General features: G+C 60.8%; 101 protein-coding genes, 1 tRNA gene and 1 riboswitch (2 of these 103 running past the window's edge). Of the genes, 53 read left to right on the plus strand and 49 right to left on the minus strand.

The annotated features are described in order from the left end of the window. Positions 1-1,149: the 3' portion of an acetyl-CoA acetyltransferase gene (locus CLV41_RS05130; RefSeq protein WP_103221128.1), read on the plus strand. It extends 18 nt beyond the left edge of the window; only the last 1,149 of its 1,167 coding nucleotides appear in the window; the start codon falls outside the window, past its left edge; its stop codon occupies positions 1,147-1,149. Positions 1,150-1,476: 327 nt separating this feature from the next. Then, positions 1,477-1,695, plus strand: a complete 219-nt coding sequence (locus tag CLV41_RS05135; RefSeq protein ID WP_146048506.1) for a hypothetical protein — start codon at positions 1,477-1,479, stop codon at positions 1,693-1,695. A gap of 111 nt (positions 1,696-1,806) precedes the next feature. Here the strand turns inward: CLV41_RS05135 and CLV41_RS05140 are convergent, their stop codons facing one another. Together CLV41_RS05140 and CLV41_RS05145 are read right to left on the minus strand one after the other, a co-directional pair. Next, complete coding sequence (locus CLV41_RS05140) at positions 1,807-2,913, minus strand: hypothetical protein (RefSeq protein WP_146048507.1); 1,107 nt, start codon at positions 2,911-2,913, stop codon at positions 1,807-1,809. A 139-nt stretch (positions 2,914-3,052) separates the two neighbouring features. Continuing rightward, on the minus strand, positions 3,053-3,553 hold the full coding sequence (locus CLV41_RS05145) for an invasion associated locus B family protein (protein WP_103221131.1): 501 nt from the start codon (positions 3,551-3,553) through the stop codon (positions 3,053-3,055). 274 nt (positions 3,554-3,827) lie between these two features. Between CLV41_RS05145 and cysG the strand changes: the two genes are divergently transcribed. From cysG to CLV41_RS05170, 5 genes are all read left to right on the plus strand, one after another. Next, positions 3,828-5,291 (plus strand): siroheme synthase CysG, encoded by a 1,464-nt coding sequence (cysG, locus tag CLV41_RS05150; RefSeq protein WP_103221555.1) that lies wholly within the window; start codon positions 3,828-3,830, stop codon positions 5,289-5,291. Positions 5,292-5,310: 19 nt separating this feature from the next. Continuing rightward, on the plus strand, positions 5,311-5,610 hold the full coding sequence (locus tag CLV41_RS05155; protein ID WP_103221132.1) for a DUF2849 domain-containing protein: 300 nt from the start codon (positions 5,311-5,313) through the stop codon (positions 5,608-5,610). A gap of 75 nt (positions 5,611-5,685) precedes the next feature. Further along, on the plus strand, positions 5,686-7,344 hold the full coding sequence (locus CLV41_RS05160) for a nitrite/sulfite reductase (RefSeq protein ID WP_103221133.1): 1,659 nt from the start codon (positions 5,686-5,688) through the stop codon (positions 7,342-7,344). Then, positions 7,331-8,092: a phosphoadenylyl-sulfate reductase gene (locus CLV41_RS05165; RefSeq protein WP_103221134.1), complete on the plus strand. Its 762-nt coding sequence runs from the start codon at positions 7,331-7,333 to the stop codon at positions 8,090-8,092. Before CLV41_RS05160 ends, CLV41_RS05165 begins: the two co-directional genes overlap by 14 nt. 91 nt (positions 8,093-8,183) lie before the next feature. Beyond that, positions 8,184-8,717, plus strand: a complete 534-nt coding sequence (locus CLV41_RS05170) for a DUF934 domain-containing protein (protein WP_103221135.1) — start codon at positions 8,184-8,186, stop codon at positions 8,715-8,717. 293 nt (positions 8,718-9,010) lie between these two features. Here CLV41_RS05170 and CLV41_RS05175 read toward each other — a convergent pair whose 3' ends face one another. Next, positions 9,011-9,871: a delta-class carbonic anhydrase gene (locus CLV41_RS05175; RefSeq protein WP_103221136.1), complete on the minus strand. Its 861-nt coding sequence runs from the start codon at positions 9,869-9,871 to the stop codon at positions 9,011-9,013. A gap of 501 nt (positions 9,872-10,372) precedes the next feature. Between CLV41_RS05175 and CLV41_RS05180 the strand changes: the two genes are divergently transcribed. Then, the gene (locus tag CLV41_RS05180; RefSeq protein ID WP_208987277.1) at positions 10,373-11,023 is read left to right on the plus strand and encodes a hypothetical protein; all 651 of its coding nucleotides are present in this window, start codon (positions 10,373-10,375) and stop codon (positions 11,021-11,023) included. A gap of 201 nt (positions 11,024-11,224) precedes the next feature. On the opposite strand, the gene CLV41_RS05185 is transcribed toward CLV41_RS05180, so the two are convergent. Continuing rightward, on the minus strand, positions 11,225-12,250 hold the full coding sequence (locus CLV41_RS05185) for a helix-turn-helix domain-containing protein (RefSeq protein ID WP_235867056.1): 1,026 nt from the start codon (positions 12,248-12,250) through the stop codon (positions 11,225-11,227). A 340-nt stretch (positions 12,251-12,590) separates the two neighbouring features. Continuing rightward, positions 12,591-13,496, minus strand: coding sequence for a LysR substrate-binding domain-containing protein (locus CLV41_RS05190; protein WP_103221138.1), 906 nt, complete (start codon positions 13,494-13,496; stop codon positions 12,591-12,593). Between the two features lie 69 nt (positions 13,497-13,565). On the opposite strand from CLV41_RS05190, the gene CLV41_RS05195 reads away from it, so the two are divergent. Beyond that, a complete protein-coding gene (locus CLV41_RS05195; protein ID WP_103221139.1) occupies positions 13,566-14,513 on the plus strand; it encodes a DMT family transporter in 948 nt (315 codons plus the stop codon). Positions 14,514-14,815: 302 nt separating this feature from the next. Next, a complete protein-coding gene (locus CLV41_RS05200; protein WP_103221140.1) occupies positions 14,816-15,436 on the plus strand; it encodes a LysE family translocator in 621 nt (206 codons plus the stop codon). 597 nt (positions 15,437-16,033) lie between these two features. Here the strand turns inward: CLV41_RS05200 and CLV41_RS05205 are convergent. The 5 genes from CLV41_RS05205 to CLV41_RS05225 all read right to left on the minus strand — a co-directional run bounded on the left by CLV41_RS05205 (position 16,034) and on the right by CLV41_RS05225 (position 22,180). Further along, positions 16,034-16,753, minus strand: coding sequence for a methyltransferase family protein (locus tag CLV41_RS05205; RefSeq protein WP_103221141.1), 720 nt, complete (start codon positions 16,751-16,753; stop codon positions 16,034-16,036). Positions 16,754-17,313: 560 nt separating this feature from the next. After that, on the minus strand, positions 17,314-18,297 hold the full coding sequence (gene mbfA / locus CLV41_RS05210) for an iron exporter MbfA (protein WP_103221142.1): 984 nt from the start codon (positions 18,295-18,297) through the stop codon (positions 17,314-17,316). A gap of 205 nt (positions 18,298-18,502) precedes the next feature. After that, a complete protein-coding gene (locus tag CLV41_RS05215) occupies positions 18,503-19,897 on the minus strand; it encodes an aspartate aminotransferase family protein (protein ID WP_103221143.1) in 1,395 nt (464 codons plus the stop codon). Between the two features lie 30 nt (positions 19,898-19,927). Continuing rightward, positions 19,928-21,334, minus strand: coding sequence for a glutamine synthetase family protein (locus CLV41_RS05220; RefSeq protein WP_103221144.1), 1,407 nt, complete (start codon positions 21,332-21,334; stop codon positions 19,928-19,930). A gap of 141 nt (positions 21,335-21,475) precedes the next feature. Further along, positions 21,476-22,180, minus strand: coding sequence for a GntR family transcriptional regulator (locus CLV41_RS05225; protein WP_208987278.1), 705 nt, complete (start codon positions 22,178-22,180; stop codon positions 21,476-21,478). 164 nt (positions 22,181-22,344) lie between these two features. On the opposite strand from CLV41_RS05225, the gene CLV41_RS05230 reads away from it, so the two are divergent. The 5 genes from CLV41_RS05230 (at position 22,345) to CLV41_RS05250 (ending at position 27,969) form a co-directional block, all read left to right on the plus strand. Beyond that, on the plus strand, positions 22,345-23,733 hold the full coding sequence (locus tag CLV41_RS05230) for a glutamine synthetase family protein (protein WP_103221145.1): 1,389 nt from the start codon (positions 22,345-22,347) through the stop codon (positions 23,731-23,733). Positions 23,734-23,886: 153 nt separating this feature from the next. Continuing rightward, positions 23,887-24,981: a polyamine ABC transporter substrate-binding protein gene (locus CLV41_RS05235; RefSeq protein ID WP_208987279.1), complete on the plus strand. Its 1,095-nt coding sequence runs from the start codon at positions 23,887-23,889 to the stop codon at positions 24,979-24,981. A gap of 129 nt (positions 24,982-25,110) precedes the next feature. Next, positions 25,111-26,220: an ABC transporter ATP-binding protein gene (locus CLV41_RS05240; protein ID WP_103221147.1), complete on the plus strand. Its 1,110-nt coding sequence runs from the start codon at positions 25,111-25,113 to the stop codon at positions 26,218-26,220. Positions 26,221-26,227: 7 nt separating this feature from the next. Next, complete coding sequence (locus CLV41_RS05245) at positions 26,228-27,148, plus strand: ABC transporter permease subunit (RefSeq protein ID WP_103221148.1); 921 nt, start codon at positions 26,228-26,230, stop codon at positions 27,146-27,148. After that, positions 27,145-27,969, plus strand: a complete 825-nt coding sequence (locus CLV41_RS05250; protein WP_103221149.1) for an ABC transporter permease — start codon at positions 27,145-27,147, stop codon at positions 27,967-27,969. The genes CLV41_RS05245 and CLV41_RS05250 overlap by 4 nt, the downstream gene beginning before the upstream one ends. A gap of 23 nt (positions 27,970-27,992) precedes the next feature. Here CLV41_RS05250 and CLV41_RS05255 read toward each other — a convergent pair whose 3' ends face one another. Next, a complete protein-coding gene (locus CLV41_RS05255) occupies positions 27,993-28,286 on the minus strand; it encodes a DUF6460 domain-containing protein (protein WP_235867058.1) in 294 nt (97 codons plus the stop codon). A 228-nt stretch (positions 28,287-28,514) separates the two neighbouring features. Here CLV41_RS05255 and CLV41_RS05260 point away from each other — a divergent pair, with 228 nt between their 5' ends. The 3 genes from CLV41_RS05260 (at position 28,515) to CLV41_RS05270 (ending at position 32,613) form a co-directional block, all read left to right on the plus strand. Beyond that, positions 28,515-29,210, plus strand: coding sequence for a CoA transferase subunit A (locus CLV41_RS05260; protein WP_103221151.1), 696 nt, complete (start codon positions 28,515-28,517; stop codon positions 29,208-29,210). Positions 29,211-29,222: 12 nt separating this feature from the next. Then, positions 29,223-29,849 (plus strand): CoA transferase subunit B, encoded by a 627-nt coding sequence (locus tag CLV41_RS05265; protein ID WP_103221152.1) that lies wholly within the window; start codon positions 29,223-29,225, stop codon positions 29,847-29,849. Positions 29,850-30,405: 556 nt separating this feature from the next. Further along, on the plus strand, positions 30,406-32,613 hold the full coding sequence (locus CLV41_RS05270) for a putative bifunctional diguanylate cyclase/phosphodiesterase (protein WP_103221153.1): 2,208 nt from the start codon (positions 30,406-30,408) through the stop codon (positions 32,611-32,613). 63 nt (positions 32,614-32,676) lie between these two features. Here the strand turns inward: CLV41_RS05270 and ftsH are convergent, their stop codons facing one another. The 4 genes from ftsH to CLV41_RS05290 form a co-directional block, all read right to left on the minus strand. Then, entirely contained in the window at positions 32,677-34,500 is a 1,824-nt protein-coding gene (gene ftsH, locus CLV41_RS05275) for an ATP-dependent zinc metalloprotease FtsH (protein ID WP_103221558.1), read from the minus strand. A gap of 103 nt (positions 34,501-34,603) precedes the next feature. Next, complete coding sequence (locus tag CLV41_RS05280) at positions 34,604-36,223, minus strand: ABC transporter permease (RefSeq protein ID WP_208987348.1); 1,620 nt, start codon at positions 36,221-36,223, stop codon at positions 34,604-34,606. Positions 36,224-36,416: 193 nt separating this feature from the next. After that, positions 36,417-37,460, minus strand: a complete 1,044-nt coding sequence (locus CLV41_RS05285) for a Fe(3+) ABC transporter substrate-binding protein (protein WP_103221155.1) — start codon at positions 37,458-37,460, stop codon at positions 36,417-36,419. A gap of 308 nt (positions 37,461-37,768) precedes the next feature. Continuing rightward, on the minus strand, positions 37,769-42,304 hold the full coding sequence (locus CLV41_RS05290; RefSeq protein ID WP_103221156.1) for an ATP-binding protein: 4,536 nt from the start codon (positions 42,302-42,304) through the stop codon (positions 37,769-37,771). 582 nt (positions 42,305-42,886) lie between these two features. Between CLV41_RS05290 and CLV41_RS05295 the strand changes: the two genes are divergently transcribed. The 3 genes from CLV41_RS05295 (at position 42,887) to CLV41_RS05305 (ending at position 44,487) form a co-directional block, all read left to right on the plus strand. Next, positions 42,887-43,273 carry a phasin gene (locus CLV41_RS05295; RefSeq protein WP_103221157.1) on the plus strand — a complete coding sequence of 129 codons (387 nt, stop codon included), beginning with the start codon at positions 42,887-42,889 and terminating at the stop codon, positions 43,271-43,273. Between the two features lie 434 nt (positions 43,274-43,707). Next, the gene (locus CLV41_RS05300) at positions 43,708-44,220 is read left to right on the plus strand and encodes a phasin (protein WP_103221158.1); all 513 of its coding nucleotides are present in this window, start codon (positions 43,708-43,710) and stop codon (positions 44,218-44,220) included. Between the two features lie 190 nt (positions 44,221-44,410). Continuing rightward, positions 44,411-44,487 (plus strand) — tRNA-His (locus CLV41_RS05305). Between the two features lie 99 nt (positions 44,488-44,586). Here the strand turns inward: CLV41_RS05305 and CLV41_RS05310 are convergent. The 5 genes from CLV41_RS05310 to CLV41_RS05330 form a co-directional block, all read right to left on the minus strand. Further along, entirely contained in the window at positions 44,587-46,917 is a 2,331-nt protein-coding gene (locus tag CLV41_RS05310) for a PHP domain-containing protein (protein WP_103221159.1), read from the minus strand. A 51-nt stretch (positions 46,918-46,968) separates the two neighbouring features. After that, positions 46,969-48,240: a TRAP transporter large permease gene (locus tag CLV41_RS05315; protein ID WP_103221160.1), complete on the minus strand. Its 1,272-nt coding sequence runs from the start codon at positions 48,238-48,240 to the stop codon at positions 46,969-46,971. Positions 48,241-48,291: 51 nt separating this feature from the next. Next, positions 48,292-48,792 (minus strand): TRAP transporter small permease, encoded by a 501-nt coding sequence (locus CLV41_RS05320; protein ID WP_103221161.1) that lies wholly within the window; start codon positions 48,790-48,792, stop codon positions 48,292-48,294. Between the two features lie 32 nt (positions 48,793-48,824). Continuing rightward, on the minus strand, positions 48,825-49,865 hold the full coding sequence (locus tag CLV41_RS05325) for a TRAP transporter substrate-binding protein (RefSeq protein WP_103221162.1): 1,041 nt from the start codon (positions 49,863-49,865) through the stop codon (positions 48,825-48,827). 95 nt (positions 49,866-49,960) lie between these two features. Further along, positions 49,961-50,755, minus strand: coding sequence for a GntR family transcriptional regulator (locus tag CLV41_RS05330; RefSeq protein ID WP_103221163.1), 795 nt, complete (start codon positions 50,753-50,755; stop codon positions 49,961-49,963). A gap of 503 nt (positions 50,756-51,258) precedes the next feature. Between CLV41_RS05330 and CLV41_RS05335 the strand changes: the two genes are divergently transcribed. The 3 genes from CLV41_RS05335 (at position 51,259) to CLV41_RS05345 (ending at position 53,258) form a co-directional block, all read left to right on the plus strand. Further along, a complete protein-coding gene (locus CLV41_RS05335; RefSeq protein ID WP_103221164.1) occupies positions 51,259-52,086 on the plus strand; it encodes a sulfite exporter TauE/SafE family protein in 828 nt (275 codons plus the stop codon). 157 nt (positions 52,087-52,243) lie between these two features. Beyond that, complete coding sequence (locus tag CLV41_RS05340; RefSeq protein WP_103221165.1) at positions 52,244-52,945, plus strand: AzlC family ABC transporter permease; 702 nt, start codon at positions 52,244-52,246, stop codon at positions 52,943-52,945. Next, positions 52,938-53,258 carry an AzlD family protein gene (locus tag CLV41_RS05345; protein ID WP_103221166.1) on the plus strand — a complete coding sequence of 107 codons (321 nt, stop codon included), beginning with the start codon at positions 52,938-52,940 and terminating at the stop codon, positions 53,256-53,258. Before CLV41_RS05340 ends, CLV41_RS05345 begins: the two co-directional genes overlap by 8 nt. Here CLV41_RS05345 and CLV41_RS05350 read toward each other — a convergent pair. Beyond that, positions 53,255-54,817 (minus strand): bifunctional aminoglycoside phosphotransferase/ATP-binding protein, encoded by a 1,563-nt coding sequence (locus tag CLV41_RS05350; protein WP_103221167.1) that lies wholly within the window; start codon positions 54,815-54,817, stop codon positions 53,255-53,257. The genes CLV41_RS05345 and CLV41_RS05350 overlap by 4 nt on opposite strands. Before the next feature lie 126 nt (positions 54,818-54,943). Here CLV41_RS05350 and CLV41_RS05355 point away from each other — a divergent pair, with 126 nt between their 5' ends. Beyond that, positions 54,944-55,324 (plus strand): hypothetical protein, encoded by a 381-nt coding sequence (locus CLV41_RS05355; RefSeq protein ID WP_103221168.1) that lies wholly within the window; start codon positions 54,944-54,946, stop codon positions 55,322-55,324. Between the two features lie 224 nt (positions 55,325-55,548). Then, the gene (locus CLV41_RS05360) at positions 55,549-57,216 is read left to right on the plus strand and encodes a thiamine pyrophosphate-binding protein (protein WP_103221169.1); all 1,668 of its coding nucleotides are present in this window, start codon (positions 55,549-55,551) and stop codon (positions 57,214-57,216) included. Positions 57,217-57,294: 78 nt separating this feature from the next. On the opposite strand, the gene CLV41_RS05365 is transcribed toward CLV41_RS05360, so the two are convergent. Together CLV41_RS05365 and CLV41_RS05370 are read right to left on the minus strand one after the other, a co-directional pair. Beyond that, positions 57,295-60,024, minus strand: coding sequence for a bifunctional acetate--CoA ligase family protein/GNAT family N-acetyltransferase (locus tag CLV41_RS05365; RefSeq protein WP_103221170.1), 2,730 nt, complete (start codon positions 60,022-60,024; stop codon positions 57,295-57,297). Positions 60,025-60,152: 128 nt separating this feature from the next. Further along, positions 60,153-60,986, minus strand: coding sequence for a universal stress protein (locus CLV41_RS05370; RefSeq protein WP_103221171.1), 834 nt, complete (start codon positions 60,984-60,986; stop codon positions 60,153-60,155). A gap of 309 nt (positions 60,987-61,295) precedes the next feature. On the opposite strand from CLV41_RS05370, the gene CLV41_RS05375 reads away from it, so the two are divergent. From CLV41_RS05375 to CLV41_RS05385, 3 genes are all read left to right on the plus strand, one after another. Continuing rightward, positions 61,296-62,339, plus strand: a complete 1,044-nt coding sequence (locus CLV41_RS05375) for a C4-dicarboxylate TRAP transporter substrate-binding protein (protein WP_235867059.1) — start codon at positions 61,296-61,298, stop codon at positions 62,337-62,339. Positions 62,340-62,418: 79 nt separating this feature from the next. After that, positions 62,419-63,063 (plus strand): TRAP transporter small permease subunit, encoded by a 645-nt coding sequence (locus CLV41_RS05380; RefSeq protein WP_103221172.1) that lies wholly within the window; start codon positions 62,419-62,421, stop codon positions 63,061-63,063. Next, the gene (locus tag CLV41_RS05385; protein WP_103221173.1) at positions 63,060-64,430 is read left to right on the plus strand and encodes a TRAP transporter large permease; all 1,371 of its coding nucleotides are present in this window, start codon (positions 63,060-63,062) and stop codon (positions 64,428-64,430) included. Before CLV41_RS05380 ends, CLV41_RS05385 begins: the two co-directional genes overlap by 4 nt. A 149-nt stretch (positions 64,431-64,579) precedes the next feature. On the opposite strand, the gene CLV41_RS05390 is transcribed toward CLV41_RS05385, so the two are convergent. Together CLV41_RS05390 and xseA are read right to left on the minus strand one after the other, a co-directional pair. Then, positions 64,580-65,173, minus strand: coding sequence for a DUF805 domain-containing protein (locus tag CLV41_RS05390; RefSeq protein ID WP_103221174.1), 594 nt, complete (start codon positions 65,171-65,173; stop codon positions 64,580-64,582). A 123-nt stretch (positions 65,174-65,296) separates the two neighbouring features. Beyond that, positions 65,297-66,859 carry an exodeoxyribonuclease VII large subunit gene (gene xseA, locus CLV41_RS05395; RefSeq protein WP_103221175.1) on the minus strand — a complete coding sequence of 521 codons (1,563 nt, stop codon included), beginning with the start codon at positions 66,857-66,859 and terminating at the stop codon, positions 65,297-65,299. Positions 66,860-67,045: 186 nt separating this feature from the next. On the opposite strand from xseA, the gene CLV41_RS05400 reads away from it, so the two are divergent. The 3 genes from CLV41_RS05400 to CLV41_RS05410 all read left to right on the plus strand — a co-directional run bounded on the left by CLV41_RS05400 (position 67,046) and on the right by CLV41_RS05410 (position 70,372). Then, on the plus strand, positions 67,046-67,804 hold the full coding sequence (locus CLV41_RS05400) for a 16S rRNA (uracil(1498)-N(3))-methyltransferase (protein ID WP_103221176.1): 759 nt from the start codon (positions 67,046-67,048) through the stop codon (positions 67,802-67,804). A gap of 247 nt (positions 67,805-68,051) precedes the next feature. Then, positions 68,052-69,425, plus strand: coding sequence for a glutamate--cysteine ligase (locus CLV41_RS05405; protein WP_103221177.1), 1,374 nt, complete (start codon positions 68,052-68,054; stop codon positions 69,423-69,425). A gap of 155 nt (positions 69,426-69,580) precedes the next feature. Further along, the gene (locus CLV41_RS05410; protein ID WP_103221178.1) at positions 69,581-70,372 is read left to right on the plus strand and encodes a hypothetical protein; all 792 of its coding nucleotides are present in this window, start codon (positions 69,581-69,583) and stop codon (positions 70,370-70,372) included. A gap of 118 nt (positions 70,373-70,490) precedes the next feature. Here CLV41_RS05410 and CLV41_RS05415 read toward each other — a convergent pair whose 3' ends face one another. Next, positions 70,491-70,814, minus strand: coding sequence for a DUF1127 domain-containing protein (locus CLV41_RS05415; protein WP_103221179.1), 324 nt, complete (start codon positions 70,812-70,814; stop codon positions 70,491-70,493). Between the two features lie 266 nt (positions 70,815-71,080). Between CLV41_RS05415 and CLV41_RS05420 the strand changes: the two genes are divergently transcribed. Both CLV41_RS05420 and CLV41_RS05425 read left to right on the plus strand, forming a co-directional pair. Next, a complete protein-coding gene (locus tag CLV41_RS05420; RefSeq protein ID WP_103221180.1) occupies positions 71,081-71,956 on the plus strand; it encodes a LysR substrate-binding domain-containing protein in 876 nt (291 codons plus the stop codon). A 200-nt stretch (positions 71,957-72,156) separates the two neighbouring features. After that, positions 72,157-73,047, plus strand: a complete 891-nt coding sequence (locus CLV41_RS05425) for a LysR substrate-binding domain-containing protein (protein ID WP_103221181.1) — start codon at positions 72,157-72,159, stop codon at positions 73,045-73,047. A 452-nt stretch (positions 73,048-73,499) separates the two neighbouring features. On the opposite strand, the gene CLV41_RS05430 is transcribed toward CLV41_RS05425, so the two are convergent. The 3 genes from CLV41_RS05430 to CLV41_RS05440 form a co-directional block, all read right to left on the minus strand. Further along, on the minus strand, positions 73,500-74,417 hold the full coding sequence (locus tag CLV41_RS05430) for a DMT family transporter (protein WP_103221182.1): 918 nt from the start codon (positions 74,415-74,417) through the stop codon (positions 73,500-73,502). A gap of 279 nt (positions 74,418-74,696) precedes the next feature. Then, positions 74,697-75,833, minus strand: coding sequence for an alpha-hydroxy acid oxidase (locus CLV41_RS05435; RefSeq protein ID WP_103221183.1), 1,137 nt, complete (start codon positions 75,831-75,833; stop codon positions 74,697-74,699). A gap of 48 nt (positions 75,834-75,881) precedes the next feature. Further along, complete coding sequence (locus tag CLV41_RS05440) at positions 75,882-76,676, minus strand: FadR/GntR family transcriptional regulator (protein ID WP_103221560.1); 795 nt, start codon at positions 76,674-76,676, stop codon at positions 75,882-75,884. 199 nt (positions 76,677-76,875) lie between these two features. Here CLV41_RS05440 and CLV41_RS05445 point away from each other — a divergent pair, with 199 nt between their 5' ends. After that, entirely contained in the window at positions 76,876-78,174 is a 1,299-nt protein-coding gene (locus tag CLV41_RS05445; protein WP_103221184.1) for a DUF3422 family protein, read from the plus strand. A gap of 113 nt (positions 78,175-78,287) precedes the next feature. Here the strand turns inward: CLV41_RS05445 and CLV41_RS05450 are convergent, their stop codons facing one another. Both CLV41_RS05450 and CLV41_RS05455 read right to left on the minus strand, forming a co-directional pair. Beyond that, a complete protein-coding gene (locus tag CLV41_RS05450; RefSeq protein ID WP_103221185.1) occupies positions 78,288-78,683 on the minus strand; it encodes a c-type cytochrome in 396 nt (131 codons plus the stop codon). 94 nt (positions 78,684-78,777) lie between these two features. Further along, the gene (locus tag CLV41_RS05455) at positions 78,778-79,722 is read right to left on the minus strand and encodes a LysR family transcriptional regulator (protein ID WP_103221186.1); all 945 of its coding nucleotides are present in this window, start codon (positions 79,720-79,722) and stop codon (positions 78,778-78,780) included. A 170-nt stretch (positions 79,723-79,892) separates the two neighbouring features. Here CLV41_RS05455 and CLV41_RS05460 point away from each other — a divergent pair, with 170 nt between their 5' ends. From CLV41_RS05460 to glcF, 4 genes are all read left to right on the plus strand, one after another. Further along, positions 79,893-81,374: an FAD-linked oxidase C-terminal domain-containing protein gene (locus tag CLV41_RS05460; RefSeq protein WP_408013606.1), complete on the plus strand. Its 1,482-nt coding sequence runs from the start codon at positions 79,893-79,895 to the stop codon at positions 81,372-81,374. A gap of 12 nt (positions 81,375-81,386) precedes the next feature. Continuing rightward, positions 81,387-82,577 (plus strand): glycolate oxidase subunit GlcE, encoded by a 1,191-nt coding sequence (glcE, locus tag CLV41_RS05465; RefSeq protein WP_103221188.1) that lies wholly within the window; start codon positions 81,387-81,389, stop codon positions 82,575-82,577. Between the two features lie 42 nt (positions 82,578-82,619). Continuing rightward, positions 82,620-82,982: a DUF4870 family protein gene (locus tag CLV41_RS05470; protein WP_208987280.1), complete on the plus strand. Its 363-nt coding sequence runs from the start codon at positions 82,620-82,622 to the stop codon at positions 82,980-82,982. 201 nt (positions 82,983-83,183) lie between these two features. After that, the gene (gene glcF / locus CLV41_RS05475) at positions 83,184-84,521 is read left to right on the plus strand and encodes a glycolate oxidase subunit GlcF (RefSeq protein ID WP_103221190.1); all 1,338 of its coding nucleotides are present in this window, start codon (positions 83,184-83,186) and stop codon (positions 84,519-84,521) included. A gap of 20 nt (positions 84,522-84,541) precedes the next feature. Here glcF and clcA read toward each other — a convergent pair whose 3' ends face one another. After that, complete coding sequence (gene clcA, locus CLV41_RS05480; RefSeq protein WP_103221561.1) at positions 84,542-85,882, minus strand: H(+)/Cl(-) exchange transporter ClcA; 1,341 nt, start codon at positions 85,880-85,882, stop codon at positions 84,542-84,544. A 41-nt stretch (positions 85,883-85,923) separates the two neighbouring features. Between clcA and CLV41_RS27720 the strand changes: the two genes are divergently transcribed. After that, positions 85,924-86,064, plus strand: a complete 141-nt coding sequence (locus CLV41_RS27720) for a hypothetical protein (protein ID WP_170107115.1) — start codon at positions 85,924-85,926, stop codon at positions 86,062-86,064. A 30-nt stretch (positions 86,065-86,094) separates the two neighbouring features. On the opposite strand, the gene CLV41_RS05485 is transcribed toward CLV41_RS27720, so the two are convergent. Together CLV41_RS05485 and CLV41_RS05490 are read right to left on the minus strand one after the other, a co-directional pair. Beyond that, positions 86,095-86,859 carry a L,D-transpeptidase gene (locus CLV41_RS05485; RefSeq protein WP_103221191.1) on the minus strand — a complete coding sequence of 255 codons (765 nt, stop codon included), beginning with the start codon at positions 86,857-86,859 and terminating at the stop codon, positions 86,095-86,097. Positions 86,860-87,121: 262 nt separating this feature from the next. Then, on the minus strand, positions 87,122-87,841 hold the full coding sequence (locus CLV41_RS05490) for a DUF2927 domain-containing protein (protein ID WP_103221192.1): 720 nt from the start codon (positions 87,839-87,841) through the stop codon (positions 87,122-87,124). A gap of 369 nt (positions 87,842-88,210) precedes the next feature. Between CLV41_RS05490 and CLV41_RS05495 the strand changes: the two genes are divergently transcribed. Further along, on the plus strand, positions 88,211-88,918 hold the full coding sequence (locus CLV41_RS05495) for a protein phosphatase CheZ (RefSeq protein WP_208987281.1): 708 nt from the start codon (positions 88,211-88,213) through the stop codon (positions 88,916-88,918). A 144-nt stretch (positions 88,919-89,062) separates the two neighbouring features. Beyond that, positions 89,063-89,737, plus strand: coding sequence for a DNA-3-methyladenine glycosylase I (locus CLV41_RS05500; protein WP_103221562.1), 675 nt, complete (start codon positions 89,063-89,065; stop codon positions 89,735-89,737). A 99-nt stretch (positions 89,738-89,836) separates the two neighbouring features. On the opposite strand, the gene hisG is transcribed toward CLV41_RS05500, so the two are convergent. The 3 genes from hisG to hisS are packed head-to-tail and all read right to left on the minus strand — an operon-like array spanning position 89,837 to position 93,430. Then, the gene (hisG, locus tag CLV41_RS05505; protein ID WP_103221194.1) at positions 89,837-90,805 is read right to left on the minus strand and encodes an ATP phosphoribosyltransferase; all 969 of its coding nucleotides are present in this window, start codon (positions 90,803-90,805) and stop codon (positions 89,837-89,839) included. Between the two features lie 3 nt (positions 90,806-90,808). Further along, on the minus strand, positions 90,809-91,960 hold the full coding sequence (locus CLV41_RS05510; RefSeq protein ID WP_103221195.1) for an ATP phosphoribosyltransferase regulatory subunit: 1,152 nt from the start codon (positions 91,958-91,960) through the stop codon (positions 90,809-90,811). Between the two features lie 3 nt (positions 91,961-91,963). Continuing rightward, on the minus strand, positions 91,964-93,430 hold the full coding sequence (gene hisS, locus CLV41_RS05515) for a histidine--tRNA ligase (RefSeq protein WP_103221196.1): 1,467 nt from the start codon (positions 93,428-93,430) through the stop codon (positions 91,964-91,966). 445 nt (positions 93,431-93,875) lie between these two features. Here hisS and CLV41_RS05520 point away from each other — a divergent pair, with 445 nt between their 5' ends. The 5 genes from CLV41_RS05520 (at position 93,876) to CLV41_RS05540 (ending at position 99,395) form a co-directional block, all read left to right on the plus strand. Continuing rightward, a complete protein-coding gene (locus CLV41_RS05520; RefSeq protein ID WP_103221563.1) occupies positions 93,876-95,018 on the plus strand; it encodes a glycosyltransferase family 2 protein in 1,143 nt (380 codons plus the stop codon). A 9-nt stretch (positions 95,019-95,027) separates the two neighbouring features. After that, positions 95,028-96,527: an ArnT family glycosyltransferase gene (locus CLV41_RS05525; protein ID WP_208987282.1), complete on the plus strand. Its 1,500-nt coding sequence runs from the start codon at positions 95,028-95,030 to the stop codon at positions 96,525-96,527. Positions 96,528-96,636: 109 nt separating this feature from the next. Continuing rightward, positions 96,637-97,434, plus strand: a complete 798-nt coding sequence (locus CLV41_RS05530) for a ChbG/HpnK family deacetylase (protein WP_103221198.1) — start codon at positions 96,637-96,639, stop codon at positions 97,432-97,434. Positions 97,435-97,827: 393 nt separating this feature from the next. After that, positions 97,828-98,517 carry a Crp/Fnr family transcriptional regulator gene (locus CLV41_RS05535; protein WP_103221199.1) on the plus strand — a complete coding sequence of 230 codons (690 nt, stop codon included), beginning with the start codon at positions 97,828-97,830 and terminating at the stop codon, positions 98,515-98,517. An 8-nt stretch (positions 98,518-98,525) separates the two neighbouring features. After that, entirely contained in the window at positions 98,526-99,395 is an 870-nt protein-coding gene (locus CLV41_RS05540; protein WP_146048508.1) for a hypothetical protein, read from the plus strand. 8 nt (positions 99,396-99,403) lie between these two features. Here the strand turns inward: CLV41_RS05540 and CLV41_RS05545 are convergent, their stop codons facing one another. Next, positions 99,404-99,847, minus strand: a complete 444-nt coding sequence (locus CLV41_RS05545; protein ID WP_208987283.1) for an RrF2 family transcriptional regulator — start codon at positions 99,845-99,847, stop codon at positions 99,404-99,406. A gap of 83 nt (positions 99,848-99,930) precedes the next feature. Here CLV41_RS05545 and CLV41_RS05550 point away from each other — a divergent pair, with 83 nt between their 5' ends. Together CLV41_RS05550 and CLV41_RS05555 are read left to right on the plus strand one after the other, a co-directional pair. Further along, positions 99,931-100,446 (plus strand): group III truncated hemoglobin, encoded by a 516-nt coding sequence (locus CLV41_RS05550; RefSeq protein ID WP_103221565.1) that lies wholly within the window; start codon positions 99,931-99,933, stop codon positions 100,444-100,446. A gap of 204 nt (positions 100,447-100,650) precedes the next feature. Then, on the plus strand, positions 100,651-100,995 hold the full coding sequence (locus tag CLV41_RS05555) for an acyl-CoA thioesterase (RefSeq protein WP_103221566.1): 345 nt from the start codon (positions 100,651-100,653) through the stop codon (positions 100,993-100,995). Positions 100,996-101,009: 14 nt separating this feature from the next. Here the strand turns inward: CLV41_RS05555 and CLV41_RS05560 are convergent, their stop codons facing one another. Beyond that, a complete protein-coding gene (locus CLV41_RS05560; protein ID WP_146048509.1) occupies positions 101,010-101,294 on the minus strand; it encodes a hypothetical protein in 285 nt (94 codons plus the stop codon). Positions 101,295-101,335: 41 nt separating this feature from the next. After that, positions 101,336-101,460, minus strand: a riboswitch (SAM-I-IV-variant riboswitch). 153 nt (positions 101,461-101,613) lie between these two features. Here CLV41_RS05560 and CLV41_RS05565 point away from each other — a divergent pair. Further along, positions 101,614-102,369: a YoaK family protein gene (locus CLV41_RS05565; protein ID WP_170107117.1), complete on the plus strand. Its 756-nt coding sequence runs from the start codon at positions 101,614-101,616 to the stop codon at positions 102,367-102,369. Between the two features lie 71 nt (positions 102,370-102,440). Here CLV41_RS05565 and CLV41_RS05570 read toward each other — a convergent pair whose 3' ends face one another. From CLV41_RS05570 to CLV41_RS05595, 6 genes are all read right to left on the minus strand, one after another. Beyond that, on the minus strand, positions 102,441-103,169 hold the full coding sequence (locus tag CLV41_RS05570) for an ABC transporter ATP-binding protein (protein WP_103221203.1): 729 nt from the start codon (positions 103,167-103,169) through the stop codon (positions 102,441-102,443). After that, entirely contained in the window at positions 103,166-104,404 is a 1,239-nt protein-coding gene (locus tag CLV41_RS05575; protein ID WP_170107118.1) for an ABC transporter permease, read from the minus strand. Before CLV41_RS05575 ends, CLV41_RS05570 begins: the two co-directional genes overlap by 4 nt. Beyond that, entirely contained in the window at positions 104,401-105,414 is a 1,014-nt protein-coding gene (locus tag CLV41_RS05580; protein ID WP_103221204.1) for an efflux RND transporter periplasmic adaptor subunit, read from the minus strand. Before CLV41_RS05580 ends, CLV41_RS05575 begins: the two co-directional genes overlap by 4 nt. Before the next feature lie 204 nt (positions 105,415-105,618). Then, the gene (locus CLV41_RS05585; protein WP_103221205.1) at positions 105,619-106,359 is read right to left on the minus strand and encodes an eCIS core domain-containing protein; all 741 of its coding nucleotides are present in this window, start codon (positions 106,357-106,359) and stop codon (positions 105,619-105,621) included. Continuing rightward, a complete protein-coding gene (locus CLV41_RS05590; protein WP_146048510.1) occupies positions 106,356-107,003 on the minus strand; it encodes a hypothetical protein in 648 nt (215 codons plus the stop codon). The genes CLV41_RS05585 and CLV41_RS05590 overlap by 4 nt, the downstream gene beginning before the upstream one ends. A gap of 364 nt (positions 107,004-107,367) precedes the next feature. Beyond that, positions 107,368-107,580, minus strand: a complete 213-nt coding sequence (locus tag CLV41_RS05595; protein ID WP_103221568.1) for a SlyX family protein — start codon at positions 107,578-107,580, stop codon at positions 107,368-107,370. Positions 107,581-107,838: 258 nt separating this feature from the next. On the opposite strand from CLV41_RS05595, the gene CLV41_RS05600 reads away from it, so the two are divergent. Both CLV41_RS05600 and CLV41_RS05605 read left to right on the plus strand, forming a co-directional pair. Then, positions 107,839-108,543: a glutathione S-transferase N-terminal domain-containing protein gene (locus CLV41_RS05600; protein ID WP_103221207.1), complete on the plus strand. Its 705-nt coding sequence runs from the start codon at positions 107,839-107,841 to the stop codon at positions 108,541-108,543. 430 nt (positions 108,544-108,973) lie between these two features. Then, entirely contained in the window at positions 108,974-109,195 is a 222-nt protein-coding gene (locus CLV41_RS05605) for a hypothetical protein (RefSeq protein WP_103221208.1), read from the plus strand. Between the two features lie 505 nt (positions 109,196-109,700). Here the strand turns inward: CLV41_RS05605 and CLV41_RS27460 are convergent. The 3 genes from CLV41_RS27460 to CLV41_RS05620 all read right to left on the minus strand — a co-directional run bounded on the left by CLV41_RS27460 (position 109,701) and on the right by CLV41_RS05620 (position 111,734). Next, the gene (locus CLV41_RS27460) at positions 109,701-110,081 is read right to left on the minus strand and encodes a hypothetical protein (protein WP_146048511.1); all 381 of its coding nucleotides are present in this window, start codon (positions 110,079-110,081) and stop codon (positions 109,701-109,703) included. A 172-nt stretch (positions 110,082-110,253) separates the two neighbouring features. Continuing rightward, complete coding sequence (locus CLV41_RS05615; RefSeq protein WP_146048512.1) at positions 110,254-110,919, minus strand: hypothetical protein; 666 nt, start codon at positions 110,917-110,919, stop codon at positions 110,254-110,256. After that, positions 110,916-111,734, minus strand: a complete 819-nt coding sequence (locus tag CLV41_RS05620; protein ID WP_103221211.1) for an alpha/beta hydrolase — start codon at positions 111,732-111,734, stop codon at positions 110,916-110,918. The genes CLV41_RS05615 and CLV41_RS05620 overlap by 4 nt, the downstream gene beginning before the upstream one ends. A gap of 393 nt (positions 111,735-112,127) precedes the next feature. Here CLV41_RS05620 and CLV41_RS27465 point away from each other — a divergent pair, with 393 nt between their 5' ends. Beyond that, a complete protein-coding gene (locus tag CLV41_RS27465) occupies positions 112,128-112,484 on the plus strand; it encodes a hypothetical protein (RefSeq protein ID WP_146048513.1) in 357 nt (118 codons plus the stop codon). Between the two features lie 598 nt (positions 112,485-113,082). Here the strand turns inward: CLV41_RS27465 and groL are convergent. Continuing rightward, a protein-coding gene (gene groL, locus CLV41_RS05630) for a chaperonin GroEL (RefSeq protein ID WP_103221213.1) crosses the window boundary here: on the minus strand, positions 113,083-114,360 show its 3' portion. 366 nt of this gene lie beyond the right edge of the window; only the last 1,278 of its 1,644 coding nucleotides appear in the window; its start codon lies off the right edge, out of view; the stop codon is at positions 113,083-113,085.

Genomic DNA, 114,360 nt, shown 5'->3' on the forward strand with positions numbered 1-114,360 from the left:
GGTTGGGCGCATCTGCCCTTCGGCAAGCACGCGGAAGAAACCGTTGAAAGCATGATCGTCAAGGTGGCGAGCGACGCCATACACGATGCAGGCATCGCGCCGGAAGATGTGGACGAAATCCTGCTCGGTCATTTCAACGCGGGCTTCTCGCCGCAGGACTTCACCGCGTCCCTCGTTCTTCAGGCGGATCCGGCGCTGCGGTTCAAGCCGGCTACACGCGTTGAAAATGCCTGCGCGACCGGTTCGGCCGCCGTCCACCAGGGTGTGCGCGCCATCGCATCGGGCGACGCGCGCTTCGTGCTCGTGGTCGGCGTCGAGCAGATGACCACCACGCCGGGCCCCGAAATCGGCAAAAACCTCCTGAAGGCTTCCTATCTCAAGGAAGAAGGCGATATCCCGGCCGGCTTCGCAGGTGTCTTCGGCAAGATCGCGGATGCCTATTTCCAGAAATACGGCGATCAGTCCGATGCCCTGGCGGGGATCGCCGCCAAGAACCACAGGAACGGTGTCGGCAATCCCTACGCGCAGATGCGCAAGGATCTGGGCTTCGAGTTCTGCCGCGCGGAAAGCGAGAAGAATCCGTTTGTGGCGGGTCCCCTGAAACGCACGGATTGTTCGCTTGTATCCGACGGCGCGGCGGCTCTGGTATTGACCGACCCGGCAACGGCGCTTGGTATGAAGAAGGCCGTTGCCTTCCGCGGCCTGGCCCATGTGCAGGACTTCCTGCCGATGTCCAAGCGTGACATCCTGAAATTCGAAGGCTGCTCCAGGGCCTGGGGCGAAGCCCTGGGCGATGCCAATCTGGCTCTGGAGGATCTCTCCTTCGTCGAAACCCATGACTGTTTCACCATCGCCGAGCTGATTGAATACGAAGCCATGGGTCTGACCAAGGAGGGTGAGGGCGCTCGCGCTGTGAAGGAAGGCTGGACCGGGATGGACGGCAAGCTGCCGGTGAACCCCTCCGGCGGCCTGAAGGCCAAGGGCCACCCGATCGGTGCGACCGGCGTCTCCATGCATGTCCTGACGGCGATGCAGCTCACGGGAACCGCTGGTGACATACAGGTCAAGAACCCTGAAATCGGCGGCATCTTCAACATGGGCGGCGCGGCGGTCGCCAACTATGTCTCCGTTCTGCAGGCGATGAAGTAAAATCCGGCGACCTTCCGGTCGATTGAACTCTGCGATGTAAAAAGGCCGGCTGACCGGCCTTTTTTCGTGGCTGGTTGAATGCATGTATTCTGCTTCCTGAAATCAGGTTCCGTTCGGTGCCCCGGTTCCCGTTGAAAGCGCGGGAAAAATGACAATCCTTAAAAGGTTGAAATCAAGAGTGGCTGCCATCATTGCGACCGTATTCGTCATGGTGACGGCATTGAGCCTGGGAACCATTCATCTCTGGAAGAGAACGCGGACCGTCTGCGCAATGGCGCGGAAACATTCGCCACGCACGGGATAATCCTGGCGCTCGCTCCGTGGAAGATGCAATTCGACGTTGTCCGGGTTCAGCAGTGGTTGAGCGATATTTCCGCAACGCGCGGACCGGACGGGCTGAACCATGGTTTCGATGTCGCCGCCGAATTCGTCGAACGATTTGAAGCGGACAGTAGCGCGGCCACCGCTCTTGCGGAAAAGCCGGGGTATTCAGACCTGTCCGGGAAGATCGTGGAGGGCAGTCCCATTTCCCTGCCTATTATATGACCTTCGCGAACCTCATCCTTGTTCTGATTGCCCTGGGCGTTGCGAGCCTGTTCATCATGCGCGCGGTTATTCCGCCGCTTGGTGCATTCGCAATGGCGGCCGGCTTTCCTGTTATTCCGCTGCTTCCGCCGCAGCCGCATAAAAATCCGGGTCCGTCAGTTCGGGCGGGGTGACCGGGGCTCCGCCGCCTTCGCCGACATAGGTATCGGCCACACCGTAGATGAAGACACCCCCTGCCTTGCGCCCGATAATGGCAACCCGTTCGATCAGCTGATGGTCGCCCGTCTCGCAATTGGCGTAGCTTGTATAGATTTCCTTGCCGCCCTCGGTGATTTTTTCCGAGCCGGAGGAGAAGCTGCCGTCTGAGCACGATTTTTGACTGTCGGCGACGACAAGGGACATCAGCTCCAGTTCGCTGGTGTAGCTGCCCAGTGCGAAAATATGCGCCACGATCGTGCGGGCTTCATCGGCGGCGACCGCGTGCAGGCCGTTGAGATCTTCCTCACGCTGGCCGTCCGGGATGAGTTTCAGACCGGAAAGCCCGGCACTGCCCATCAGGTTGAACAGAGCTTGAGTCGCTTCCACGGCCAGCTGCGGATCGGCCGCCGGGCTTGCGGGAGAGGCTGCCTGCGCCGGCGGAGTGCTGCCAAGCCCGCCGGGCGTATTCGCCACGACGGCATCCATGGCGGGCGCCGCGCCGAACCGCACCGAATTGCGCTCCACGCATTTGGCCATGCGCGCCATCAGCCGCGATGTGCCGGTCAGGCGGAATTCGTAATTATAGGAGCCGTCATTGACGTAAAGCGTCCGCCCCCGCCGGAAGCGGGTTATGATATAGCCGTCTTGCGGCATCTGCATGCGGGCGAGGTTGTTCGACGTTGCCTTGGCGACACCCTGCTGCCAGGCTCCCCTGTCGATGCGGTATTGAAGAGGAATATCGGCACCCGGTTTCATGGTCCAGTGCGGAGCGGAGAAGCCGATCGCCCAATTGTAGCCCGTGTCCACCTGCACATAGAGACTGATACCGCTGCGATAGTTGGCTGATGCGACGCAGGTGCTGAACAAACCGCTGTTGTCATCGGTATAGGCATGCCCGTTCCAGCCTCCCTGGCGGAAATTCTCCACCGAGGCTGCCCGTGCCTGTCCGGAACCGGCATCCGCAAGGCCGTATACCGCCAGCAAGCCGGCAACAGCCAGCAATCGAAATAGCCGCATCATATCCCCCCCGGATACCCTGTCGCGGCTGTCGGCCGCCGCCGCTCAATTCGGAAACTATGCGAATTACGCGTCGGCAGCAAGAAATCCGGAGGTTGTAAATGGACCTGTTCAGGTCCTGTCGCGGGCCGGCGTGGACGCTTTACTGAACCGCGTCCATCGCCCGGCTGAAGCCGGTAAGCGGCATTTCGATGGTCTGTCTGCGGTCGGCCGCGGGCGCAAAATCGATCTGCAGCGCTTCCCCCGCCTTCAGGGTGGCGATCATTTCCGGCGTCGCTTCGGTGGACAGAAAACAGCCTCGCTGGTCGCAGGTGCCGATCTCCAGTTCGCTTATCGGCTTTCCGTCAACGCCAAGCTTGATCTTGCCGGGCAGATAAAAACCGAGCGGAGCCTGGATGTGGAAAACCGGCGCCGCGTTGTTGGCGGGGAAGATGAGGTCGACCTTGAAAACCAGTTGACCGCTTTCCTTCATCCGTATGCTTTCGCTCGCCTCGCAAGTGAGAGCCTCCACTGATCTCGATGGACCGGCGCAACGCGTCTGCCAGAGAGTGTCCTCGCCTGCCTGCTGCGCGCAAACCGACTGTGCCACGGCAGATAGGCTGAAAGCCGCCGACAGAAGAATACCTGATTTGATGAATTGCATTCGACTTCGCTTTGTTCGTGCTGCGCGTCCGGTGAAACCGCGATCGGTCGTGAAGAATTCGCAACGTGCCGCGATGCCGGGTCCGAACGCCTGATCGCGGTTTTATTCGCAACTGGTGGAATGACGCAAGAAGGACGGGAATTGGAATTGGTCAAACCCTTCGTTGGGAAAAAACTATTCCGCTAATCCGCGAAGCTTTGAAATCCGGTGCCCGGCGCCCGGGAAGGCTGCCGACTACATTAAGTCCATCAAACTGGGATTGGAGACCCTGAAGATGGCTGGCAGCCGTGAAACAAAAGCGAAAGCACTGAAAAAGCCGGATGCCCGGCTGGACGTGTTTCCGGCGTTCATGAAAGTTGCCGGCCGAAAAGTGCTTGTCGCCGGTCATGGCGGCGAGGCGGCCGCCAAGGTTCGCCTGCTCGGCGAAACCAACGCGCGGATCGTCGTGGTCTCCCAAATGATCGAACCCGAACTGCGCGAAGCGATCGACCTCTTCGAGGCGGAACATATCGCCGAGGATTTCCGCCCGGTGCATCTCACCGGCGCCGCGCTGGTCTTTTCCGCCCGTGAGGACTGGGATCTCGACAAGGCCGTCGTCGATGCCGCCCGGATCATGGGCGTGCCGGTGAACGCGGTCGACAAGCCGGAGCTTTGCGATTTTTACACCGGCGCGCTGGTCAACCGCGCGCCGATCGCTGTCGCCATCACCTCGACCGGCGTCGGTCCGGTGCTCTCCCGCCACATCCGCGCCCGCATCGAGGCGATGTTGCCGCGCGCGACCGGCGACCTTGCCCGGCTTGCCGAAAGCTTCCGCGATGCCACCACGAAAGTGATCCGCGACGGGGCGCTGCGCCGGAACTTCTGGGCGCGGTTCTTTTCCGGCTCCGTTGCCGCCAATCTTTATGCCGGCAAGTCCGGCGCCGCCCGTTCGGAAGCGCAGCGGCTGCTCAACAGCATGGCCGGTGAGCCGGGCTTCGTCTGGCTGGTCGGGGCAGGTCCGGGAGCGGAAGATCTTCTGACCCTTCGGGCTCAGCGGCTGCTTCAGGAAGCGGATGTGATCGTTCACGATGCGCTGGTGCCGGCCGATGTGGTAGCCATGGGCCGCCGGGACGCAGAGCGCATTTCCGTCGGCAAGCGCAAGGGCGCGCACTCCGTGCCGCAATCGGAAATCTGCGGACTGCTTGTCAGGCTTGCCAGCGAAGGCCGCAAGGTCGTGCGCCTCAAATCCGGAGACCCTATGGTCTTTGGCCGCGCGGCGGAAGAAATGGAAGCGCTCCGCGCAGGCGGCATCGGCTTTGAAATTGTTCCCGGCGTCACAGCAGCCTTCGCCGCGGCAGCTTCGGCCCAGATCCCGCTGACGTTACGCGGTGTCGCCTCCAACCTCGTTTTTGCGACCGGTCACAATGCGAAATCCGAGACTCTGCCGGACTGGGCGGACCTTGCGCTTAAAGGCGCGACCGTCGCCGTCTATATGGGCCGCACCGTTGCCGCGGCCGTTGCGGGCCGGATGATGTCCGCCGGCCTGAGACCCGAAACCCCGGTGGCCGTCATCGAAAATGCCGCCCATCCGGACGAACGCCAATTCGCCGGAACCCTGTCTGAACTCGCGGTCCTTTCGGACCGCGCGGAAGTGGACGGGCCGGTTCTGATCGTGATCGGCGAGGCCGTCGGCCATGCCGCCCTTGACAAGGCTGAACCTCTGGCGCCGCACCGGGCGGTCCGGACGGCGGCCGCCTGAGATTTGAAGAGAGATCGCCATGAAAGTCATCACCGCCAACCGGCTTTTGAACGGCGACGTCGTCTGGCTCGCCGGGAACGGCAACTGGGTCGAGCGCATCACGCTTGCGAAGGCCTTCGAGGGCAAGGAAGCCGTGGCCGAAGCGCTGGCCCTGGGCATGGTGTCGAAGGACAGGCAGGAAGTCGTCGATGTTTACGAGATGGACGTGACGGTCGAGGACGGGGTCATCGTCCCTGTACGCCTGCGCGAAAAGATCCGCGCGACAGGTCCGACCACACATCCGGATCTGGGCAAGCAGGCCCAGGCCGTATCCGCTTAAACCGCAGACAGGAGCAGGGCAGCGCCCGGGTCACTGAAAGACACGAACGGCAGCGCCCGACAGGAGAGTTCAAACATGTACCGCTACGACGAATTTGACGCGAGCTTTGTCAGCCAGCGCACCGATCAGTTCAAGGATCAGGTCCGCCGGCGCCTGGCCGGCGAGCTATCCGAGGACGAGTTCAAGCCGCTGCGCCTGATGAACGGCCTCTATCTGCAGCTTCATGCCTATATGCTCCGGGTCGCCATTCCCTATGGCACGCTGAACGGCCGCCAGATGCGCAAGCTCGCCCATATCGCCCGCACCTACGACAAGGGCTACGGCCACTTCACCACCCGCCAGAACATCCAGTTCAACTGGCCGAGGCTGGAGGACACGCCGAAGATCCTGGAAGAGCTGGCGGAAGTCGAGATGCACGCCATCCAGACGTCGGGCAACTGCATTCGCAACGTGACCGCGGATCATTTCGCCGGTGCTGCCGCCGACGAGATCGCCGACCCGCGCCCCTACGCGGAAATCCTGCGCCAGTGGTCTTCTCTGCACCCGGAATTCTCGTTCCTGCCGCGCAAGTTCAAGATCGCCATCACCGGCGCGCCGCATGACCGCGCGGCGGTCCAGGTGCATGACATCGGCCTGCAGCTGACCCGCAACGACGCCGGCGAGACCGGTTTTGTCGTCTATGTCGGCGGAGGCCTCGGCCGCACTCCGATGATCGGCCGCAAGGTGCGTGAATTCCTGCCGGAAGAGGACCTTCTGGCCTATTCGGAAGCGATCCTGCGCGTCTACAACCGCTATGGCCGCCGCGACAACAAATTCAAGGCGCGCATCAAGATCCTGATGCACGAGACCGGCCTGGAAGAGCTGAAGGCGGATATCGAGCAGGAATTCGAAAAGATCCGCTTCGGCGTCCTGCTTCTGCCGGACGAGGAAGTCCGCCGCATCGAGGCTTATTTCGCGCCGCCGCCGCTTGAAGTCGGGTCCGCGACGTCAGCCGCTGTCGAAGCGCGTCGCGCGAGCGATGCCGCCTTCGCCCAGTTCGCCGCGCATAATCTCAATCCGCACCGGGTGCCGGGCTATACATCCGTGACCTTGTCGATGAAGCCGGTCGGCGGAATTCCCGGCGATGCGACCGATGCGCAGATGGACGCGATGGCCGACCTTGCAGAGCAGTACGGCCACGATGAAATCCGCATTTCCCATGAGCAGAATGTCATTCTGCCGCATGTGAAGCTGGACGACCTGCCCGCGTTGTACGACGGGCTGGTCGCGGCCGGCATCGCGGAAGGCAATGCCGGTCTCATCACCGACATCATCGCCTGTCCGGGTATGGATTTTTGCGCCCTGGCGACCGCCCGTTCCATTCCGGTGGCGCAGCGCATTTCCGAACGTTTCGGCGCGGCGGAACGCCAGGCGGAGATCGGCGAGCTGAAGATCAAGATCTCCGGCTGCATCAACGCCTGCGGCCACCACCATGTCGGCCACATCGGCATCCTCGGCCTGGAAAAGAAGGGTGAGGAATTCTATCAGGTGACGCTCGGCGGCTCCGCCAACGAAAACACCTCCATCGGCGAAATCGTCGGCCGGGGCTTTTCTTCCGAGGAAGTGGTCGATGCGGTCGAAAAGCTGGTCGATACCTATCTCGGCCTGCGTTCGGGCAAAGAGGAAACCTTCCTGGCGGCTTATCGCCGGCTCGGGGAGGAGCCTTTCAAGGAGGCCTTATATGGCGCTGCATGAGACATTCAGCCTGGGCGTCGATCCCGAGCTCGGGCTGCAGGCGGAAGTCGCTGCTCTCAACGCCCAGTTCGAGGGCGCGAGTGCGCATGAAATCCTTCGAACCGCCATCCGGCACCAGTTCGCCGGCGGCATCGCCATGGTTTCAAGCTTCGGCGCGGATTCCGCGGTGCTGCTGCACATGGTCGCCCGGATCGATCCATCCACGCCGGTACTGTTCGTCGACACGGTGAAGCTGTTCCCGGCAACGATCCTTTACCGCGACCAGCTCATCGAAAAGCTCGACCTCACGAACGTGCGGACGCAGAAGCCGGATAGCGAGGATCTGGCCGCGAACGACCCCGCAGGCATGCTGTGGATGAGCGACACCGACGCCTGTTGCCATATCCGCAAGGTGGTTCCCCTGGCCAATGCGCTGAAGGGTTTCGAAGCCTGGATATCCGGGCGTAAACGCTACCAGAGCGCCACACGGGCCGATCTCGATTATTTCGAGATCGACGATGGCCGCGTGAAGGTCAATCCGCTCGCGGACTGGACGGCCGGTGACATTCTCGATTATGCCAAGACTCACGATCTGCCGCCGCATCCGCTGGTTGCCCAGGGCTACCCTTCCATCGGCTGCCTGCCCTGCACCAGCAAGGTCGCGCCGGGAGAGGATCCGCGCGCCGGACGCTGGCGCGGCCAGGACAAGATCGAATGCGGTATTCACTGGCCCTCGCACGGCAAGGAAGTTGACGGCAGCGGCATCTGAGACGCCGTTGTGGCCAGTAAAAAGATGAACCCTTGAGAGGTATCCTGAAGGACCTCCGGAACGGACAAGAGCGGAATTGAGGACGCAAGGAATGGCAACGATTTACAAGGACGGCGCGTTCGTCGAGGAGAGCTGGGTCCGGGCCGACGCGGAGACCGGCGCGGCCGTGGAAGGCGATGCCCTGGTGCCGCTCTCGCTGTTTCTCGGCGCAGCGGAAACCTATCTCGCGCGCGGCGGCAGGACGGCTGTCATCGTCGAGGCCGGCGACGATGTCGAGGAGGTGTTGCCCTTTCTCGACCGTCTGGCGCTGGTCGCCGTGGACTTTCCGAGCTTTTCGGACGGACGCGGCTTTTCCGCGGCCCGCATCCTGCGTGAGCAGACCGGCTACAAGGGCGATATCCGCGCGATTGGCAAATATATCCTCGACCAGGTGCCGCTTGCCAGGCGCTGCGGGGTGTCTTCCTTCGAGATCTCCAAGCCGGAGGTTCTGAAGTCCCTGAAGGCGGGCGAATGGCCGGAAGTCACCAAATACCTGCAGCCGGTCGGCACTGTCGAGGAAGTCCCGGAAGGCACCCGCCCCTGGGCCCGCCGTTCCCTGCGCGACATCCCGGTCGCGGCGGAATAACCGGCTTTCCGGTCTGTCCTCCGCATTCCACCGTTCGCCAACCGCACTTCACACGCCGTCCCGGGCCTGATCGGAGACCTCTGTGATCCGCTTGACGTATTGGCCGGCTCAGGGCCGGGGCGGCGGGTTGGAATAGAGCGTGTTGCGCTCAAACGGTTTCCTGGTTTCAGGAAGACGCCCGAGGCAGCGTTTGCATTGCAAATGCGCTCAAGCGTCTTCTGAATTCAATTTAACGCATCATGCTCCAGGACGTCCCGTTTCCGGGGTTCGGAGCAAGATGAACGCGGACTGCCTTATTTGGATATCTGCGAAAGAAGGTCCGGATTCATCAGAAGATTGCGCACGCCGTGTGCGTGGTCTTCCTCAAATACATTGCCGCTCAGCCAGGTGCCGACGGAGGTGAGGTCGAGTTTCACGACTTGAGGCCGAACGCTCCAGGTCACCTGAAACGGCGACGCTTTTTCGTTATAGCCCGGACCGGTCGTGGAGCCGGCATAGACGACCGGAGCACCGAGATCATTCGGCAGGTTCGGAGCCTGGTACAGGCCGTCGATCGTCTCGACCTTTGCCATTTCAGCAAAGTCGGCCGCGCCCGGATCGTTGACCAGGACACCGACCACCGCTTCCACGCGCAATTGCGGATTGCTGATGGCATCGCTCAGACAGGTGCCCAGGGTCGGGCCGGGTTTCGCCTGTGCGGTCGAATAGACGAAATGGATTTCAATTGTGTCGCCGGGAACCAGGTCGCCATGCTCGCTGTCGCCGATCTTCTTGTCGACCGGGGCAAGTTCGGCGTCGGTCAGTTTGTCATTGTACTTGAAGCCCGTGCCGTAGCCATGCCCGTCCCCATTGCCGGCGTAGGTCGTGAAGTCGCCACCCTTGTGCTCGGCGTTTTCATGGAAATGGATATCGCACAGGGTCATTGCCGGATAGGCCGGGGCCGCGCCAAAAGCACGATGGTTGCTACCCGCGGTGGCGTCGATGTCCCGGGGCGATTGCGGCCCGAAACCGCCGTCCTTGGTTGCCGCGGCCAGTGCCGCGCGCTGTTCGGCGATAACCGCGTCGGAAACGGCTCCTTCGGCGGCCATCGCGGCGCTGCTGAAAAGACCGGCGGCCAGTACTGTCGATGCAAGCACATATTTCATTCCAGACATCGTTCGTCTCCATAAGTTTGTCGATACTGACCGTACAATCGAGCAAGCGCAGTTCTGGTTGAGGTTGGAATGATGCGGGGTGCAAATGGCGGTCACAAAAGCCCGTTGGCGGGCTGCCGTTACCGATGAAATCAACCGCCGGCACGATCCTTCCCCCGGCGCACGGAACCCGAGGTTGTGCCCGATGTCAAGGTATGGCAGCGGCAATATCATGTTTGCAGTCAACAAGATATGAAAGCCTCCTGATAGTTTCGACAGGTACGGGAAAGGCAGGTGGCGGGTGAAAGCCCTCAGCTTGAACCGGTGAAGTCATCCGGGTTTCATTCAACTCCACATGGCTGCATCCCGTTTTCCGGAAACATCGGCAAGAGCAAGCTGAAAGTTTCAACCCGGATGAGAGCCGCGACGGACAGACGTTCGAAAAGGCGATTTCGAACGTTCCGGATCGTGTATCCGGGCGCATTTCCAGCCGCCGTCCCTCAAATGCCGGGTGTTGCCGCCATGAGCAGCAACGCATCCTTCATTGCATCAGGGACTTCAGACATGCCGGCTTATCCTTCCGTTCTTTCGCTTGTGGCGCTTCAGGCGGCGCTGCTTTTCACGCCCGTCGCGGCCGCCGCGCAGCAAACCGATCGAGGGGCGGGCCAAGGAGAGAACCGGGCAACGCGCCCGGCCGTTCGCACGCAGAGCGGGCAACAGATCCCCGCCGGGGCATTGGGGATTGCTCAAATCGATGCACCGCGCGTGGCAACGCTGCTGCAACTGCGGGGGATGACCGGACATGGCACCGTGACCTTGCGGGGCGCCATCTTGGGAGACGCCACCTTGCGGGGCGAAGGCGAAGAGGACTGCCTGTCGCTCCCCGTCCGCTTCGTTGCGGGCGATTTTGGCGGTGAGAACATCTCCGTTCAGGCGGCGGAGCCCATTCGGCTGATTATCCGCACGCAGCGCGTCGCCAGGACGCTGGCGGAAGGCGGCGACGTGGTCAGCGACATGTACCGTATCGCCACCCTTCCGGACGATCCCGACGCGGATATCGTCATTGAGAGCGGCCTTGGCGCCAGCCACGGCTTCGTCCTCAATCCGGGAAGCTCCGTTGCCGCGGACATTTTCGGCGCGAGCGTGCGTCATGTGACGTGCACGGAGCAATAGGACCGGCACGGCGTGGAACGTTCAGCGGGCTGTTCCCTCGGCCCGTCCCCTCGGCCCGTCTCCAATTTCGACCTCATCCTGAGGAAGGCCGAAGGCCTGTCTCGAAGGATGGGCCGCGAACACCTGAGCCATCCTTTGAGACGCGCGCAAGCGCGTTCCTCAGGATGAGGCGGAGTGCAGGCGTGCCCTGCGGGAACGGCTCTAGCCGTCCGCCCCCTTCGCGCGAAACCGGGACGGCGTTTGCCCGGTGATCCTGCGGAATTCCGTGTTGAAGCTCGATTTGCTGACAAAACCGGCCTCGAACATCACTTCGGTGATCGGCAGGGAGGTCTCCCGCAGGGTTTTCTGTGCGTGGCGAACGCGAAAGCCGTTGATGTAGCGGGAAAAATTCTCTCCGGTGACGCGATTGATCGCCGCCGAGACATCGCGCGCGGGTACCGACAGCCGCCGCGCCACCCGCGCAAGCGTCAGGTTGCTGTCCGTATAGATGTGTTTTTCGCTCATGAGCGCATCGAGCGCGCTCATCACCGCGCGGTCGCTGTCGCCCGGCTGTTCGTCGGCTTTGACCGCACCGTCCTTCCTGATCCCCGGCAACATCGAGGCGCCGACGAGGGCGGCGACAAAGACGAATGCCGTCAGAACGCCCGACATGCCGGTCAGGAATGTCATGATGAAGCCGTCCCCGGCCAGCAGGCTGGCCGCGACGATCAGGAGATCGGCGGCAACCATCATGCCGAGCAGGATGCATGTGCCATGGATCGCGAGCCGCAGGATGCGCATCGCGTTCGGCGCGACATGCACGAATTCATCCGCGTCGCAGAACAGCAGCCGCGCCATCCGGAAAAGATAGAAACTCGTGATGCCGAGGACGAAGACGTCCGCCGAGGCCGGGAAGTCCGCCAGCATGGCCAGTTGCACGAGGACGACCGGCGCGCCGTTGACAAGCAGCGTCCCGCGCCAGTTGGCCCCGCCGTCCTGGGTGAGCGCCGCGAAGCCGAGATAGGCCGAGGGCGCGACCATCACCGCCACGAACGGCTGCACCCGCGCCGCCCAGGCCGCGTCGAACGAAAGCCGAAACCCCAGCAGCACCCCGATGGCCGCCAGAGCCAGAAGAAACAGACAGAGAAAAAAGCGCGCCGCCCCCGTCAACCGCGCCTCCTGCGCCAGCGCGAAGGCGGCAATGGTCGTCAGGACACTGACCAGCCAGACAAACGGCACCGTGATCATGCTTTCCTCCCCCCGGAGCCCCTAGGACCGCTCCCGCCGTCCGTCTGTTCCGGTGTGTTCGAAAAACGGGGGCGGGTCAACTGTGGGGGGCTGGTACGAGGAGTTTACGGGGGGCGGAATGGGTGACCATGACCGACGTTCGGTCGTCGTTTGGAGGGATGACCGCTTTGAGTTTCAAGTCGGTCGTTCGCGTCATCAGATATGCTTCCCTGAACCGGACAATCGCATCAGGATTCCAGGTATGCGCACAAGCCGGCTTTCGTTGCGCTCTTGGCCCAGGTCTCGAAGGGTGGGTTCGCCCCTTGTTGCGGCTCGCATGAACGGCTGCTACCCCGATAAATTACCGCTGAAATTCTTCTTGCAGCCAATCGAGGAGCGCCTGGGTTTCCCTGTGATTGCCGGGCCTTATCCCGCGAAACACTGAAATTTCAGCCGGGCGCCTGACAACCTCTTCACAAGGCCGGATAAGCTTGCCTTCTTCCAAGAGGCTGCTCACGGTCCGTCTCCAACCCAAGGCGATGCCTTGGCCGGCGACAGAGGCCTGTAGCACCAGCGGGTAGTTGTCAAAAGTGATCGGATGTCCGTCTTGCCGAGAAGTCATGCCGACGGCGTCGAACCAGTCCGGCCAGTCCATCCAGTCCTGAGGGATAACCCTATGCGAGAGCAAGGGAAATTCATGCAAATCCGGTGGGTGAACTGGAAGCGTCACACCTTCCATCAAGTTCGGGGCGGCAACCGGGAAAATTTCGTCCGATACGGTGAAAGCCAGATGGGCACTGCCGGAAGCGCGACCGGATGTTTGGATGGCAACGTCAAAAAGCTCGGCGGCTTGGGTCAGAGGAGCCAATGAGCTGACGACGCGAACCTCGACACCGGGATGGCGCTCATGAAAGCGCGAGAGGCGCGGCATCAGCCAGTAAAAGGCCTCGCAAAGCTGACAGTGCAGAAGGAGCCCCTGGGGATGGCGAACGCCGCGAAGCTCTGCTGCTTCGGTTGCAATGTCGGTTAATGCAGCGCTGACGACGCGACCGAAGCGGCGTCCCTCCTCGGTGAGGAATACGGCCCGGTTACGTCGTTCGAAAAGACGGACACCCAGATAATCTTCGAGCGCGGCGACCTGTTTGCTGACGGCCGTCTGGGTCAGGCCAAGCTCGGTGGCCGCATCGGTAAAGCTCTCCAGGCGCGCTGCTGCTTCAAACGGACGGAGGCGCGTCAATGGTGGTAGGGCACGGGCTTTATAATCCATTCCAAAAACTCATGCATTTTTGCCAATTATTCGATTTTTTAACACGTTGCTATCTGCTTTCCATCTTTTATGGAATGGATTGTCTCACGTTTAAGCTCATTTGGCCCCGGCAAGCTCGGGGTCGCCGCTATTGTGGTCGCTGTCTTTTTACTTTCACTGTCCGACGTCTTGGTGAAAGACGCGGGTGAACGGTTCGGTCTTGGGCAGATCGTCTTCCTGAGGTCGCTCGTAGCCGGCGTTGTGATCGCCGGCGCAGTAATGGCAGTCTCAAATGAAAAGCGGTTCTCGCCCATGCGCCCGGCATGGGTGTGGGCACGCAGCCTCTGCCTCACAGCCATGTGGTTCTGCTACTACGCGGCTCTGCCGTCGATGTCCCTCTCTCTCGCGGCTGCGTGCTACTACTCTTCGCCGGCCTGGATGGCACTCCTTGCGCGGTTCGTTCTGAAGGAAGAGGTGAATGGCTTGCATTGGGTTGCGATCATGCTCACGCTTTCAGGCGTGTTACTCGTGACCAATCCAGCCGTCGGCAACCTGCCGCCAGCCACAGTTCTTCCCTTGATCGCGGCCTTTTTCTATGCTCTCGCGGCAATAATCACCCGAAGCCGTTGCCGGGACGAAGCACCCGCGATCATGGCGCTGAACCTGAATATCACCCTTGTGTTCACCAGCGGCATCTTCATCATAGGTCTTGCGCTGTTCGCGCAGGTAGGAACCGAAAGTTTCGTATCCGCGGTCTGGCCCACGTTAAGGCTTGAGGACTGGCTTTTGGCGACCCTGCTTGGCTTGCTGCTCGCCGTTATTGCGACTGCCGTCGCCCAGTCCTACAGGCTGGCACCCACGCCGGTCGTAGGCGTGTTCGACAACGCCTATCTTCTGTTCGCGGCATTGTGGAGTGCGGCCCTTTTTGACGAAATGCCCACCATACGGGAGGCAGGTGGAATGACGCTGATTGTGGCAGGCGCCATCCTTGTGACATGGAAAAAACCTTCAAGCGATGCCATGATCGCGGACGATTGACAGTGACCCAATAAACGCAGAAAAATTCTGGCCGGATATTTTCAAATTCATGCGTCACGCGTGAGACAGCAGCCGACCATCGAGAGAGAAAACATGAGATTGAAAATTCCACGACGGCTCAGCCGGTCAGCTGGGATGGCCAGGGGCTTGAGGCACGTCCGCAAACGTCCGGACGAAGTCCATTCTACCGAAGAGCGTCTATTACGACCCAGGGAACGAAGCTGAAAATGAACATCACGAACACCTCGTTTCGTTCGCGGAACGCCACCTGTCACCTTGGCCCAAACTTGTGAAAGCTCGACATGCCTCTTGAAAACTGGATCGCATTTACGGTCGCTTGCATCGTCCTGACACTTATTCCGGGACCCAGCGTTCTTCTTGTTGTCGGCCAGGCGCTGACCAGAGGTGAGAAAGCCGCGATGATGTGCGTTGCCGGAGATCTGATCGGCGGCCTCGTTTTGATGCTCCTGTCCTTCTTGGGAGTTGGCGCAGTCCTCGCGGCCTCCGCGCTCCTCTTTCAGGCGGTAAAGTGGATGGGCGTATTATATCTGGCATATCTTGGATGTCGCCAGATTGTCGATGCCCGAAAGGACATGTTTGAGTTGTCCGGATCCGGGAACACGTCCACAGGGTGGGGCAGTCTGTGCGCAGGAGCCGTTACGGCAGTCCTGAATCCCAAAGCGATTGTCTTCTACATGGCCTTTCTGGCGCAGTTCATAGACCCTGCCGGGAATCTTGTCCGGCAGATGACGATTTTAACCGCAACTTCGACCCTTGTGGTTGCAGTACTGCTCTCGGCTTACGCCGTCATCGCCATTCGTGCCCGTCAGGTATTCCAAAGCAGAGCGGCTAGGCAGAAGGTCGGCTATGCCGGAGGCACGTTTCTACTTGGCGGCAGCATATTGATAGCTGCTTCGCGGTAGATTTCAGGATAACGGCTGGTGCCAACGGCCTTCATTTTCACAATCAGAGCCATTCCGGGATTACTGGTGCAAGCATCACCGGAAGCAAATTTTCCATTGGCAACATTGAACTTGGAGCGTGAGTTCACAAAGCATGGGGCGAGTTTTGGAAACGTGGGCAAACCCGCCATTTACACACGCGTCGAATGACCGCTGTTGCTGTTCCGATCTCCAGAAGCCGCAACCCGCAATCGGGTCCCACTCACGACGGTCAGCGTAGCGTCACCAGGAGCCCGAAAAGTCCGCTTGGCAGCCGTTGGTGCGAAGCGCAGCGAACGGGTGACGGATGTGCGCCGCAAGCCGACTTGGGAATTCAAGCGATATAACTAGGGTCTGTGGACAATTAGGTTTGGGTCGCGGCACGAGCCGGATTTCGGTGTCCGAACAGGAGGAAAGTCCGCAGTGGTGCCCCCCACCACAAGGACTTTCCGACGCAGTCGGGACCGAAATCCGCCAAATCTCGACCAAATCCTTATTGTCCACAGATCCTAGCACCCAGCTCTCATCTTTGTTTTGTTGAGGCCACCAATTCAGCCCCGGAAAAAGTGGGTGAGGCCCTCAGTAGATCCCTGGAATCAATCGATAAAGCACGCGCTGCGCATAGTCTCGATAGCCCGGCAACTCTTCCTGTAGAGTCTCGTCTTCCAGTACGGTTCTGATCACCGCGATGATCAACGCCACCGCAGCCGGAATAAGTGTCCACAACGAGCCCAAGGCCAGCACAATACCAAGCAGTGGCAGAATATTTCCTGCATAGCCCGGATGCCGCACAATCCGGTATGGGCCGCTGTCACACACCACATGCCCGCGATCCGTCTGAATACGCACCACGCTCAAGAAAAAGCGGTTCTCCGCCAATGCCCACGCAGCGAAAGCGTATCCGAGCGAGATCAAGATGAAGCCGAGCACGATGAGCCATAACGGAAATTCGGGGGACCAGCCATAGCGGTGGTCTAGCCCTGCGACAATGACCATCGGGAACCCAATACTCAGCGCCATCAGCGGAGCAAGCACTTTGTCCCAAGCTTTCGCGCTTTGAAAATTCCCAATATTTTGTCGTTCGGCCATCAAGCCCGGATGCCGCTGTTCCGCCCAAATGCGCCCCCCTATGCCTGCGACAACGATCAGCAGGGAATAGATCCACGCCTGCCACCAACCGAAATCTCCTCCGCAGGCCAATAAAGCCAGTGGGATAGAGAGATACACCACAACTATACCGAGCCATTGGCGCAGGGGTTCTGTTTGAACCGCCTTATGACTAACCATCTTCGATGACATATCTTTCCCCCAAACTCACCCGACTTCTATTAAGCGCCCAATGAATGAAATTACCAGGCTGCGCGGCTTTTGGCGCAGGTCCAGTGGGATGCTCGGTTAGCCCAACCTAGCTAAGGGTGTCGAAGGAAAAAGCCCCACAAACTGAAGGTCGGCTAAGGCCGTGACTTTGGACCGGGATAAGCCGCTTGCTCACCCCGCTCTGCCTACCATGTGCTGCTGTTCGGAACTGCCCCATGATCTACCTTGAAAAACGAAACCCCATGGATTGGAGTGCGCGGGCCGCGGCTTCCTGTATAAGAGGCTTTCGAAGGCCAGACGGCACCCGAAACCGTTAGCCAGAGTGGACATTGAAGCGCTCACATCAGGGTCTCAGAAACGGTCGATAATTAAACTTGCCGTCCCTGACCGGGATGGGGTGGTTTTCAGATCGGCTGGTAAATCGCTATTTGCTCGTCCGTGAAGAGACCGTGCTTGACTAATTCTGCCTTCGCAGCGGCCGGGACACCGTCCGGTTTCGCCCGCTCGACGGCCCAAGGCGCCGCATTTTACTGAGGAGGGTATCAGGCGTTTCCGATCAATACGCCCGCGGCGAAGACCAGCGAGCCGCCGAGCACGACCTGGAAGGCGGCGCGCAGGAAGGGCGTCTCCATGAAGCGGTTCTGGATCCAGGCGATCGCCCACAGTTCCACGAAGACGACCATGGCGGCCACCGTCGTTGCGGTCCAGAATTGCGGGATCAGGTAGGGCAGGGCGTGGCCAAGTCCGCCGATGGCGGTCATGATGCCGGAGGCGAAACCGCGTTTGATCGGTGAGCCGCGGCCCGACAGAACACCGTCGTCATGGGCCGCTTCTGTGAACCCCATCGAGATGCCGGCGCCCACGGAAGCCGACAGGCCGACCAGAAAGGTCTGCCAGGTATCCTGGGTGGCGAAGGCGGCGGCGAAGATCGGGGCGAGCGTCGACACCGATCCGTCCATCAGGCCGGCCAGGCCGGGCTGCACATAGGTCAGGATGAACTGGCGGCGTTCGCTCTGGCGTTCGCCCTCGCGCACGTCCTCGGGCGTGTGCTGGCGGCCGAGCCGCTGCGCCAGGCTCTCGTGGCTCTTCTCGGCGGCGGCAAGATCGCCCAGAAGCTTGCGGGTGCCGGCGTCGGAAGTCCGCTTGGCGGCCTCGACATAGAAACGATAGGCCTGGTCCTCCATGGTCTCGGCCATGGAGCGGACCTTGTCGAGGCCCAGCGGGCGCACCAGCCAGTCGGGCTTGCGTTCGTAATAGCCGCGCACATGTTCGCGCCGTATCAGCGGGATCGTCTCGCCGAACCGGGCGCGGTGCTGGTCGATGAGGCGCTGACGGTGGGTGTTTTCCTCCCTGGCCATCTCCTCGAAGACCTTGGCGGATTGTGGATACTGCTCGCGCAAGCCGTCGGCATATGCGTTGTAGATCCGGGCGTCGTCTTCCTCTGAGGAAATCGCGAGCGCCAGGATCTCCTGCTCGGAAAGGGTCGAAAAATCCCGTTTCCCCAATCCGAAGAACCGTCCAAACATGCAGGGCCTCTTGTCGCAGCTTCCGTCTTGAGATTACCCCGGCGCCTTGCCGGTGGCCGCGCCCCTTCAAGGAAGGTCGCGGCTCCGTGACCCTGGCTGGAACCTCGCCGGGAATAGCGACAATCCACGAACGGGACCGGATGCACATTGACGCAAGTCATGTCCGGCCGCCCCCGTCTACTGTGGAGCGGCCAGCACCCTGATATCAGCCCAGCAAGCCATCCTGTTTCAGGACCTGGAAGGTGTCGTCGAGGGTCTTCTCGACGGTCTTCACGAGGAGATCCGCCTCTTCGTGCGTGAGCACCAGCGGCGGGGAGATGATCATGCTGTCGCGGACCGCGCGCATCACCATGCCGTTTTCGAAGGAAATGTCGCGGCAGAGGGTGCCGGCCGTGCCCGCGTCGCGGAACGGCTTGTGCGGATTGGTCTTGTTCGGCACCAGTTCCAGGGCGCCGAGGAGGCCGGTCATCCGCGCTTCGCCGACCAGCGGATGCCCGGCGAGCTTCAGCCAGCGCTCCTTGAGATAGGGGCCGATGTCGTTTTTCACCCGGCCGACAAGGCCTTCTCGCTCGATGATCTCCAGATTGGCGAGTGCCGCCGCCGCGCAGGCCGGATGGCCTGAATAAGTATAGCCGTGGTAGAACTCGCCGCCGGCAAGCATCAGCCCTTCGGCGACACGGTCGGACACCATAACGCCGCCCATCGGCAGGTAGCCGGAGGTCAGCCCCTTGGCGATGGGCATCAGGTCGGGCTCCATGCCGTAGTAGCCTGACCCGAACCATTCGCCCATGCGGCCGAAACCGCAGATCACCTCGTCGGAGACGAACAGGATGTCGCGTTCCTTGAGGATACGGCGGATTTCCGGCCAGTAGCTGTCGGGCGGAATGATGACGCCGCCGGCGCCCTGGACCGGTTCGGCGATGAAGGCCGCGATCTTGTCCTCGCCGATCTCGTCGATGGCCTGTTCCAGTTTCCGGGCGGTGAAAATGCCGAATTCATCCGGATCCATCTCATGGCCTTCGCCGAACCAGTAGGGCTGGTCGATGTGATATACGCCGGGAATCGGCAGGTCGCCCTGGGCGTGCATGGCCTTCATGCCGCCGAGGCTGGTGCCGGCCAGCGTCGAGCCGTGATAGCCGTTCCAGCGTCCGATGATCCCCTTTTTGTCCGGCTTGCCGAGTTTGTCCCAATAGGTGCGCACCATGCGGAACACGGTGTCGTTGGCCTCCGAGCCGGAGGAACAGTAAAATACCCTGTTGATGTGAGCGGGCGCGAGGCTGGCGAGCTTTTCGGAAAGCGCGACGGCGGGCGGATGGGTCGTCTTGAAGAAGGTGTTGTAATAGGACAGCTCGACCATCTGCTTGTGCACGGCGTCGGCGATCTCAGTGCGCCCGTGGCCCACCTGCACGCACCACAGGCCCGCCATGCCGTCGAGGATCTTCTTGCCTTCCGAATCCCGCAGCCACACGCCGTCGGCGCTGGTGATGATCCGGGTGCCTTCCGCGTTCAGCGACTTCATGTCGGAGAAGGGATGCCAGTGGTGGGCGGCGTCAAGGTCCTGCAGGGCCTTGGTCGGATAGACGTTGGAATGGGCCGTCATGGCGGAAGCTCCGGATAGAGTTGAACGGGATCAGACGTTGAGCAGGAGGTATTCCCGCTCCCAGGGGCTGATCACGGACATGAATGTTTCGAATTCTTCGTATTTGATCGCCCGGTAGGTGGCGACGAACTTCTCGCCGAAAACCTCGATCATCTCTTCGGCTTTTTCGAATTTTCCGAGAGCCTCGGGCAGGCCGCGCGGCAGGGATCTGGCCCTGTCGGTACAGTCGTCGGCCTTCGGGGCGTCCGGCTTCAATCCGTTGACGATGCCAAGGTAGCCGCAGGCCAGGCTTGCGGCGATGGCCAGATACGGGTTGGCGTCGGAGCCCGGAATGCGGTTTTCCAGCCGCCGGGCCTGGGCGTTGGAATAAGGCACGCGCAGCCCCACGGTCCGGTTGTCGTATCCCCAGTAGACGTTGACTGGCGCGGTCGAGGTTTTCGAGAACCGCCGGTAGGAGTTCACGAAAGGCGCCATGATGCAGCTCACCTTCGGCAGATATTTCTGGTGGCCGGCGATGAACGAGAGAAAAAGCGGCGTTTCCTCGCCGTTTTCTCCGGCGAATATGTTCAGTCCGGTTTCCTTGTCGATCACCGACTGGTGGATATGCATGGCCGAGCCGGGCTGGTTCGACATGGGCTTGGACATGAAGGTGGCATACATTTCATGCCGCAGCGCGGCTTCACGGATCGTGCGCTTGAACAGGAAGACCTGGTCCGCCAGGGCCAGGGGATTGCCGTGGCGCAGGTTGATCTCCATCTGCGCGGCGCCTTCCTCGTGGATCATGGTGTCGATCTCGAGGCCCTGCTGTTCCGACAGGTCGTAGATGTCGTCGATAAGATCGTCGAATTCATTCAGCGCGGAAATGGAATACGACTGGCGGCCGACTTCCGGACGTCCGGAGCGGCCCCGCGGCGGCTCGAGCGGGTAGTCCGGGTCGGTGTTGGGCCGCACCAGGTAGAACTCGATTTCCGGGGCAATGACCGGTTCCCAGCCCTTGTCCTCGTAGAGTTTCAGGATACGCTTCAGAACATTGCGCGGGGCGGTTTCAAGCGGATCGCCTTCGCGCGTATAGGCATCGTGAATGAGCTGGGCCGTCGGATCGGTTTCCCAGGGAACCGTGGTCAGGGTGCTGTAGTCCGGCCGGAAATACAGGTCGCCATCCGTGGCGTTGTGCTGGAACCGGTCATCGTCTTCCGGATAGTCTCCCGAAATCGTCTGCGCGAAGATGGACGCCGGCATGGTCATCACCGGGCCGGAAAAGAACTTTCCGGTCGGCATCATCTTGCCGCGCGCGACACCGGCGATATCGGGAACGATGCATTCGATGTCCTGAATGTTGCGCGCATTCAGCCATTCCCGCGCGGCATCGACATCCGGCACACCGCGCAGGCTGTCCGACGGGCTCTGGATTTCACTGGCAGGCGTGTCTGCGGTCACGGGAGGCTCCAATTGTTAGGCACCGGGAAAGGAAAACGGTTCGGGACGATGGCCGATCACCAATCCTGTGTCCGGTGCCTTTGCAGGCAGCAGGATTTTGTGATCACAAAATGACATGAGATGGGGAAGGGATCAACAGGCTCATGTACCGGCGAGAATTTCCTTCCCCAACAGACCCATGCCTTCGGAGATATCGGCGGCGATGGCGGAGCGCAAGGCTTCTTTGTCGCGCAGTTCCACCGCCCGGATGGCTTCCTTGTGCCGGTCCACCAGGCTGGCCGTGCCGACCCGGCCGTAGACCGTGCGCATGAAGGGGGCGAATTGCAGCCACAGGCTGTCGATCAGGGGCAGCAGGACCTTCGAGCCGGAGGCCCGGTAGATGCTGAAATGAAAGGCGTGGTTCAACCGCATATAGGCTTCCGCATCACCGCTGATGAGGCGATCGTCGATGTCGTTGTCGATGGATTGCAGGTTGCCTGCATCGCCGGGGGTCAGGTGGGGGAGCGCCAGTTCGGCAAGTTCCGGCTCCAGCAGCAGGCGCGCCTTGAGGACCTCGTCGAAACGGGCGGGCGTCATGTCCGGCACCTGAACCCGGCCGTTGGGTTTGACTTCCAGGGCATTTTCCGCAGCAAGCCGCTGGAGAACCTCGCGCACCGGCATCGGGCTCACGCCGAGTTCCGTCGCAAGTCCCCGGATCGTCACCGCTTTTCCGGGAATGAAGCGCCCTGTCAGCAGACCTGCCCGGATCGCCGCGTCCACCTGTTCGCGGGTCGCGCCGCGCGACGGAGTGTGACCGGCCTCAGGCTTTGTCGGTCCGGATTGCAGAGCGGAGCGCCGGAGGGGCAATGACGTGATCCTCGAACAGTTGAAAGACCGATTTGTGTGATCCGCCTTGACAGGCTGAAGCGAAAGTGATCACATTTTTGGAAAGCAAGCAAACAAAAGCGGACTGCCCGTCGCCGATAGCGTTCCGGTCAGGGCCAGCCGATACAGGGGCAAACAGACTCTCAATGAACGAGCTTCCCCACCAGACTCTTGAACATCCCGCCGAACCCGGATGGAAGACGGACTTCGACGCCTTCATGGCCGAGCATCCGGACCTGGACACACTGGAAGTTGTCCTTCCCGATACCAACGGCGTCCTGCGCGGCAAATGGCTTCCCGGCACGGCGCTGCCGAAGGTGTTTGAAGGCGGCGTCGCCTTTCCCTATTCGCTTTTCGGGCTGGATGTCTGGGGCCGCGAGGTCGAGGCCACCGGCATGCATCTGGAAACGGGCGACAAGGACGGCGTCTGCTGGCCGATCCCGGAAACCCTGAAGCTCGTGCCGTGGACCGACCGCAAGACCGCCCAGGTGCTTCTGTCCATGTACGACAGGGACGGGCAACCCTTTCCCGCCGATCCGCGTCACGTTTTGAAGACCACGGTGGACCGGCTTAAGGAGGAGTTCGGTGTCACCGCGACCTGCGCCTTCGAGCTGGAATTCTACCTCTTCGAGGAAAGTGACGGCGACTGGACGGAGCAGCCCAAACCGCTGTTTTCAACCCATCTCGGTCCCGCCCGCCAGAACATGTACGCGCTCTCGGATCTGGAGGCGTTGCTGCCCGTGGTCGACGATCTGCGCAGGGCCTGCGAAGCCCAGGGCATTCCGGCCGATGCCGCCGTGTCCGAAGCTGCCCCGGGCCAGTTCGAACTGAACCTGCACCACCGGCGCGACCCGCTGCTGGCGGCCGATGACGTGGTGCTGCTGCGCCGGCTGGTGGCGGGCGTCGCCCGCAAGCACGAGCTCAAGGCCTCCTTCATGGCCAAGCCCTTCGTGCAATGGCCGGGCAACGGCATGCATGTGCATGTCTCCATGGAGGACGACAACGGCAATCTGTTCGCCGATCCGGACAAGGGAGGCGAACAGCTCGGCTACGCCATCAACGGCCTTTTGAAGACCATGCCGGAGGCGTTGCTGCTGTTCATCTCCACCTTCAACGGCTTCCGCCGCATGCAGCCGGGGTCCTATGCACCGGCTTCGATCTGCTGGGGCTATGACAACCGTTCGGTCGCCCTGCGCGTTCCGGCCTCCACGCCGGAGGCGGCGCGCGTGGAACACCGGATCGCCGGTGCCGACGCCAATCCCTATCTGGTTCTGACGGGTGTTCTGGAGGGGATGATGGAAGGCCTGCGGCTGAAGAAGGACCCGCCGGCTCCGGTCACCGGCAATGCCTACGAAAAGCGCAGGAAGCGCCTTACGCCCTGGATGGACGAGGCCATCGATGCCTTTGAAGCCTCCAAGTTTATGAAACAGGCCGTGGGCAAGGAAATGCACAAGGTGCTGACCGAGATCAAACGGGAAGAACTGAACGAATTCGGGCGGGAGATTTCCTCCCTGGAACGTCGGACCTATTTGTGATGCAGCGGCTGCCCAAAATCGGCGCTGGACAAAAACCCGGCCCGTCGTCAAAGTTCGGGAAAGACAAGTCAAGACAAGCGGCTAAGGCCGATTGAAATCAACGAACATGACCACGATCAGGTCACCGCAAATCTCTGAAGGGGAGTTTCAAAAATGTCATTGAAATCCATGTTGACCGGTGTTGCCGCACTCAGCCTGCTGAGCGGTGCCGCAATCGCCCAGGATCGGGAAGTCAGGGTCTATAACTGGTCCGACTATATCGACGAGTCGATCCTGGAGGATTTTACCAAGGAAACCGGGATTGAGGTCGTCTACGACGTCTTCGACAGCAACGAAGTGCTGGAAACCAAGCTGCTGGCCGGCGGAACCGGCTACGATATCGTCGTGCCGACCGGGACCTTCCTTGCCCGTCAGATCCAGGCGGGCGTGTTCGCCGAACTCGACAAATCCAAGCTGCCCAATCTGTCCAACATGTGGACGGACATCGAGGAACGGGTTCAAAAATACGATCCCGGCAATGCCTATTCCATCAACTACATGTGGGGCACCACCGGCATCGGCTACAACGTCGAAAAAGTGAAGGCCGCCCTCGGCGAGGATGCGCCGGTCGACAGCTGGGACCTGTTCTTCAAGCCGGAGAACATGGAGAAGCTGAAGGATTGCGGCGTCCATGTTCTGGATGCGCCGACCGAAATGTTCCCGGCCGCGCTCAAATATCTCGGGCTGGACCCGGACAGCAAGGACCCGGCGGATATCGAAAAGGCGGGCGACCTGCTCAAGACCATCCGTCCCTATGTGCAGAAATTCCATTCTTCCGAATATATCAACGCGCTGGCCAATGGCGACATCTGCCTGGCGATCGGCTGGTCCGGCGACGTTCTGCAGGCCCGTGACCGGGCGGCGGAAGCCAACAACGGCGTGACCGTGGAATATTCCATTCCCAAGGAAGGCGCGCTGATGTGGTTCGACCAGATGGCGATCCCGGCCGACGCGCCGCACAGCGACGAAGCGCATGAGTTCCTGAACTACATCATGCGGCCGGACGTCATGGCCAAGGCTTCCAACTACGTCTATTACGCCAATGGCAACAAGGCGTCCCAGGAACTCCTCAACGAGGACGTCATCGGTGACCCGGCGATCTATCCGAGCGAGGAGGCGGTGAAGAACCTTTACACCGTGACCTCCTATCCGCCGAAGGTGAACCGGATTGTCACCCGCACCTGGACATCGGTGAAAAGCGGCCAGTAGGTCCTCAAGGCACGGCCGGGCTTTCACGGCAGAGCCCGGCCAGTTACTTGAATATTCTCTTAGGGGCGGGGGATTGTTTTGGCGAAGAAATCGATAGGGCCTGTACGCCGGGAATACGCCCCCTGGGAAATGCCGGACCATCCGCCCTTCATTGAGTTCCGCGATGTCACCAAGAAATTCGGCGACTTCACCGCGGTCAACAATCTCTCCCTGAAAATCTATGAACGCGAGTTTTTCGCGCTGCTCGGCGGCTCCGGTTGCGGCAAGACGACCCTGATGCGCATGCTGGCCGGGTTCGAAACCCCGACATCGGGACAGATCTTTCTGGACGGGCAGGATCTTGCCGGTATTCCGGCCTTCCGGCGTCCCTCCAACATGATGTTCCAGTCCTATGCGCTTTTTCCGCATATGAGCGTCGAGAAGAACATCGCCTTCGGCCTGAAACAGGACAAGCTGAGTGCTTCGCAGGTCAGCGACCGCGTCGAGGAGATGCTGCGCCTGACTAAGCTGGAACAGTTCGCCAAGCGCAAGCCGCATCAGCTTTCCGGCGGCCAGCGTCAACGCGTCGCGCTGGCCCGCTCCCTGGCGAAACGGCCCAAGGTTCTGCTGCTGGACGAACCGCTGGGCGCGCTCGACAGAAAGCTGCGCGAGGAGACCCAGTTCGAGCTGATGAACATTCAGGAAGAGTTGAAAACCACCTTCCTGATCGTCACCCATGACCAGGAAGAGGCGATGACGGTCGCCGACCGGATCGCGGTGATGGACAAGGGCGAACTGGTCCAGGTGGCGACACCGGCGGAAATCTACGAAGCGCCGAATTCCAGGTTCGTGGCCGATTTCATCGGCGACGTGAACCTGATCGAGGCCACGGTCTCGCAAAAATCCGCGTCGGGCACGCGGCTTGAGTCAGTCTGCGAAGGCCTCGCCATCGAGACCGACCAGGAAACGGATGCCGGCATAGGCGACAGGGTCTGGTATGCGATCCGGCCCGAAAAGGTCCGCATCGCGCACGGCCGCCGTGACGAGGACGCCACCAACCAGATCAACGGTCTCGTCTGGGATATCGCCTATCTCGGCGATGTTTCCATCATCCATTCAAAGGTCGGCGAGGCTGAAAAGGACAACATTTTGCGGGCCACCTTCGCCAATGTCTCGCGCATGGTCGAAAATCCCATCACCTGGGATGACGAGGTGGTCCTTGCGTTCGACCGCGACGCCGGCGTCATTTTGAGGGGGTGAGAGAACGATGGACGAACCCGTCCCCGTAAAGAGAACCCTTGGAGGCTGGACGCTGATCGCGGTGCCCTATGTCTGGCTGCTGATCTTCTTCCTGGCGCCGTTCCTGATCGTCTTCAAGATTTCCCTCTCGCAGATAGCGGTCGCCATTCCGCCTTATATCCCGACCTTCGATCTTGCCTCCGGCTGGCAGGCCTTCATCGAAAACCTGGGCGAACTGTCCGTCGAGAACTATCTCTGGCTGACCGAAGACGACCTCTACTGGAAATCCTACATATCCTCGGTCGTCATAGCCGGCATCTCGACCTTCCTGACATTGCTGATCGGCTATCCGATCGCCTATGGCATGGCCCGCAGCCCGCAGTCGCTTCGCCCGACGCTGCTGATGCTGGTGATCCTGCCGTTCTGGACCAGCTTCCTGATCCGCGTTTATGCCTGGATCGGCATCCTGAAGAACGAAGGCCTGCTCAATCAGCTTCTGCTGGCCATCGGTGTCATCGACGAGCCCCTGGTCATCCTCAACACCAACATCGCGGTCTATATCGGCATCGTCTATTCCTACCTGCCGTTTCTGGTCCTGCCGCTATACGCCAGCCTTGAACGGCTCGACGGCAGCCTGCTGGAAGCCGCCGAGGATCTCGGCTGCCCGCCCTGGCTGGCCTTCTGGAAAATCACCCTGCCTCTGTCGCTTCCCGGCGTGATCGCCGGCTGTTTCCTGGTCTTCATTCCCGCCGTCGGCGAGTTCGTCATTCCCGATCTGCTCGGCGGTTCCGATACGCTGATGATCGGCAAGACGCTGTGGACCGAGTTCTTCAACAACCGCGACTGGCCGGTCTCTTCCGCCGTTGCCGTGATCCTGCTGATGATCCTGGTGATCCCGATCGTGCTCTTCCAGAACCAGCAGCAGAAAATTGCGGAGAAAGAGGCATGACGCGCGGCCCGACCTGGTTCAATGTCACATCGCTCGTCGTGGGCTTTTCGTTCCTGTATCTGCCTATCGTGCTCCTGGTGATCTACTCCTTCAACAAGAGCCGGCTGGTCACGGTCTGGGGCGGGTTTTCGGTCGAATGGTACGTGTCGCTGCTTCACAACGAGCAGCTTCTGGACGCGGCCTGGGTGACGCTCAGGGTGGCTTTCGTCTCCGCCAGCGTCGCGACGGTGCTCGGCACCGCTGCGGCCCTGGTTCTGGTGCGCTCCGGCCGCTTCATCGGACGCTCGCTGTTCTCCGGCATGATTTTCGCGCCGCTGGTGATGCCCGAGGTCATACTCGGCCTGTCGCTGCTGCTGCTGTTCGTGGCCATGGACCAGTCGCGGGGCTTCTGGACCGTGATCCTGGCGCATACCACCTTCGCCATGTGCTACGTGGCCGTCGTGGTGCAGTCGCGGCTTGTGGGCTTTGACAAGTCCATCGAGGAGGCGGCGGAAGATCTCGGTTGTCCGCCGGTCAAGACCTTCTTCCTGATCACCTTGCCGATCATTCTGCCGGGCGTCGTTGCCGGCTGGATGCTGGCCTTCACCCTGTCTCTCGACGATCTGGTGATCGCCAGCTTTACCACCGGACCGGGGGCGACGACCCTGCCGATGAAGATCTATTCCCAGGTCAGGCTGGGCGTGACGCCGGAAATAAATGCCGTCTGCACCATTCTCGTTGTCCTGGTCACCATGGGCGTGATCGCCGCTTCCCTCGCGACCCGGCGGCAGCAGGTTCAAAAGGAACGCGACGAGCGGACGGCGTTCGGGGCTGAGGGGTGACCGGTCCTCATATGTACTGGAAATCAGGTGCTTGGCGGCCTGAAGAGATAAATTAGCAGCCAGACCGGCACGACAATGAAGGCTCCGAGGATCATGTTCGGGATCGCCCAGTCGATGAAGAGATTGAGATAGATCCACAGCGCCATGGGGCTGAGGCCGACAAAACCCAGGATGTCTTCCGCGGAAATGTCGATAAGTGACAGCCCGGCGCCGACAAGCAGCGATATGACCGCGATCTTGATAATTGTCGACAGGAACTGGTACACGGGCTGCGGTATCTTTCTTGATGTCGTTCTTTGCCGGATAAAAAACGTCATACCATATTCAGCCCGGCAGAAAACCGCCAAGACGCCGCCGGTGACGGTTCAAACCGCGGGGAATTACGATGGGCTGTGCTGCTGACGGTGCGCTCATGTTTTTCGCTGCATTGCATCAATGAGATCTTGACCGGAGAGGGGCAAGCGGTAAATGTGCCGCTCATGCGCCTGATACCAAGGATCGTAATCAACGTTCCTTGGTATAACGACACGGATTGGGAGTAACACATGAACAAAATCTACCCGGATGCGAAGGCGGCCTTGGAGGGGCTCACCTTTGACGGCATGACGGTGATGGCCGGCGGGTTCGGTCTTTGCGGTATTCCGGAAAACCTGATCGTCGCGCTTCGCGATTCCGGAGCCGGCGACATCACCGCCATTTCCAACAATGCCGGAGTGGATGATTTCGGGCTCGGCCTTCTGCTGCAGACACGCCAGATCAAGAAAATGGTGTCGTCCTATGTTGGCGAGAACGCCACCTTCGAAAAGCAGTACCTGAACGGTGAGCTGGAACTGGAATTCAATCCGCAGGGTACGCTTGCGGAACGGATCCGCGCCGGAGGCGCCGGCATTCCCGGGTTCTACACCAAGACCGGTGTCGGCACGCTGATCGCGGAAGGCAAGGAACACAAGGATTTCAACGGCGAAACCTACATCCTGGAAACGGGCCTGATCGCCGACGTTGCGCTGGTCAAGGCCTGGAAGGCCGACAAGGAAGGCAATCTTGTCTACCGCAAGACCGCGCGCAACTTCAATCCGATGATGGCGACGGCGGGCAAGACCTGCGTGGTGGAAGTGGAAGAGGTCGTCGAGATCGGTGAACTCGATCCGGACAACATCCATACCGCCGGGATCTTCGTAGACCGCATCATCGTCGGCAATCCTGAAAAACGCATCGAAAAGCGCACCACGCGCGCAGCCTGAGGAGGACGCATCATGGCCTGGACACGTGATGATATGGCAAAGCGCGCCGCGCAAGAGCTTGAAGACGGCTTTTATGTGAACCTGGGTATCGGCATTCCGACCCTGGTGTCGAACTATATTCCCGACGGCGTTCATGTAACCCTGCAATCGGAAAACGGCATGCTCGGCATGGGTCCGTTCCCCACGGAAGATGAAGTCGACGCCGACCTCATCAATGCGGGCAAGCAGACCATCACCGAACTGCCGCAAACCAGTTATTTCTCCTCCGCCGACAGCTTCGGCATGATCCGTGGCGGCCATATCGATCTGTCGATTCTCGGCGCCATGGAAGTTTCTGAGAACGGCGATCTGGCCAACTGGATGATCCCGGGCAAGATGGTCAAGGGCATGGGCGGCGCCATGGATCTGGTCGCCGGCGTCAAGCGCGTCGTGGTGATCATGGACCACACATCCAAGGCGGGGGATCCGAAGCTCCTGAAGGAATGTTCTCTTCCCCTCACCGGCGTGAAATGCGTCGACCGGATCATCACGAATTTCGGTGTGTTCGACGTTGCCGACGGCGGCCTGAAGGTCGTCGAACTCGCGCCGGACGTGACGCTGGAAGACGTGAAGCAAGGCACTCAGGCCAACCTGATCTAGAGGGTGTCGCGTTTGAGCGGATTCATGGTTTCAGGAAGACGCCCGAGGCAGCGTTTGCATTGCAAATGCGTCCGGGCGATTTCCTGAATTCAATTTAACGCGACATGCTTTGGCGTATCTTGTCAGCGTGCAAGTGAACGCGGGATATTCCGAGAAATTCAGCAAGTTATCCTGAAACGGAAATTGCGGAACCGCCATTCGGGGCGCCGGTGTCTGTCGCCGGCGCCCTTTACGTTTGCTGCGGTGCGGAAAAACCGGTTTGAAAAAATTTAGGAAATGACGGGCAAGGACCCTGTAGGGAGACCCCCATGTCTCGAATTGGCACTAATGGTTAAATTTACTGATAAAAAATGCACGTTTATTAACGGATTAGATTGAGAAAAAGACCAATAAAAACAGTAAATTCTGGACTTTTCCTTTGGTGCCGGGCGTGTAAAGCTTTACTGGCTAACAAATTGCGTAGTGTTTACGATTTCTCCAGGCCGATTTGCAGGGGGATCAACTTGCCCTCAAGAATTGTCGTGTAACCTCCGGGCGTATTCTCAGGGGGTGTCGCGTGCCTGGAACGCCAAGGACAGTCACAAAACTCATCGAAGTCCTGTCGTCCTGGCTTCCCAGTCTCCGGACCCGCTTCGTGCTGCTTGTCGCGGGTCTGTTCGTGGCACTTTCCGTCGTCATGATCATGGTGGCGAGCTATCTGGATCTGAAGGACGAGGAGCAACGGGTTGTCTCCGACGCCAGGGCGATCGGCGCGACCGTCAGCCGCCTCGCGGTTCCGCATCTCACCAATCATCATTATCTCATTCTCGAGCAGGAACTTGAAAGCATCGCCGCCAGCGGCGTGGTGGAACTGGCACAGGTTCTCGATCCGGCCAGGGCCGTGACCATCGACAGCGATCCGGCGACCAGTTATTTCGACGATCTGGAAACTCTGCCGCTGGTGCAGATGGCGTTCGATACCGGTATCGAACAAACGCACCAGTCCAGGAAGGGCGTCGAAATAGCATTGCCCGTAAGGGACATGAAAGACGATCAGGTCCTGGGCGTTGCATATGTCTCCGTGACGCGAACGTCCGTGGACGGGATCCTGTTCGCCATCTGGGGCAGGAACATTGTCATCACGCTGGTACTGCTGGTGTTCTGCGTACCGGTCACTTTCCACTTCGCGGAAAACTTCGTCAGGCCGATCAAGGAACTCACCCAGACGGCGCATACCGTCAGTGCCGGCAATTTCGATGCGCCGTTTCCGGTCGAACGCACGGACGAGATCGGTGTTCTGGCCCGGGCCTATCGCGACATGGTCGCCACCATCCGCAACAACATGGCCCGGATCCACGAACTGGCCTACGTGGACCCGGTCACCCGTCTGCCGAACCGGGAAAGCTTCCGCCAGCACTTTAACGGCAACATGACCGCGCCGGACGGCAAGCCGAACCGGATGTCGGTTCTGTTTGTCGATCTGGATCGCTTCAAACGCATCAACGACAGCTATGGTCACGACCATGGAGACGCGCTTTTGAAGGAGGTGGCGGCGAGATTGCGCGGTCTGCTGAACACGGTCTGTCACCCGCTCGAGACCGCAATCGGTTCCGGCTCCACCGCGGACGCGGTGGGGCACGGGCCGGCGGGATTGTCCCCGCTGGTGGCAAGACTGGGAGGCGACGAGTTTGCCATCGTCATGCCTGAGGGAAAATCGGCAACCGATATTCGCACCCTGGCCGAAGATCTCGTGCAATGCGTGGAACAGCCGCTGGAGATCAGTGGTCTCACCATGGCCGTCGGCGCCAGCATCGGCGTTTCGACTTATCCCGACGACGGCGAAGACTATACGGCCATCCTGAAGAACGCCGATATCGCCATGTACGCCGCCAAGCGGACCGGGGGCAATCGTGCCTGCTTCTACAACGAGATCGAAAGCGATACCCGCGCCCGCGAGCGCATCCGCCTGGAAGCGGAACTGAAGACGGCGCTTCTTCGCGACGAGATCAGGATCGTCTTCCAGCCGAAAATCGATTGCGCCTCCATGAAGGTGGTCGGCGCCGAGGTGCTGGCCAGGTGGGATCATCCCGAACGGGGCATGCTGGCACCCGGCTGTTTCATCGATGTCGCCGAGGAGAGCGGCCTGATCGCCAAACTGGGTGACCGGGTCATGGAACTTGCCTGCCTGCAGGGCCGTGCCTGGCTGGATCGGGGCCGGTCGATGCCGATCGCCGTGAACGTCTCCATTCGGCAGCTTGAAAAACCGGGCTTTACCGCGCGTGTTCTGGAAATCCTGAACTTTACCGGCTTTCCGGCGGAGCTGCTGCAGTTTGAGGTCACCGAAACCGTGGCGATGGCGGATCCAGAAGGGGTTTCGCAGACCACGAAACCCCTTCTGGAGGCGGGTATAACTTTTGCCATTGACGATTTCGGGACCGGCTATTCCAGCCTGGCGCATCTGCAGCGCCTGCCGTTCAACACCTTCAAGATCGACCGCAGCTTCATCAGCCGTCTGGCGGCGGATCATCACAGCCGCTCGATTGTCCAGACGATCATCGCGATGGCAAAGAGCCTCAACTACGAAGTGGTCGCCGAAGGCGTGGAGACCGAGGAACAGCATGTCTTCCTGAAGGAACACGGCTGCACCACCGCTCAGGGTTTCCTCTTTGCCCGCCCGATGCCCGCGGACCGGTTCGAAAGCTGGTCAAGGGGATTTCTGCAGCCCTTGCCTTCCGCCGCGGACCGCGGGAACACCGGTCGGACAGGGTCGCATTTCGCGGCCTGATACCAGCTCCCTCGGATAGATACCCATCGACCGCGGACGACGGTTGGTGTGAACCGTTTCCGCCTATTCGGCGGCGTGCTTTCCGCGTTCGGAAATCGGGCGTATCGCCGGGAACTCCTGATCGGTCAGTGTTTCCTTGGCGAGCAGCAGCCGCGCTCCTTCGTCGAGTTCCTTGCGGTGACCGTTCAACAACTCCTTTGCGTGGGTGAAGGCGGCTTCCACGCGGGCCTTGATCGCCAGGTCGATTTCCCGCTGCGTCAGTTCCGAGACTTCGCTAGCGTCACCCGCGGGCAGTCCCAGAAAGTTCTGTCTCTGGGTGGTGTAGACGCGGTTGCCGAGCGCGGTTTCCATGCCAAAGCGCATAACCATGTCCCGGGCGACTTCCGTCACCTTCTGCAAATCGTCCGCCGCGCCTGTGGAGATTTCTCCCAGGACGATATCTTCCGCCGCCCGGCCGCCCATGAGAACGGTCATCCTGTTCTCCAGGTCCCTGCTGGCGAGCAGGAATCGGTCTTCCGTCGGCCGCTGCATGGTGTATCCCAGGGCGCCGATGCCGCGCGGAATGATCGAGATCTTGTGCACCGGATCGCAGCCCTCCAGATTTGCGGCGACGAGAGCGTGGCCCATCTCGTGATAGGCGACGGTCTTGCGTTCCTTGTCCGACAGGATCCTGCTGCGCTTTTCGAGCCCCGCGACGACCCTTTCGATGGCTTCGTTGAAGTCCTGCAGCGTCACCGCGTCCGCGTTCCGCCGCGTCGCCAGCAGGGCCGCCTCGTTCACCAGGGTCGCAAGGTCCGCCCCGGAAAAGCCGGTGGTGAGCTGGGCGACCTGATCGAGGTTCGTGTCCGGCAGCAGTTTGATCTTCTTGACATGCACGTCCAGGATTGCCCGGCGGCCCGATTTGTCCGGGCGGTCGACAAGCACTTGCCGGTCGAACCGTCCGGCGCGCAACAAGGCGGGGTCGAGGATTTCCGGACGGTTGGTGGCCGCCAGCAGGATAATGCCGCTGGACGGATCGAAACCGTCCAGTTCGGTCAGGAGCTGGTTGAGCGTCTGTTCCTTCTCGTCATTTGTCCCCATCGGGCCGCTTGCCCGAGCGCGTCCGAGCGCGTCGAGCTCGTCAATGAAGATGATCGCCGGGGCCGTCTTGCGGGCCTGCTCGAAGAGATCGCGCACCCGTGCAGCCCCGACACCGACAAACATCTCGACGAATTCGGATCCGGAAATCGAGAAGAAGGGAACACCGGCTTCACCGGCAACCGCGCGCGCCATCAGCGTCTTGCCGGTCCCCGGAGGACCGACCAGCAGGATACCCTTGGGAACATGCGCGCCGAGGCGGCCGTAGGAGGCGGGGTCCTGCAGAAAATCAACGACTTCCTGCAGTTCGCGCTTGGCCTCGTCGACACCGGCGACGTTTTCAAAGCGCACGGAGACATCGGTTTCGACAAAGACCTTTGCCTTGGATTTGCCGACGGTCATCATGCCGCCGAAGCCCTGCTTTTCCGCCAGCCGGCGAATGAAGAACATCCACAGGCCAAACAGCAGCAGCACTGGCAGGACCCAGGAGAGGATGTCCCGCAAAAGCGTGCTCTGCACGACGCCGGTGAACTTGACGTCGTATTTGCTGAGTTCGTCGGCAAGCGGCATGTCGACGCGGGTGGTGACGAAATACTGTTTGCCGTCCTTCAGAGGATCCTTGAACTTGCCCCTGATGGTGTTTTGGTCAATCGCGATCTCATCGATCTTCCCGTCTTTGAGATTCTGCTCGAACTCGCTGTAGGGGATGGGCTCGACGGTCTTGTAGGTGGTCCACCAGCTCTGGAAGAGGAACACCATCATCATGGCTATGAAGGCGTACCAAAGATTGATCTGGTGTTTTTTTTCCATCGAAAATCTGTCCCGGGATGATGCGAACAGGAAAGGCTCCTGCAGTGCCGCCATTGGGGCGATTTGACCCGGTGCTGTCAAGGCGCTGCGGCGCCGCGGCTGTTCAGACCACGGGGCCGGGCTGCCGTTTTGAATGTTTCGTCCGGAACGAGGAGGCGCTGGAGCGGGCGAGATAGATGACGGGAATGAGGCCGACGAGCACGATCGCCAGCGAGGGCAGGGCGGCTTCCTCGAAGGCCTCGCGGGAAGCCGCCGCGAAGACGGTGGTCGCCAGGGTCTCGAAATTGAAAGGCCTGAGGAGGATCGTCGCCGGAAGTTCTTTCATGCAGTCGACAAAGCTGAGCAGCGCGGCGGACAGCAGCACGGGTTTCAGGATAGGCAGATGTATCTGACTGAGGGTCTGGCGGCTGTCGCGGCCAAGGGTTCGCGCCGCCATGTCAAGATGCGGCGTGATCCGGCCGAAGCCGCCTTCCACCTGGCCGTAGGAAACGGCGAGAAAACGCACCACGTAGGCGTAGACCAGGCCCGTGCCGCTCCCCAGCAGCAGCAGGCCGGTATTGACGCCGAACCAGGCCTCCATGCGGCCGTCGAGGAAATTGTCGAATTGGGCGAGCGGAACAAGGATGCCGATCGCAAGCACCGTTCCCGGTATCGCATAGCCGATGGAGGCAAGGCGCACGGCTGTGCGCAAGGCTCCCTTGTTGTTGAGGCGCAGCGCATAGGCCAGCGAAACGGAAATGACGACGGTGAGGAGCGCGGCGACGGCGGCGAGGCTGAAACTGTTCCAGGCGGTTTCCAGAAACCCGCCGGACAAGAATTCGTCCAGCCGCCGGCTGGCCCGGTCGGCCAGAAGAAGACCTGGAACGACAAACCCGAGAAGGATGGGAAGCAGGCACAGCGCAAACGCAAGCAGGGCCTGCCATCCGCGCAGGTCGAAGCGCGTCGGTGGGTGGCTTTTGCTGCCGCCTCCCGCGTCGAACCGCTGTTTGCGGCGCCCGAACCGTTCCAGCCAGAGCAGCAGAAACACCATCAGCAGCATGGCCAGCGCGAGTTGGGCGGCACCGCCCAGGCTGGAGCGGTTCAGCCATGTGTCATAGACGGAGAAGGTCAGGGTTCTGACGCCGAAAAAGGTGACCGCGCCGATATCGTTGAGGCATTCCATCAGCGCCAGCGAGATGCCGATCGCGATCGCCGGCCGGGCGAGCGGCAGCGCGATGCGGAAGAACAGGCGGTAGGGCGATGCCCCGAGGGTGCGGGACACATCCAGTGTCGAAGCCGACTGGACGAGAAAACTGGCTCTGGTGGTGAGATAGACATAAGGGTAGAGCACCACGCCCATGACGAAGATGGCGCCGCCCAGCGAGCGGATTTCCGGAAACCAGTAGTCGCGCGAGGTCGTGAAGCCGAAGATATCGCGGATCAGGCCCTGGACGGGGCCGGTATATTCGAGAACCTCCACATAGGAAAAGGCGACGATGTAGGTCGGGACGGCAAGCGGTACCAGAAGCGCCCAGTCGAGGGTCCGGCGTCCCGGGAAATTGCACATGGTCACCAGCCAGGCCGTGCCGACACCCGTAACGCTGGTGATCAGCCCGACGCCGAGCATCAGCAGCAGTGTGGTCCACAGCGCTCCTGGCAGAACGGTCTGCAGCAAGTGGCTCCAGACATCCCCGGCCGGTGTCAGCGAAATCCAGAAAATCGCGCCCAGTGGCAGCAGGACCATCGCTGCGATACCAAGCGCCGCAGCCTGCCAGAAGCGGTCAGAAAAGGTGAGGGAGGGCGTTCGCAGCAAGGCGGTACTGTTTCTTGGTTATGGGGCGTGACAACAATCAGATCACCTAAAGGCAAATGCATTCAAAATGCAAAAAGCGCCGTCGCGAAACGGCGCTTTCCACTGATAGAAGGATTTTCGGTCTTCAGGAGGCCGGACCGTCGTCAAATCCGACCTTGTCCACCAGCTCGCTTGCGGCTTTGCGCTGCTTCGCAATTTCCGCCAGTGGCAATGTGTCGGGCTTCAGTTCACCCCAGTTCTGAACGCGTTCGGCCACCGGCACACCCGGAGTGACCGGATATTCGAAGTTGGTTTCCGCGTAGAGCCTTTGAGCCTCCTCGGAGGACAGGAACTCGATCAGTTTGATCGCATTGTCCTTGTTGGGAGCGTATTTCGTCAAAACCACGCCGGAAAGGTTGACGTGGCTGCCACGGCCCGCGGCATTGGGGAACAGCACGCGAACGCTGTTTGCCCACTCCTGCTGCTCGGGCTCTTTCTCGTTGGTCTCCATCAGGCCCATGTAATAGGTGTTGCCGAGCGCGATGTCGCATTCTCCGGCGTATATCGCCTGAACCTGGGCCCGGTCGTTGCCGGCCGGCTTGCGGGCAAGGTTGTCGCGGACGTCCGCGAGCCATTCTTCCGTCTTTTCCTCACCGTGATGGGCAATCATCGAGGCGATCAGACCGATGGTATAATCATGCTGTCCGGAGCGGGTGCACACACGGCCCTTCCACTTCGGATCGGCGAGGTCCTCGTAGGTGATCGTGTCCTGGTCGACCCTGTCCCTGGAGGCGTAAACGATACGCGCCCGGCTTGTCAGGCCGATCCAGTGCCCGTCCGGATCGCGAAAATGTTCGGGAATATTCCCGTTGACGGTCTCTGAGACCACCGGCTGGGTAATGCCAAGCTGTTTGGCGCCATCCAGCCGACCGATATCGACAGTCAGGAGAATATCGGCCGGTGAATTCTTGCCTTCCGCGGAAATCCGTTCCCCAAGGCCCTTGGAGGCGAAGACGACATTGGTTTCGATGCCGGTCTCAGCCGTGAACGCTTCCAGAAGCGGCTGAATCAGAAACGGCTGACGGTATGAATAGATGTTCACTTCACCATCGGCGGACGCTGGAACGGCTGCGAACGCCGCCGAAGTCAGGGCGAGGGCACCGGTGAGTGCTTGGAACGAGGCACGCATGTTTTACTCCCAAAAATCCGGCCGCATGCCGCAACGGCAAAAATGGTGCGGCTGTTGGGCGCGAATATGTCGGAAAGGGTGTTCTCAGTCAATAAATTAAGTAAAATCAATAGTTTAGAATTATTCAAAACTAACTGGAGAATTACATTCCACTATATTTCGGAAAAGCGGTACGAAAACAAGAGTTTAAATATCAGCTTTTGTTCCCCAGGCGGACGCCCGTCCGGGCGCGATCACGAAAATGTTTGATCACGCCCCTTCGGCGATCCGGAGATCGGCCGCAGCAGACTGAAGAGCAGTGTTGGCTTTTATTCCGACAGGACCCGCTGCGTTGGAAAGACGATCTCCACGAGCGTGCCTTGATCCGGTGTGGAGTCGATATGAAAGCTCGCCCGGTTGGCTTCGACCAGCGCCTTGGTCAGCGGCAGTCCCAGGCCCGTGCCGCCGCCGCGGCTCGCGGTATGAAGCTGGCGGAACGGTTCAAGGGCAGCCGCCAGCTGTTTCGCGGTCATGCCGGTTCCGGTGTCGCGGACCCTGAGCGCCACTTCACCGTTGCTTTCCAGCGCCGTGGACAGGATCACCTGGCCGCCGGACTTGTTGTATTTGATCGCGTTGGACAGAAGATTGAGCACGATCTGGCGCAGGGAGCGCGGATCGGCCACCACGTCCGGCACGGAATCGGGCAGGCTGGCGCGAATGATGACCCGTTCCCGGTTTGCCTGGGGCTGCATCAGCGCCACGCATTCGTTGATCACGTCATTGGTCGAGACCGCCGAGAACTTCAGGTCCAGCTTGCCGGCCTCGATCTTGGAGAGATCCAGAAGATCGTTGATCAGGCTCATGATATGCGAGCCCGACGTGCGGATATCCTTCAGGTAGTCCTTGTAGCGGTCGTTGCCGATCGGGCCGAACCGCTCTTCCATCATGACTTCGGAAAATCCGATGATCGCGTTCAAAGGCGTGCGGATTTCGTGGCTGATCTTGGCCAGGAAATCGGATTTCTGCGAACTGGCATTCTCCGCCTGACGCTTGGCCTGGGTCAGTTCCTCTTCCGCGGTCTTCCACTGTGTGATGTCCCGCAGGACCGCGCAGTATTTCGCGTCGTCCTTGTTGTTGGTAATCCGGCCTATGGTCATGAAGAGCGGAATGAGGCCGCCTGAGGGAACCTTGCCGAGCACTTCCCGCCCGTCGTTCAGGATGCTGGCGACGCCGTTGCGCGTGAGACCGTCCAGATAGTCGGCCGCGGCCCGGTGGCTCTCGGGCGCCAGAAATTCGGTGAACGGCGCACCGATCATGTCGGAGCGGTTCGCGCTGAACAACGCTTCGGCGGAGCCGTTGACCTTCAGGATGTTGCCTATCTGGTCGAGAACCAGGACGCCGTCCGTCGCCGTTTCCAGGATCGTGTCCATCTCGGCGATCTGGCCGCGGGCACTTTCCAGTTCGGAGCGCACCTCGGCGAAGAAATTCGGTGCGGCCTGCGGGGCGGCGGCCACGGGCGCCTGTTTGACCTGGCGCTCCGTTATGGAGATCATCAGACCGTGGCTGCCGTTCCACGGGACGGAATGCATGTGGGCATCGACGGTCAGCACACCGCCGCCGGCCAGACGCAGCTTCATCGATTCATCGACTTCACCGTCCATACCGACTGCGTCGGGCAGATCTTCGGTGTCGTCGATGAACAGCGCCTCCAGGCCGCCGGCCTCGCAAAGCGTCGCAACCGACCTGTAGCCGAGCATGCCGAGAAGGACCTTGTTGGCATAGAGCACTTCGCGGCCATGGACGACCGCGATGCCGATCGGCAGCCGGTCGAGCAGGCTCGGATCGATCGGGCCGGCTTCCGGCTCTTCGGGCGGCAGGTCATCGATCTCCGCACCATCGGAACCTTCAAAATCGACAAGGTCACCTTCCAGCCGGGCGCCGAGGGCCTCCGCGATCTTGCGGAACGCCTGGCGTTCCGGGCGCGAAAGGCCGGACGTATCGACCGGGACGACACGGGGTCTCGCGGTCGCGAGTGGTATGACCTGCCCGGTCGGCTTTTCGGGTTCCGGCGCGTCCTCTGTCTCTTCTTCTACAAACGCAGCGGTTTCTTCATAAAATTCACGTTCGTCGGTGCTGCCGCCATCCGTATCCAGCTCAGCGGCCACTTCTTCAATTCTGCGGCCATCCTCTTCGATGATGTCAAAATGGGCATCTTCCAGGGGGGGAACCGGTTCGAACGGTTCGTCCTCCACAGCGTCTTCAACAGGGGTTCCGGCGGCGACCTCCGTCCCTGCGGAGCCATTGTCCTGTTCTTGTGCGGACGTGGATGTACCGCTTGAGATCGCGTACTCTTCGTCAAACAGATCGCGCGACTTCTTTTTCGCCAAGTCGTAGTTTTTTGCCAGTGACCTGACCGCGCTTTCTATTTCCGCAGGTTCCAGCGCCGCGGGACCGGCAATTCCGGTTGGTTCGTCGCCGGCCGGCCGCCGCTCCTCGCCGTCAGGGGCTTCTTCAGGGCCCTCTTCGGCGGAAGGCGCGGCTTCCTTCGTCGAAACTTCCGATTCCGAAAGATCCGGGACACTTGTGTCCGCCGCTGCATCATTTTCTTCGGCGTCACCGTCCGGATCTTCGTTTCCTGCAGCATCCACGGCAGCCGCTTCGGTTCCGGCAGAAGCCGCCGTGTCCGAATGGGTGGTGCCGGTCTCAAGCGCTTTCAGCTTGTCGTCCAGGGAGGCCGCGACACGCCGCGTGTCCTCGTTATCCTCGGCGTTCTCCTCAGGCTGCCGCGGCTTTGACGCCTCTTCCACCTGCCTGCCGGTTTGCTTCGATGCGGGCGTCCCGGTGAATCTGGCAAGGGACCCTACAAGGGCGGCAGCGCTGGCGCCGAGAAACGTCTTGCCGCCGAAGCTATCGGGCTGGGCAGGTTTCAAATCGGCCAGGCTGTCTTTCGGCGCGTCGGCAGCTTCCTGCGCGGCGGCTTCCGCTGAAGAAGTCTCGGCAGAGGGAGTGTGGACTTCGCTGACACTCTCGTCCTCGATGCCTTCCTCTTCGTCCAGGGTCTCGTCCGGCGCTTCCGTATCCGGGCTCTCGTTTGTCGGGCCCACGGTATGAGGTTCTGATCCGGCGGTGCCGGCCACATCCTCGTCAACAGGCGTCTCATCGGTGCCGGTTTCGAGGTCCGGCTCCGCGATGCCGGTTTCTTCCGCCGTTTCGTCGCCCCCGTTGTCGGACAGCGGATCTTCGGCTTCGGGCTCCGCGGCAAATGTCTCGTCGAAGGCGGCCAGGGCCGGGCTCAGGAGGATGTCCTTGACTTCAACCGCATCGGCGGTCCGGCAGACGCCGAAGCCTCGATAACCCTCGAATTTCCGGTTGCGGTCAAAGGCGGGCAGGGCCGCCATGTCCACCGGAATCCGGAGGGGGGCGCCGCTCACCGGCCAGCTGACGGTCTTGCCGCTCCACGTGTCGCGGCGGTCGAGCGCCCGAGCAATGTTGCCGCGTGGATCCAGCTCGAATTTTGCCGAGACCTCTTCCCAGGTCAGACCGACGATATCGGTCGCCTCGGGGCCGAGCACCTCGGCGAATTCGTCCGACAGAAAGGTGAAGCGCTGGTCGATGTCCATCTTCCACGCGAAGCGGACCGGACGCCGGCGCGGACGGAAGACAAACACCTCGTCTTCTGCGGCGACCGGCTGTTGCTCTGAAAGATCGGCAGCCGCGCGCAGGCCGTCCTCTTCCGCCGCGACCTCCGAGCCTGCGTCCAGCCCGGCGTCTTCTTCGGTCTCGCCATGAGGTGCGGCGTTGTCCGAACCGGCCACATGTTCGCTCTCGTCGGCCGTGTTCGGGACAATGGCCGGGATCTCTTCCCGTGTGCCCTGATCAAAGGGCTGGTCTTCGTCTGCGGTTTCCGCGGATGGAAGGCGCGGTTCGTTTTCAATACCGGCGGCGCTGTCGGGCCCGGGCGCGCCTTCCTGCTCGTCATCGCCGGTGTGTTCTCTTTCCCGGTCGTCTACGGCGTCCGACGTCGGACCGGCTTCCTCCGCGAAGGTTCCGGAAGACGTATTGTCGGCGGCGATGTCTTCTTCTGACGCTTCCCGCGCGCCGGCGTCTTCGGAAGCACCGCTGCCGGTCTCCTCCGGTTCATCGGCAATATCGTCGGAAACGGTCGCCGAAAGCACCGGGTCCGGCGCATGCGGGGCAACGTCGCTGTCGGTCGCGTCCGGCTCTTCGGGCATTTCGTCCGCCAGGGGAGCATTGTCCAGAACGATCAGTCTCCGGCCGGACGAAACCTCCAGCACGACACCTTCATGGAAACCGCCATCAAGTTCCAGCGGGCCGAACAGGGCCTTCTGATCCTGTGGCAGATCGGGATCCTCGGGTGCGCCTTGCAGCTCGCCAAGGCGCTCTTCGACCGCACCGCCGGAGGTCAGGAAAACCGTCGTCCCGGCACCCGTCAGCAGATGCGCGAAAGCCGGGACCGGCTCGCGTGTCGAGACAAGTCCCTTGTCACCGCAGACGATCAGGGCCGCGGTTTCTCCGCTTTCCAGCTCGACCCGCCTGCACTGGCAGGTCAGCAGCATGACCCGCAGACCCCGGTAGAACCGGAGCCGGTCGATGCTGAACTTGTCTGTGGGACCGGATTGCGCGATGCGGGCAATATGCGGACGCGCCGGAGAACGCTCAAGGGAGCTTAGTCCGGCAAGATCGGAAACGGCGGAGGCGGAAAAGAACGACGCACCGGCGGCATTTGCCCAAAGGATGCGAGCACCGTCTGCCGACCAGAGCCAGGCTGCTCTTTTGTCGGCAACAAGCTGAACCAGATCATCCATGGCACTCAGTTCCAGGAATGATTGGGTCTGATTGTCCATGGCTCTGCTCCAAACTGGTCTGCAACACCGGTTTACGGTGCACGCGGCTGCCGGATCTGCCTGCAGTGGTAAACAACCCGTTAATACAAGCAAACTCACGCGTCGTCCACGTAAAGCACGGTTGTAAAAGGGCTTACATGAAGGCGTGGTTAATCCGGACGATGAACCTGTAACGGACACAAGACGGATTTTGCCTCTGTGAAGGCGCCCCACCAGGCGCTTCGAAACGACGTAGCGGAACCACAAGGGGCGGACAGTTTGCTTCACCGGACCGCCTGGTAGTCACGCCCTGGCAAGCAGACTGAACTGGTGTGGCGGGTGAAAGCCGTTTTCGCACCTGGTCGCGACAGGGCGAAATTATCCTTCAACAGAGGAGTTCAGGGCGTTGAAAACCGGACGGCTTCCGGCAACTTTTCGCTTCGTATGCGAATAAATTCCTCCATACAGTTTCAAACTGTTTGCCGGGGCCTTGTCCAAAGACACAAGTTTGCCGGATCGCCATCACCATGTTACGTATTTTTGGCAGGAAACGAGTTCAGGATTTCCACACACCTATCATCCTGCGACCCGAGGAGCGCCGACATGAGCACTGACAAGAACGGTTTCGACATTCCCGATCAGATGCGTGAATTCGCCGACAAGAGCGTCGACCAGGCACGCAAGGCATTCGACGATTTCATGGGAGCGACCCAAAAAGCGGTTTCCAATGTGGAAGACAGCGCCAGCGTCGTGCAGGCCGGAGCCACCGATGTCAACAAGAAGGCTCTGACCTACGCCGAGGAGCACGTCGACGCCGCGTTCAAGTTCGCACAGCAACTCGTGAAGGCGAATAATCTCGAGGACATGATGAAGCTTCAGCAGGATTATCTGCGCAGCCAGATGGAAAACCTCGGCGAGCAGGCGCGCGAGTTCTCGAACTCGGCCACCAAGGCCGTCCAGGACGCGGCCAAGGCATCTCAGAAAAAATAATCCGCGGCCCGGAGCCGGTCATCCCGGGCAGGGTGCTGTCACCCCGCCCGGAGCCGGTCATCCCGGGCAGGGTGCGGTCACCCCGCCCGGAACCGGTCAACCCGGGCAGGGGGCGATCACCCTGCGCGATACTATCTGGCGCAAGCCTGTAGACTGCATGTTCCAGTTGTAGTACTTTCAAACACGCTCCCCTACGGGGCGCGCGTGACGGGGGCCTCCCCCAGGGTAGAATGAAACTCTGCCATCCGCGCATGGAACCACGATTTTTCCGCGCATTTCCTGAATTTATTTTATTGTGCACTGCAAAAAAATGTTGCAATGCAGCAAAGGATCCATTATGTAGAGGCTGCGGATGACGACAGGGTCCGCCGACACACGTATCGGCGGAAAGAAAACACACCAATGATCGCATCCGAACTCAAGGAGATGAGATCATGACTGAGACCACCACGACAGCCAAACCGGCCCCGAAAGCACGCGCCACCAAAGCAAAAGCTGGCCCTGCCGGCGTTGCATTCCCCGACTTCGAAGCTTTCGCGATGCCGAAGATGGAAGTCCCCGCCGCGTTCCGTGAAGCCACCGAAAAAGGCATCGAGAGCGCGCGTGACACATATGCAAAGGTGAAAACCGCTGCTGAAGACGCAACCGACCTGATGGAAGACACGTTCGAAACGTCCCGCCAGGGCGTCGTCGAATTCAACCATAAGGCTGCCGATGCGGCCAAGGCCAATGCCGACGCGGCATTCACTTTTTTCAAGGACATCATGTCCGCGAAATCCGTGGCGGAAGCCATCGAACTGCAGTCCACGTTCGCACGTTCGCAGTTCGACGCGCTGAGCACCCAGACCAAAGAGATGCAGGAACTGGCAACCAAGCTTGGTACCGACGTTTCCGCTCCGGTCAAGGAAGCTTTCGAAAAGTCCTTCAAGGAAATGAAGGTTCACTGAGCCTTTTGAACCGCGCGTTCAAGACGGCAATCAGATACCATGCCCGGGGTTTTCCCCGGGCATTTGCTTTTCAACAGACCGTTTTTTTCAGAAAATTCAGACTTGCCGGTTTGGGGAAACGGGGTTAGAAGACGCCCTTGCAAACGGTGGTCCGGGCCAGCAGGTTCCGCGCCGCCTTGAATGTCTTTAAGCAGACGTAGCTCAGTTGGTTAGAGCGTCGGATTGTGGCTCCGAAGGTCGGTGGTTCGAACCCACTCGTCTGTACCATTCCCAGGTGGGTCCGTTCAGGACATAAGGGCGACGCTCCGGAGCGTCCGGAACGTCTCTCTTCAAGCCGGTGATCTTCCTCCCGCCGGACTCATTCTCTCAATTCGACCGATAGATATACATCGGGCTTGTCCAGGCGCGGGTGCCGTCCTCGAGCTCGACGCGGATATAGAGCGGGTTGTCCCCTTTGGCCTTCAACGCAACGGGCCGGGAGAAGGTGAGGGAGCGGTGCGGATTGGCCGATGGCAGCCGGCTGATCTTCAGGAAACGCGGCAACTCTCCGGACGCATCGAAGACCAGCTCGTCCTGTCCGATTTCGGCTATCGGCAGAACGAAGGACACCAGCGGTGTCTTTACCGAAATCATTCCCTCCGCTGCGGCCTCCAGATAAAGGTCGGCACCGCCGAAATTTCCGGTCGTCAAAGCCTTCCAGGTGACCTCCGCCGCCTTGACGACGTCGATCGTCTTGTCCGGGTTGAAGAAATTGATCGGGGTGATGTCCGTGATATTGTTCCCGGAAACCGTCGCCGTTCCGTCCCAGATGACTTCCCGGAACCGGCCGCGGTATTCCGCCCCTTCCCAATGAAGCCGCAGGCGCGCGCCCAGGTCCTCTTCCGAATAGGGGCGAATGGTCTCCACCAGCTCGAGCCCGTTGAAGAGATCGACCTTCAGGATCGGTGAATTGCTGTCGACGGCGACATTCAGTTCCATCTCGCCGGAGGGCAGTTCAACGATATCGCCCATCATCGCCGTGCGCGTGGAAACCGGCGTGCTGTCGAACAACTTCGGGTCATCGTGATAGAGAGCGGCGTCTTTGCTGAAACGCGCCTCGACGCTGATCGCCATGCGTCCGCCATCGCCGCCGGTGGTGCCGTAATGGCGCCGCTTGCGCATGCAGTCGAGCAGCGCCTCGCGGCTCAGCTCCGCCGTGTGGAAACAGGAGAGCCCGCCGATGGCGCCGAACTTGCCGGCTCCGGGATAGCTGGCGCCGGGACGGCCCTTGTGCCCGTCCGAATTACACACCACACCGACGCGGTAACCGAACTTCAGCGCATCGTGCAGCAACCATTCGAAGGTTCCCCAGGAGGAATGGACCTCAACCGATCTTTCGAAGCGCCCGTCATGCGCAAGGCCGATATCGGCATAGCGTCCGCCGCAATGGGCGTAACAGACCACGTCGGTCTCGCCGTTCTCGGCAAAGGCCCGAAACAGTTCCCCGGCGGTGAAACAGTCGGTATCGGCTGTTGTCGTGTCTTCGACAAGCGCGTGGGAGGAGCGCCGGATAATGCGGTCGTCGGTCGGAAAGAAGACGTTCCGGTCACCGCCCAGGGCGGTGTTCCCGGACCACTCGTAGCCCGGCATAGCAACGAAGGTGCCCGGGTCATCGAATTCGGCGGTGATGCGGTTCAGCTCGGCCCAGAACAAGTCGGTGATCTGGAAATCATTGCCCTGGTGGCCGCAGGCATCGACCCAGGCCTTGTCGCGGGCGAAGGCGAAATAGCCGCGCGCGCTGTTGGTGCCGATAGTCTCTTCCGACTGGCCGTGCATGTCGCCCCAGAAGTGCACCAGTTCCCGGTCTTCGGCGATCACCGGGTTGGTCCGCGCGACGAGGCGGCCGCTTTCATCTCTGATGACCACGGCGGCCTTGCCGGGCTCTTTCAGGGAAAGACCGTCGATCGTGACGCCGAACGTTCCTTCCGCCATCTCGACGCAGTCCGGCAGTCCGGCAATCGCGCCCTCGGCTTCCAGATACAGTTTGCCGGAACAGCGGTCCGTCGGGTTGCCCCATTTGTCCTCGCCCTTGATTTTCAGCGAAAACGTCTCGCCCGGCCGGCGCAGGGTCGGCATGACGGCGGCGAATTTCACAGCCGGTCCCGGAACGATGGAGATCATCGGCTGCACCGGCAGGGTCTGGAAATTGAAGGTGGCGATGGGGTCGACCAGCACCCTGAACTCAAACGTGTCTTCGCAAAAGGTCTGCAGCCGCATGCCCGGACCGCCGTGATCCGTGACGCCGAAGCGGATGGTGATGCTGTCGCCCTCCTGCAGGAAGCCCTTCACCACCTTGATCCAGAGCGTACGGTCCCAGGGGCGTACATTGCCTTTCGGATCCCAGCGAAGCTGCAGGACGGCCCCGTTGGATGCTTCCACGGTGCAATAGTTGGCGCCGGACGGATCGTCGAACTGAGGGTTGCCCTGATCGGATGCGAAGCGGAAGCAAACCCTCAGGCTGCCGGAATCGTCGATGCCGAAGGTGCCCGCCGTATAGACAAGGGTGAAAGACGCATAAGATCCCGCGACGAATTCGCCGGCCGGCGTGATTGCCGCGTGTCCGAGAAGGGAAGGGGCGATCGGGTCGCGGATCACTCCGCTGTTCATGGCCTCCCAGGGGCGGTCCTGGCAATCGGTCGCTGATGGGCTGACGGACATTTGAAACCTTCTTTTTCAATCGGCTGAATGGGCGGTTGCATTCGCGAACGCTCAGCCGAACAGCCAGACAAGAAACAGGGAAATGGGCGGGTAGTAGGTAATGATCACAAGATCGAGGAGCAGCACGCCGATATAGGGCCAGATAGCGGTCACGATCTTCTCGATGGGAACCTTGGTGATCGCCGAGGCGATGAACAGATCGACGCCGAGCGGCGGCGTGACGGTGCCGATGCTGAGGTTCACCGAGACGATGATGCCGAAAAGCACCGGGTCGATACCGAAGCTCATGGCGGCCGGATAAAGGATGGAGGTGAAGATCACGATGGCGGCGGCGGCGTTCATGATGCAGCCGACGAACAGCAGGAAGACATTCACCAGAAGCAGGTAGACGATCGGTCCGCCCGCGACTTCGGCCAGATAGGCGGAAATGCTTTGCGGGATCTGGTTGATCGTGATCAGCCAGGCAAAGACCCCGGCAGCGTTCATGATGAACATCACGACGGCGGAGGACAGGACCGCCTTGTAGAAGGCTCTGTAGAGATCCGCCAGCGTCAGCTCCCTGTAGAGGCAGCCGACGATCAGGCCGTAGAGCACGGCGACGATGGCTGCCTCGGTCGGCGTGAAAACGCCGCCGTAAATGCCGGAGAGGATGATGACCGGCATGAGAAGCGGCAGGAAGGCGGCGCGGAAGCTGTCCCAAATGCCCGGCAGGCCCTGGAACTCGGTCTTCTCGATGCCGTCCCGCCGGGTGAGGAACCAGTTCAGTGCCAGCATGCTGATACAGATCACGATCCCCGGCGCCATGCCCGCGAGGAAGAGGTCGGCGATGGAAACCCCGCTGACGACGCCATATAGAATGAGCAGGATGCTCGGTGGAATGATCATTCCCGTCACGCCGGCCGCGGCTATGGTGGCGGCGGTGTATTGCGGGCGGTAGCCCTTTTCCTCCATCGGTCCGTTCATCACCCCGCCGATGGCTGCGACCGTGGCCGCGTTCGACCCGGAAAGCGCGGCGAAGAAACTCGAGCCGAGAATGGCGACCGCCCCGAGCCCGCCGGTCAGGTGTCCGACCAGGGAGCCCGCGAAATTGACCAGCCGGCGGGACATGCCGCCCGTCGACATGATTTCACCGGCGAGGATGAAAAACGGAATGGCCAGCAGCGGGAAGGAATTGTTCGTCGACAGCATGCGCTGCGCGGCGATCTGCAGATCGATGCCGCTGAGTATCAGCCCCAGGACACTCGACAGGCCCAGCGCCACCGCGATCGGCGTGCGGATGAGCATGAGCAGTATAAGAGATCCAAAAATCGCGGCTGTTACCATGGCTGTCTACCGGTTCCGGCTGTGATGGGGCATAATCAACGCCCTTTGGTATTACTGGCCTTCGGAAAGAAGCTCGGCGGCGGGCGCCCTGAGCTGCTTCACGGTCAGTTCCAGCGAATAGAGGATGAGAAAGGCCATTCCGACGGGAATGGCGCCGTAAACCCAGGCCATGGAGATTTCCAGCGCGGGGGAGATCTGCGGTTGAACCCGCAGGGTCAGCCGCAAGCCGTTGACCAGGATCAGCGCGAAGAAAACGATGCCGAGCAGCGTGGCGCTCAAAACCGCGGTGCGGTGCAGCCCGAGGGGAAGATGGGAAACGACCACCCCGATCGCCGCGTGAAGGTTTCGCCTCAGGGCAACGGCCGACCCGAGGCTGATCATCCAGATGAAGAGATAACGGATGAGCTCGTCGGGAAAGGCCAGCGAACTCTCGATGATGAAGCGGAAGACCACCGTCGCGATGCCGAGAACGAACATCGCGGCGAAGCTCAGGACGCACACCACCGACAGGGCGGACTCGGAGAGGTCGAGGAATTTCTTGATGACCTGCATGTTTTGAGTTTCCCTGCCGGTGGTTTCGCCGCTTACTTCGTGTCGACCGCGGACTGGATAAGATCCGCGCCGATCTTCTCACGGTATTCATCCCAGACCGGCTCCATGGCCGCCTGGAAGGCCGCGGCCTGCTCCGGGGTCAGGCGGGTGACCGTCATTCCGTCGCTTTCCATTTCCTTCAGATAGGACGCTTCCACCGCATTCAGGGCTTCGCGCTCCCAGTCCTGGGTCTCAAGGGCGGTTTCCGTGAACAGCTCTTTCACACCGTCCGGGGCCGACTGCCACAGCTTGTCGCTGGCCAGGAACATGATGCCCGCCCACTGATGGCGGGATAGCGTGATGTTGCCCTGGACCTTGTCGAAACCGAAAGCCTTGACGTTGCCGACCGGGTTATCCTGTCCGTCGACCGTGCCCTGTTGCAGGCCGGTGAAGACTTCCGAGAGCGCCATTGGCGTCGGGTTGGCGCCCAGGGCCTTGAAAGTGGCCACGTTGAGCGGGTTGTTCACGACGCGGAACTTGACGCCTTTCATGTCGTCAGGCATCTCGATTTTCTTGTCGCGGGTCGTGATCGTGCGGAACCCGCTCTCATACATCGCGAGCGTGTGGATACCGGTCACCTTCTGCAGGCCCTCATAAAGCGACTGGCCGACCGGTCCGTCGGACACCGCATAGGCGTGCTCGCTGTCGCGAAAGAGAAATGGCAGGTAGAAGATGTCCAGCGGCGAATAGAAGCTCGCCACATTGGTGGTCGGCACGAGCGCGAAGTCGACCACGCCGATCTGCGCGGCTTCCACGAGTTCGCGGGACGAGCCGATGGTGCTGTTCGGATAGACCTGGATCGTGATCTTTCCGCCGGTCTTTTCGCCGATTTCGTCGGCGAATTTCTGCGCGCCTTTGGCGAGCGGATGGTTTTCGTTATAGGGATGCCCGAATTTCAGGGTCAATTCCGGATAGTCTTCGGCGCCGGCAGCGCTCAGGGTCATCAGGCCGAGGGAACCAGCCGCAACGGCGGTTCGCGCAGCCCGAAACAGCTTGCCGGTCAAGCTGCGGGAAGAAGGTAAGGTCAGGTTCATGGAAGGTGCTCCTGTCTGCGTTTGAAAAATCCGCGTGATGGGCTTCACCGCCCATTCTCGTTTTTCTCTCCGGCGCCCTGACGGGCGCCGTCATTTCAAAAAACTTCCTGCAGCGGAGACTGCTCGGCCGCGCTCGTGGGAACGATTTCGATCACCCGGTCGCTCGGCGGCACGAATATCCGCTGCCAGGTAATCGGCGCGTTGCGGTAGCTCAGTCCGCCAATCGACCAGACGATGCCGTATTGGCCGTGCGGCACATTCAGCGTCCGTGTCACCCGGGGCGGCAGGGGCTGGCAGGCCATGGTCTGTTGCGTGTTGATTGTCGGCGCGTTGAAACGCTCGGCCAGAAAGTCGCGGAAGGAAACGCCGTTCAGGGTCGCTTCGCTCATGCCGGCGATTTCGGAAAAGCGGCTGGCGGGCAGATAGATCTCGCTGAAGACATCGAATTCGTCATTCACATTCACCAGACGTTGGATGTGAATGTAGTTGTCCTCACGCTCACCGAAGAAACTGCTCCAGGGACCGCTCTCGCGGATGGTTTCGATGCCGACAATCTTGAAATAGACCGGCAGAAGCCGCGTGCCGCCCTCGGCCATGAAGCGGAAGTGCTGCAACTGGCCTTCCTGGGCACGGGCTCCGGTCACGAAAGTGCCGCGGCCGTGATGGCGCTCGACCACTCCCATCTGCACCAGCGAACGCAAGGCGCGCTGTACCGTCCCCAGGCTGGCTTTCATTTCAACGGCGAGCTGGTCTTCGGCGGGCAGGCGGTCGCCAGGCACCCAGCGCCCGTCTTCGATGGCGCTCAGGATCTCTTCGGAGATCCTGCGGTGTTTGGCCTTGGCTCCACCTGATTTACTGCCGGGGACAACCCGCAGCGGTTTCTGCGTCATGGATAGGTCCTCTCTAGGACTTTGCTTAAAGCACCATAAAACAGAATATTTTGATATCAAGTCCTATATAGGAATAAAGAGAACTTGAATATTTTATAATCATGAAGCCCAAATAAGGTGCGAAATTCTCGGAAGTAGTGTCCAGGCGCTATGCAGAACAAGGCGAAACCGTCACTCCTCTATAGGATGCGGGATAGAAATCTTGCGACTTTGTGCTGTGGCCGAAGTCTTTTCTGCCCGCCGCCACGCATCTGTGTTTACCGGACCAGGATCGTCCCGCAGGCCGGGCGCGACCGTGAACACGGGCAACAGGACGGCAAGTCTGCGGGTGCTTCGCCGCCGTCGACGGGCCAATAGGACGGCTCCGCATCGGGAATTCGCCTTGTCGTGAAACCGATTGCCCGCAAACAAGGCTGGAAAATTCCCGCGCGCTGGTCTAAGCGCTGGAGGAACGATTTTGGCGGGCCGGGCTTGCACGAACCGCCGGGAACAAGGATTTCAGCGTGGAAGATCTCAGCCTACTCTCACTTGGCCTCCTGGCCCTCGCCCTTCTGGCAACCGGCCTTGTGGCGGGGATCATCGCGGGACTGCTCGGCGTTGGTGGCGGGATCGTCATCGTTCCGGTGCTCTTCTACATGTTCACCGCGCTGAAGATCGACTCGTCGGTGCTGATGCATGTGGCGGTCGGAACATCGCTCGCGACGATCCTGGGAACCGGCGCCTCTTCCGCCCGCGCCCATTACAAACGCGGCAGCGTGGACATGGATCTGTTGAAGCGCTGGTGGTGGGCGATCGCGCTGGGCGTCATTGCCGGGGGAACCCTGGCGGGCAACATTTCCGGCGGTGCGCTGACGCTGGTTTTCGGTGTCGTCGCTCTGGCCGTTTCCGCCAACATGATGTTCCGCAAAAACGGCTCCGCTCTGGCTGAAAGCCTTCCGGGAAGCCCCTTGAAGGAAGTGCTCGGCTTCCTCATCGGCGGCATCTCCGTGATGATGGGCATCGGCGGCGGAACGCTCGGCGTGCCGACACTCACCCTGTTCAACTACCCGATCCATAAGGCGGTCGGCACGGCGGCCGCCATCGGCCTGATCATCGCCGTGCCGGGAACCTTGCTGTCGATCTATTTCGGCTGGGGTGTCGAAGGCCGCCCGCCGCTGTCGCTCGGCTATGTCAATCTGATCGGTCTGTTGCTGATCATCCCCGTTTCGACCCTGGCGGCACCGCTCGGTGCCAAGATTGCCCACGCGATCGACCCGTCCAGGCTCAAGCTGGTCTTCGCGCTGTTTCTTGGCTTCACCGGTCTGCGCATGATCTACGGCGCCGTCTTCTGAGAGGTGCGTTGGGAAAAATCGCAGCCCATACCGGGATCTGACCGAAGAAACGCTGATGGGTGGATCAAAAGGTTTCATTGGTTCCGAGCGGAGATTCGAGGGATAATGCAACATCTTGTCGCCGCTTGGCTGCGATCTCCTCAAATCATGGACAGCAATGCCTGAGAAAAATGTCACTCTCAGCCTGAAAGGCTGCGTGCGGGGCGCCATGATGTGTGTCCCTGTCTTCCCCGGCATCATCGCGCTCGGCGCTGTGTTCGGCACGGTAGCGGCGCAAAAGGGGCTGACTTTCCTTGAAACGCTGATGATCAATTCGCTGGTCTTTGCCGGCGCCAGCCAATTCGTCGCCATGGAAGTCTACGACGATCCGCTCACCTGGGGCACGCTCGTCGCGATGGTCGGGGTCACGGGCGCCGTCAATATGCGCATGCTGCTGATCGGCGCAAGCCTGCGGCCGTGGCTCGGCAAGGTTCCCGCCTACAAGACCTACCCGGCTTTATATCTCCTCACCGATCTCAACTGGCTTCTGGCGCTCTCCGAATACGGCAAGGGAGAGCGGGACTGGGGCATCTATCTCGGCAGCGGATTGATCGTCTGGTCGGTATGGTCGCTCTCGGTCATTCCGGGATATTTCGCCGGCAGCCTGATTTCCGATCCCAAAGCCTTCGGACTGGATGTGGTCCTGCCGGCCTTTTTCGCCGCGCTTCTGGTCCCGCTCTGGAAGGGCAGGCGCCAGACGGTGAGCTGGCTGGCGGCAGGCGTCGTCGCCGCTCTCACCTGGTACCTTGTCGGCGGCTACTGGAGCATCTTCACCGGTGCGCTCGCCGGCGCCTTCGCGGGGGCCTATCTCGATGACTGACGCCGCATTCTCCGCCGACAGGATGTTTGTTCTGGCGGTGCTCTCCATGGCCTTGTTCACCTATGCACTGAGGGCGGGTGGTTACTGGATCATGGGCCGGCTGCCGATCACGCCGAGGGTGCGTCGAGGCCTGGAATCCCTGCCCGGAGCGATCATCGTTTCGACGGTATTGCCGATCGTGCTGCAGGGCGGCCTTGCCGTCGGCCTTTGCCTTGTCGTTGCTGCCGCGGTCCAGGTGCGGCTGCGCAAGGAATATGTCGCGGTCTTCGCTGCCGCCGCTGCCGCAGCCGGCCTGCGAGCCGCCGGGCTTTAGTCTTTCAAACCGAGTGAGGCGCGCGCAAACTGTGTGGTGTCGTCCATGCCGCCGTCCGCGTCGATTCCAGTCCACGTCAACTGGCCCAGGTCGTAGCCAAGCTGTTTGTCGATGACATCCGTGGTGGCGTCCGAGGCATCGCCCGCGCGTGCTGCGACCCGCTCCTTGAGCGTCGCGGCCGGGGCGATCAGCCACAGCCCCGTGAAGCCGGCTTCCACATGGCGCGCGATCGCCTCGATCCGTGTCCGCTCGTCTTCCTCGGCGAACACCGCGTCGTAGATGGCGCAATGACCGGCCGCCAGCACCGCCCGGATCGTCTCGTCCAGCGCCTGATAGACCCGGTCGCTCGCCTCCTGTGTGTAGGCTTCCTCCGGTGCCTTCTCCGTTTCGGGGATATTCAGTAGACGTTTGCGCATCACGTCCGTGCGCAGAACCCTTGCGCCGGGGGCGTGGCCGATCCCGGGTGCAAGGCTGTAGGCCAAAGTGGTTTTGCCGGTACCGGACAGCCCGCCGATGGCAACCAGATGCGGCACGGACGGTTCCAGAAACGAAAGGGCGTATTTGAAATAGGTTCGAGCCTGCTCCTGCTGGGTCTCTCTCTGTTTGGGGTCCTGCTGGCTGAGAGCCGAGCTGGCCGCGATTTTGGAGCGGATGGCCGCGCGCATCATCAGATAGAAGGGCAGGGCCGCCAGTCCTTCCGGATGATCGTCCAGCCGGCTCTTGTCCAGATAGCGGTTGAAAATCCGGTTGGCGGAGCGGTGCTGGCCGCGCTCCCAGAGATCCATCAGCAGGAAGGCAAGATCGTAAAGCACGTCGCCGGTGGCGATGGCATCGGAAAACTCGACCGCGTCGAACAGCACCGGCCTGGCATCGATCAGGACGATATTGCGCAGATGCGCATCGCCGTGACAGCGCCGCACCAGACCCTGTTCGCCCCGTTTCACGATCAGCTCACGGAGCGAGGAGAGGACCGATCGCGACGTTTCGCTCAAATGGCGCACGTCCTCGGTCGCAAACAGCTCCGGAAATTCGTGGAAGGCCACCTCGTTCTGCTCGACATAGGACGCGAGCTCATCATGGAAACCGCCGCCGCCGCGCACAGGCGCCGTTTCATGGGCGTCCACCATCATCTGTGCGAGACTGTCGGACAGATCGTCGGTAAATGGCGCCTTTTCCGCCATGACGTCCAGTTCGTTGCGCCGGTCGAAACGGTTCATTTCAACGGCCCATTCCACCGGTTCTCCCGCGCCGTCAAGCGCCAGCCGGCCGTCGGCTTCGAGCGTTATCGGCAATGCTCGCAGGTAGATCTGCGGGGCATTGTCCTTGTTGCAGGTGATTTCCGCCCGGCAGGCTTCCTCGCGCAGCGCCAGCGTCGAGTAATCCAGAAAGGGGAACCTGACTTCCCGCTTGACCTTGTAGGCCTTGCTGCCGGTCAGGAACACAATGTTGGCATGGGTGTCGATCCGCTTGGTGCCGCCACGTCCGGGATCGCCAGGATCGTCTGAAGGCAGGTCTTCCAGGAATTTCAGAACTTCGTCCTGGGAACGGGCCGGATCCATGATTTTTCCTTCTGCTGCGCCTGGAAGATTGTGCCTTGCGGGCGGCCGTACTGGTTTGATCCTGCTCAATGTGGCATGACAGCGATGTGGCACATATAATCTGAAATGTCAGCAAAGGAAGAAACCATGGGCGACCATCCGGCTTTGAAAAAGATCAGGCTCAACCTGGCCAGAACGAAAGAATTCCCGCAAGGCTCGGCACGCCATGGCTACGAGTTTACCGCTCCGCTGGACGAAACCGGCCACATTGACGCCTCTCACTGGAAAAAAGAACGCGATCATTGCCGCGTGCGCCGGTTCTGGGGCGGCGAGGAAGAGGAAATCGGCCATCTGATTCATCGGCCGGGCGGCTCCTGGGCCTTTCACTACGACATTGATGGCGAGGATGACGACGAAGCCGGCTACCGTTTCGGCGCGCATGCCTTCAATCCGGGTGAATATGTCTCCATCAAGGACGAGGACGGTGACTTGCACACGTTCCAGGTGGTGACAGTCCAGCCTGTCTGACCTGGTGTTCGATCAACCTGTTTGACAGGGTCTCATCTGACGGCGGACAGGTTGATCGGCTGTGAACTTCTCGCGGCATACAGCGGAGAAGCGCCGCGTGCCACCTCAGCTTCCCTCCCTTCCGGAATGAAGTCATTGCCAATTAATCTGGTTCTGGCCTCTGACAGGTCTGTCTTTCATACGCTATAGAATGATCAGCGGAATTTGCGATCAGGAAGCGGGACATGGACCAGAAGACCGGTGGTGAATTGTTGGTGGAGGCGCTCGAGCTTCACGGGGCGGAACGGGTGTTTTGCGTGCCGGGCGAGAGCTATCTGGCGGTCCTCGACGCGCTTTACGATGCGTCCATCCCGATCACCGTTTGCCGTCAGGAAGGCGGCGCGGCGATGATGGCCGATGCCCATGGCAAGCTGACGGGCAAGCCGGGCATCTGTATGGTCACGCGCGGCCCGGGCGCGACCAATGCCTCCGCAGGCGTTCATGTCGCCGCGCAGGATTCCACGCCGATGATTCTCTTTGTCGGCCAGATCGAACGCGGCATGCGCGAGCGGGAAGCCTTTCAGGAGATCGACTACCGCCAGATGTTCGGCGGCATTGCCAAATGGGTCGCCGAGATCGACCATGCGGCCCGCGTTCCCGAATTCATTTCCCGCGCCTATCACGTCGCGACCTCCGGCCGTCCGGGACCGGTCGTCCTCGCATTGCCGGAAGACATGCTGGTGGAAAAGGCGGAAGCCGCCCAGCCGCCGGCCTGGCAACAGGTGGAGACCCATCCCGGCCTGACGCAGATGGTCGATTTGCAGAAGCGGCTCTGGGCGGCCGAGCGTCCCGTCGCGATCCTGGGAGGCAGCCGCTGGTCGCAAGACGCCGTTGCCGCCTTCACCCGCTTTGCCGAGCGCTTCGATCTGCCCGTCGCCTGTTCCTTCCGCCGCCAGATGCTGTTCGACAACCTGCATGGAAACTATGCCGGCGATGTCGGCATCGGCATCAATCCGAAACTGCTGGCGCGGATAAAGGCGTCCGACCTGGTTCTGTTGGTCGGCGGACGGCTGTCCGAAATGCCGAGCCAGTCCTATTCGCTTTTTGACATCCCGGCTCCGGCGCAGCAGCTCGTGCATGTTCACGCCGACGCCGAAGAACTGGGCCGCGTCTACCGCCCCGCGCTGGCGATCCATGCCAGTCCGACCGCGTTCTGCAAGGCGGCGGAAGGATTGCAGCCGCCGAACGAGATCAAGGGGGCTGGCGAGGCCGCCAAGGCCCATCGGGACTATCTGGACTGGTCCGGCGCCCGTCCCGTCACTCCCGGCGCCCTGCAGATGGCCGGCGTCATGGACTGGCTTGAGAACAATCTTGGCGAGGATGCCGTCTGCACCAACGGCGCCGGCAATTACGCCACCTGGCTGCACCGGTTCCACCGCTTCCGCCGCTTCGGCACGCAGGCCGCGCCGACCTCCGGATCGATGGGTTACGGACTGCCTGCCGCCGTTGCGGCCAAACTGGCGTTCCCCGATCGGGAAGTGGTCTGTTTCGCCGGCGACGGCTGCCTGCAGATGACCCTGCAGGAATTCGGCACCGCTTGCCAGGAAGGCGCGAACATCATCGTGCTGGCGATCGACAACGGCATGTACGGCACCATCCGCATGCACCAGGAACGCAATTATCCGGGACGCCCTTCCGCGACACGGCTGGTGAACCCGGACTTCGCCGCGCTCGCCCGCAGCTATGGCGCTTTCGGCGAAACGGTGGAGGCGACAGACGCGTTCGGCCCGGCTTACGAGCGCGCCCGCGCATCGGGGCTTCCGGCAATCCTTCACCTGAAGCTCGATCCCGAAGCGCTCACTCCGTCGGCATCTTTGTCCGAAATCCGCGCGGCGGCGGTGAAACGGAGCTGAGGCACGTCGCCCAACGTCTCGGGCTTCCGGTTCGAAGCTGATCCGCAAGCCCGTCGCATGTCCTTGAAAGCGTTAGGATCAGACGTCTTCCGGCAGGTCCGCGACCGGCAGGGTGACCAGGGCGATGCCGGGATCGTCCGGCGAGGTGCCGACGGTGAAGCCGAGATCCCGGCACATGGAGATCATCTGGGTGTTGTCCTTCAGGACTTCCCCCTTGATCGTTGCGATGCCGTCGGCCTTTGCGTAGCGGATGATGAGTTTCATCAGCATCCATCCAAGCCCCATGCCCTTGAGGTCGGAACGGACCATGATCGCATATTCGCCGGTCTGATGATCGGGGTCGGCGTGAAGGCGAACCACACCGAGCAGCGTTCCGTCATCCGGATTGATCGCTGCGAAGGCGATGGACCTTGCATAATCGAGCTGGGTGAGCCGGGCGAGAAAACGGTGGCTGAAGTCGCGCACCGGGGCGAAGAAGCGCAGACGCAGATCCTCCGGCGTGACGGCCTCGAAGAAGGTCTTGAACATGTCCTCGTCTTCCGGCCGCACCGGCCGTATGAAAATCTCGCGGCCGTCCTTGAGGGACTGTTTCTGCTCCCATTCCTGCGGATAGGGTGTGATGGCCAGGCGGGAACTGCCGGTACGCCCGGGGCGCTTTTCCGGATGGCAAAGCGTCATGCGGGCGTCGAGCGCGATCAGTCCGCTTGGAAGAGAGACCATCGGGTTGATGTCCAGCTCCAGTATTTCCGGAATGTCGATGGTGATCTGCGAGAGCTTGACCAATGCCTGGGCGAGTGCCGCCTTGTCCAGCACCGGACGGGAGGGCCCGCCGTCCAGCAGCCGCGCGATCTGCGTCCGGTCGATCTGCGCTTCAGCCAGGTTGAGGTCGAGCGGTGGGAGTTCCAGGGCGATATCCCGGCTCTCTTCGATGGACGTTCCACCATGGCCGAAAACGAGCACCGGTCCGAATTCCGGCGTTTCGGCGAGACCCATATAAAGCTCCAGCCCGTGCCGGTCTTCCAGCATAGGATGGACGGAAATGCCTTCGATGCGGGCCTGCGGGTAGTCCCTGCGGGTCTTGGCGATCAGTTCGGCCGCGGCGTCCTTGACGGCGTCGGGGCTCTCCAGTCCGAGCCGGACGCCGTCGATGCGGGACTTGAACGGCAGGTCCGGCGAGATCAGCTTGGCGACGCAATGTCTCGCGGTGCTGAAAAACGGCTTCGAGAGGCTTGCGGCGTCTTCCGCGGTGGATGCCAGGGCCGTTTCCATGATCGGCAGCTCATAGGCTTCAAGGACGGCGCAGACTTCCGGCGGGCTGAGCCAGCTCCGGCCTTCGGCAAGAGCCTTGTCAACGATGTTTCTTGCTCGGGCGACGTCCGGGGTAAAACTGGCCGGCAGGCTCGGTGGCGCAGCCATCAGGAACTTGCGGGCCCTGGCATCATGGGCCAGATACATGAGGCTGCGGGCCGCTTCGGCGGGACTGCCGCAATTGGGGATCCTGGCATCGGACAGTTGCGACCTGACGCTTTCGTTCGCACCTATGAGGCCCGCAACCAGCGCTTTGCGCCGGCCGGTTCGTTTACGCTCAAGCCCGGCTGCCTCGGTGATCGCTCCGGCAATGGCGGACAGGGACTGGAAGGCGCTGGCGGCCTGCAGCACGAGCGCCCCGTCGACGGCCGGATCCCTCAGGACTGTCGTGACCGCGGTGGTGATGTCTTGCGGGGAAACATTCTCTCGCAGGACGACGGTGCCGCCCGCCGCCGGGGTCACGTCGAGGTCGGCATAGCTGCGGCTCAGACCGGCAAGCGCTTCGCGTGTTTCGGGGCCGAGGTCCGCGAATTGACCGCCAAGGTCCATGAGCCGGTCGATGGCGAGGCTGGCGAGGCTTCGGCCGCTTGCGATCACCGCAAGCGTCTCGCAGCGCGGAATGCGCACATTGGAGAGAGTCTGCAGCGCTTCGAACATTTCGTCGAGATCGTTCACCCGAAGCAGGCCGGTTCTGCGGAAGACCGCTTCATAGACCATGTCGGTCCCGGCGAGACGGCCGGCATGGGTCCGTCCGGTTCCGCCGGTGTCGCGGCTTTTGCCGGAGCGGATGACGATCACGGGCTTGCTGCGCGCCGCCGCCCGCGCCGCCGAAATGAATTTCCTTGGAAAGGCGATGCCTTCCACATGCAGCATGATCGACCGGGTCCGGTAGTCCTGGGCGAAATAGTCGATCAGGTCGCCGACATCAACGTCCATGCGGGCACCGAGGGAAACGACGGCGGAGAAACCGGCGTTGTGGGTTTTCGCCCAGGAGAGCGTTGCATTGAGCACGGCTCCGGACCGGGAAAAGAACGCGATATCCCCCTTGTCCGGCCGTTCGGCGCTTAACAGCGCATTCAGCCCGCTTGCGGGGACCGCCAGTCCGAGACTGCCGGGTCCGATCATGCGAAGATTGAATTTTCTGGCCGCGTCCCGGCAGGCCTGCATCAGTTCGTCGGGCCAGATTTCAAAGCCGGGTGAGGGAATGAGGACCGCACGGGTGCCACCCGCGCCGAGCTTTGCGATCGTGTCCGGCAAGGCCTCGGCCGCGGCGAGATAGATGGCCAGGTCCGGCATCGCCTCCAGGTCGTCCAGCCTTTCGGCCTTCGTGCCCTTGAAGGGGACGTCCTGGTCGATACCCACCAGCGTCACACCATGCCCGGATTCAATGTCCTTGAGGCAATCGACCAACTTGTCCGTCAGGACGCCCGGGTGCCGGCACGGTCCAAGGACGGCGATGGAACGCGGTGCGAAAAATCCTTCGATATTGCGAATGGTCACGACGGCGGTCCTTTCGAAAAAGCCGGAGACGACGCCAAACGTAATGAAATTTCAGGACAACTTGGAGACAAAAATACCCGCGGGTCCGGAGTGCCCCGGTCCCGCGGGTTTCTCGCATGCGGAAAGTTTTAGTGCGCCATCAGAATCGGGACCGTCATGGCCTCCAGAATCTCCCGGGTGGCGCCGCCGAACAGGAACTCGCGCATCCGGCTATGCCCGTAGCCGCCCATCACCACAAGGTCGTTGCCGTTGTCGGAGACATGGTTCAGAACCGCGTCGGCAACGCCCGTTTGCGGATTGGTGACCACCTCGACCGTGACGTTCATGTTGTGGCGGGCGAGATAATTGGCGACATCGGCGCCCGGCTGACCTTTCTCCGGCGTTGCTTTCTTCTCTATCACCAGCACAGTGATATCGTCCGCCTTCTCCAGGATAGGCAGAGCGGCGTGGATCGCACGGGTCGCGGTGGAACTGCCGTCCCATCCGACCAGTACCTTTTTCGGCTGATACGCCGTGCTGCCGATATAGGGCACCAGCAGAACCGGCACGCCGCTTTCAAACAGGACTGTCTCGATCAAAAGTTCGCGCATCGGTTCCGGCCGGTCCGGATTGGCCTGGCCGATGACCACGAGATCGGTTGGCCGGCAGTGCGCGAGAACGTTTTCCAGCGGGCCGCCCGTCAGGATTTCCGCCATGCGGCTTTCGCTTTTCGTTCCGGCCAGTCTGGCGAGCTCGTCAAACTGCTTCCTGGATTCCTTTGCGGCGGCAACAGCCTGTTCGTGCGCGGCCTGCAGATAATCGACAGGCATCGGCGCTGCTGCGAAGGCAGGCACCACAGGTTCGAACGACACTGCAAGGCCGGTGACATGTGCGTCATGGTTGCGGCCGAATTCCAAGGCGTATTTGGCGGCCGGCTGATCGCCGGCAAGATCCAAAACGGTCAAAATATCTTTGATAGGCATTTATTTCTCCTACGGCTGGAATCACCGTTACCGACCAGCCTTGTCAAAATTCTAGAGGACACGCAACCCATGTTCCTTGACGCGCATCAAATGAGAGGGCCGTTCCAAAACCGCCGCGTGGCGCGCGAAAAGGCAGGAACCTGCCCGGGATTCTTGCAGCGATCGGCTTGCGGGGCTTCACAAAGCTCAAAATCCCCATGAAACCTGTTGTCTAGTCGGACTGGCACAGGTCATGCTAAGGGATCAACAACTTGGTACGGGTCTGCGCCGCGGTAAGCGTCCAGGCTGAGGGACCAGGGAATTGAGTTCATGACCAAACTGATCTGGGAGGATCCCATGCTCTTTTCACTCAAGTCCGCAACCGCGGTTTCCGCGGCTGCGCTCTCTCTTGTCTTTGCGACCGAAACTTTTGCGGCCGACGTCACCTGGAACGTCTCGCTGTGGGGCAAGCGCCGCGCTTTTACCGAACATGTCGAGAAGCTCGCCGAGGAAGTGTCGGCGAAAACCGACGGAAAGTTCGAGCTGAAGCTGAACTATGGCGAAGCGCTGTCGAAGTCCCGGGAGAACCTCGACGGCATTTCCTTCGGTGCGTTCGAGATGGCGCAGATTTGCGCCTCCTACCATCCGGACAAGAACCCCAGCCTGACCGTTCTGGAACTGCCGTTCCTGGGGGTCAAGGACCTGAACGAGGAAATCAAGGTGTCGATGAAGCTCTATGAGCATCCGGCGGTGAAGGAAGACCTTGCCCGTTGGAACGCCATGGCTCTCATGCCTTCACCGATGCCGCAGTATAACTTCGCCGGCAAGGGGGACGCTCCCAAGACCGTTTCCGACTTCGACGGCATGCGTGTCCGCGCCCTCGGCGGGATCGGCCAGCTGATGAACGCCGTTGGCGCGGTGCCGACGTCCGTCACCGCTTCGGAAACCTATCAGGCCATTGATTCCGGTACGGTTGCCGCAGCCAGCTTCGCGCCGCATGCGCATCTTTCCTTCAAGGTCGTGGAAGTCGCCGATTGGTGGACGAAGAACCTCAATCCGGGAACGGTCCAGTGTCCGGTGATCGTCAATATCGACGCCTATAACGCCCTTCCGGACGACTTCAAGGCAGCGCTGGACAGCTCCGTCAGCCCGGCGCTGGCCCACTACCTGGAAACCTATGACAAGGTTTACGAAAAGTGGTGGCCGGAACTGGAAAACCGTGGCGTGACCCAGATCGAGTTTTCCGAGGAAGACCTGGCGGCCTTCAGCGAAAAGGCCGGTCCGATCCATGCTGCATGGGTTGAGGAAAACACCGCCAACGGTCTCCCCGCCCAGGAAATCCTCGACATGGTCAAGACGACCCTCTCCAACTAAGCCCGGACCTGCAGGCTTGTGAACCAGACACTCCCCGACGCATTTCGCGCCGGGGAGCCATTGCTCGGGGCTGACACTCATGACTATGACCGATCCCGGTGGACGTTCCATCTCGGAACGCCCGGTGACCTATATCCGCTTCGACGGCTGGCTCGGCCATGTCGAAAATGCATTCAATATGTTTGCGGCCTTTTCCATCCTGTCCCTGATGCTGCTGGCGGTGATCCAGGTGATCGGCCGGCTGCTCTTCAACATACCGATACCCGGCTTCATCGATATCACCGAGCAGGCCATGGCGATCTTCGCCTTTGCGGGTGTCGCCTATTGCCAGCGGGTCGGCGGGCATATCCGTATGGAAATCGTGCTCGGCAAGCTGAACGGGCGCACGCTCTATGTCTGCGAGATGCTGGGTGTGATGCTGGTCGCCTTGACGGTGGCGCTATTGATCTGGGGATCCTTGTATCATTTCGACCGGTCCTGGACGATCGGCGACAGCACCATGGACATCCGGCTGCCGACTTGGCCCTCCAAGCTGGTCATTCCGGCAGCGCTGGGTCTTCTGCTGTTGCGTCTTCTCATGCAGATCTACGGCTATGCCCGGCTGGTCGCCGACCCCACACGCATGCCTGTCGCCGTTCCGATGATCGAGGATGTGGAAGAACATGCCCGCCATGAAATCGAGGAAGCCCTCGGGGATGACGCCGTCGAAGGAGACGCCAGATGACGCCGTTTGAAGTTGGCATCCTGATGACCGGCGTCCTGCTCGTCCTTGTCGTCATCGGTGTGCGCGTGGCTTTCGCTGCCGCCTTCACCGGGCTTGTCGGACTGATTGTGCTGTTCTCCATGAAAATGGGGTTTGAACGCGGCTTTTTCGTCGCTCTCAAGATGGCCGGCACGATCCCGCATTCCAAGTCCGTCACCTACGCCCTGTCTGTCCTGCCGACCTTTATCCTGATCGGTTTCCTGGCCTTTTATGCGGGCTTCACCAAGCAGCTCTTTGAAGCGGCCAAACGCTGGCTCGGCTGGCTGCCGGGCGGCATGGCTGTCGGCACGGTCTTCTCCACGGCCGGCTTTGCCGCCGTCTCCGGCGCGTCCGTTGCGACAGCGGCCGTCTTTGCCCGCGTCGCCATTCCGGAAATGCTGGCAGCCGGTTACTCCAAGCGCCTGTCGGCCGCCGTCGTCGCCGCGGGCGGAACCCTCGCCTCGCTGATTCCGCCGTCGGCGATCCTGGTGATCTACGCGATCCTGGTGGAACAGTCGGTCGGCAAGCTGCTGATCGCCGGTTTCCTGCCGGGTGTCTTTTCCGCGCTGATCTACGTCGGCATCATCGTTGCCGTGGCGTCCTGGCGCGGCGATGCCCCGCCGGTGAAGGGTTATACGTGGGGGGAACGCTTCGAGAGCGTTCCGGGAACCCTGCCGATCATCGCCGTCGTGGCGATCATCTTCTGCTCGTTCTTCTTCGGACTGGCAACGCCCACCGAGGCAGGCTCGCTCGGCGCCTTCGTGGTGCTGGTGGTGGCCTTCATGAAGGGCATGAGAACCCGGCAACTCGGCCAGGCGCTGCATGAAACGGCGAAACTCACCGTGATGATCTTCACGCTCATCTGGGGCGTCCTGCTCTATGTGCGCTTCCTTGGCTTCGCCGGTCTTCCCGACGCTTTCAAGGTTTTCATCGTCAGTCTGGAGTTCTCTCCCTGGATCGTGATGATCTGCATCCTGCTGGCCTATGCGGTGCTCGGCATGTTCATGGACGCGATCGGCATGCTGATCCTGACGCTGCCGGTGGTCTATCCGGCGGTGATGGCACTCAATGGCGGTGAAGGCGTCTCGGCGGCCGACAGCGCCTTCGGCATGTCGGGCGAGGCCTGCGCCATCTGGTTCGGGATTCTGGTGGTCAAGATGGCGGAGCTCTGTCTGATCACGCCACCCATAGGACTCAACTGTTTCGTGGTCTCTGGCGTGCGGCCGGATATTCCGGTTCAGGAAGTTTTCCGGGGCTGCGTACCGTTCTTCGTGGCGGACGTCCTGACAATCGGCGGCCTGCTGGCCTTCCCGTCGATCATCACCATCCTGCCGGAACTGATGGGCTGATCGGGTTCCGGAGAGACCGGGCGACGGGCTGAGCCGCGCAAGGGATACGCAAAAGAAAACGCCGCCGGAGACAACTCTCCGGCGGCGTTTTCTGTTTGTTGCGGGGACAACAATCTCTTGTATTTCAAGCCCGGCGAATGGCCGCCGCCTCAGTCGAAGACAGGCGCCAGACCTTGTGCCGTGTCGAACCGGTTGGTTCCCGGTGTCCCGGCGAAGAAGCCGTTCACGATCAAGATATACAGGCCAAAGAAAGCGCCGATAATAGGAATGAACATGATGAGCAGCAACAGGCCCGATACGTTCCTGTCATGGCAGCGCCGGACTTCCAGCGACCAGTAATTGACAAGCCCGGCGATGAAGAGCGCTGTATAAACCAGACCTGTACCGGACATGAAAAGGGCATTGGTGACGGAAACCTGGCTCATCTCTGCCAATGCGGGCTGCGTCGAGCTGATGAATGCGAAGAGCAGACCCAAAAGCAAGACACACCGCGCAATGCCGATGGACCAGTATTCCAACCGACCGATCCGCCCCTGAAAGCTGAAAAACAGCGCAAGGGTGTTTGTGAGCACCGCCCAGAGGGAAAAGCCGTCTTCATCGTCGAAGGGAAGGGCGCTGCCGCCCGCCGGGGCGTAAGCCGCTGTGGCGTGGCCAGATGAATAATGCGATGGCCGCTGCCCCCGCTGCGATGGGGTTTCCCGGGAAAGGCCCCGCCTTCCAAATTCCTTGCGCTGCGTTGGCATTATGGCCTCCGTCACGAATATCGATTGATCGAACGGAAGAGACGCTACGCGATACGGCTTAAAATTGGCGTAAGGGAGTTTGTTAAAACTGAATGAATTCGCCGATTTGGCACCGGACAGTTCTTAAAACAGGTTGCCCTGATCAGCCCGCGCCGGTTTGCCCGGTCCGCTTTTCTTTGGCTTTGCCGGCTTTGGCGTGGCGCTGTCGCTCATGGCGACCGCGTCGATGCTGCCGTCCGCAAGCTCGATCGACAGGGCCGCGCCGGAGGCAACAGCGGCGGCGGAGCGGACCGGCTGTCCCTCGTCATCGCGCACCACCGCGTAGCCGCGCGCCAGAACGTCCTTGTAGGACAGGGACTTCAGCAGCTTCTGCAGACCGTCCAGCCGTGTTTTCTCCTGGCCGACACGCGAGAGATAGGCACGGTCCAGCCTGTCCGTCAGGCCGGTAAGGCGTTCCTTGCCAAGCGTTGCCTGCTGGGCAAGGCGGGCCGGGGTCAGCCGGACCGCCAGCGCCGCGAAGGCCTGACGCTTCTGGGCAACGGCGACATGCAGCGCCCGCTGTTGGCGTTCGCTATGGTTGGCAAGATCCTGCCGGGCCTTGGAGGTGAGACGGGAGAGCAGGACGGGCGACAGTCGGCCCGCGAGGTTCTGATGATGGGTGCGATGGGCCCTCGTGCTGACGATCAGCGCGCGCCCGAGGCCGCTTGCAAGATTGTCGAACTTCTGGCGCGGCAGGGCCAGCAGGTCCTGCGGGGCGGGCAGGGCCGCGCTTGCGGCGCGCAGCTCGGTTCGCCGGGTGGTGACGAAACGCACCAGGCCGGAATTGAGGCGCCGCGACCGGTCGTCGACCAGCGCCATCAGTTCGGCCTTGACCGGTACGGCGATTTCCGCCGCGCCCGTCGGGGTCGGCGCGCGCACATCCGCGGCCAGGTCGAGAAGCGTCCAGTCCGTCTCGTGGCCGACGGCGGATATCAGCGGGATCCCGCTCTCGGCGGCGGCGCGCACGACGGCTTCCTCGTTGAAGCCCCACAGGTCCTCGATGCTGCCGCCGCCGCGCGCGACGATCAGCAGATCCGGCCGCGGTATCGGCCCGCCGGGCTGGAGCGCATTGAAGCCGCGGATGCCGTTGGCGACTTCCGCGGCGCAGGTCTCGCCCTGCACCCGCACGGGCCACACCAGCACGTGCAGGGGAAAACGGTCGTCGATCCGGTGCAGGATGTCGCGGATGACGGCGCCGCTCGGCGAAGTGACCACACCGATGACCCTTGGTAGCGGCGGCAGAGGCCGCTTGCGCTCCTCGGCGAAAAGGCCTTCCGCCGCGAGCTTCTTCTTGCGCTCTTCCAGCAATGCCATCAGCGCCCCGGCTCCGGCCGGTTCCAGCGCGTCGATCACCATCTGGTATTTGGACTGGCCGGGGAATGTGGTGATCTTGCCCGTGGCGATCACCTCCAGGCCCTGTTCCGGCTGGATTTTCAGCTTCGAGGCGACGCCGCGCCAGATGACGCCGGACAGAACCGAGCGGTCATCCTTGAGGTCCAGATAGATATGCCCGGAACCGGGCCGCGAAATCCGCCCGAGCTCGCCGCGCACCCGCACGTAGCCGAACGCGTCTTCCATCGTGCGCTTGATGGAAAAGGAGATTTCGGAAACGGTGAATTCGGCGGCGTTCGAGGGTTTTTCGTCCACGGATGATTCCTTCTGACCCTTGGAAACTGGCCATAAAGCGGGGAAGGGTCAAGAGGCGCCATCGGATCGGCAATGTGAGCAAACATCACGGGTGGGGACGAGACGGGGAATCGAATAGTGTGAACAGTGCCGGGCGCGCCGCGCTCCGCCTTGAAACCCTCACATTCCAGCGACTACCTGAAAGCCATGGCAAAATACGAGTTCAAAATGCAACGCTTGTTTTTACGGCACATTCTCGCGGAGGGAGCGCGGATCGAGGCGGACCGCGGCCAGGCCAACTACCTTTTGAATGTCCTGCGGCTGAAGGACGGCGATTTCGTCCTGGTGTTCAACGGCAACGACGGCGAATGGCTGGCGAAAATCGCCAGCAATGGGCGCAGGGATTGCGCGCTGCAGCTCATGGAGCGCATGCGCGAACAGACCGAACCCAATGACCTGATGTATTTGTTCGCCCCGCTCAAGCACGCCCGTCTCGACTATATGGTTCAAAAGGCGGTGGAAATGGGCGCCGGCAGCCTGAAGCCGGTCATCACCCGGCATACGCAGTCAAGCCGGGTCAATCTGGAGCGCATGGAAGCCAATGTGATCGAGGCCGCCGAACAATGCGGCGTGCTTTGCGTTCCAAAGGTGCTTGCGCCGCAGCCCTTGAGCGATGTGCTGTCAGTCTGGCCGGAAGCGCAGCCCGGCCGCCGGCTGCTCTTCTGCGACGAGGCGGAAGGTTCGAACAATCCGCTTCTCGCCCTTGCCCAGATGAAAGACAAAGGCACTCAGCCACTCGCCGTGCTGATCGGCCCTGAAGGCGGGTTTTCAGAAGAGGAACGCGCCGAACTGCGCGCGCAGGAGTTCGTTACGCCGATCCCGCTCGGGCCGCGTATTCTCAGAGCCGATACCGCGGCGGTCGCCGCACTGACGATCATTCAGGCCACGCTGGGCGACTGGAGATAATCGCGGGAGGCGGGATATTCCTTCTCGTGACGATCCGTCCGGCATCGAAGACGCGGGCGCGGTACCCTTTTGCCGTGTTCAGAATAACTTGAACACCGGCGGCTGCTTATTTCCCGGCTTGCATTCTGCGCCCAACAAACCTAAATCACCGAAGCTCGAAAGCGTTTTCGGACGCGTCGGATTCAAGCGGTTCGCGGGGTGTTTCGACACTCCGGCTGACGCGCCGCGCAGCAACTAGGACGGTTTCATGGCCCGCGACACGGTCGATACCACACCGATTGAAACTGTGGCGGATCTGGCCGCGACGCTCGACGAGGGCTCAAAGCCGGAAGACCGGTTCAGGATCGGCACGGAACATGAAAAGTTCGGTTTCTGTCTGAATGAACTCAGCCCGATCCCCTATGAGGGCCCGAACGGGGTGCAGGCCGTCTTGCAGGGCATGGAAAAGCTGATCGGCTGGGAGCGGATCGAGGATGCCGGAAAGATCATCGGGCTTTCGGACGATCGGGGCGGCGGCGCCATTTCCATCGAGCCCGGCGGCCAGTTCGAACTCTCCGGCGCGCCGCTGGAAACACTCCACGAGACCTGCCGGGAAGCCAACCAGCACCTTGCGCAGGTCCGCCAGATAGCCGAACCGATGGGTGTCGGTTTTCTGGGGATCGGCATGGCGCCCACCTGGGCGCGCTCCGACATGCCGCGCATGCCGAAATCCCGCTATGACATCATGACCAACTACATGCCGAAGGTCGGCTCCCTCGGTCTCGACATGATGTACCGGACCTCCACCATCCAGGTGAATCTCGACTTTTCCTCCGAAGCCGACATGGTGACAAAAATGCGTGTCGGCCTCGCGCTGCAGCCGATCGCGACCGCCATATTCGCCAATTCGCCTTTTACCGACGGCAAGCCGAACGGCTTCAAATCCTTCCGTGCCCAGATCTGGACCGACACCGACACGGACCGGACTGGTGACATGCCCTTCGCCTTCGAGGAAGGTTTCGGCTTCGAACGCTATGTGGAATGGGCGCTGGACGTGCCGATGTATTTCGTCAAGCGCGGCGAGACCTATTACGACGTCACCGGCACGACCTTCCGGCAATTCATGACCGGCGCCCTCAAGGGCAAGGTGCCGGACGCGACGCCCAGTCTCGGCGACTGGAACAACCATCTGTCGACCTTGTTCCCCGATGTCCGCCTGAAGAAATATATCGAAATGCGCGGCGCCGACGGCGGCCCCTGGCGGCGCATCTGCGCCCTGCCGGCGCTCTGGGTCGGCCTGCTTTATGACAAGGGCGTCCTGGACCAGGCCAATGAACTGGTCAGGGACTGGACGCGCGAAGAGCGCGCCGCGCTGCGCCGCGACGTTCCGAAGACGGCGCTGCAGACGCCGTTCCGCGGCGGGACGGTTCTCGATGTCGCCAAGCAGGTCCTGGCGCTCTCCCAGGAAGGGCTCAAACGCCGAAACCGGTTGAGCGAGGGCGACCTTGACGAGCGGGTGCATCTCGCCCCGATCGAGGAGGGTCTTGCCTCCGGCATGTGCCCGGCCGATGTCCTGCTGCAGCGCTACAACGGATCCTGGAACGGCGACATCACCCAGGTGTTCCGCGACTACGCCTATTGAGGCCGGTTGCACGGCGAAAAACCCGTCGCTTCGATGGTTCCTGTGGGAGAGAGACGCTCTGTCACCTGTATTGACCTTGCGCCCGCAAAGGGTCACTCTCTTCAAGGCAGGTCTTGTTTCTCAAGGCCTTGCGGAACCCTGAGCGGAGCAGTGCGATGACTGGCAGCGAAACGGCGGCTCCCCCCTTCGATATCTTCTCGTTGACGCAAGATGTGCGAGAGCGGTTCGGCTGGTCCAATGACGATCTGAACAAGGTCATGGGACAGCTCATGCCGGCCGCGCTCAACGGCTTCCGGTATTTCGGCGGTACAATTCCCGGATTTAGCGAGTTCCTCGGCCAGTCCTCCCCGTTCGGCTCCGCGGTACAAAACCCCTTCGCCGGTTATGGCGGACTGTTTCAGGAGCCTTCGCAGGCGGCGCTGACGCCATTCTTCGGTCCGGAGGCTGTCCAGAAGGCATTGGCCGGACAGATAGCCGTCCTGACCGGATTGCAGGGCGATGCCATTCAGGAAATGATGCCCGTGGCCGCGACCCTTGCCATGGGTCAGGTTGCCCGGCCCTTCGTGCATGGCGAGGCACGCAATCTGCTTGACGCCTATCTGCGCGGTTTTGCGCGCGGGCGGCCCAAACCTCAGCCGACGCCGGCCGACTATCTGCAGGGCTACGCCGAGGCCATGCAAGCCTTCTGGGGCGTTTTTCTGCAGCCCGCCAGGGTCGTCGAAGCTCCCGCCGAACCGGAGCAGGCGGAGCTGGAGGAAGAGGGGCTTTCACCGGAGGAAGCGGCCCATGACGAGGACGCCCCTGACGCCGACGAGCCTGGCGAAACATCGGAATTCGACGGAATGGTCTCCGACTGGATGGCCGCCGGACGCGACTTCCAGTCCAGCCAGTTCAATGCCTTCGACAACTTTTTCAAGAAGGCGGCCAAGGATTTCGGGGAAACCTGATCCGGCCGTCGGCAACCGCGCCAAAAAAAAGACCCGCCGGAAGGCGGGTCAGTTGCGTCAGCAAGGCTATTGCCGACAGGGGCTGCAAATCAGGTGCCCGGGCCGCGATGGGCCGGGATCAGGCGGCCAGCTGGCCGTTGTCCGTGACGGTTTCCACAAGGGTAAGTTCCGCTCTGGCCTGGGGCGCATTCGCCGCCTGCAAATTCCGCCTGCGGTGAAGCACCGGGGAACCGCTCAAAAGGGAGGCTGTCGGGTCGCGATAGAAGGGCTGTGCCATGGCGCGTCGAACGTCGCTCCGTGTGAGGCCGACATCCTTCAGCTGCTCGTCCGACCAGTCCTTGAGTTCGGCAAACTGGCGCCGGTTGTTGAATACACGCCATGCACGGGCAACCATCTGCCCGAAGAGCGCGAAGGACGGGGTGCTTGTGGTCTGCTGGGTCATGGCATAGATCTCCTGTGAGCGACCGAAAGAATTTCCGGCAGCCTGTTCCCGGCCAGTTATTGGCAATCCTGTGTGTGGAACACCCTCTAGATGGCGGCTTTTCAAATATTATTCCAACGAATGTTTTTGATGCGATTGATCGAAAATTGTGATGTCATGAAGCGGACTGTTTCGGGGTCCTGGCAACGTCCGAGGGCGGACTGAAACATTTCAAATTCGAATAGGTTTCGTGGTAAACATTAGTTTGGCTTATATTTGAGGCGCTTATGCTCGATCTGGATCAGCTTCGAACCTTTGTGGCAATTGCCGAAGGCGGCAGCTTCACGCGGGCGGCGGACAATGTGCACAAGACCCAGTCGGCGGTCTCCATGCAGATGCGCCGTCTGGAAGAACGCGTTGGAAAGCCGCTTTTTGTCCGGGTCGGCCGCCAGTCCCGCCTGACGGAACACGGCGAACGGCTGCTGCATTACGCGCGCCGTCTGGTTCAACTCAATGACGAGACCCTTGCCGCCTTCGACGACACCGAACTCGCCGGTCTGGTCCGGCTCGGTACGCCCGACGACTATGCCGACCGGTTCCTTCCGGAAATCCTGGCGCGGTTTTCAAGATCAAATCCCAAGGCGGAGGTGAGTGTGGTGTGCGCGCCGACACCCAATCTTGCCGACATGATCTCGGAAGGCGAGCTTGATGTGGCCATCATCACCCATGTTCAGAAAAAGGGCCGCAAGAATGTCGATCTGGTCCGCCGCGAGCCGCTGCTGTGGGTCGTCTCGGCCCGTCACGCTGTCGAAAACGAATCCCCGCTTCCCCTCGCGCTCGGCCGGGCGACCTGCGATTGGCGCAAGGCGGCGATCAATGCCCTGAGCGATCAGATGCGCGAACACCGGCTTCTTTATTCAAGCTGGAATTCGACCGCGGTCGGCGCCGCCGTGCTTGCGGGCCTGGCGATTTCGGTGCTGCCGGAATCCGCATTGAGATCCGGCATGCGCGTTCTGACGGAAGCCGAAGGCTTTCCGCGTCTGCCGGATTGCGAGATCGGCATCATGCGGTCCTGGCACAACAGTTCCAGGGTCACCGACGCTCTGGTCGAGCATATCGTGTCTTCGCTGGATAACCTCTCGGTCCCGCTGGCGGCTGAATAATTTGCAGGCGGACCGTTTAAGCCAACCTGAGCTGCTGCGGTTGGTGTTACAGGCTTGTTTTGCAAGGACTTATCAAAAACAGGTGCCCTGGAACGGGCGCAATTTGGCATTGAATTGTAAATGTTTGTGATGTATCTTTCAAAAATCAATTCGAATCTCAAATCACCCGGCCGGAACATAGCCCATCTACAGGGTCTCATATGAGCCACGCACTAGATATTGACCAGTTGCGCACATTCCTGGCGATCGCCGAGCTGGGAAGCTTCACCAAGGCGGGCGAAGCGGTGCACAAGACCCAGTCCGCGGTCTCCATGCAGATGCGCCGTCTTGAAGAGCGTGTCGGGCAACCGATCTTCATCAAGGACGGTCGCCAGTCCAGGCTGACGGAGGACGGGCTTCGGCTGGTCGAATTCGCCCGGCGGATGATCCTCCTGAATGACGAGACCCTGTCGGCTTTCAGTGGTTACAAGGAAGTCGGTCACGTCAAGCTCGGCGTTCCGGACGATTATGCGGACAGGCTGCTGCCGCAGGTCCTGGCGGCTTTCAACCGGCTCAATCCCTCCATCGAGGTTCAGGTCGAATGCTCGAGCAGCGCGAAACTCACCGAGGCGATCCGCGAGGGACTGCTCGACGTGGCGATCACCACGTCCGGAGACACCCTCAACCTGCGCGGTGAAATCATCCGGCGCGAACCGCTTTACTGGGTCACTTCGGCCCAGCATTGCGCCCACACCCAGGATGTGATCCGCCTGGCGCTGGGCCCGGCGACCTGCAACTGGCGCCGGCTTTCCATGGATGCGCTCGATCGTGCCGGACGGCGCTACCGGGTTTCCTACACCAGCGCCAGTGCCGCCGGTCTCGTCGGTGCGGTTCAGGTCGGTCTGGCCGTTACCGTCTTCCCGGAAAGCGCTGTCCGTGACGGCATGCGCATTCTGGACGAACGCGATGGGTTTCCATCCCTGCCGTTCTGCGACATTGCCCTGCTGCGCTCCGATACGGCACGGGAAGCCATGCATGACACGCTCTGCAATCACCTGATTGCCGCCATCGGCAATGTCGGCACCGGCTCCGTGCAGCAGGCCGCGGAATAGGCTGCGGCAATCATTCCGCGGAAAATTCTTGAGAGCGTGTCGCGTTTAAGTGGATTCATGATTTCAGGAAAACGCCCGAGGCAGCGTTTGCATTGCAAATGCGTTCGGGCAATTTCCGGAATTCAATTCAACGCGACACGCTCTAGAGCATTTTCCGATCATATTGAATCATTTGATCGAGACAAAATTGGTCCCTGGCGAGGCGGATTGTGCGTAGCGGTGTTGCCCACCTCAAGCACAATCCAACGATGCCAGGAACCAATTTTGTTCGACCCAAACAGCTATTTTTCAACTACTTCTGCTTGCGTCGGGTGGCTTGAAACGGCCCATCGGCAGCGTTGCGCCGCTTGCACGATGCACCGCATCGCGCTTCACGACGCGCCTCGCCGAGTGAGCCGTTTCAAGCCATCAAATGGTTCAATATGATCGGAAAATGCTCTAGCCAGCAGTTTTCAGCGGGCGCGCAGCATTACCAGATTCCCGCCCAGAACGCAGAAAAGCCCGGCAACGGCCAGGGGCGTCCACTGATAGCCTTCGAAGATCGTTGACAGGGTCAGGGCGACGACCGGGAAAAGGACGGTCGCGTAGCCGGCCCGCGCCGAGCCTATCCGGCCCAGCAGCCTCAGATAGGAGGCGAACGCGATCACCGAGGCGATGATCGCCAGATAGACGAGGCCGCCGAAATAGGTGACCGACCACTCCACGGCAAAGCTCTGCCCCCTGAGAAGCGACACGATCCCCAGAAATACCATGCCGTAGACCATGCCCCAGGCGGTGGCCGGCGTCACGCCGATACCGCGCCGCTGGGTGTCGGCCGACAGCATGTTGCCGAAGCAGAAGGACAGCGTTCCACCGATGCAGAAAACCAGTCCGATCGCTGCCTGTGAATTGAATTCGGCGCCTGTGAGCTGCGGCCAGAACATCAGACCTATGCCGATGAACCCCAGAAGGCCCGCTGCCAGCGCCAGCGGATTCGGCCGCTGACCGAAGAGTATGAGGCCCAGGAACAGGTTGAATATGGACGTGGTGGAAAAGATCACCGCGAGCAGGCCGGACGGCAGGTAGGAGGCGCCGTAATAGAAAAGCGTGAAATTGGTCGAGAACAGGAAAGCGCCGAGACCGGCGAAACGCAGATGGTCCCGAAACCGGAACGACATCCTGTGCCCCCGCACTTTCGCCCAGACCATCATGACCGCGGCCGCCAGCACGAACCGCCAGAAAACGGAGACTTCCGGTGAGACGGTTGCCACCTGACCCTTCATGGCGATCCAGCTGAAGCCCCAGGCCAGTACGGTGATGGCGTAAAGACCGTAGTCGGCCGGGGTGAAGCCGGCGGTTTCCCTGCGCAGGGCAGGCGTGGCAACGCTCATGTGAGAACCGATCCAGAATGTGATGCCGGGTAATCTGGTCGTCCCCCGGCTTCAGCACAAGTGATTGTTTTTGATCTTCTCATCAGCAAAGGCGATATGTCTGAAGCGAGTGCGCCCGTGCATGGACAAGCGCCTTCGCGGACGATATCGGCGTGCATACGCCCGGCCGGGGCCGGCGCTTCGGAACGAAAGCCCGCCGCCATGCCGCGCGGGCCGACGAGATCGGCACCGCGCTGTCCTCAGCCTGGCTGGCGGTGCTTTGAGTTATCGGGACACTCCTCAAAGAACCAGATTGTGCCGGCCGACGTTGGCGATGTCGGTTTCGCCGCAAAGTCCCATGGTGACGTCGAGTTCCTTGTGCAGGATTTCCAGAACCTTGGTGACGCCGTCCTTGCCCATCGCACCGAGGCCGTAGATGAAGGCGCGGCCGATATAGGTGCTGTGGGCGCCCATGGCGACGGCCTTGAAGATGTCCTGGCCGGAGCGGATGCCACCGTCGAAATGAACCTCGATCCTGTCGCCGACCGCATCGACGATGTCGCCCAGAACCTCGTAGGAGGCCAGCGCGCCGTCGAGCTGGCGGCCGCCATGGTTTGAAACCACGATGGCGTCGGCACCGATATCGGCGGCAATCTTCGCGTCCTCGACATCGTTGATGCCTTTCAGGATCAGCTTGCGGTCCCAGTGTTTCTTGACCCATTCAACCGATGACCAGTCAAGGGACGGGTCGAACTGGCTGTTGGTCCATTCCGCCAGCGAGGACATGTCGTCGACGCCCGACACATGGCCGTGGATATTGCCGAACTGGCGGCGGCCGGTCTTCAGCATGTTCCAGCACCAGCGGGGTTTCAATGCCAGGTCGGCCAAGACAAGCGGCTTGGGTTTCGGCGGTGCGCTCAGGCCGTTCTTGAGGTCCCGGTGACGCTGGCCGAGCACCTGTAGGTCGAGCGTCAGCACCAGCGCCGAGCAGCCGGCCGTGTGCGCGCGCTGCATCAGTCTTTCGGAAAAGCCCCGGTCACGCATCACGTAGAGCTGGAACCAGAACGGCGACTTTGTGTTTTCAGCGACGTCCTCGATGGAACAGATGCTCATGGTGGACAAGGTGAAGGGGACGCCGAATTCCTCGGCCGCCTGGGCGGCAAGGATCTCGCCATCAGCGTGTTGCATCCCGGTCAGGCCCACCGGGGCGAGGGCGACGGGCATGGCCACATCCTGTCCGATCATCGTTGTCTTGACGGAGCGGTTGTCGATGTTGCGGGCGACCCTCTGGCGCAGCTTCTGGCGCTGCAGGGCAGCTTCGTTCTCGTGGTAGGTGCTCTGGGTCCAGGACCCCGTGTCGGCATAGTCGTAAAACATTTTCGGCACCCGGCGTTTTGCCAGAGCCTGCAGATCCGCAACATCGGTCACAACTGTCATTGGGTTTCCTCCGGGGTGCTCTCAAACGAGCAGGGTTCTTCGACCGCTTTAAAAATTGATCGATTTCGATAAGCGGTCCGCTGATCTTGTCGGTTTTGTAAGTCTCAGACCTGCGAGCTGCTCCCGACTGTCCATTGCCTGCGCGGCGGCCAGGGTGCCGCGCACGTAGTCGATATGATCCTCCGACGCCCGGCGGGCCCCGTCGGGGTCCTGGCGACGGATGGCTTCCACGATGGCCTTGTGCTGCTGCAGCAGTTCGATCCGCGCGGTCGGATGGTGGTAGAGACGCCCGCGGTTATAGAAAACGCCGTTTTCCAGGAGCCGGTAGCAGGACCTCAAGGTGTGCAGCATCACCACATTGTGGGCGGCCTCGCCGACGGCATGATGGAAGTCGACATCCAGCCGGGTTTCCGCGGCCAGATCCTCTGCGTCGTGGGCGGTCTGCATCTGCCGGATGATCTCTTCAAGGCGTGCCATGTCGGACGGCGCGGCCCGCAATGCCGCCTGTGCGGCGGCCTGGCTCTCGATACCGCGCCGGAATTCGAGATAGTCGCTGACGGCGGAAGGGTGACGGGCGATCAACTGGATAATCGCTTCGGAGAAGATCGAACCGATCAGGTCGCAGACAAAGGTGCCGCCGCCCTGGCGGGCTTCGATCAGGTTCCGCTCCTCCAGGAGCTTCAGTGCATCCCTGAGAACCGGTCTCGACACCTTCATCCGCTCGGCGAGGTTTCTTTCCGGCGGCAGTCTGTCGCCGGATTGCAGCACACCTTTCAGGATCAGATCCTCGATCTGTTCAACTGCGGCATCCGCCGTTTTCTGATGATCTACGGGCTGAAACATGCCGGGAGGCCTCTTGATTTCCGGGCGGAAAATAACTTCGAAATCAGAATTGGTCAATTTTATTATCCAATTGAATGTTGCGCAATAGCCGCGCTTCAGCGTCATATTGTCCCGACGTAGATTTTCGTGGTTGGTCTCTCGATGTGACGGGGCGAAGGTGAAGCTCCACGAACATATTTCTGCAAACGGGGTTGTCAGCTTGGATCAGGGCTCAGAAAACGGGTCGTCCTTTCCCGCATTCCGGACATCGCCTCTGCGCGAGAAAGTCCTGGGCGAAGTGCACGCCCGCCCGTTTCGCCCGCTTGGCAGCCCGCGAACCGTGTTGCACTACGCCTTTGTGACCAGCGCGGAGGCGGCGGCCGAAGATCATGCCTGGCTGAGCGAATTCAGCGTTTCCAGGGGAGGCCACGGCCCGGCGCCCGGAGCGCGCCACCACAGGCTTTCTTTTGGCGGCGGCACGCTCAGCTGGGAGCAACATGCGGAATTCACCACTTATACCTGGGACGGAGCCGCCAGGTCCGAAGCGCTTTTCGGATCGGCCCCGGCATCCCATCCCTTTGGCGCGGCCTTCAGGGCGCCCGGCGATCTGCTGGTCGCCGTCCGTCTGGAAGTGCGCGGAACCGGGGACATCCCGGACTGGCGGGACAGGTTCGACGCGGGCAGCCTGACCGTGTCCGACGTGGAGGACGGCACCGCCCTGGTGGCGACCGATTTCCGCCAGGACGGTGACGGCCTGACCCGTTTCCTGGTGCTCAACCGCTCGCTCAGTGACGTGCGGCTGGGGGCGGTTGTACAGCGCCTCCTGGAACTGGAGACCTATCGCACATTGGCCATGCTCGGCCTGTTCGAAGCGACGGACCTGCAGCCGGACATCAGGCGGTTCGAGATCGAACTGGCTGAATTGACGGGACAGATGAAAGACACGTCCGGGCTTGGGGCGAACCAGGAACTGCTGCGCAGGCTGAGCGAAATGGCGGCGGTGCTGGAAGCCGGGGCAACCGCAAGCGCGTACCGTTTTGGCGCGACCCGCGCCTATGACGGGATCGTCAAGGCCAGGCTGGCCACCCTCAAGGAAAAAGCCGCCCCCGGAGACCTGTCGATGGCCTCTTTCCTGACCCGGCGGCTGGCCCCGGCGATGCGGACCTGCCAGGCTGTCGAGGACCGGCAGGCCATGCTGTCGAGAAAGCTGGCCCGGGCGACGACCCTGCTGCGTACGCGCGTGGATGTCGAACTGGAGGACCAGAACCGCAGGCTGCTTCAGTCCATGAACCGCCGGGCCCAGCTGCAATTGCGGCTGCAGCAGACCGTCGAAGGCCTGTCGGTTGCCGCGGTGAGTTATTATGTGGTCGGATTGATTTCCTATCTGGCGAAGGCCGCCAAGCAGTCTGGACTGCCGGTTCCGGATGCGAACCTCACCACCGGACTTGCCGTTCCTGTCGTCGTGCTCCTGATCTGGTGGGTCGTCCGCCGTATCCGCAAGAAGCACGGCGATCATTAGGTCACGCCGCCGCGTGAACGGTGGACCATTGAATGCCACGGAAACAAATCGCCGCCGCAAGCAAAAAAGGCCGGGAAATCCCGGCCTTTTGAGTGATGTGAGGCCGACGGCCCTTACTGGGCCGTGCCGTCTTCGTTGAACTGCGCCAGATAGGCAATCACGTTGGCGCGGTCGTCTTCCTTCTTCAGGCCGGCAAACGCCATTTTGCCCTTGGGAATGAGGTCCTTCGGCTTGATCAGGTAGACATCGAGGGTCTCGACGTCCCAGACCTTGCCGTCGCCCACTTCAAGCAGCGACTTGGAGTACTTGTAGTCCTCGATCGCACCGAAGGGACGGTCGACAATTCCGTTGAGCACCGGCCCGACCTTGTTCTTGGCACCTTCACCGACCGCATGACAGGCGGCGCATTTCTTGAAAACCTTCTCACCCTTGGCGGGATCGCCGTCGGCACTCGCGTGCACGGTCAGGGCCAGAAGCGCCGTTCCGGCGATCATCAGCAGTCGCTGCATAATATTCTCCCTCGGATATTAAACCCGGATCCACAAAACAGGATGTCACGGCGCGATGCAAGCGACGCACCGTCGCAGACGCATTCTATCCCGCTCAGCTTGCCCGCGCGTCGCTCGGCAGGTGAAGCCAGTCTTCCAGGCCTGCGTCCCAGTAGGGAGAAGACCCGTAAAGATGGGCGAGGAAATCGATGAAGACCCGGACCTTCGCCGGCAGGAACTGGCGGCTCGGATAAACCGCATAGAGACCGACGTCTTTCGACGCCCTGTAGTGCGGCAGCAGGATCTGCAGCTTGCCCGCCCGCAACTCCGGACCCACATCCCATGTCGAGCGAAGCGCGATCCCGACCCCGGCCAGCAGGCATTCGCGCACGACTTCGTTGGAGTTGGTCTTGATCGGCGCGCGGGTGCGGACGGTCACGATGCCGTCGGGCCCGGCCAGCCGCCACGGGTCCTGATTGGTCGCGGCAAGGGTGACATGATGGGCCGTCAGGTCTTCGATGCTTTGCGGTGCGCCGTGTCTTTTCAGATAGGCGGGGCTGGCGCACAGGATCCGGTGCACGGGGGCAAGACGGCGCGCGACAAGGCTGGAATCGGACAATTCGGCGATGCGGATCGCAAGGTCGTAACCGTCGCCGACGATGTCGACGAAATCGTCGGAAAGATCCAGATTGACCGAGAGGTCCGGATTTTCGATCAGGAACTTTCCCATATGCGGGGCGATGTGCAGACGGCCGAATGACGTCGGAACGGCCACCTTCAGAATGCCGCGGGCCCTGGCGGAGCCACGCGAGACGAAGGTTTCCGCCTCCTCCACCGAAGCCAGGATCGCAATGACGCGCTCGTAAAAGCCCTGACCCGCCTCCGTCATGGCGATCTGGCGGGTTGTGCGCTGCAGGAGCCGCGTTCCGAGTTTTTCCTCCAGCCGCCGGATGCGCTTGGAGACCACGGCCGGCGACAGGTTCATTTCGCGCCCCGCCGCGGACATGCTGCCGGCGCTCACCACCCGGGCGAAAATCTCCATGTCGGTCAGATTGCTCATTTTCAATCTCTCAGAAAGACATCTATTATTTCCCGGACGTTTCCCTCGGCCGTGATACTTGCCAGACTTCGGGAAAGCCGTTGGTCTACCACCTCTGGTCACGCCAGAGTAATTTTCGTGGATCAGCATACGTAAAAGTGAAAGGAGTCCACTCTGTGACCGCGATCGCCATGCCTGCCCCGGACCGGGATGTTCTTGCCCGCCGCCGGGAGATCCTGAGCGCGCTTCAGGCGATCGTCCCCGGAGAGGGCGTGATCCACGACGAGCGCGAGATGCGCGCCTATGAAACGGACGCTCTCACGGCCTATCGGCAGCTCCCCCTCATCGTGGTTCTTCCCGAAACGGTCGAGCAGGTCTCAAGGGTGCTCAGATACTGTTACGACAACGACGTCAAGGTGGTGCCGCGCGGAGCGGGGACCTCGCTGTCCGGGGGCGCCCTGCCGCTGGAGGATGGCGTGCTGCTGTCGATGATGAAGTTCAACCGGGTTATCGACATCGACTACGCCAACCGGGCCGTCGTCGTACAGCCGGGCGTGACCAATCTCGGCATCACGCGTGCGGTGGAAGAGGAGGGCTTCTATTACGCGCCGGATCCGTCCTCCCAGATCGCCTGTTCCATCGGCGGCAACATCGCGGAAAATTCCGGCGGTGTGCACTGCCTGAAATACGGGCTGACCACAAACAATGTGCTCGGCCTGGAAATGGTGCTGATCACCGGCGAGGTGATCCGCCTCGGCGGCAAGCACCTGGACAGCGAAGGCTACGATTTTCTGGCGCTGATGACCGGTTCGGAAGGCCTGCTCGGCGTTGTGACCGAAGTGACCGTGCGTATCCTGCAGAAGCCGGAAACAGCGCGCGCGCTGCTGATCGGCTTCCCGGCCAGCGAGGATGGCGGCCGCTGCGTCGCCGACATCATCGCGGCGGGCATCATTCCAGGTGGAATGGAAATGATGGACCGGCTCGCCATTCATGCCGCCGAAGATTTCGTCCATGCCGGCTATCCGCTCGATGTCGAGGCCCTGCTGATCGTCGAGCTTGACGGGCCGGAGCGCGAGGTCGATTACCTGATCGGCCGTGTCGAGGAAATTGCCCGGGCACATGAGGCCAGTCATGTGCGGATCTCGGCGAGCGAAGAGGAACGCATGACGTTCTGGGCGGGACGCAAGGCGGCGTTTCCGGCCGTCGGGCGGATATCGCCGGACTATCTGTGCATGGACGGCACAATCCCGCGCCGCGAACTGCCCAAGGTGCTCGCCCGCATGCGGGAGCTGGGCGAAAAGCACGGGCTTCGCGTTGCCAATGTCTTTCACGCGGGCGACGGCAACCTGCATCCGCTGATCCTATACGACGCCAACAAGCCAGGGGAACTGGAGGCTGCCGAGGCTTTCGGCGCCGATATCCTGCGGCTGTGCGTCGAGGTCGGCGGCGTGCTGACCGGCGAGCATGGCGTCGGCATCGAAAAGCGCGACCTGATGACGGAAATGTTCTCCGAGGACGATCTCAAACAGCAGCAGCGGGTCAAATGCGCTTTCGATGAAAAGCATCTGCTCAACCCCGGCAAGGTGTTCCCCTTGCTGCACCGCTGCGCCGAACTCGGCAAAATGCATGTCCACAAGGGCCAGTTGCCCTTCCCCGACATCCCGCGCTTCTGAGGAATTTCCGAAATGGATGCAACGTTCAAGCCGCGCGATACGCGGCAGGTCGAAGACGCGGTGAAATGGGCGGCCGGAGAGGAACAGCCGCTGGAAATTGTCGGGCACGGGTCCAAGAGGAAGCTCGGCCGCCCGCTGCAGGCGGCGCATGTTCTGGACCTGTCGGATCTCACCGGCATCGAAAGTTACGAACCGGCGGAGCTTGTGCTGACCGTGAAGGCGGGAACACCGGTCGCCGAGGTCGAAAAACTGGTCAGCGACAACGGCCAGGAACTTTCGTTCGAGCCGATGGACTATGGCCCGCTGCTTGGGGAAGATCCCGGACGGGGAACCGTCGGCGGCGTGCTGGCGGCGAACCTCTCCGGTCCGCGCCGCATCAAGGCAGGCGCAGCGCGGGACCATGTGCTGGGTATGGAAGCCGTTTCCGGACGCGGGGAAATCTTCAATTCCGGCGGCAAGGTGGTCAAGAACGTCACCGGCTACGATCTGCCAAGGGCGCTTTGCGGGTCTTTTGGCACTCTGGCTGTCGCGACAACGGTCACACTCAAGGTCAATCCGAAACCGGAAACCTCGGCGACCTTCCTGCTCGGCGGTCTGGACGAGGCTGCCGCCATTGACGCCCTGTGCCGCGCCATGGGTTCGTCGGCGGAAGTGTCCGGCGCCGCGCACTTGCCCGGTGGCATCGACGGCGAAGCCGGCAAAACCGTCCTGCGGCTGGAAGGGTTCGAAACCTCGGTCGATTACCGTTTCAAAACGCTGGAAAAGCTTCTCGCGGAATTCGGAGCGCCCGCCCGCCTTGCGGAAGCGGAGTCAGGGGCCCTTTGGCGGAGCATCCGGGATGTACTGCCGTTCGCCGGGTCGCAAACGCCGGTCTGGCGGGTGTCCGTCGCCCCGGCTTCCGGTCCGCGGCTGGTGGAACTGCTGAAGGCGAAACTCGATATAAGGGCGTTTTTCGACTGGAGCGGCGGTCTTGTCTGGCTGTCCTGCGACGACGGCGGAATTCACGAGACCGAAATCCGCGCGGCGCTTCAGGAAGCGGGCGGAGGTCACGCGACACTCGTGCGCGCCGACCCGTCGGTCCGTTCGACCGTGCCGGTGTTTCAGCCCCAACCCGCTCCCCTGGCGGCGCTCTCCCGGCGCCTGAAGGAGCAGTTCGATCCAAAAGGCATTCTAAACGCTGGACGAATGGTCGCAGGTGTGTAGTCTTATAAGTATATTTTCACGTGGATATTTCTGGCGGAGACCATGATGGACCAACAATCCGACGCTGCAGGCTATCTGGAGGCAGGCGGCAAGAATGTCAGCCTTGTCTATATTCTGTATCTCGTAAGTATTCTATTCGGTTTCACCATGCTGGTCGGCATCATCTTCGCCTATCTGAACAGGGGCAAGGCCGGCGGCTGGGTCGACACGCACTATACCTACCAGATCCGGACATTCTGGATCGGTCTGCTGGGTAGTGTGGTCGGTATTCTCCTGACGTTTGTGGTCGTCGGCATCTTCCTGCTGATCGCGCTTTTGATCTGGATGATCATCCGCTGCATCAAGGGTCTGCAGCTTGCCTCCCGCGGCGAGCCCGTGCCGGATCCGCAGACCTGGTTGTTCTGACAATCTTTGACGAAAAGACACGAGACCCGGCCGCGATCCCGCAGCCGGGTCTCGTGTTTCTGCAGCTGAATTCATTCCGTGCTGATGGTGCTCTTGTGCCGCAATGATGCCTTGTGCGGTGAAAACCCAGCCCCTACGATCCGGTTCACTCGGAAGGAGAATCCCGCAGCGAATGCGGGCAATTGAGGGACGCCGGACATCATGCAGACCAATTTCACCGCAGAGCAGCTGAAGGACAGTCATGTCGCGGAATCTGAAAAGATCCTGCGCAAATGCGTGCATTGCGGGTTCTGCACGGCCACCTGTCCAACCTTCACACTTCTGGGCGATGAACTCGACAGCCCGCGGGGCCGTATCTACCTGATCAAGGACATGCTGGAAAACGGCCGTCCGGCGGATGAGAAGATCGTCAAGCATATCGACCGGTGCCTGTCCTGCCTCGCCTGCATGACCACCTGTCCGTCCGGGGTGCATTACATGCATCTTGTCGATCACGCCCGCGCCCATATAGAAAAGACCTACACACGGCCGGCTTCAGACAGGCTGCTGCGGTCCGTCCTTGCCTTCGTGCTGCCTTATCCGAAACGGTTCCGCCTCGCCCTGATCGGTGCGTTTTTCGCCCGTCCGTTTGCCGGTGCGTTGAAGACGCTGGGCGGACCTCTGGCAAAGATAGGCGCGATGCTGGAGCTGGCGCCCGCAAGATCGCCCGGCCGGGGTCACCATGAAGGACCAGGAGTGTTCGTGGCTGGAACGCCGGCCCGGAAGGGTCGTGTGGCCCTGCTTGGCGGCTGCGCGCAGCCGGTGCTCAATCCCGGCATCAACGACGCCACGATCCGGCTGTTGAGCCGGGCGGGCTATGAGATTGTTCTACCCGAGGGCGAGGTCTGCTGCGGCGCGCTTGTCCACCACATGGGCCGGGAAGAGGCCGCTCTGGAAAACGCCCGCCGCAATGTCGATGTCTGGACGCGCGAAGTGGACACCGGCGGACTGGACGCCATCCTGATCACCGCCTCCGGCTGCGGCACGACGATCAAGGACTACGGCTACATGCTGAGAGAGGATGCGGCCTATGCACAAAAGGCCGCCCGGGTTTCCGCTCTGGCAAAGGACGTGACCGAATTCCTGACCGGGGTCGATCTTGGCGCACCCGCCGTCAAGCCGGACCTCACCATTGCCTATCATTCCGCCTGTTCCATGCAGCACGGCCAGAAGATCACCCGCCAGCCGAAGGATCTTCTGACGGCGGCAGGCTTCAGGGTCAAGGATGTGCCGGAAGGCCATTTGTGCTGCGGATCGGCGGGAACCTACAACATTCTTCAGCCGGATATTGCCCGCCGCCTGCGCGACAGGAAGGTTGGCAATATCGAGAAAACCAGTCCGGATGTCATCGCCACCGGAAATATCGGCTGCATGACCCAGATCGGCCTGGGAACCGACATACCGATCCTGCACACGGTGGAGCTTCTGGACTGGGTCTATGGCGGACAGCAGCCGGAAAGCGTGTCCTCTCTCCTGCTTTCGCCGGAAGCTGCGGAGTAGGTCGCCGGGCCGTTCCCCGATTAGAGCGTCCCCAATTGTATCGGGGTGTCCTCGGTTGGTTTGTCCGGCACTTGGCCTGCGAGCCTCAATGTACGTTCCAGAAGCTGTTCATAGATCGGGCGGCCACCCAGGTGGTGCGCGGTGAGCGACGCCGTGGTGCAGGTTACCAGAACCGGCATGATCAGGGCGTAGGCGCCGGTCAGTTCCATCACCAGAACGACGCCGACAAGCGGCGCACGCACGGAGGCGGCGAAAAAACCGCCCATGGCGGCCACCGCGCAGGCGGCCCGGAAGTCGTCATCCATCATCGGCATGATCTCCGCCGCAGCCGTGCCGAAGGCCAGTCCGGCACATGTTGCGATGGAAAGCATCGGCGCGAATATCCCGCCGGGGACGCCGGAGGCATAGGAAAACAGCACGCCGCCAAAGCGCAGCAGGGTGAGCAGGACCAGGGCCAGTACACCGTAATGGCTTGTGACCAGACCGTGCACCAGATCTTCGCCGCCGGTTGTCGCGTCCGGAAAGGCGATCAGAAGTGCGCCCGTGATCCCGCCGACCGCAAGCGCCGGCAGCCAGCGCAACCCGACACGGATCTTTTGGAAAAGGTCCATGACCTCGATCAGCGCCCAGTTGAAAAACACGCCGAGAGCACCAAGAAAAATGCCGAGGATGCCAAGCAGGACGAAGCTCCAGATCGGAACATAGGACACCTCGACCAGCAGGGGCGGCCCGATATGCGTGAGCTTCTCGGTGACCGCCGCACTCAGGATGGACGCGATGATGACCGCCATATAGGTCCTGTAGCTGAAGGGAAACTGCCGCCGGGTTTCTTCGATGATAAACAGGATCGCCGCCAGCGGCGCGTTGAAGGCCGCCGCCAGACCGGCGGCCGCGCCTGCTGCGAGAAGCCCCTTGTGGTCGGAAGGCGAGACATCTTGCGATCTGGCAAGCGCTTCGGCCGTCATGGCCCCCATGTGGATGGTCGGACCTTCCCTGCCGAGCACCAGTCCGGATCCAAGGGCCAGCAGGCCACCGAAAAACTTCGCGATCAGGACTCTCGTCCAATGGACTGGCCGCTTGCCCTCCATGGCGCCTTCGATTTCCTGGATGCCGCTGCCCGCTGCCTCCGGCGCAACGCGCTGGACCACAAGGAACGCTCCGACGACCGCCGCCCCGGAGATCGCGATTGATACCGCGTAGGGCAACAGGCCGGTCCCAAGCGAAGCCCTGAGCGCGCCATAGTGTGCGAACAGAAATTCCACTCCGGTGTGGAAACCGGTCGCGAGACCTCCAACGAGCAGTCCGACCAGCGCTGCCTTGACGAAATAGGCGGCATCCGGTCCGGGAGAAAGGAATTTCATGCGTTCTGTCATGCCTCGGACCGGCTTTTTAAGGGGAATGAATGGCGATTCAGTCGATGTATCAACAAACTGCGGGCAAACCGGAAGGCGTGCAAGTGATAGCTTCGGTCAATGGCGGCCCGCGCTCGTACGAACGCGGGATGTTCAAGGAAACCGGGCGGTCGAACCGTCCGGGTTCCTGAAGGTCGCAAGTTCCCCGATGACAGGCCGGCTCAGATCACGATGACCTTGGTGCCGACGCCGACCCGTTCGTAGAGGTCCATCACGTCCTCGTTGCGCATCCGGATGCAGCCCGAGGAAACCGCGTGGCCGATGGTCCAGGGCTGGTTGGAGCCATGGATGCGGTAAAGCGTCGATCCGAGATAGAGTGCGCGGGCGCCAAGCGGGTTTTGCGGACCGCCTGCCATGAAGGTCGGCAGATCCGGGCGGCGTTTGCGCATTTCCGCGGGCGGTCGCCAGTCCGGCCATTCGGACTTGCGGGTGATCTTGTGCGTCCCGGCCCACTCGAAACCGGGTTTGCCGACGCCGACGCCGTAACGCCGTGCGGTGCCGTCATTCTGGACCAGATAAAGATGCCGGGTATTGGTGTCGATCACGATCGTGCCGGGTTTGTGCTTGCCGTCATAGTCGACGATCGTCGGCAGGAACTGCGGTGCGGTCTGGCGGCTCTTCGGTGCGCTGGCCTGCGGCTGCTGGCGCAATGGCTGTTGGCGTACCGGCTGCTGGCGGGGGGACCACCAGTTGGCGCGGCGGACCTGCGGCTGCACCACCTGGCGCCGCTGAACCGGGGCCGCGGCGCGCCGGCTTGCCCTGGGCTGCAATTGCAGCACCCAGGGTTCCGCGAGATTCGGACTGAGGACGAGCGGCGGCGGTGAAACCTGTCCGGCAACTGCCTGGGGCAAGGAAAGTGCGGTGTTGAGGAACAGCGCTCCGGCCAAAACCAGCAACTTCGAAGATGTAATGCGTAATTGGAACATGGCTGTACTCTTGATACTTGTCATCGACCACGTTCAGCGGCTTTTCGGGCCGCCGATTAACGGATTGGAAATGATGATAAGCGTGCCGGCTCTGCCAAAGGTGAATCCGGCGCATTGTATTGCGGTAATCGTTTCTTATGGTTAGCTGTTGGTTGAGAAACAGCCTTAATGAAATACTTCCCGCCGGGGGAGTGGCTGAGGGAGTGGCCGCGCGTTCAATCGCGCCGGGATTGAAATCCTTGGCGTTTCGTGGAGACCTTGGTTAACGCACCCGTTGCCGGGCGTCACGCACCACCAGAGGCAAAACCGCCCGCGTCTGCTGTAACGACATGCCCGGTCTGATGCGCGGATCGTAAAGCATGTTCAAAATGAGCTGATCGAACACAGTGAACCGGCTGTGACGCGAGGAATCGTTAAACACCGAATGGGTGAGGTCCTCGTCGTCATTCATCGGCCCCAAACCCTGCAGGACTTCCTCCACCAGGCATCGCTTGAACAGGAATTCCCCTTCATCGGAAACGATCACCGCGGCGGAGCGTTTGATCCCGTTGCGGCCGGAAACGACACGCACCAGACAGCGTCCTGGAACGTTGGCGCGCTCGCTCTTGTAGATTTCCGTTTTGACGACACGTTCATACTGGGCGCGGTCGACCACATAGATCTCGAAATTCGCCTCGGCGGGATCGCGCGCGATACCCGTCTTCAGCCCGTCTACCCGTTTGTCGATTTCGCGCACGAAATGGTGGACCGTCTGTGTCCGGTCGCGCGAAGAAAGATTGTGAACCTGGAATAAAACCGGCCGGGTGAATTTCTTGACCAGATAGGGGCGCCAGCTCCAGCTACGGTACTCTAGGCCGAATACTGTTTTTTCAAACCCTGAAAGCAGTTCTTCCGTGGAAAATGTATCGTTCGCGGCCAGCGCCGGAGCCGCAGACAGAAATCCTGCAAGGAGGATCGTCGAAAGAAGACGCATGGTTCGCATTCAGATCAATTCGCCTTCGCGGGTTGCGCTAGTGGATCGAATTTGACATTTGATACCCGTATTCTTTCAAAGTGCTCTAGGTCCGTCAGCTCTTGGATTTGGCAGGTTTTGGCTGGCTTGAGCATGCGGTGAGCTGTCCCATTGATTCAGCGCGAGGATAGCCAATGGTCCCGAAAGAGGGAAGCCAAGAAACGGTTACCAAAGGTCAAAACGCCCCTCCGTCTTCGGCAAGCATTGGAAAAACAATTCTTTAAGCTTCCCGGGCTATAAATGCGGGACATTCTGAATTGAATACGCCTGTACAGGCACGCGACGGGAGTAGGCATGGCCGCGGTGAAAAGATCCTTTCGAGCGGAAAGCTTGATACGCATGAATTCCGGGGCCTCCGACAGCCCCGCCTTTGCTGAAGAACGCCGCCATCAGGAGCTCCTGGCAGAATTGGCCAGCGTAAAATCCCTGATCCGGAGCGGGGAGGGACAGCAGCAGGCCGCGATGGATCCGGAAGCCATGAGCGCTACAGTCCTGGCGGAGTTCCGCAAGGAAATGTCGGAAGCGGCCAAATTGAAGGTCGAGCTCGACGCGATCTATGAAGCAATCGCGCAGACCAAGAAGGAAATCGCGACGCTTCATCAGACCACCGGCTCCGAAAGCCAGGAGATGACCCGCGTAACCAATGAACTGGATGCCGTGGTGGACGGCACGGAGGGAGCGACGGAATCGATTCTGTCCGCGGCCGAGTTCATCGACGAGACCGCCAACACCCTCTCCGCCAGGCTCGGTTCCCAGGACCAGGAACTGGCAAACGATATTCAGGACAAGGTCGTTCTGATTTTCGAGGCCTGCAACTTTCAGGATCTGACCGGTCAGCGTATCACCAAGGTGGTCAACACCCTGCGTTTCGTCGAAGACCGGATCACGCAGATGATGGATATCTGGGGCGGTATCGAAAGCTTCCAGGATATCGAGATCGAGCAACGCGAGCAGAAGGAAGGCGATGCTGCGCTGCTCAACGGCCCGTCGCTGGACAACGATGTGGACGTCGCCAGTCAGGACGACATCGACGCCCTGTTCGCCTGACATCTTCCAGACAATTCTCGAAAAACCCGGCCATGTGCCGGGTTTTTTGCTTCGAACCGGGTTTCCGCAACACCATTTATCCTTGCGCTTCCGCTTTTTCGACCTTACCAACAGGAGAACAAAAAGTGAATAAAGGGCATGCTCATGGCGGAACAGGACAGCGGCGGCACGGTGAAAGCGGAACGCGATCCGGTCACGGGACTGCTTGCCGGTAGCGACGGGCGGGAGCGGTGCTGGTGGCACGGCAATCTGGAGGATTACCGGCGCTATCACGATAGCGAATGGGGCTGGCCGGTTGACGAGGACCGCCGCCTATTCGAGAAGGTCTGCCTGGAAGGTTTCCAGTCGGGTCTTTCCTGGCTGACCATTTTGCGCAAGCGTGACGCCTTCCGCGCGGCCTTCGCCAATTTTGAATTCGAGACGGTCGCCGGGTTCACCGAAGCCGATGTCGAGCGCTGTCTGGGGGATGCTGGAATTGTCCGCCACCGCAGGAAAATCGAATCGACCATCAACAACGCGAAACGCGCCCTGGAGTTGAAAGCCGAATTCGGCACGCTCGCCGCCTATTTCTGGTCCTTCGAGCCCAAACCGGAAAACCGGCCGGAAAAACTCGATTTCGCCACCGCAAGAACGCTCGGCAAGACGGAAGAGAGCACCGCGCTGTCGAAGGACTTGAAAAAACGCGGCTGGAGCTTCGTCGGTCCCACCACCATTTACGCCTTCATGCAATCCATGGGCATGGTCAACGATCACCTGGAAGGCTGCTGCTGCCGGGAGAGGATCGAACAGGCGCGGGCTGACTTCAAGAGACCGGTGTGACGCGGAGGGGGCGGGTTCCTTTAACGCAATGCGTTGATGGCAATATCGGGTGCTATTGTCATCGCGTAGCACGCGGGCCGGCCCGGCTCTCCTGAAATCTCACCCGCCCACCTTCTCCTTCAGCGGGGCGAACAGGCGGTTTTCCCTTGAGAAGACATAATCGAGCGTTTCCACGGTGACGGTCTCCGCGCCTTCCTCAATGAGGAGCTGGGCGCAGTCGGCGACGACATCCTTCGGGCACAGCACACTGACGTGATGGCCGTCGGGCGTGTCGGAAAACCTCTGCAGCGCGCCGATCTGGCTGACGGACCTGAGCGCCTGCGTACGGTCATCGACGACGGCCTTGACCAGCCTGACGTCACGGGCGGCTTCTTCCGCCGCGACGCGGTCGAGAATGGCCCGTGCCGCCGCAAGAGCGGTCTGCGACCAGTCGGCGCCGAGCGAGGCGACCAGATTGGCCTGGCTTTTCAGGATCACCCCATCCGGCAGGATCTTCAGGTTGTTGGCCTGCAATGTGGCGCCGGTGGTGGTGATATCGACAATCAGTTCCGCCGAGCCGGCGGCCGGGGCGCCTTCCGTTGCCCCCGCGCTTTCCACGATCCGGTAATCGGCAATGCCGTGGCGCGCGAAGAAGGCCCGTGTCAGCGTGACATATTTGGTCGCGACCCTGAGCCGGCGGCCGTGGCGGTTGCGGAAGTCGGAAGCGACATCGGAAAGATCCGCCATGGTCTCCACGTCGATCCAGGCCTTCGGCACGGCAACGACCACATCCGCCGATCCGAAGCCGAGCGGCGTGACGATATGCACCGAACTCTCCGGAGCGGTAATGTTCTCATGCACCAGATCGAGCCCGGTGATGCCGAAATGAACGGTGCCGTCGGCAAGCGCGCGGGCGATCTCGGAGGCTGACAGAAAGGCGATTTCCACATCGGAGAGGCCCTTGATGGCGCCGCGATAATTGCGCGCGCCGCCCGGCTGCACCACCTTCAGGCCCGCGCGGCCGAAGAACTCGTGGGTGTTTTCCTGAAGGCGGCCCTTGGAGGGAATGGCGATGATCAGTTTGCTCATGGGTCAGCCTTTCGCGCTCATGGCAATGCGGTCGAGCCACATGGAAAAGCCGATGGCCGGAACGTCGTTTTCCGCGCCCAGCAATGTCACCAGCTTGTCGTAGCGGCCACCGCCGACAAGCGGTCCCTCAACCGTTCCGGAAGCCGCATGGATTTCGAAAACGAAGCCGGAATAATAATCGAGGCGCCGGCCGAACTCGGCGGCAAAACCCAACCGGGCCGGATCGATCCCGCCGGCGTCGAGCGCCGCGAGCCGCTGCTCGAACGCGGCCAGAGGCGTATCGAGTCCGAGGCCATACTCCTTGCTGAATTCGCGCAGCACGCCAGGCGCGGCGGCACCGTCCGACTTGAGGGCGAGATAGGCATTCAGGGTCTCCGCCGCCTTGTCGTGACCGCGCGCGCCGCTGGCAAGGGCTGCCTGTTCCAGGAACCGGTCGGCGATTTCGCCGGGCGTGCGGCCGCCGACGGCGGAAATTCCGGCGATGGACAGAAGATCCTCGACAACCGCATGGGCCGCTTCCGGATCGGCGCCTTCCAGCGCCGACAGGAACCCCAGGCGGACGTCGCGGCTGTCGTCATCCGAGGCCGATCCGCCGGCCATCCGGCCGATGGCGTCGGCAAGCCGGTCGGTCTCGCCGAACAGATCGCGCAGGCGGCGGCGCCAGACGGCCGGAAGGTCGAGGCCCTCCAGTATGGCGGCGAACAGGGTCTCGTCGCCGATGCGGATGGAACAATCGTCGAGACCGAATGTCTCCAGAGCCCGGACCGAGAGCGCCAGCAGATCCGCGTCCGCCTGTGCGGTGTCGGTCCGCCCGAGGCTTTCGGCGCCAAGCTGGGGAATTTCGCCAAGACCGTCCGGGCGCTGGCGGAACACCGGCCCGTTGTAACAATAGGCGGCGGGCAGCTTGGCGGCAGCGCGCGCCAGGTGATGACGGCAGACCGGGATGGTGAAGTCTGGCCGCAGGCACAACTCGGCACCGTCCGTGCCGCTGGTGAGGAAAAGACGGCGGCGGATGTCCTCGCCGGTCAGGTCCAGAAAGACATCGGCCGGCTGCAGGATCGGCGGGCTGACAGGGGTATGGCCCTCCGCCTTGAACAGCTCCAGAACCGCGTCGATCTTCGCCGGATCAAGCCCGGTTGTCTGTGCCGTCGTCATCGATCAGCCCTCGCTCGCCCGTTTGCGGTCCTCGGCCTGGCCGTCCAGAATGCTTTTGACCGCCGTCAGCAGGTCCGCCTCCTTGACGGTGATCTGCGCCGGGCGGCTTTCGCGCCAGGTGACATTGTCGGCGATTTCCTCCGAAAGGCGCTTGCCCTCGATCAGATCCTTGATCTGGACCTCGCCGGCGTCCCGCTCGTCAGAGCCCTGAATGATCGCGATCGGGCAGCCGCGCCGGTCGGCGTATTTGAGCTGATTGCCGAACTTCTTCCAGTTACCCTGATACATCTCCGCCCGGATGCCTGCATTGCGCAGGTCCTGCGCCATTTTCTGGTAGCGGCCGAGGGCTTCCACATCGCCGTCCATCACGGTGACCAGCACCGGGGCCAACACGTCGGAGGTGTCCAGCTTGCCGAGGTTCTTCAGCGCCGTCATCAGCCGCGAGACACCGATGGAAAAGCCGGTGGCGGGAACGTCGCGGCCGGTGAAGCGCTTGACCAGCCCGTCATAGCGCCCGCCGCCGCCGACGGACCCGAACTGAACCACTTCGCCCTTTTCGTTGGTCACGTCGAACAGCAGTTCGGCCTCGTAGACGGGGCCGGTGTAATATTCCAGTCCGCGCACGACGGAGGGGTCGATCTTGATGCGGTCCTCACCGTAACCGCAAGATTCGAAGATCGAGGCCATGGCGTTCAGTTCCGCAACGCCTTCATTCTCGGGAGAGCCGGTGCCTGAAACGAATGCAACGATATTGTCAATTGCGGTGTCGTCCAGCCCCGCACCCTTGGTGAAGTCACCGCTCTCGTCCTTGCGCCCCTCGCCCAGCAGCAATCTCACGCCTTCGACGCCGAACTTGTCGAGCTTGTCGATGGCCCTGAGGACGATCAGCCGGCGCTCCGCCTGATCTTCGCCGCCAAGACCAATCGAATCCAGAACACCGTCCAGAACCTTGCGGTTGTTCACCCGGATCACGTACTGCCCGCGCGGAATGCCGAGGACCTCCATGGTGTCAGCCATCATCATGCACATCTCGGCATCCGCCTGAACGCCCGGCGCGCCGACCGTGTCGGCGTCGAACTGCATGAACTGGCGGAAGCGGCCCGGTCCCGGCTTTTCGTTGCGGAACACCCATCCGGCCCGGTAGGTGCGGTAGGGAAGCTGGATCTCGTTGATATTCTCCGACACATGACGGGCAAGCGGGGCCGTCAGGTCGTAGCGCAGGCTCATCCACTGCTCGTCGTCGTCCTGCACGGAAAAGACGCCCGCGTTCGGGCGGTCGGTGTCCGGCAGGAACTTGCCGAGGCAATCCGTATATTCGAAGGCCGGCGTTTCCACGGGGTCGAAGCCGTACTGCTCGTAGACGGCGCGGATCCGCGAAAGCATCTCGTCGGTGGCGCGGATGTCCTCGGCAGAGCGGTCAACGAAGCCGCGCGGCAGGCGCGCCTTCAGTTTGTTTGGTTTTTTGGCCATGAAGTCTAACAGGTCCTGGCGGGTTCCATGCCGTGCGCGCGCGAAAAAGGACCGGGCGTCCGGCAGTGTGCATGTTGCGGTTTTCCTAGACGAAACAGGGGCTGAGAGCAAGGAGGTGAAGCGGGGGCGGCTGGTTTCCCCGTATCCCCCTCCAGAGCTGTCCCGGCCTTGAGCCGGGACCTCCACGCCGATTTGAAGGGGCCCCGGCTCAGGGCCGGGGCGGCAAAGTGGGAGCCGGACCGCGCGGGTTTTTGATGCCAGGACCGGGAAGGCAAGGCCGAAAGCCGGGCCGGGGCCTTGTTTACAGCGCGGTTCGGCTTAAAAGGACCCGGTGTTTTCTTGTATTTAAGAACTGGCGGGCTATGGTCCGCGCGAATTGCGGCTGGAAAGCCGGGGTTGGCTGCAAGCGAGTGGATAAGGGTTGGGTATGGACGGAGCTGTGCGCATGGCGGAGACGGATGCCGGAGAAGGCGGAGTACCGGCCGACCGGGGACCGGGGGGCGAGGCCGCCGAACTCAGCGTCATCCTGCCGAGCTTCAACGAAGCCGCCAATATTCCGATCCTTGTCAATCTGCTCGATACCGCCCTTGCCGGCATCGCCTGGGAGGCGATTGTCGTCGACGACAATTCTCCGGACGGTACCACCGAGGTGGCGCGCGCCATCGCCTTGAGCGATCCGCGTGTGCGGGTGATCCGCCGTATCGGCCGCAGGGGGCTTTCCGGCGCCTGCGTCGAAGGCATTCTGGCGTCCTCGGCTCCCTATGTCGCGGTGATGGACGCGGACCTTCAGCATGACGAAACCATGTTGCCGAAGATGCTGGCCGAACTGAAGGCCGCGGACACCGATCTGGTGGTCGCCAGCCGCAAGGTTGAAGGCGGAACCGCGGGCGAGGGCCTTTCCACGTTCCGCGCCTGGGGGTCCGACATGGCCAACGGCCTCGCGCAGAAACTGCTCAACGTCACCTTGAAGGACCCGATGAGCGGCTTCTTCATGATCCGCCGGGAAAAGGCGGAAGCCCTTGCGCCGAAACTGTCGCCGCAGGGCTTCAAGATCCTGCTGGATCTTGTTTCCAGCGCCGGTGGCACCTTGAAGATCAAGGAACTGCCGTTCACCTTCCGCGAACGCCGGCATGGCGAAAGCAAGCTGGACAGCCTGGTCACTCTGGATTATTTCGGCCTGCTGCTCGCCAAATATTTCGGCGACGTCATTTCCGTCCGCTTTCTGATGTTCGGCCTCGTCGGGGCCAGCGGCCTCATCGTCCATCTGGCGGCCCTGCGCATGTTCCTGCTCTCGGGCATGGAGTTCAATCTCGGCCAGACCGCGGCCTCGTTCGTTGCAATGACCTCGAACTTCTTTTTGAACAACCAGCTCACCTATCGCGACCGCCGCCTGCATGGCGCGCGGGTGCTGATCGGCCTGCTCACCTTCTATGCCGTCTGTTCGGTCGGCGTGCTGGCGAATGTGGGCGTCGCCAACCTGATCTATGCCGACCCGGCCTACTGGTGGTTCGCCGGCACGGCCGGTGCCATCATGGGGGCCGTCTGGAATTACGCCGCCAGCTCCGCCCTGACCTGGCGGAAGGCGTAAAAAAGAATCGTGAGCGCTTTGGCAAAGACGCAAGACCTGCCACCGATGCTGCGGCCGGCCGGCCTGATCCTGATCGTAGGCATGCTGACCGCCCTGAAAATCTTCGCGGCCGGCAATGCCCATTTCGTCGAGGACGAAGCCTATTACCGGCTCTGGGGGCTTTATCCGGCACTCAGCTATTACGATCATCCGCCGATGATCGGCTGGTGGATCACGGCCGGACAGGCGGTTTTCGGCGATACGCTGTTCGCGGTGCGGGCGCTGGTGATCGTCTCCGGTGTGATCGGTTCGCTGGCGCTCTGGCGCACCGCTTCCATCCTGTTCGATCCAAGGGTCGCCGGCTGGGCGGTGCTGTTTCTCAACGCCAGTCTTCTGGTCGGCATCGGCGGAATTCTGGCGACCCCGGACGCGCCGTCCGTCTTCTTCTGGGGTCTCAGCCTGTGGGCGCTTGCCGAACTTTCCGTCTCCAGAAACGCCAACTGGTGGCTGGTGGCCGGTCTCATGGCGGGTTGCGGCCTTTTGGCCAAATATTCCGTTCTGTTCCTCGGTGCGGGGATCGTGCTGTGGCTGTGCTGGGTGCCGGAGACGCGGCGCTGGTGGCGCGCCTGGCAGCTCTGGGCCGGTGGCCTGATCGCGCTTTTGTGCTTCTCGCCGGTGCTCTACTGGAACCACGCCCATGATTGGGCGAGCTTTTACAAGCAGTTCGGCCGGGCGGGCAATGGCGGCTACACGGCGAAATACATCTTCGAGTTTCTCGGTGCCCTGATCGGCCTGATCAATCCGCTGATCGCGATCCCGGCAATATTCGGCGCGGTAGGGCTGGTCGGATCCCTGCGCAAAAGACAGAGCGCTGCCTCTCTGGTCCTGCTCACCACGCTGCCCTTCTTCCTCTATCTGCTTTATCACGCGCTGCATGCCCGCGTTCAGGCCAACTGGCCGGCGCCACTGTTTCCGGCCTTCGCGATGATGGCGGCGGTATTCGTGGCGAGGCTCCCGCCGGGCAGGCTCTTCTGGCGCGGGATCGCGAGCGGCGGTGTGGTCCTGGGCCTGCTGCTGGCGGTTCTGGTGCAGATCCACGCTGTCTGGCCGCTCACCGGGCAGCTCGCCCGCAAGGATCCGACATTCCAGCTGCGCGGCTGGCCGGAAATCGGCCGGCAACTCGGCGACATCGCCTCGCGGGAAAACGCGGCCTTTGTCGCGACGACCAGCTACGGGCTGAACGGCCAGCTCGACTTCCTCTTCAAGGACGGACCGCCGGTGATCCAGCTCACCGAACGCATCCGCTATCTGATGCAGCCCGAACCCGACGAGACCTTGTTCGACAGGCCCGGGATCTATGTGGCCGAGACGCGGCGCGACAGGGCGGGCGAGCTTGAGAAATCATTCGCGGTCGTGGAGAAGATTGCCGAGCTGGAGCGGAGCGTGAAAGGTGTCCGTCTGGAAGACCTTGTGGTTTACAGGCTGGAGGACCGGACCGGGCCGGTCTTCGAGCCGGTCGGGCACAGATAAGCTGGCAAAAGACGTAACATCTTCCTGAGAAGAGACTTGCAAACCCGCAGCGAATGCCGCAGGGAAGATATCGCATTGTCAGATCTCTCCGACTCGCCTGCGGAAATTCATGAAGCGGATTACACTTGGAGCTTTGGACTACGGCCTTGCGTTCGGTGTCGATCGCGCGCTGCGCGAGCTGGTCGAGATGGGCCGCCTGAGCGCTGTCGGTGCGATCGTCGCAGGCGAACTCTGGCCGCGGGAGTTCCGTCCGCTTCAGGAAACGGCGGACAAGGTCGGCAAGAAAGTGCTGTTCGGCGTGACGCTGGCCTTCAGCGGCGACCGGGTGTTTCCGGTCAGTGCGCGCATGCAGGACGCCTATGGCGAGCGCATGTTCAGCCGGGCAAAACTCCAGCGCCGCGCGCTCCTGAGGTTGCTGCCGGACGAGGTCCTGTTCGAGGAAGCCCATGCGCAGCTGGTGCGCTACAGCATCCTGATGGCGCGCCCGCCTGATTTCGTCGCGGTGCGTGAGGGCCTTCTGGCCAGAACCGCCCTGGCGCGCATCGTCTTCAAGGCCATCGACCACGCGGATTTCGAAGTGCCGCCGCTGGTGGTTTCTCCGGTACGCTCCGGTCTGAAGACCTTGCGGCTCAATCACCTTGCCAGATCCTGCAATCTTCAGATGCTGCCCAAGGCCGTTCCCCTGCCGGAAACCAGCGACACCGAAGAACTGCAGCGGCTGCTGCACAATCACTTCGACGGGATGACGGACCGCAGTTTTGTCGCCGCGATTCCCGGACGGCCCGATGATCGCCTGAGGCGGGACGAGCCGCGCAGGAAGATCGCCATACGCGAATGCCAGTACGAGGTTCTGTCCAGCGACCGTTTCTTTCAAACGCTGGACAAGAAGGATGTCTTTTTGCGTTGAGGCCTGGCTACAGTCTGGGACAAGGTGCTGAAATCATGATCGGAAACGAAAAAACGGCTCTGCGGGGAACAGAGCCGTTTTTCGTGGAGGTCTGAAAGGGGGAGGGGCAACCCCGCTTCCATGACTAACTATATAGGCATATTTTGCTTGATTGCACGTGATGGACATCACAGGATCGCGGTAAGTGCATTTGACGATGGATTTGGATTATTCGACCTTGGCCGGTCCGGTGTTGGCCGGCACGGTGGGCAGTCTGCCGCATGCGGTTTTCCCGCAGGCAGGAGCCGGCACGTTCTGCGGGCAAGAGAGACGGGGTCAGGTGACAGGTACCTGTCGCTATTGTGTTAATATCCGAAAGTTCGGAACGGCAGCGCTCGCTGGCAGGGGGAATGCGTGACGGAAATCAAGGATTTTTTGAAAAACAGCTTTTCGCTGGAGGGGCTCGATCCGGAACTGGCGGTCGGCCTTTCGCGTCTCGCCAGAGCGATGAAAATGCCCTCGGGCACGATCCTGTTCGAAAACGGCGACCCTGGAAACGGCTGCTACGCCGTGCTCGAAGGCTCGCTGAAGGTCTCCCTGCTGTCCGTTGACGGCGACGAGCAGCTTCTGGCCGTCCTTGGCCCGGGCGATCTCGTCGGTGAACTGGCGCTGCTCGACGGCCGACCGCGCTCGGCGACGGTTATTGCCTTGAAAGAAGCGCATGTCGCCTTCATCGACAAGGCCGCTTTCCAGAGATTTTCCGATGAGAATCCCGCAGTCTACCGGCACATGCTGTCGATTGTGGGCAAACGCCTGCGCCATGCCAACGACGTGCTGGCGGCGCGCTCCTTCCTGCCATTGCCGGGCCGCGTCGCGCAGGCCCTGCTGCAGCTTTCGGAAACTTTCGGCAAGCCTCTCGAGAATGGCCGGGTGCTGATCCACTACAAGCTCAGCCAGGCCGATATCGCCAATATGGCGGGGGCGGCGCGCGAAAATGTCAGCCGCGTGCTGAACGACTGGAAACGCTCCGGCACGATCAGCCGGATTTCCGGTTATTACTGCCTGGAGCAGGTGGAATTCCTGCAGCAGGCGTCAACGCTTTAGGAGTTACAGTGCGAGGAGTTATCCTCTCCGGTCTTGAGACGGCACGCCGGTGGCTTCGCGGCCAGAAAAGTCCATGCAAACTGGGAATATTCCTTTCCTTGATGCTCCTGTCCTGTCTGTCTTCCCCGGTGCTTGCTCAGCCGGCGGCCTGTAACGAGATTGAAGGTGCACAGTCTTATCAGGAAATTTTGGATTCCGACGACACACCTGAAGAGACGAAAAAGAAACTCAGCGATCTGGACCCGTTCGGCAAGGAGGTTGCCAACTATCTGGACTTTCTTTCCGGACTTGAAAACGCTTCAGGCGAGGCGGAAGAGGCAAGCGAATTTCTTCGGGATTTCAGGCCGCAGGGCGTAATAAATCTGAACAGGCTTGAACTCGCCCTTTTAGTGGCGGAAAGGAAATCTGCTTCGGATCGACAACTTTTTCTGAGCCGCTACATAACGCTTCGCAACCTCCTCACGCTTTTTTGCAATGAGGACGACCCGGACATCCAGTTTCTTTCTCTATCATTGACGTTCCAGGAATTGCAGCAACCACGATCGGAAACTCCGTCCAGGGAGTATGTGCGTGCGGCAAGAGAGCTTGCGCAGACGGGTGCGCTTTCAAACGGTCTTGAACCTTATTCGAGTCTGCTGAGCGAAACGTTTCCATCCGTTCGCGAGGATGAATTTGAATGGATGTATGAGATCACCCGAAACGAGGCGTGCCGGGATCGCCAGCATTCCGATTGTCTGAGTGCGTTTGAAGACACGATATCAGTAGACCAAAACAGCTCGACTGAAGCGCTTCTGGAAATTGGTCTTTGTGTCTTGAAACTGGTCAAGGGTGGAAAGACGTTGTCGGTGAATGTCTGCGAATTGCAGCTTTCGCGATAATTTCGGCTTTAATTTCTCATCTCCGGCATTGAAGCTATCTGCGTTCCTACCAGGATGGTTTCCAGCGTCTGCGTGTTGAGACTGTCGACAAACGCCTCCGCGGCCCGCGCCATGGCGCCTTTCAAGGCGCAGCGGGGCAGGAAGGCGCAGGTTGCCGGTTCAGGCTTCAGGCAGGCCACCACGCCGAGATCCGGTTCCATCAGCCGGACGACATCGCCAATGCGGATCGCGGCCGGATCTTGCGCAAGCCTTATGCCGCCGCCACGGCCACGGGTGGTCTCCAGATAGCCGCCCTTCGCCAGATGGGCGACGATTTTCATCACATGGGAATGGGCAAGGCCCAGCCGTTCGGTCAGTCCACCCACCGTTTGCGGACCGTCGCACTGGCCGGTCGCCATCAGGATTCTCAAGGCGAAGTCGCTGGCCTGGCTGAGGCGCATGTCGGGGTCCATTGAATATTCATCTGATATGTTGATTTTAGCGCGGTGATGTGAGATTTAAAAGATGCATTTAATATGAATGTTTGGAGGCGATCATGAATCCGCGCAATTACGGTCCGAAATCCGATCAGGCTCCCGTCGCCCGCCGGCACCGGGCTGCGGACGACGGCGGAGATCGGCTGCTGCGCTATGAAAGCGTGAGCGAAGGCTCCATTCGCGTCATGGTGCAAACGTTTTACGGCTGTATCCGGGAGCATCCGCGCCTCGGAGAGATCTTCTCGCGCCGCCTGGAAGGCCGGTGGGACGAGCACCTCTTGAAAATGGAGAGTTTCTGGCAATCCGTTCTTCTGAAGAACGGAGCCTACAAGGGAAAGCCCGTCCCGGCCCATATGAAGCAGAAGGAACTGGTCAGCTCCGATTACGGCGAATGGCTGACAGTGTTCCGTCCGGTCGTGCGCGAGCTTTATGTCCCGGACCTTGCCGACGAAATCATCATGGTTGCCGAACGCATCGCTCAGAGCCTCTGGCTGGCGACCTTCGGTTTTGCGGCGGCCACCCCGCCGCCCGAGCTTTCCATGACGACCAGCGAATGGAGCGGATCAAGCCGGTAGCCGCCATGCTTTGGCGGAAGTTCCTGTCGGCGTCTGGTCAACGGCGCTCTTCCCGCTGTGGATCATGGCGCTTCTGCTGCACCGAATGACCTGACAAGCCTTGTGATCTTCTCACCTGCCGTTAGTCTTCGCCGAGCATTTGAAAAAACGGGGAGTTCAGGCGTGAGCGACGACAAGCCGACCGGCGAACTGACACTGCGCACCATGGCCATGCCATCCGACACCAATGCCTCCGGCGACATTTTCGGCGGCTGGGTGCTGTCGCAGATGGATCTGGCGGGCGGCATTGCCGCGGGACAAAGAGCCCAGGGGCGCGTGGTGACCATCGCGGTCGACAAGATGAAATTCATCCGCCCCGTCCAGGTCGGTGACGTATTGTGTGTCTACGCCGAAGTGATCCGCGTCGGCAACTCGTCCATGGAAATCAAGCTGGTATGCTGGGCCCTGCGCCACCGCTACGGTCATCGGGAAAAGGTCACCGAGGCGGTTTTCACAATGGTCGCCGTCGACGACACAGGCAAGCCGCGCCCGGTGCCGAAAGAGCTCTGAACGGGACTAAACACCTAGCGCCGCTGCCGGTTGACGATGTCGGCAACAAGATCCTCGTCCACCGCGCAGGTGCAGCCGTTCGCCCAGAGCCGCAGCAGGTCCTTCAGACGCTGGATCCGTTCCTCCGGCCCAAGCGGGGCCTTGTGATGCGGAAGCCTTCCGATGAGACGCATGGACTTGATACGCGCCAGAACGCAATCTTCCGCCGCCTGTTCCCATATTTCGGCACTGGCGATTTCGTGCGGTGGATGTCCGGCGATCAGATCCGCCGCGCGTCCGGCAAAAGGCTGTTGAGACAAAAAATCCTCCATCGGTTGCCCGAGGAGGACTGGCGCATGAAAGTAAACCGCTTAGTTGCCGGTCAGCCTCTCTTGAGGGTCAGTCCGGCCGCATCCCTGTTGCGGAAACCACCTTGCCCGGTCAGGCAGGTTGGCGAGGGCGCCAGCCCTTCTCTTGATGAGGACGCGTTTATGTCATGACTTCCTTCGCCTGACAAGGGGCTCTTGGCAAGCACGGGAAGACATGGCACTTCTTGCGAAGGGAACCGCGGCAGACGGGAACCCCTACAGACTGGCACGTAGTCCGCAAGCCGGATTGAAACGAAGGAAAAGATCACCTGTGTCGGACAATTCGGACTCGCAGCGCAGCCACTCTCTCGTGCCGGTCCTGCTCGCTTTTTGTGCCTGCTTTGTCGATGTGGTCTGCATTATCGGCCTTTTCCACACCTTCACCGCCTTCATTTCCGGTACGCTGGTCGTGCTTTGCGTGGAAGTGTTTCATCATGCCGAGAACGCGCTCCTGAAGGTGTTCGTGCTGGTGATGTTCCTTGCCGCCACCCTTCTCTGGTATGTTGTGGTGACGCGGCTGATCCGGCACAAAAAGGTCGCGGTCGGGCACCTGTTCGCGCTCGAAGCCGGCATCGTGGCGGCTTTCATGCTGGTCGCCGGACTTGGCGATCCGACCGGATCCGGGCCGCTTTCGCCGGTCACCCTCGTCGCCGTCGGGCTCTCCACAATCGCGATGTCGCTTCAGAATGTGATCATGCTGACCATTTTGAACCATCACGTGCCGACCACCATGATGACGGGCAATTCGCTGAAGCTCGTCCTGGGCCTCGCCGATTATTTCGCCCATCCGGAAAGCCGCACCGGCAGCCGGGCCATCGTCATTCACCAGATGCTGGTCATATCCGCCTTCGCCGTGGGCGGGCTGCTGGCCAGTTTCCTGTTCACCTATCTGGGTTTCTGGGTCCTGGCCGTGCCGGTCGCGGTACTTCTTGTGCTTGCGGTACAGCAATCTGCTTTCGAAGGCGTCGACCATATGGAAAGCGCCGGGGAAGACAGCGCCGTTGGAGCCCCGGTCTCCACGGAATAGGGTCTTCTCCCGTATCCAGCAGACGTTGACGCAACCTGTCTCCGCTTGCCCGGATACACGAGTTTGAGACCTCAGGCCTGTTGCCGGTCCCAGTCGATCCGGCCGTCCACCAGGTGAATGCGCCGTTCCATACGGGCCGCGAGCTCCAGGTCATGGGTCACCGCCACCACGGTGGTTTTCTGCCTGTCGACGATCTTGCGCAGGCTGTCGAAGACCTGTTCCGTCGCCACGGAATCGAGGCTGCCCGTCGGTTCGTCCGCCAGGATCAGGTCGGGCGAATTGGCCAGCGCCCGGGCCACCGCGACACGCTGGCGCTGGCCACCGGAAAGCTGGGCCGGCCGCCGGTGCAGGAAGTCTTCCAGACCGAGATCCGCAAGCAGCGTCGTTGCATGGTCCAACTGATTCCTGGCCGACAGTTTGCCGAGCTTCTGCATAGGGATCATCACGTTTTCCAGCGTGGTGAATTCGGGCAGCAGGAAATGGAACTGGAAGACGAAGCCGAGTTTCTCAAGGCGCATATGCGCCATCTCCGCCGGGGACAGGTCGTCGGTCCGCGCCCCGCCGATAAAAACCTTGCCCGATGTCGGCCGGTCGAGCAGGCCGAGCAGATAGAGAAGAGAGGATTTGCCGGACCCGGACGGCCCGGTGATCGCCACAAATTCCGACCTGCCGATCTTGAAGCTGACATCCTTGACGAGGGTTACCGGCACCACCGCCGGAAGGATGCGCGTCAGATCCCTGGCTTCCAGAAGCACGGGCGTCGCGGCCGCCTCGACTGGAACCTCGGCGGGAAGGCTCATGTCGCCCCCCTGATGATGTCGACCGGATTGAGCCGTGCGGCCTTGCGCGCCGGGATATAGCCGGCGATGCCGGAGGAGAAGAGGGCGAGAAGGCAGGCGATGATGTAGTGCGTCCCCGAAAAAAAGATCGGCAGATGCGTCATTTCCACGTCCTGGGTGAACTCGAAGCGGATGGTCGCCATATAGCTGGAAAGCCCGAAACCGAGCGCGGACCCGGCCAGCGCCCCCAGGATGCCGATGACGAGCCCTTCAAGCACAAAGATCTGCTGGATATCGGCTTCGGGAAATCCCAGCGACTTGAGGATGGCGATATCGCGGGCCTTTTCGTGGACGATCGTCGAGACGATGTTGAAGATGCCGAAGCCGGCCACCACAAGAATTGCGCCGACCACGGTGTACATGATGACGTTTCGGACGAAAAACGCCTCCATCAGGCCTTCGTTGGCTTCCTCCCAGGAGATGGCCTTGTAACCGAGCTGCCGCTCCGCGCGGGCGGCGACATCGTTGGCTTGGCTGATGTTATTGAGCCGTATGGCGATGCTGTTGATGATGTCGGGCTTTTCCAGAAGGATCTGCACCGCCTTGAGGGGGGCGTAGGCGAGCCCTTCATCGCTTGTGGTGATGCCGGTATGAAACAGCCCGACGATCTTGAACCGTTTCGCGACCCCGCTCGCCGACGTCAGCGTCACGGTGTCGCCGACATCCGCACCCAGCCGTTCGGCCGCCTTGTCGCCGATGACAAGCCCGTTCGCCGTGGTTCCCAGGTCCTCGAAAGAGCCCTTGCGCATGTCGTCCCGGATATTCGATACGCTGAGTTCGCGCTTCGGATCGACACCCGTCAGCGTCATGCCGATGTCCTGGCCGCTGTAGCGCAGCACCGCCTGTCCGCTCAGCCGCTGAGCCAGCTTGCCGTCGACCCAGTCCCGCAGCGCGGCCAGCGCTTCCGTCGGGTTGCGGATGCCGCGCAGATCCTCTTTCGGCCGCAACCCGTAATAAGCGACGGCGTCGTAGACCGTGCTGGCCGGCTGCTCGGCGGGCGCGCGCTGTTCGTCGACAATCTCCACATGCGGTATGGCGTCGATCAGCGTTGCCGTGAAATCGCGCTGCGAGCCTTCCATGAGACTGGCCATGGCAACCGAAAACCCGACGCCGAGCGCCACCCCGAGAACCGAGACCACCGTCTGCCGCATCCGGGTCCTGATATGGGTCGCCGCGATCCGCAACAGCAGCATCATCGCTCGTCTCCGGCCTCCGGCACGACTTTCTGCCCCTCTGTCAGATCGGCCCGGTAGGGAAAGACCACGCGGCTTTCCTCCGCGAGACCGTCAAGCACCTCGATGGCCCGCGTTCCCCGGATGCCGGTCTTTACATCGATGGATGCGACCCGGTTTTCCGCGTTCACCGTCTGCACTATGGTGCCGTTGAAGGCAGCGGGCGGCAGCAGCAGACTATCGTCGTTCTCGCGCGTGACGATGTTGATTTCCGCGGTCATGCCGATGCGCAGGGGCGTATCGTCCGGCAGGTCGAGATAGACCCGGTAGTTCTTCAGGACGGGATCGCCCTTGGGCGTGATCCGCCCGACCGTGGCGCTCAGCTCCTCGTCCGGAAAGGCATCGGCCAGGATCAGCGCCTTCTGGCCTTCCGTCACCTTGGGAATGTCCTCCTCATTGACCTCGGCGACCAGTTGCAGCGGTTTCGGCTGGCCGATCCAGAACAGGATCTCTCCGGGCTCCGCCACTTCCCCGACCGACCCGTCCTGCCTGAGGACCACCCCGTCCATCGGCGCGACGATGCTGTAATCGAGCAGGCGTTCCTTCTGGGCCGCGATGATGGCGTTGATGCGGATCAGTTCGCTCTGCGCCCTGTCATAGATCTGCTGGCTGACCACCCGCCGCTCCAGAAGCTGCAGGGCGCGGTCGCGTTCGGACAGGGCCAGATCCTGCCGTGCTTCCAGCTCGGCGAGCGTCGCCCGGGCATCGCCGCTGTCGAGTTCCGCCAGCCCGTCGCCCTTCGTCACCTTCATTCCCTCGCAGCCGCACAGGGAAACGATCCGCTCCCGCACGATGCTGGTGACCTTCGCCCATCGGACCGGTTCGACGACGGCGGTCGCGTAGACGACTTCGGCGGCCCGGCCCTTGTAAGGATGAGCCACATTCACCTCCGGAGGGCGCACCGACCACCAGTAGCCGCCGGCAATTGCCGCGGCGAGGGCGCAAAGCAGAAACAGATAACGTAACAATCGCATGAAGCACCTGTGCTGGATCCGGGCACAGACTACCGCGTCCCGGCCGCAATGCCATGCCCTGTGTCAAAACACCGGTCTGCGGTAAGGGGAAGCATTTGTTGGGCCTGAGGTTTGGCGGATTGCTCGCGCAATACGTGGCGGGGGCCGTCATCGGGGAGGAACGCCAAGCAGGGCTGCCCGTCCGCTATTCGTCCGATCCCGGGGTCAGATGCGATCCTGGCAGCTTTTGCCTTTCTGTGCCTTGCCGGACACCCCGAACCTTTCCAGGGTCTCATTCAGGTCTTCAAGGTCGAGCACCTCCGCGATCTGGTCGCGGTGTCTCCGGTAAGCCACGGAGGTTCTGTCGAGGAAGCGCAGAACGACATAGCACTCGACGATCTCGGCCTGTTGCTCGTAGCGGTAGGACAGAAAGCTCTTTCCTGGGCGCAGGCGATAGTCGTAAGGATCCTTGTAGGCAAGGTGTTCCGAGGCGACTTTGAGCAGGGAATAGCCCGTCTGCTTCCTGTTCTGGTGTTGCCATACGTGCATCAGTTCATGTGCAAGCAGCGCAAGATCGTTGACCATTATCTCCCGCGGATAGCCTTGCGCGAAGTCGGCGGCATATCTGTCCCGGGTGAAATAGATCGTGTTCCCAAGGGTGACCGCAGCTGGTTTGGTCAGTAGCGCAGATCGTGCGCTTTCAACAAATTCGGCTTGCGTTCGAAAGGCCTTGTCATATGTCCCGCCTTGCGCGATTTCGCTTTTCAGGCTCCGGTCCACCCGGTCTGCAAGCTTGTCGCGATTTGCCGAAAGGGAGACGATCCTGACCCAAATGCGGTTCATTGTGCCTTCGTACAAAATGTCGGTGAAGGCATATTCATTCACGGTCAGGGTTCTGCAGGAGGCGAGCAGAAGGACGGATGAGACCAGAAGCAGCAGGCGGCAGCGTTTCGTCAAAAGCGTCATTGGGAAGCCGTTCCCGTGATCGCGAACCTGCCGGTTATCAATTCACTGGCCGGACAGGTGCCCAGGGCGAGCATGGAGATCGTCTTGCCCTTGCCGATGAAGGACGAGGAGGGCGCAAAGAATTGCGGTTGCCCGGCAGGTGTATCCACAGTCTTGCCATCGACGGTAAGTGTCAGTTTGGGGTCGCCGCAGCCGCTGCCTTTGGACTCGAAGGAAAAGACGAATTCGGTCGGCTCCTGAAAATGGCCGAGCAGGAGCTGCTTCTGGACAGGCGCGCTCCAGGTAAATTGTTCGAAGGGAACGGTTTGCGTGTTCCGGATCTCCCAGGTGCAGGATTTCGGCTGGCCGGGTCTGGATTGCGTCAGGGAGATCTGCCGCGCGCTGACAAAGGCACTGGTTCCCTCGCCGATCTTTGCGATCACGGAATTCTGGTCGGTCGTGACGGCGAATTCGGCATACTGGCCATCGACGATTTCGGTGCAGCTCAGCATGAAGAGCCTGGGTTCGTCGAAGGGCGGATCATTCAGATAGATCCGCTCCCCCTGTCCGGCGAGATGCCAGTAGCCGGAAAACACGGTATCGGCGAGCGCGGACTGAGCGGCTGAAAAACACAGCACCAAGGATAACAGGACTTTGTACGTCAAATAATTGCCTCCCAAATACTCGTCATAATTACCTACGCGCAAATGGCCGGGCAAGCAATCGGAAACGGGAGGCCGAGGCTGGCCGGATGGTCTCATGCCGAGGAGGGGCAAAGGTCCGTCTCGAAGTATGAACGGCCCATCCTTCGAGACAGCGCATCGCGCTTCCTCACGATGAGGATCGGGCTGAAGAAGTGCTGTCCGAGATCAGACACCTGGTTCTGCGGATGCAACAACGGCTCCCGGTTTCGTCTCGTACGGTTAGGCTGACAAGCGGGCAAAGGCACGCCCTTCTGTCTTTGTCGATTTTCTTAAATCCGGACGCAGGTGGGGTGAAACGCACAGGCCCCCGGCAGGTCAGGGCTGGTCAGTAATGCGGCGGTTTTTCGCCCTGGTGACCGGGCAGGACATTTTCCATGAGTTCATCCACCTGCTCGGTCATGTTGCCCACAAGCCGCGTCAGCCTGTCGATCTGCTTGCCCTGGCCGACGACCACCTGGTTGAGCTCATCGATCGTGTGCGTTGCATGGGCGAGCGAGATTTCGAGCTGTTCCAGCCTTTGTTCATGGTCATTCGCCATGGGCACCTCCTGATGGTTGGGTCGCGAAACACGATAAGATCGATCTGCTTTTCCGCGTCCGGTTGAAAGCGGCCCGGTCCGGGAAGGCAAATCCCCGGCGACCTTATATGGCGTCCGCGGCGAGACAACAATTTCAATCATCGGATTTTGCCGATAGTTTGAAACAGCGTCCGGGACGCCCTGTCCGGTGAGCTGGATCCTGGCGCGTGCCGCCAGAAAGAGACGACTGCCTGAAGAAACGATTTACCGAGGAATTTCATGCCCGACCTGTCCGAATTTCCGATCACGCGCAAATGGCCGCCCAGACATCCCGACCGGATCCAGCTTTATTCCCTGCCGACGCCGAACGGCATCAAGGTGTCTGCGATGCTGGAGGAAACCGGCCTGCCTTACGAAGCGCACAAGGTGGATTTCGCCACAGGAGACCAGAGGAGCCCGGAGTTCCTTTCGCTCAACCCCAACAACAAGATCCCGGCGATGATCGACCCTGACGGGCCCGACGGAAAGCCGCTGCCGCTGTGGGAATCGGGCGCCATGCTGATCTATCTGGGCGAAAAATCCGGCAGGCTGCTGCCGGCGGACCCGGCCCGGAAGGCGGAAACCATCCAGTGGCTGATGTGGCAGATGGGCGGTCTCGGGCCGATGGCCGGCCAACTGGGCTTCTTTCACAAGTTCGCCGGCCGCGACTACGAGGACCGCCGCCCGTTCGAGCGCTACCGCGACGAGGTCAAGCGGCTGCTCGGCGTCCTGGACCGGCACCTGGACGGCCGCGACTTCATCATCGGTGCCGATTACACCATCGCCGACATCGCCACCTGGCCCTGGATCCGCAACCTTGGTGGTTTCTACGAGGCGGGAGAAGTTCTCGGCCTCGCGGATTTCAAGAACGTGATGCGCTGGCTGGATATATGCATGCGCCGCCCGGCGAGTGAAAAGGCGGTCGACATTCCACCGAGGGAGTGATGCTCAAGACGGCCTCTCATTCTCCAGGCAGATAGGGGGCGCGGCGCGGCGGCAGGCATGATCGAATGGTCCGCCCGGTCATCGGGAGAACGGTCGCCGGCTATGTCTGCACCGGCACGCCGCGGCGGTCCGCGAAACGGTGGCATTTTTCTGCACATTAAATCGTTGAGGTTCGAAACTGACCTAGCGTCATATTTCTGATGCGCAACTAGAGACGGAAAAGTGCAGGCTTCCATTTGGTAAAATCGATGGAGAATCCATATCGCAAAAGCACAATTTACAATTTATTTGATATTCCGGCGATTATTTCGCCGATTTCAAGAAATTTTCTTCGCGGCGGTATCGACTTGGCCGGTATTTTTCTTACAATCGATTTTGTGTTGCACCGCACACCTCCCATGCGGGGCCACGTTGAACAGGACCAGAACACATGCTGTACACTGCCTATGTGGCCGTGTGCCTTGCATCTACACCGGTTCAGGACTGCAACAGGGACAGCGCGCTCAACTGGATGGTTGCGCCGGGTATGTACCACCTGTCCTATTGCATGGTCCGCGGACAGCAATTCGCCGCCACTTCCGGCATCGTGAAGGACGGCGATATTGTGAAGGTCTACTGCAAGGCACCCGACCAGTTCAGGAAAGCCGGCTGACAGGCTCCCTCCCATCTGAACGCCACCTTGAAATCCGGACGCTCCGAAAGGATCGCCCGGATTTTTCTTTTCAAGGGTTTGGGCGGGGGAAGGGAAAATGGGTGCTATGGGAGGGGAGTGGTCATTCACTGCAAGGTGCATCAATGGCCGCTTTGGGTCGAGAACGACGTCTCAAGTCTATATCGCCTACACCAGAAGTAGGCCTATCTTCGGCACCATAACCCTAACCTGATCGGACGGCGAATATAACGGTATTGGCTCCCATCCCATTCAGGAGTGGGCTCTTCCGGCAAACCGGCCATACCGCTAGCCGAAGGCGGTTCAGTTTTGTTTGAACTCATTCTCTACCAACCGCTGTTTAAGCTTTTCAGCAACAGCTTCGGAATTTGGCCAAAGCTTGACCAAAATTTTGTGTTCAACGCAACTTTGCCGGGCTACGGTTCCGCCGATTGGGTTTGACCCAGTCCCATACAACAAACGAAAAGAATAATTGTATTTCTATGCTTCAAAACTTTTCAAGAACTTCCTTGAACAATCCATCTGCGATATATTCGCCTTCCGGAAGAAAATCTTGATGCGAACTTATGATGAGTAGTTCTCTAGATTCGGCGCAATAACGACGAATAAAGTCAATTCGATCTTGTTTAGTATCGAGTGATTGAGATGCTCCACTCTTTTCGATCAAAAATTCCCCCTCCCGAAGACATACGCCATACTCAAGCGCTGCATCAAAACTTTCTGGAAAGGTTTCGTTCATAGATTGAGAGAAAACAGGTGTAGTAATCACCAATACAGGAAATAATAACGCCAGAGACTTCTTCACGGCGTAGTGGCATATATTCATAGCATACCCATTAAAGTGAAAATTCCACCAGCAGAGCTTCATCTACCCGACAGCCACGAGGTTATTGGGTGCGTGCCGCGCGCTCCTTCTTGTAGTTTTTGACCTATTGCACGCATTCGGTCATCGACTGCATCATCCGGTATTCGGGATACATGCTCCATCCCTTGCACTCGCCTTAAAGTAAGCGCTTCTGCCGGATATCGTACCTGGCGCGTTATGAACGCAAAAGCCTCTTGGTTGAGCCGACAGCGGCCGCGATCCGAGAATAATGTACTTTCCGTTTTTTTGAGTCTCCGACAGACCGCAGCAGTCTGGTGACCGTTTCATCGATCGCAGTCACTGTTTCCTGGTTCGCTCTGGCCAAATTGGTTTTGAAAACAGCGCGATATGGGTGCTTTTTCTCAGTGACATCTGGGGCATTTGGATCCGCGTATTTGGACACAATACCATTAAGCTTGCGGGAAAGCTTCCTGAGTTCCTCTCCCGCTTCCCAATAATTGGGCCACTGTTCCATAGTGGAGCTCGCGCGCGCAAAAACGGACACCATGCAGTCGATCCGGTATTCCGGGAGCAAACCGCTCAGACACTCATTGCTGTCATTCATAATTAGCCAAACAACGTCGCGTGTGTCGCTGTAGTCATCGGCACCGGTCAGCTTTGGGTCCCGCTCGTCTTCGCCATCCGTACCGGAAAAAGTTTCTGAAGGACCGTCAGCGATTGCATCATCTGGTATTTGAGAAAGGTGCTCCATAACTTCTTGAATAAATCTTTGGGCCTCTGTGGTCGTAACTGAAGAATCATCTCCACCCCTTGCGCCCGCTTCAAACGAAGGTAGGAGAAGAAAAACAATAAAAGTGGCTACGCATTTTCCTATTTTCACGGCGAACTCGCCTTGGCAATAAGCCGAATAGTTTCTGTTCTACGCATCAACTGATTGTGTTTCGCGTCAAGCTCGAGAAGTTGAACGTTTCGACCGATTTTTTCCAAAGCCTTAGCCTGCAACTTGGCCAATTCTGATGGTGTCGAAGTGTCCTGTAGCCCGGCAACAATGTAGAAGGCTTGCTCGGTACTGGTGCCTTCAATGAAATTGTGTGGTGATAGCGATTTCGGCCACGAAGAATTTTTCCGGTAGGTTCTGCGCCAAAACTGAATATTCCATGGGGTTCCAACGAGGACGAACGAGTCTGCGATGGAGGGAGCACGGCCAGCAATCACGCCTGCAATAGCAGCTCCTCCTGAGTGGCCGACGATGGTGACCTTCGCATTCGAAAAGCGTTCTCGCTGTTCAGCGAGAAACGCCTGCTCCTGATCCACAACTGGTTTTCTGTAGCCATCTCGTTTAAGGCGCTTCCCGCTTGACCGGTTACCGTTGCCATCGCCATATCCCCGACGGATGGGGACAACAAAAACATAGTTCTTTATGCCGGCAGCATCGAACCGGTCTGCATAATCCATCGCGAGCTGAAACATGTAGTCTCCCTCACCGTCACTGCGCGACATGTCCCCATGCAGCATGATGATGGCACGTTTCACATCGGCGTCGGAAAGATCGGAACTGCTCTTGATTTCCTTGTAAGCGGTACATCCAGCCGGTGACGTGTAGGCTTGGGCTGTTTCAATCTCGCATTTTGATGATGAGGCAGCCAGCGCAACTTTAAAGTGCCCAATATTAAGCGCGCTAAAAACAACCAGCATTACAAGCCAAAATATTCGTCGCAATTTGAGCACTGACTACCCTCTACAATTGAATACGTTTTCAGCGTGAGACCGCGTGAGTTCCACTTAACTCAATGAGTTGATTTTCGATATTAAATGGCTTCGATGAACCCAAGGAGTTTAACAACAGCGACTTCGATTATGTCAAGGCGATAGGCATTCAAGCTAAGCCAAGATTGGAAAGAGCATCCAAATCAATGTATCCATGCTCTATTATATATGAGGGGCGCGTTGACAGCCTCGTAGCGTGTTTAAAATTCGTTAGCGTCATATGCTCGCAATTAAGACTTGCAGAGTTTGTAGCTTAAATGACATGTTGATAGCGTAATTATTTGCTATTAACGGGGAGCTCTTTCATAGAGGAACTTTTTCATGAAATATTTGTTTTGCGTTTTTTCGATAGTCTTGATCATGACAGTTAACATTCAGGGGGCGTTTTCTAAGGATTTCCGCTATCATAAATCAGTTTCGCTGAACGTTGGCCAGTCGTTAGTTCTGAAGGGCGTGCGCAGCCGTGATTGCGATGATAAAGCACCAAGCTGGTCTCACATAAAAAAGAGATTGCCTAGCTCAAGCACAGGCAAATTTTCGGACGGGGGCGCAGGGACGGTGAAGAGTTCCAGTTGTGGTGGGCGTGTTGGCGCGCGCGGCATTCTTTTCACGGCAGAAAAACTCGGTAAAGAACAACTCAGCATTTTCGGTGATGATGTTCGAATATCGGTGAGATAGCAGAAAGGACTGCCGGGATTCCGCCGGAGGCCTCCCTTACTCTCATGGCTAGCTCCCCTGTGTGCCGGTAGTTGATCCAGTCAAGTCGTGGTTTCGTGGCGGCGTTCGCGCTGCTCCTCGTGCATGTCATGCAGGGGCCGCTCAACCGGCAGCGTCTTGCGAAATGGAGCAAGATGATCGGTCATCTGGAGAGACACCTTGTTTGCGACCAGGCGGAGTTCGGGTGGGTATCTGCGACCGTGTCAGTCACCTACTCCGGTTTCAGAATGAAGCCCTCAATGATAGGCAGGATTTTAGGAGCGTTGATTATTAGCAAGAGCAGTTTGGGCGGCGAGCGGACTTTCGCAGCAAGGCGTACACAAAGGTTCGCTTAAGACCGATTGCACCCTATCACCCCAATGCCTTCCGGATTACCCACCGCACGCAAAAAGGGCGGCCTTTCGACCGCCCTTTCCGTAAGACTTGTGAGCTTGGGGCTTCCTGGAAGCCCGTGCCGCTCCCCGTGCCGCAAAGCGGCACAAATCGGAAATGATGGGCGGCACGCAAAAAGGGCGGCCTTTCGACCGCCCTTTCCGGATAGCTTTGAGCTTGGGGCTTCTTAGAAGCCCATGCCGCCCATGCCGCCCATGTCGCCGCCACCCGGCATTGCCGGAGCGTCTTTCTTGGGAAGTTCGGCAACCATGGCTTCGGTGGTGATCAGCAGACCGGCGACGGAAGCTGCGTCCTGCAGGGCAGTACGGACAACTTTGGTCGGGTCGATGATACCGGCTTCGATCATGTTGACGAATTCTTCCGTCTGGGCGTTGAAGCCGTAAGTCGGATCGTCGTTTTCCTGGATCTTGCCGACAACGATGGAGCCTTCGACACCGGCGTTTTCGACGATCTGGCGGATCGGGGATTCCAGAGCGCGCAGAACGATCTTGATGCCGGCGGCAATATCGGAGTTGCTGGAAGTCAGTTTTGCAACCGCGACCTTGGCCCGCAGCAGAGCCACGCCGCCACCCGGGACGATGCCTTCTTCGACAGCGGCGCGGGTTGCGTTCAGAGCGTCGTCGACGCGGTCTTTCTTCTCTTTCACTTCGATTTCGGTCGCACCGCCAACGCGGATGACCGCAACGCCGCCAGCGAGCTTGGCAAGACGTTCCTGCAGCTTCTCACGGTCGTAATCGGAAGTGGTTTCCTCGATCTGGGCCTTGATCTGGGAGACGCGGCCCTGGATGTCATCCTTGGAACCCGCACCATCGACGATGGTGGTGTTTTCCTTGGTGATGGACACCTTCTCGGCGGTGCCGAGCATGTCGAGGGTGACGTTCTCAAGCTTGATGCCGAGATCTTCGGAGATCACCGTACCGCCGGTCAGGATGGCGATGTCTTCGAGCATCGCCTTGCGGCGGTCGCCGAAGCCAGGAGCCTTGACGGCAGCGATTTTCAGGCCGCCGCGCAGCTTGTTGACGACGAGGGTCGCCAGGGCTTCGCCTTCGACGTCTTCAGCGATGATCAGCAGCGGACGGGAAGACTGAACGACAGCTTCCAGGATCGGCAGCATGGCCTGCAGGTTGGAGAGTTTCTTCTCGTGCAGCAGGATATAAGGCTTTTCCAGGTCGGCCAGCATCTTGTCGGCATTGGTGACAAAGTAGGGAGACAGGTAGCCGCGGTCGAACTGCATGCCTTCGACGACTTCAAGCTCTGTTTCCAGCGACTTGGCTTCCTCGACGGTGATCACGCCTTCGTTGCCGACTTTCTGCATGGCCTCGGCAATGTCCTTGCCGACCTGCTCGTCGCCGTTCGCGGAAATGGTGCCGACCTGGGCAACTTCAGCGGACGTGGTGATCGGCTTGGAAGCAGCTTCCAGGGCCTTGACGGCTTCTGCGGCGGC

This window comes from Roseibium marinum (genome assembly GCF_002906165.1).
GTDB lineage: Bacteria > Pseudomonadota > Alphaproteobacteria > Rhizobiales > Stappiaceae > Roseibium > Roseibium marinum.

Excerpts from the sequence above, each read along its gene's own strand:
- CLV41_RS05135 (WP_146048506.1), top strand. The coding sequence starts at position 1,477 with ATGCAATTCGACGTTGTCCGGGTTCAGCAGTGGTTGAGCGATATTTCC.
- CLV41_RS05140 (WP_146048507.1), bottom strand. The coding sequence starts at position 2,913 with ATGATGCGGCTATTTCGATTGCTGGCTGTTGCCGGCTTGCTGGCGGTA.
- CLV41_RS05145 (WP_103221131.1), bottom strand. The coding sequence starts at position 3,553 with ATGCAATTCATCAAATCAGGTATTCTTCTGTCGGCGGCTTTCAGCCTA.
- cysG (WP_103221555.1), top strand. The coding sequence starts at position 3,828 with ATGGCTGGCAGCCGTGAAACAAAAGCGAAAGCACTGAAAAAGCCGGAT.
- CLV41_RS05155 (WP_103221132.1), top strand. The coding sequence starts at position 5,311 with ATGAAAGTCATCACCGCCAACCGGCTTTTGAACGGCGACGTCGTCTGG.
- CLV41_RS05160 (WP_103221133.1), top strand. The coding sequence starts at position 5,686 with ATGTACCGCTACGACGAATTTGACGCGAGCTTTGTCAGCCAGCGCACC.
- CLV41_RS05165 (WP_103221134.1), top strand. The coding sequence starts at position 7,331 with ATGGCGCTGCATGAGACATTCAGCCTGGGCGTCGATCCCGAGCTCGGG.
- CLV41_RS05170 (WP_103221135.1), top strand. The coding sequence starts at position 8,184 with ATGGCAACGATTTACAAGGACGGCGCGTTCGTCGAGGAGAGCTGGGTC.
- CLV41_RS05175 (WP_103221136.1), bottom strand. The coding sequence starts at position 9,871 with ATGTCTGGAATGAAATATGTGCTTGCATCGACAGTACTGGCCGCCGGT.
- CLV41_RS05180 (WP_208987277.1), top strand. The coding sequence starts at position 10,373 with ATGAGCAGCAACGCATCCTTCATTGCATCAGGGACTTCAGACATGCCG.
- CLV41_RS05185 (WP_235867056.1), bottom strand. The coding sequence starts at position 12,250 with ATGATCACGGTGCCGTTTGTCTGGCTGGTCAGTGTCCTGACGACCATT.
- CLV41_RS05190 (WP_103221138.1), bottom strand. The coding sequence starts at position 13,496 with ATGGATTATAAAGCCCGTGCCCTACCACCATTGACGCGCCTCCGTCCG.
- CLV41_RS05195 (WP_103221139.1), top strand. The coding sequence starts at position 13,566 with ATGGAATGGATTGTCTCACGTTTAAGCTCATTTGGCCCCGGCAAGCTC.
- CLV41_RS05200 (WP_103221140.1), top strand. The coding sequence starts at position 14,816 with ATGCCTCTTGAAAACTGGATCGCATTTACGGTCGCTTGCATCGTCCTG.
- CLV41_RS05205 (WP_103221141.1), bottom strand. The coding sequence starts at position 16,753 with ATGTCATCGAAGATGGTTAGTCATAAGGCGGTTCAAACAGAACCCCTG.
- mbfA (WP_103221142.1), bottom strand. The coding sequence starts at position 18,297 with ATGTTTGGACGGTTCTTCGGATTGGGGAAACGGGATTTTTCGACCCTT.
- CLV41_RS05215 (WP_103221143.1), bottom strand. The coding sequence starts at position 19,897 with ATGACGGCCCATTCCAACGTCTATCCGACCAAGGCCCTGCAGGACCTT.
- CLV41_RS05230 (WP_103221145.1), top strand. The coding sequence starts at position 22,345 with ATGAACGAGCTTCCCCACCAGACTCTTGAACATCCCGCCGAACCCGGA.
- CLV41_RS05235 (WP_208987279.1), top strand. The coding sequence starts at position 23,887 with ATGTCATTGAAATCCATGTTGACCGGTGTTGCCGCACTCAGCCTGCTG.
- CLV41_RS05240 (WP_103221147.1), top strand. The coding sequence starts at position 25,111 with ATGCCGGACCATCCGCCCTTCATTGAGTTCCGCGATGTCACCAAGAAA.
- CLV41_RS05245 (WP_103221148.1), top strand. The coding sequence starts at position 26,228 with ATGGACGAACCCGTCCCCGTAAAGAGAACCCTTGGAGGCTGGACGCTG.
- CLV41_RS05250 (WP_103221149.1), top strand. The coding sequence starts at position 27,145 with ATGACGCGCGGCCCGACCTGGTTCAATGTCACATCGCTCGTCGTGGGC.
- CLV41_RS05255 (WP_235867058.1), bottom strand. The coding sequence starts at position 28,286 with ATGACGTTTTTTATCCGGCAAAGAACGACATCAAGAAAGATACCGCAG.
- CLV41_RS05260 (WP_103221151.1), top strand. The coding sequence starts at position 28,515 with ATGAACAAAATCTACCCGGATGCGAAGGCGGCCTTGGAGGGGCTCACC.
- CLV41_RS05265 (WP_103221152.1), top strand. The coding sequence starts at position 29,223 with ATGGCCTGGACACGTGATGATATGGCAAAGCGCGCCGCGCAAGAGCTT.
- ftsH (WP_103221558.1), bottom strand. The coding sequence starts at position 34,500 with ATGGAAAAAAAACACCAGATCAATCTTTGGTACGCCTTCATAGCCATG.
- CLV41_RS05280 (WP_208987348.1), bottom strand. The coding sequence starts at position 36,223 with ATGGTCCTGCTGCCACTGGGCGCGATTTTCTGGATTTCGCTGACACCG.
- CLV41_RS05285 (WP_103221155.1), bottom strand. The coding sequence starts at position 37,460 with ATGCGTGCCTCGTTCCAAGCACTCACCGGTGCCCTCGCCCTGACTTCG.
- CLV41_RS05290 (WP_103221156.1), bottom strand. The coding sequence starts at position 42,304 with ATGGACAATCAGACCCAATCATTCCTGGAACTGAGTGCCATGGATGAT.
- CLV41_RS05295 (WP_103221157.1), top strand. The coding sequence starts at position 42,887 with ATGAGCACTGACAAGAACGGTTTCGACATTCCCGATCAGATGCGTGAA.
- CLV41_RS05300 (WP_103221158.1), top strand. The coding sequence starts at position 43,708 with ATGACTGAGACCACCACGACAGCCAAACCGGCCCCGAAAGCACGCGCC.
- CLV41_RS05310 (WP_103221159.1), bottom strand. The coding sequence starts at position 46,917 with ATGTCCGTCAGCCCATCAGCGACCGATTGCCAGGACCGCCCCTGGGAG.
- CLV41_RS05315 (WP_103221160.1), bottom strand. The coding sequence starts at position 48,240 with ATGGTAACAGCCGCGATTTTTGGATCTCTTATACTGCTCATGCTCATC.
- CLV41_RS05320 (WP_103221161.1), bottom strand. The coding sequence starts at position 48,792 with ATGCAGGTCATCAAGAAATTCCTCGACCTCTCCGAGTCCGCCCTGTCG.
- CLV41_RS05325 (WP_103221162.1), bottom strand. The coding sequence starts at position 49,865 with ATGAACCTGACCTTACCTTCTTCCCGCAGCTTGACCGGCAAGCTGTTT.
- CLV41_RS05330 (WP_103221163.1), bottom strand. The coding sequence starts at position 50,755 with ATGACGCAGAAACCGCTGCGGGTTGTCCCCGGCAGTAAATCAGGTGGA.
- CLV41_RS05340 (WP_103221165.1), top strand. The coding sequence starts at position 52,244 with ATGCCTGAGAAAAATGTCACTCTCAGCCTGAAAGGCTGCGTGCGGGGC.
- CLV41_RS05345 (WP_103221166.1), top strand. The coding sequence starts at position 52,938 with ATGACTGACGCCGCATTCTCCGCCGACAGGATGTTTGTTCTGGCGGTG.
- CLV41_RS05350 (WP_103221167.1), bottom strand. The coding sequence starts at position 54,817 with ATGGATCCGGCCCGTTCCCAGGACGAAGTTCTGAAATTCCTGGAAGAC.
- CLV41_RS05355 (WP_103221168.1), top strand. The coding sequence starts at position 54,944 with ATGGGCGACCATCCGGCTTTGAAAAAGATCAGGCTCAACCTGGCCAGA.
- CLV41_RS05360 (WP_103221169.1), top strand. The coding sequence starts at position 55,549 with ATGGACCAGAAGACCGGTGGTGAATTGTTGGTGGAGGCGCTCGAGCTT.
- CLV41_RS05370 (WP_103221171.1), bottom strand. The coding sequence starts at position 60,986 with ATGCCTATCAAAGATATTTTGACCGTTTTGGATCTTGCCGGCGATCAG.
- CLV41_RS05375 (WP_235867059.1), top strand. The coding sequence starts at position 61,296 with ATGACCAAACTGATCTGGGAGGATCCCATGCTCTTTTCACTCAAGTCC.
- CLV41_RS05380 (WP_103221172.1), top strand. The coding sequence starts at position 62,419 with ATGACTATGACCGATCCCGGTGGACGTTCCATCTCGGAACGCCCGGTG.
- CLV41_RS05385 (WP_103221173.1), top strand. The coding sequence starts at position 63,060 with ATGACGCCGTTTGAAGTTGGCATCCTGATGACCGGCGTCCTGCTCGTC.
- CLV41_RS05390 (WP_103221174.1), bottom strand. The coding sequence starts at position 65,173 with ATGCCAACGCAGCGCAAGGAATTTGGAAGGCGGGGCCTTTCCCGGGAA.
- CLV41_RS05400 (WP_103221176.1), top strand. The coding sequence starts at position 67,046 with ATGGCAAAATACGAGTTCAAAATGCAACGCTTGTTTTTACGGCACATT.
- CLV41_RS05405 (WP_103221177.1), top strand. The coding sequence starts at position 68,052 with ATGGCCCGCGACACGGTCGATACCACACCGATTGAAACTGTGGCGGAT.
- CLV41_RS05410 (WP_103221178.1), top strand. The coding sequence starts at position 69,581 with ATGACTGGCAGCGAAACGGCGGCTCCCCCCTTCGATATCTTCTCGTTG.
- CLV41_RS05415 (WP_103221179.1), bottom strand. The coding sequence starts at position 70,814 with ATGACCCAGCAGACCACAAGCACCCCGTCCTTCGCGCTCTTCGGGCAG.
- CLV41_RS05420 (WP_103221180.1), top strand. The coding sequence starts at position 71,081 with ATGCTCGATCTGGATCAGCTTCGAACCTTTGTGGCAATTGCCGAAGGC.
- CLV41_RS05425 (WP_103221181.1), top strand. The coding sequence starts at position 72,157 with ATGAGCCACGCACTAGATATTGACCAGTTGCGCACATTCCTGGCGATC.
- CLV41_RS05430 (WP_103221182.1), bottom strand. The coding sequence starts at position 74,417 with ATGAGCGTTGCCACGCCTGCCCTGCGCAGGGAAACCGCCGGCTTCACC.
- CLV41_RS05435 (WP_103221183.1), bottom strand. The coding sequence starts at position 75,833 with ATGACAGTTGTGACCGATGTTGCGGATCTGCAGGCTCTGGCAAAACGC.
- CLV41_RS05440 (WP_103221560.1), bottom strand. The coding sequence starts at position 76,676 with ATGTTTCAGCCCGTAGATCATCAGAAAACGGCGGATGCCGCAGTTGAA.
- CLV41_RS05450 (WP_103221185.1), bottom strand. The coding sequence starts at position 78,683 with ATGCAGCGACTGCTGATGATCGCCGGAACGGCGCTTCTGGCCCTGACC.
- CLV41_RS05455 (WP_103221186.1), bottom strand. The coding sequence starts at position 79,722 with ATGAGCAATCTGACCGACATGGAGATTTTCGCCCGGGTGGTGAGCGCC.
- CLV41_RS05460 (WP_408013606.1), top strand. The coding sequence starts at position 79,893 with ATGCCTGCCCCGGACCGGGATGTTCTTGCCCGCCGCCGGGAGATCCTG.
- glcE (WP_103221188.1), top strand. The coding sequence starts at position 81,387 with ATGGATGCAACGTTCAAGCCGCGCGATACGCGGCAGGTCGAAGACGCG.
- CLV41_RS05470 (WP_208987280.1), top strand. The coding sequence starts at position 82,620 with ATGATGGACCAACAATCCGACGCTGCAGGCTATCTGGAGGCAGGCGGC.
- glcF (WP_103221190.1), top strand. The coding sequence starts at position 83,184 with ATGCAGACCAATTTCACCGCAGAGCAGCTGAAGGACAGTCATGTCGCG.
- clcA (WP_103221561.1), bottom strand. The coding sequence starts at position 85,882 with ATGAAATTCCTTTCTCCCGGACCGGATGCCGCCTATTTCGTCAAGGCA.
- CLV41_RS27720 (WP_170107115.1), top strand. The coding sequence starts at position 85,924 with ATGGCGATTCAGTCGATGTATCAACAAACTGCGGGCAAACCGGAAGGC.
- CLV41_RS05485 (WP_103221191.1), bottom strand. The coding sequence starts at position 86,859 with ATGTTCCAATTACGCATTACATCTTCGAAGTTGCTGGTTTTGGCCGGA.
- CLV41_RS05490 (WP_103221192.1), bottom strand. The coding sequence starts at position 87,841 with ATGCGAACCATGCGTCTTCTTTCGACGATCCTCCTTGCAGGATTTCTG.
- CLV41_RS05495 (WP_208987281.1), top strand. The coding sequence starts at position 88,211 with ATGAATTCCGGGGCCTCCGACAGCCCCGCCTTTGCTGAAGAACGCCGC.
- CLV41_RS05500 (WP_103221562.1), top strand. The coding sequence starts at position 89,063 with ATGGCGGAACAGGACAGCGGCGGCACGGTGAAAGCGGAACGCGATCCG.
- hisG (WP_103221194.1), bottom strand. The coding sequence starts at position 90,805 with ATGAGCAAACTGATCATCGCCATTCCCTCCAAGGGCCGCCTTCAGGAA.
- CLV41_RS05510 (WP_103221195.1), bottom strand. The coding sequence starts at position 91,960 with ATGACGACGGCACAGACAACCGGGCTTGATCCGGCGAAGATCGACGCG.
- hisS (WP_103221196.1), bottom strand. The coding sequence starts at position 93,430 with ATGGCCAAAAAACCAAACAAACTGAAGGCGCGCCTGCCGCGCGGCTTC.
- CLV41_RS05520 (WP_103221563.1), top strand. The coding sequence starts at position 93,876 with ATGGCGGAGACGGATGCCGGAGAAGGCGGAGTACCGGCCGACCGGGGA.
- CLV41_RS05530 (WP_103221198.1), top strand. The coding sequence starts at position 96,637 with ATGAAGCGGATTACACTTGGAGCTTTGGACTACGGCCTTGCGTTCGGT.
- CLV41_RS05545 (WP_208987283.1), bottom strand. The coding sequence starts at position 99,847 with ATGGACCCCGACATGCGCCTCAGCCAGGCCAGCGACTTCGCCTTGAGA.
- CLV41_RS05550 (WP_103221565.1), top strand. The coding sequence starts at position 99,931 with ATGAATCCGCGCAATTACGGTCCGAAATCCGATCAGGCTCCCGTCGCC.
- CLV41_RS05555 (WP_103221566.1), top strand. The coding sequence starts at position 100,651 with ATGGCCATGCCATCCGACACCAATGCCTCCGGCGACATTTTCGGCGGC.
- CLV41_RS05570 (WP_103221203.1), bottom strand. The coding sequence starts at position 103,169 with ATGAGCCTTCCCGCCGAGGTTCCAGTCGAGGCGGCCGCGACGCCCGTG.
- CLV41_RS05575 (WP_170107118.1), bottom strand. The coding sequence starts at position 104,404 with ATGATGCTGCTGTTGCGGATCGCGGCGACCCATATCAGGACCCGGATG.
- CLV41_RS05580 (WP_103221204.1), bottom strand. The coding sequence starts at position 105,414 with ATGCGATTGTTACGTTATCTGTTTCTGCTTTGCGCCCTCGCCGCGGCA.
- CLV41_RS05585 (WP_103221205.1), bottom strand. The coding sequence starts at position 106,359 with ATGACGCTTTTGACGAAACGCTGCCGCCTGCTGCTTCTGGTCTCATCC.
- CLV41_RS05595 (WP_103221568.1), bottom strand. The coding sequence starts at position 107,580 with ATGGCGAATGACCATGAACAAAGGCTGGAACAGCTCGAAATCTCGCTC.
- CLV41_RS05600 (WP_103221207.1), top strand. The coding sequence starts at position 107,839 with ATGCCCGACCTGTCCGAATTTCCGATCACGCGCAAATGGCCGCCCAGA.
- CLV41_RS05605 (WP_103221208.1), top strand. The coding sequence starts at position 108,974 with ATGCTGTACACTGCCTATGTGGCCGTGTGCCTTGCATCTACACCGGTT.
- CLV41_RS27460 (WP_146048511.1), bottom strand. The coding sequence starts at position 110,081 with ATGAAGCTCTGCTGGTGGAATTTTCACTTTAATGGGTATGCTATGAAT.
- CLV41_RS05620 (WP_103221211.1), bottom strand. The coding sequence starts at position 111,734 with ATGCTGGTTGTTTTTAGCGCGCTTAATATTGGGCACTTTAAAGTTGCG.
- CLV41_RS27465 (WP_146048513.1), top strand. The coding sequence starts at position 112,128 with ATGAAATATTTGTTTTGCGTTTTTTCGATAGTCTTGATCATGACAGTT.